Origin of the sequence: Mesorhizobium ciceri biovar biserrulae WSM1271 (genome assembly GCF_000185905.1) — a bacterium.
In the GTDB taxonomy this organism is placed as follows: domain Bacteria; phylum Pseudomonadota; class Alphaproteobacteria; order Rhizobiales; family Rhizobiaceae; genus Mesorhizobium; species Mesorhizobium ciceri.
This window is the reverse complement of the sequence record NC_014923.1, coordinates 2,660,250-2,775,592: the sequence shown is the minus strand read 5'-3', so window position 1 is coordinate 2,775,592 and position 115,343 is coordinate 2,660,250. Positions and strand designations below refer to the sequence as shown.

The following is a 115,343-nucleotide window of genomic DNA, read 5'->3' as shown; positions in this document are numbered from 1 at the left end:
TGGTAGTCGTCGGCGTAGTCGTCCGGCCAGTCGCAGACGAGATAGTAATTGAGCGCCGGCCGGCATTTGGCACAGCCGCAGGAGGTCGTCCATTCCAGTTCCTGCATGACGGCGGGAATGGTCTTCAGGCGCTTGGCGATGATCAGCCGGCGGACCTCGTCATGACCGAGCGTCGTGCAGCCGCACATCGGCTGCACCGCCGCTGGATTGTATTTGTCGCCGATGGTCAGCACCATCAGCTTCTCGACCAGCCCGGTGCAGGAGCCGCAGGAGGCCGAGGCCTTGGTGTGGGCGCGCACGTCGTCGAGCGAGGTCAGGCCCTTGGCCGTGATCGCGCCGGTGATCTTCCCCTTGCAAACGCCGTTGCAGCCGCAGATCTCCGCATCATCCGGCAAGGCTGCAACGGCCGCCATAGGGTCCAGCGGGGCACCCCCCTGGTAGGACTGGCCGAAGATGAGCGTATCGCGCATCTCGGATATGTCGGTCTGCTTTTTCTTGAGATCGTTGAACCAGGCGCCGTCCGCCGTCTCGCCATAGAGCACGGTGCCGATGATGCGGTCGTCCTTCAGCACAAGTCGCTTGTAGACGCCGGCCGCCGCATCGCGCAGCACGATCTCCTGGCGGTCCTCGCCCTCGGCGAAGTCGCCGAGCGAGAACAGGTCGATGCCGGTGACCTTGAGCTTGGTCGGCGTGTCCATATGGACGAAGGCCGCCGCTTCGTTGCCGGCAAGCTGGCTGGCTGTGACGCGCGCCATCTCGTAGAGCGGCGCGACGAGGCCATAGACCTGGCCGTTGACCTCGGCACATTCGCCGAGCGCGTAGATGTCGGGATCGTTGCTGCGCATGCCGGCATCGACGACGATGCCCCTGTTAACGGCGATGCCGGCCTGTTTGGCCAGCGCCGAATTCGGCCTGATGCCGACGGCCATCACCACAAGCGTTGCTGGGATAATGGTGCCGTCAGCAAGTTCCACCTGCCCGACCTTGCCGTTGCCGGTGATCGCCTGGGTGTTGGCCTTGGTGATGACCTTGATGCCGCGCTGCTCCACCGCACGCTGCAAGAGATAGCCGGCGGCCGGATCGAGCTGGCGCTCCATCAAGGTCGGCATGACATGCAGCACGGTGACGTCCATGCCTTGCGCGTTGAGGCCCGCCGCCGCTTCCAGACCCAGCAGGCCGCCGCCGATGACCACCGCCTTCGCCCGCGACTGGGCAGCGAGCATCATCGCCTGCACGTCATCGAGATCGCGATAGGTCAGCACCCCCGGCAGGTCATGGCCCGGCACCGGAATGATGAACGGTACCGAGCCGGTGGCGATGACGAGCTTGTCGTAGGGTTCGGTGACGCCATGATCGGAGGTGACGGTCTTCGCCGTCCGGTCGATGGCAACGATCTTGTGGCCCTTGTAGAGGGTGATGTTGTTGGCGATGTACCAGCCGTCGCCATGGATGATGATCTCCTCATAGGCCTTCTCGCCCGACAGCACCGGCGACAGCATGATGCGGTCGTAATTGACGCGCGGCTCGGCGTTGAAGATAGTGACGGTGTAGCGGCCTGGAGCCTGTTCCAGCAGATGCTCCAGCATGCGCCCGGGGGCCATGCCATTGCCGATGATGACAAGTCTTTCGCTCATGGTGCTACTCCGCGGCTTCGACGAAGCGGTGGCGTTCGTAGAGGAACTTCAGAACCGCCTCGCGGCAGCGCAGGAAGGTCCGGTCGGAAGAGAGTTCGACGCGCCGGCGCGGCCGCGCCAGCGGCACGGCAAGCACTTCGCCGATGGTCGCCGCCGGGCCATTGGTCATCATGACGATGCGGTCGGAGAGCAGCACCGCCTCGTCGACGTCATGGGTGATCATGATCGTCGTTGAGCCGAGCCTGGAATGGATGTCCATCACCGCGTCCTGCAGATGGGCCCGCGTCAGCGCATCGAGCGCGCCGAACGGCTCGTCGAGCAGCAGGATCTTCGGCTCCATCGCCAGCGCCCGGGCGATGCCGACGCGCTGCTTCATGCCCCCGGAGATTTCCGCCGGGCGCTTGTCCTTGGCATGCGCCATCTGCACGAGGTCGAGATTGCGCATGATCCAGTCATGCCGCTCGACTTTGCTCTTCGAACGGCCGAAGACCTTCGACACCGCCAGGTTGATGTTTTCGTAGACGGTCAGCCACGGCAGCAGCGAGTGGTTCTGGAACACCACGGCGCGTTCCGGTCCAGGGCTGTCGACCTCCTTGTCCTCGAGCAGCACGGCGCCGGCCGACACCTTGGTCAGCCCGGCGATCAGATTGAGCAGGGTCGACTTGCCGCAGCCGGAATGGCCGATGATGGAGACGAATTCGCCCTTGTCGATGGTCAGCCTGATGTCCTTCAACACCTCGCTGACCTGGGCACCACGCGTGAAGGATTTGTCGATATGGTCGAGCTTCAGATAGGCCGTCATCGCCCCTCTCCTCACTTTGCCGTTGTGCCGCGGGTGACGAAGGCGCCGACCGCCGCGACCAGCCGGTCGAGGCAGAAGCCGGTGACGCCGATATAGGCGAGCGCGACGATGATGTCGGGCAGCCGCGACGAGTTCCACGCATCCCAGATGAAGAAGCCGATGCCGACGCCGCCAGTCAGCATTTCGGCGGCGACGATGGCGAGCCAGGACAGGCCGATGCCGATCCTCAAGCCGGTGAAGATGTAAGGCGCGGCGGCCGGCACCATGATCTTGACGAAGAATTCGAACTGGTTGAGCCGCAGGATGCGCGAGACGTTGCGGTAGTCCTCGGGAATGTTGCGCACGCCGACCGCGGTGTTGATGATGATTGGCCAGATCGAGGTGATGAAGATGACGAAGATCGCCGACGGGCTGGAATCACGGAACGCCGCCAGCGACAGCGGCAGCCAGGCCAGCGGCGGCACCGTGCGCAGGATCTGGAACACCGGGTCGAGGCCGCGCATCGCCCAGATCGACTGGCCGACCAGCGCACCGAGCGCGACGCCGACGACCGCCGCCAGGCCGAAGCCGACGGCGACGCGCTGCAGCGAGATCAGCACGCGCCAGGCCAGACCTATATCCTGCGGGCCATTGTCGAAGAACGGATGCGCTATCAGGTCGTAAGCCTCGTTCCACACCTGGGTCGGCGGCGGCAGGCTCGATGTCGGCGACGAACAGGCGATCTGCCAGACGACCAGCATCAGCGCGATGACGATGATGGGCGGCACCAGCGCGCTCGCCAGTTTGCCGGCGATGGCGAGCGGCTCGAAGCGGCGCCGTGCCTTGGCAGTGAAGGCGATGACCTCCGCCGGCTTGGCGGGAAAGGCCTTCACCTTGGTGTCCTCGATAGTCTGGATCGACATGTCTGGGGAAAACTCCTTGGGGCAGGTAGTGATCGCAAGCGGCGCATGCACCGCTTGCGATCAGGCTACGCCGATGCCTTGATCTTCAGGCTGTCGAGATAGGCGGACGGGTTGGCCGGATCGAAAATCTTGCCGTCGAAGAAGGTCTCGACGCCGCGCGACGACGACGCCGGAACGTCGGCTGCCGCGACGCCGAGATCCTTGGCCGCCTCGCGCCACAGATCCTCGCGGTTGACCTGGTCGACCAGCGCGTTGATGTCGGTGGTCGGCGCGAACTTGCCCCAGCGGATGTTCTCGGCAAGGAACCACGCATCATGGCTCTTGAACGGATAGGAGACGCCGCCCTTCCAGAACTTCATGGAGAGATCGGTGCCGTTGGCGACGCGGCCATTGCCATAGTTGATGTCGCCCTTGAGGCGGCCGATGATGTCGGCGACGGGCACGTTCATCCATTGCCGCTTGCCGATGATAGCGGCCATCTCGTCCTTGTTCTCGGTGGCCTCGCACCATTGCTGCGCTTCCATGACGGCCATCAGGATCGCCTTGGTGGCGTTCGGATATTTCTCGATGAATTCGGCGCGCAGGCCGAGCGCCTTTTCCGGATGGCCCTTCCACAATTCGCCTGTCGTGGCGGCGGTGAAGCCGACGCCCTGATGGACGAGTTGCTCGTTCCACGGCTCGCCGACGCAGAACACGTCCATATTGCCGACCTTCATGTTGGCCACCATCTGCGGCGGCGGCACGACGATGGTCGAGACGTCCTTGTCGGGATCGATGCCGCCGGCGGCCAGCCAATAGCGCAGCCACAGATCATGCGTACCGCCCGGGAAGGTCATGGCGGCCTTGATTTCCTTGCCGGTCGCCTTCTTGGCAGCGAACGCGTCTTTCAGCTTCGAGGCGTCGAGGCCGACACCGGTGCCGGCATATTCCTGGGCGACCGAAATGCCCTGGCAGTCGTAGTTGAGCCGAGCCACGATCGCCATCGGCATCGGCTGGTTGTTCTGCGTCACCTTGCCGGTGTGCATGAGGTAAGGCAGCGGTGTCAGGATATGAGCGCCGTCGATGCCGTTGGCCGCGCCGCCGAGCATCAGATTGTCGCGTGTCGCACCCCAGGAGGCCTGCTTGAGCACCTCGACATCGGGCATGCCGAACTTGGCGAACAGCCCCTTCTCCTTGGCGATCATCAGCGGGGCCGCATCGGTGAGGGCAATGAAGCCGAGCTTGGCGCCGGTGACCTCCGGAGTGGCGGTCGCGGCATAGGCGCCGGAAGGGAAGAGCTTGCGGGCCGCCACGAACAGGCCGGCCGTCATCGCGCTGCTGACCAGAAAATCGCGGCGCGTCATGTCTTTGAGGGTCGTTCCAGTCCTGATCCGTTTCGTCATCGTCGTCTCCGGTTGGGCGCGGCTTGAGATCCGCGTCGTCGATTGCGTGTTGATCAAAACAAAAAAGCCGCCAGCCAGGTCTTCGCGTCCGGGTGACCGGGAGCGCGCATGAACCTGAGCGGCAGCTTTGCCTGTGGCGCCCGCCATTGGACGCCTGTTCCGTGACCCGCAAAGGGCCTGTCTATTTCAAAGCAGGAACCGTGCCAGTTTTGAGAGAGGTGAAAAAGGCCAATGAAATCAGCAGCCTGCGCTGATCGCCGGCGCACTGAACCCTATGGCCGGAAGGCCAAAGATTGTTCATTAGGGCAATCGCGCGCACAATTTTTGTGCAATGCACAAGGATGGCGCGGAAATGATCAGGCCTAAATCTCGGCAAATTTCTGGCCGGTAATGTACGCATCGATCTCGTCAGGATCGAAGATCTGACCGTCGAAGAAACCGTCCGGACCGAGCACAAGGCCGGCGCCTGTCGCGCCGACCGCGGTGGCAATTTGGAGCGCACCCTCGACTTTCGAATTGGCGCCGGGAAGCGCGACGCCGAGCGGCTTCAGCGCCGAACGGTAGAGGTCGGGACGGTAGCAATCGCGGGCGATGGCGAGATTTTCAGGCGTGTGCGCCACGTGCCCCCAGCGCACCATCTGCGTGTAGAACCACAGCGCATGGCTCTTCCACGGAAAGTTCGCCGCCTTATCGAAGGGGAGGAAGAAGTCGTCGATGGTCCGCTCCGCACCGCCGCCCAGTTGGAGATGGCCGGTCAGGATCGGCATCTGCACGGTCGGCGGCAGGCCGAGGAAGCCGGCCTGCGCCATCACCCCGGCCAGTTCGCCATGGTTGGCCGGATCCTGGCACCAGCGCGCCGAGTGATGCAGCGCGCGCAGCAGCGCCGCCAAGGCCTCGGGGTTTTCGTCTGCCCAAGCCTTGCGCACGCCGATCACCTTCTCCGGGCTGTTGCGCCATATCCGCGCCTTGACGGTGACGATGTGGCCGGTGCCGGCGGCCACCGCAGCGCTGTTCCAGGGTTCGCCGACGCAGTAGCCGTCGATGCGGCCGGCGGCCAGCGCATCGGCCATGAAGGGCGGCGGCACGATGACGATCTCAATCTCTTGGCGCGGATCGATGCCGCAGGCGGCGAGCCAGTAGCGCAATTCGTAATTGTGCCCGGAATGCGGATGCACCACGGCAAAGCGCAGCGGATCGCCACCGGCCGCAGCGCGCTCGCGAATGAGCGCGCCAAGTGCGGCACCGGCGCGCGCCGGGTCTAGGTCGGCCTCGGCGCCGTGTGCCGCCATACCGGCCCAAACGGCATTGGAGATGGTGACGCAATTGCCGCCGAGGCCGAGCGAGAACGGCACGATGGTTTCCGAGGCCAGCGGCGTCAGCCCGAGATTGCAGGCGAGCGGCATCGGTCCCAGCATATGCGCGAGATGGAAGTGGCCGATGGCGATGCGGTCGCGGATGTTGGCCCAGGATGTCTCGCGGTGCAGCTTCAGATCGATGCCTTCTTGCGCGGCGAAGCCAAGTTCGCCCGCCGCGACCAGCACGGCGCTGTCGAAAAGCGGCATGAAGCCGGCGGTGATCTGGTGCTCGGCAGTCATGCTCATTCGTCCTCCGCCGGTCCCAGCAGCCCCGCGGCAGTCACCAAGCTTTGGGCGATGTCGCCGATCTTGCGGTTCTGGTTCATCGCCGTCTTGCGCAGCAGCGTGTAGGCGGCCTCTTCGGAGAGGCCGCGCGATTTCATCAGGATGCCCTTGGCGCGGTCGATCACCTTGCGGCTCTCGAGCTCGCCGCGAACCTCTTCCAGTTCGCGCGCCATGCGCGAAAAAGCGTTGAAGCGGCTGACCGCCATGTCGAGGATCGGCTTGACGCGCTCTTGCCGCAGACCGTCGACGACATAGGCCGAAACGCCGGCATCGACCGCCGCCTCGATCGAGGCCTGGTCGGAGCGGTCGACGAACATGGCGATCGGCCGTTTTACGGCACGCGACAGCTGGAACATGTTTTCCAGCATGTCGCGATTCGGGTTTTCGAGATCGATGACGATGACATCGGGCTCGATCTCGGCGATCCGCCGCGCAATGCCGGTCACATCATGGATGACAGTGACCCGCTCATGGCCGGCCTCGCGCAACCCCGCCTCGATGATCGCGGCGCGGATGCGGTTTTCATCGATCACCAGGACGGCGAGTGCGGTTCGAACCATGCCTGCATTGTGACCAAGCGAAGGAATTGTGCAATGCGGTATGGTTGAACAATCCGATATTCGCTGACCGCGCCGCAGGCGCCCTATTCCGCGGCCAACGCCGTGACCTCGCGGCGGAAGGGCAGTGCGTCGCCGACATCGGCTTCATCCAGCTCGCGCGCGAAGCGGTGGCCGGCATAGGTTGCCCAGGCGATCGGACCCGGCGCCTCGGCGTCGCCGATGATTTTGACCGAGCGGATGCCGCTATCGGCCCATTCGTACCGCCGCGCCTTCAATTCCTGCCAGACACTATCGTCCTGGTGGCGTGACGTGACCAGCACCACGGCGTCCGCGGCGATGTCAAATTGGCTGCCCGTATAGGCGCACGCCGTGATAACACCGCCCGGCACGATGCGCGTCACAGTCCGGTTCAGCACGATCTCGACGCCGAGTTCGGCCAGCCGGCGATGGATGGCGCCCTGCTCCAGCGTGTTGCGGGTCCAGTCGGATACATAGGCCGACGGCGTCACCAGCGTCACCTTCGCGCCCTGGCGCGCCATCAGCTCGGCCAGAACGCCACCCATGTAGTAGTGGTCGTCGTCGAACAGCACGACACTGCCGGTCGGCACAGTGCCGGCCATCAGATCGTCCGGCGTGTAGACCGGCATGGCCGGGTCGATCGGCATCGGCACGACATGCGCGCGCGCCACGCCGTCTCGGCGCCATGTCGAGCCGGTGGCAAGCGCAATGTTCTGAAAGCCGAAGTCCAGTATCTCCTGCGCCGACAATCGGCTTTCGAAATAGACGTCGACATTGGACATCTGGCTGATCTGGTACTGGCGGTAGTCGCGCACGCGTCCCCATGCCGAGAGACCAGGCAAGCGGCACTCGCGCGCCACGCGGCCGCCGAGTTCGGTGCCGGCTTCGGCGATGGCCACCTGATAGCCGCGCAGGCCGAGCGCACGCGCCGCCTCCAGCCCGGCCGGGCCGGCGCCGACGATCAGCACGCTGTCGCTATCACCCTTGGCCTGCATGCGTTCGGGATGCCAGCCCTTGCGCCATTCCTCCATGAAGGTCGGGTTCTGCGTGCAGCGCGAGATCGACATGGTCATGTCGCCGGTGATGCAGATGTTGCAGCCGATGCATTCGCGAATGTCCTCGATGCGCCCCTCCTCCACCTTCTTCGGCAGGAAGGGATCGGCAATCGATGGGCGCGCGCAGCCGATGAAATCCAGCGTGCCGGACTTGATCATCTTCACCATCACATCCGGCGAGGTGAAGCGACCGACGCCTACGACCGGCTTCGAGGTCAGTTTCTTGATGCCGGACACCAGGCTCTCCTGCGCGCCCTCCTCCTTGAACCGCGACGGCCCGGAGCAGTCCTCCCAGGCGCCATGCGCCAGGTCCCAGAGATCGGGCAGATCGGCATGCATCTCGATCATGTCGCGCACTTCGGAATTGGCAAAGCCGAGTTCACCGATCATCTCGTCCAGCGACAGCCGCAGCGTCAGGCCGCACGTGTCGCCGATAGCGTCCCTGCCCTCTTCGATCAGCTCACGCATCAGCCGGGAGCGGTTCTCCAGCGAGCCGCCATATTCGTCGCTGCGCTGGTTGGTGGCCGTGGACAGGAAGTGCTGGATGATGCCGAAGCCATGCGCGCCGTAGAGGCACACCAAATCGAAGCCCGCGAGCCTCGCCCGTTTGAAGGCATTGCGATGCCAGCGGCGCAGGTCGCGAATATCCTGCTTGTCCATGGCGCGCGCCTGCACCGGATCGTTGGTGAAGGTGCGGATCGGCAGGGCCGACGGCCCGCGCGGCACTTCCTTGGTGTAGAGGTTCGGCCCGTTGATGCCTGAGTAGGCCAGCTGGATGCCGGCCAGCGCGCCATGCTGGTGCATTGCCTTGGCCATCTTCGCCAGCGCCGGAATATCGGCATCGTCCCACAGCCTGAGCTCGATGAAGGGCGTGATCTCCGATGTGTGGTGCATCTCGGTTTGCTCGGTGAAGATGACGCCCCAGCCGCCTTCCGACTTGATGCGGCGCATCTCGGCCGCGGCCGAAGGGTCGCGATAGCCGCCGCCATTGCAATGCGGCACCTGATAGAAGCGGTTCTTGGCGGTCACCGGACCGATCTTCACGGGCTCAAACAGAATATCATAGCGCGGATTGCGCATGGAACGTGCCTTCCTGCCAGCGTCGCCCTGCAGCACGCCCGATCATGGTTTCGAGGCGTGACGCAAGCCGGCCAGCCCAGTGGGTTGATGCCGTGAGACCATTCATAAGTTGCGGCAAGCGCCGGAAAACAACAGATTTCTTCTGTGCCGGTTAGGCCGCGCCTAATCGCACACATCCGGATTAGCATCCGCTGAATCCCGACTGAGCCAAATGCGACTTCAAGGCCCCGGCCACGCGATGCTAGAAGTACCGACGGCCAATGAGGCACAAGACGCATGGACAGCACCCAGATCCTTGAAAAGCTGCTCGCATTCCCGACGGTGAGCCGCGACTCGAACCTCGCCCTCGTCAACTACGTGGCGGACCTGCTAGACGCGCACGGCACTGCCAGCCAGATCATCCACAGCGAGGACGGCCACAAGGCCAACCTCTTTGCCACCATCGGACCGACTGATGCTTCCGGCATCATGCTGTCCGGTCACACCGACGTCGTTCCCGTCGACGGCCAGGCCTGGACGCTGCCGCCCTTCGAGATGACGAACCGTGACGGCAAGCTTTACGGACGCGGCGCGGCCGACATGAAGGGTTTTGTGGCCTGCGCGCTCGCCGCGTGCCTCAAGGCCGCGAAAATGACGCTGAAGACGCCTCTGCACCTGGCACTCTCCTACGACGAGGAGATCGGCTGCATCGGTGTGCGCAGCCTGGTCGACATGCTGCAAGCGGCCCCGCATCGGCCGCTGCTATGCATTGTCGGCGAGCCGACCGATATGCAGGTGGCGACGGGGCACAAGGGCAAGCTTGCCGCACGCGCGCTTTGCAAGGGGCGCGAAGGCCATTCGGCGCTGGCCCCGCTGGCGCTCAACGCCATCCATCTCGGCTGCGACTTCGTCGCCGCCTTGCGCCGCGAACAGGACCGGCTGGTGCGCGATGGCGCCCGCGACGGCGACTACGACATATCATACACGACCGTCCATGTCGGCAAGATCAACGCCGGCGTGGCGCTGAACATCGTGCCGAACCTTTGCCAGGTCGACTTCGAGATCCGCAATGTCGCGGCCGACGACCCGCACGAGATTCTCGACCGCCTGCGCAAGGAGGCTGCTCATATTGCTTCCGAAGCCTCGACTATCGCGCCCGAGGCAGCAATCGACATCGACATCACCAACACCTATCCCGGCCTGGACACGCCAGCCAGTTCGCAAGCCGTCGCCTTCGTCAAATCGCTGACCGGCGCCAACAATACCATCAAGATGGCCTTCGGCACGGAAGGCGGCCTGTTCAGCCGCGATCTCGGCACGCCGACGGTCGTGTGCGGACCGGGGTCGATGGCGCAAGGGCACAAGCCGGACGAATTCGTCAGCGTCGAGCAGATGCGCCGCTGCGACGACATGCTGGAAAAATTGCTTAAGCGGCTTGCCGACCAGCAACTGCCGTAACCGGGCGCTACTTCTGCGGAAGCGCTGCCTGGCCGACGGCCCGCTCGGCGCCGAACACACCTTGCTCGACGACAAAATGCCGGCAGTGGTCGATGAACGCCTGGGCGGATTGCGTACGATGTTCGGAATTGGGCAAGGCGACGCCCATGGTCAGCGGCCGGAGGTCACCGTCCAAGGGCACGAAGACCAGCGGCTTGCCGTCCGGCGCCAGCGTGTTGAGCGGCCGCATGTTGGCGATGCCGTAGCCGAAGCCGTTGGCCACCATGGAGCGCATGACCGCAATGTCGCCGGTGCGCTCGGCAATATTGGGCCGGATCCCTCGCTGGTGGAATGCCGACAGGAAATATTCGCGGCTGTACGGCAGGTCGAGCAGCACCATCGGCTCGTCGGCCAGTTCCTCCGTCGTGATCGACGCCTTGGTCGCGAAACGATGGCCCGCCGGCAGCATGACATAGGCCGGCACCAGCATCAGCGGCTCGAAGGTCATATCCTGCGACAGTTCGAGATCGTAGGTCAGGGCAAGGTCGATTTCACCGCGCTGCAGCATCTCAAGCAATTGCCCCTGATTGCGCTCGAACTGGCGCACGCGCACATCGGGATAAGCGCGCTCGAACCGCATGCGCAGCGCCGGCAGCACGATCTGCGCAAAGGTCAGCAGGCATCCCACCGCCAGCGGGCCGCGCACCTTCTCGGCAAAATCGCCGGCGACGTCATGCAAGGCATCGGCATCATTGAGCAGCCGGGCGGCTTCCTTGAGGAAGATGCGGCCACCGGCGGTGAGCGAGAGGCCGTGCGAATGCTTGCGGACAAAAAGCTGGACACCGAACTCGGTTTCCAGCTGCGCGATCGAGGCCGAAATCGATGGCGGCGACACATTGACCTGCTCGGCCGCCTTGGCGATGGAGCCGGCTTCGCCCACGGCAACGAAATATTCCAGCTGTCTGAGCGTGAAGCGTAGCGGCATGGCTGGCTATGTTGCCGGTTTGAGGGCTTCGATCAAGCCTAATGCATGTCGCGCAAAAGTGGCCCCGGTTTTGCGCAAACGACATGCATGGAGCAAAGGCCTAAAGCGCATCACTTGAATCCGTTCGATCGCGATGCGCTTTAGGCGCCCATCAGTATTTGATCCATGTCGTTTTGAGCGCGGTGTACTTGTCGAGCGCATGCAGCGACAGGTCGCGGCCGAAGCCGGATTGCTTGAAACCACCGAACGGCGTCATCGGGCTCAGAGCGTCGACCGTGTTGACGGAAACCGTGCCGGCCTGCAGCCGCCCGGCGATGCGGTGCGCGCGCGACAGGCTGTCGGTCCACAGCGATGCGGCGAGCCCGTAGGGGCTGTCATTAGCGATGCGGATCGCGTCGGCCTCGTCATCGAAGGCAATGACCGAAAGCACCGGCCCGAAGATCTCGTCGCGGGCAATCGGATCGGCAGGCGCGACATCGTCGAAAATGGTGGGCTGGACAAAGCTGCCGCGCCCATTGACCGTGACCATGTCGCCGCCCGCGACCAGGCGCGCGGTCTTTTTACCGGCCTCGACGAAGCGCATGACATTGGCGGCGTGGCGACTATCGACCATCGCGCCCATTTTCGAAATCGGATCGAGCGGATCGCCGGGCTGCGTGGCCGCCGCACGCTGCACCAGTTTCTCCACCAGGGCATCCTTGATGCCGCGCTGGACGAGCAGGCGTGAATTGGCGGAACAGACCTCGCCCTGGTTGAAGAAGATGCCGAAGGCCGCCATATCGGCCACCACATCGAGATCCCCGCAGTCGGCAAAGACGAGGTTGGGGCTCTTGCCGCCGGTCTCCAGCCAGACCTGCTTCATGTTCGACTGCCCGGAATATTGCAGGAACATCTTGCCCACCGCGGTCGAACCGGTGAAGGCGAGGCAATCCACATCCATATGGCGGCCAAGCGCCTGGCCGGCGGTTTCGCCAAGGCCGGGCACGACATTGAGCACGCCGGCAGGCAGGCCCGCCTCCATCGCCAGCTCCGCCAGGAGCAGGGCCGACAGAGGCGACTGCTCGGCGGGTTTCAGCACCACCGAATTGCCCGCCGCCAGCGCCGGTGCGCATTTCCAGGTTGCCATGTCGAGCGGGAAGTTCCACGGCACCACCGCGCCGACCACGCCAAGCGGCTCGCGCCGCACCAGCACCAGATCGCCTTCGCCGGTCGGCGCCACCTCGCCATAGATCTTGTCGATGGCCTCGCCATACCATTGGAAGATCGCCGCCGAACCGGGGACGTCGACCGAGGCCGCATCCCTGACCAGTTTGCCCATGTCCAGCGATTCAAGCAGGGCCAGTTCATGCAGGTTGTCGCGCAGCAGCTGCGCCAGCCGCAGCAACACCTCCTTGCGGTGCGCCGGGCTGGTGCGCGACCAGACGCCGGCGTTGAAGCTGCGCCTAGCGGCGGCAACCGCCAGATCGATGTCTTCCTCGCCGCAGGACGCCACTTCGGCCAGCACCTCGCCGGTTGCCGGATTGACGCTGGCAAAGGTCCGGCCCGAACGCGCAGCGACCGTCTTGCCGTCGATGAACGCCTTGTCACGAAAACGGATCGCGGACGCCTTGCCGATCCAGTCCTTGTGGCTGAGTTCACTCATCGCAGGTGACCCCTGTCTTGACTATTCGTCGCCCGGCACGCCGTAGCTCGGCGCATCGGATGGGTTGATCGCGCGGGTCACATAGGCATCGAGCTGTGGCTTGTAGAGTTGCCACAGCGCCGCCAGTTGCTCGATAGGACAATCGTCGGTCCAGTCGCAGCGCAGGTCGGCGACCGGCCACGCCACCTCACGCACCAGCTTCATGCCGGCGGAATGGACAGGGCCAGCCTCGCCGCCGGCTGTCAGCGCCGCGCGCATAGTCGCGATGAGGCGGTCGCCGAGATGCCCCTCCGACGCCAGGAAGGCCTCGACCATCGCTTGCGGCACGCCATCATGGGCCAGCATGTTGCCGCCGCAGGCGACATTGTCAGCTCGCGCCTCCGCCCAGATGCCAAGAGCTTTGGGACCCGAATGGATCGCGGTCGCTCCAGCGGCGTCGACAGCCAGCACCTGCCGGTATTCGGGATAGGCACCGGTGCGCTTCAATATGGCAATAGCCTCCGCCGCGGACGCGCCGCGCGCCAGCAATTCGAGACCGCGCAGTCCAAGCGTAGGATCGGTGACGTTCTGGCTGGCAATGGCCCCGGCGCCCGCCTGCGCATAGGCGCAGCGCGCCGCAACAGCAGGCGACGAGGAGGACACCGCGACCCCGAACATGCCGGTGCGGCCGCACCGCGCGACAATGGAAAAGGTCATCGCAATCAGTCCGGAATGACGGCGGTGCCGTCGATCTCGACCAGCCAGTCCGGCCGCGCCAGGGCCTGCACGACAAGGCCGGTCGAGACGGGATGCACGCCTCTGATATACTCGCCCATGGTACGGTAGACCGCCTCACGATGGCGCACATCGGTGATGTAGACCACCACCTTGACCAGGTGCTCCATGGTGCCGCCGCACTCCTCGATCAGCTGGCGGATGTTCTGCATGACCTTGTGTGTCTGCTCGACCGGATCATGGCTGTCGATGTTCTTGGCCGTGTCGAGGTCCTGCGGACATTGGCCGCGCAGATAGACGGTCCTGCCGCCCCGCGTAACGACCGCCTGGCACAGATCATTGTCGAGCTTCTGCTCGGGATAAGTGTCCTTGGTGTTGAACTTTCGAATTCTTGTATGCGCCATCTTGGTCTCCGTCGGATCAGGCTCGAGGTCGGGGCATCCCGTTTGAGGTGCCGTGTCTATGCCACCTTGGTCTCGCGCTTCGCGGACGCATGGTAGGCCAGGTATTTGCGGTGCGTGGAAATATGGTCGGCCACATGCTGCGCGTCGTGCCAGACGCCCCAGATGAAGCTCGACCCCCTGCGCGATTGCCAAGGCAGTCCGAGGAAATAGATGCCGGGCTCGGTCGACACACCGCGCTGGTGCTTCGGCTTGCCCCTTTCGTCGAACACATCGACCTTCAGCCAGTTGTAGTCGACGGTGAATCCCGTCGCCCAGATGATCGAACCTATCCCGGCTTCCGACAGGTTCAGCTCGAGAATGGGATCGGTCATGCATTGCGGGTCCGGGCCGATCTTGCGGGCCTCGGGCTCCGGGGGAAGGTCGAGGCCGTTGCGGGCGACATAGGCATCTGCCTCGTCCAGAACCGACATGTAATTCGCATCGCCGCGCGCGATATTCTTGGCCAGATCGGGTGCGAAGGTCATCACACCGTGCCTGTAGGATTCGGTCCGGCCAACCAGCGTCATCCCTTGCGCGGCAAGGCGCCGGAAGTCGATCGTCTGGCCGCCACGCGCGCCGCTGACCGCGATGGTGACATGTTCGGTGCCGGGCGCAGGCGCCTGCGCGTCCCACTTGCCCAAAACCCCCAGCCACCAGCAGAAGTCACGTTCGCGATAGGCCCGCGGCGGCCGATCGTGCGGCCCGACCGAGAGATAAACCCGCCGTCCCGCACGCTGGAGCTCGTCGGCGATCTGCACCCCCGAAGACCCGGAGCCGACCACCAGCACCGCGCCTTTGGGTAGTTGGCCGGGATTGCGATAGGCGCTGGAATGTATCTGCATAGGTCCGGCGTCCCCGGGAATGACGGCCGGGATGACCGGATGCTGGAAAGCGCCGGTGGCGGCAACCACGCTCCTGGCTTCGATCACGCCATCCGAGGTTTCGATCCGGAAGCCGGGACGGCCGACAAGCCTTTCCACTTTCCTGACCTCCACGCCGCAGCGGATGGGGGCAGCGATCATGTCGGCGTAAGCGACAAAATAGTCGGCGACCTTCTCCTTGCCGATAAAGGCATCCGGACCGGCATTGGGAAATTCCATGCCGGGAAAACGGTCATGCCAGGCGGGACCATTGGCAACCAGCGAGTCCCATCTTTCGCTACGCCAGCGTTCGGCGATGCGGTCCCGCTCCAGCACGAGATGGGGCACGCCGCACTTGCTCAGATGCTCGCTCATCGCCAGCCCCGCCTGGCCGCCGCCAACAACAAGCGTGTCTACTGTTTCGACTGGCATTCAGCGGCCCTTTCTGGCTCTCCCCGAGAGTTTCTGCGCATGCGGCGGAGGTCTGATCGTTGGTTTACTGGAGGGACCGGGCAGCGAAAATTACGATTTCATGTGGCAGTGGTTAGCTTGTTCCTAAATGCTGAATTGGCCGCGCGCAGACGGCTACGCCAGTATTGCCATAGCCGCCTTTTCGCCAATCATCATGGATGGCGCATTGGTGTTGCCACCGATCAATGTCGGCATGACGGAGGCATCAGCGACGCGCAGATTGTCGAAACCGCGCACCTTGAGACCGGCGGGATCAACCACCGCCATGGCGTCGTTGCCCATCCTGGCCGTGCCAACCGGATGATAGACTGTGAGAGCCTCGGCACGCAGATAGGCGAGAATCTCGTCATCGGTGTTCACGTCGGGCCCAGGCAGGATTTCCGGTCCGCGGATGCCGCCGAAAACCGGCGAAGCCAGGATCGAACGCGCGACCTTTATGCCCTCGACGAGGGTCAGGGCATCCTGTTCGTCACTGAAGAAGCGATGGTCTATGAGCATATTGCGGCGGGTGCCGTCGCGTTGAAGCGTGATTTCGCCGACGCTCCCGGGTCTCAACACACAGGTGTGCACGGCATAGCCGTGGCCATATTCGACGAGCCGACCGCGATGGCTGCGATAGCCCGGCACGAAGTGGAACTGAATGTCGGGTATGCTCCCGGCATACTTCGTCCTGGCAAAGCCGCCGGCTTCGACATAGTTGGTCGTCAGCATGCCTTTGCGCCGGGCGAAATACTGGAACGGCGCCGCCAGCATCGCCGGAAGATTGGCAAGTGAAAGGCCGAGCGTCTTGCGGCTGTTCGATCGCACCGTGATCATGCCATCGACATGGTCGCGCAAGTTCTTACCGACGCCTGGCAGGTTCGCGACCGGTTCAATCCCCGCTGCTTTCAGCTCCCCGGCCGGGCCGACGCCGGAAGCAAGCAGAATGCGCGGCGATCCGATCGCACCCGCGCTGAGGACGACCTCCGCTCGGCACCCCAACCGTTGGGTTGCGCCTTCCCTGATCACGTTGACGCCGGTGACGCGCTCGCGTTCAATCGCCAGATCAAGAACCTCGACGCCTGACAATATCCGCAGATTCGAGCGGCCGAGAACCGGCCGGACAAAGGCGCTGTAGGCCGAGAAGCGCTCGCCTCTGTTCTGGGTCACGTTGTAGATGCCGAGGCCGAGTTGGCCACCGGCATTGAAGTCGCGGTTCTCGGGCAGGCCTACGCCCCTGCCCGCCTCAACCCACAGGCTGGATACCACGTTGGGATCGCGCGGATTGTCGACCAGCAATTCGCCGTCGAATCCGTGATAGGCGGGGCTCTGCAACAGGCAGTTCCGCTCCAATTTCTTGAAGACCGGCAGGACATCGGCATAGGACCACCCGGCGCAGCCAAGCGCTGCCCATTCATCGTAGTCCTGCGCGGCGCCACGAATATAGACCATCGAGTTGATCGAACTCGACCCGCCAAGAACCTTGCCCCGGTTGACGGGTATGCGGCGGTTGTTGAGCAGCGGCTGCGGCACGCCCTTGTAGCCGTAGTCGAAGTTCGGATTGCCGTAGAGCGAGAGAATGCCGGCCGGCACGCGCACCCTGGTGCGGTCGTCGCTGCCGCCCGCCTCGATCAGGCACACACGAACTGCCGGGTCTGCGCTCAGCCTGTTTGCCAAGACACAGCCGGCCGAGCCCGCGCCAATGACGATATAGTCAAATTCCGCCGCCTCGATGCTCATGCCTTGCCCGTTTCGTGATCCATACCGAGACTGCTGATGTCTGTTTCATGCATGTCGTCCGCCCAAAACCGAGGTCACTTTTGGGCGACATGCATTAGTGCTCGTCGTCTTCGTCGTTCTTCAGGAGCTCGAGGATCTCCCGCTTCATGGCGATGAAGTTCGGCTCCATGACCAGATCCATGCTGCGTGGACGCGGGAGGCCCACGCGGATTTCCTTCTTGATCTGACCGGGCCGGCCGGACATGACGAGCACCCTGTCCGCCAGCAGGATCGCTTCGTCGATGTCATGGGTAACGAACAGGACCGTCTTCTTGGAATGATCCCAGATCCTCAGCAGAAGCTTCTGCATGCTGTGACGGGTTTGGCTGTCGAGCGCTCCAAAAGGCTCATCCATCAGCAGCACGTCCGGATCATTGGCGAGCGCGCGCGCAATCGCAACGCGCTGCTTCATGCCGCCCGACAGCTGAGACGGGTAATGGTTGGCGAACTTTGCCAGACCGACCTCGTGGAGAAAATGCTCGACAATGACCCTGCGCTCGGCCGGCGCAATGCCCTTTCGCTTCGGGCCATATTCGACGTTCTGCGCCACCGTAAGCCAGGGAAACAGCGTATATGCCTGAAACACCATGCCGCGATCCGGGCCCGGCTCGGTAACAGGCTTGCCGCCGACTACGATCATGCCGCCGGTGCGCTCCTCAAGACCGGCGACGAGATAAAGCAGGCTCGACTTGCCGCAGCCGGATGGGCCGACGATCACACAGAATTCGTTGGGCACGACGTGAAAGGAAATGCCATCCAGCGCCAGCACCGCATTGTCACCCTTGCCGTAGCGCAGGACCACATTGTCGATGCCTATGTCGGAACTCTTTGGTTTCGTCGTAAGATTCAGGGCGTCCATGTGTGCGTGTTCCTCAATTGGCCCAGGGAGCGACGAGGCGGCGGATGCCCCGGAACAATTGGTCGGTGCAAAGACCAAGGATGCCGATCATGGCGATGGCCATGAAGATCACGTCGACCTGAAAGCCGCGCATGGCTTTGAGCGAGATGTAGCCAAGTCCGCTGCGGGCGGCGACGAGTTCGGCCACGACGAGATAGGTCCAGGCCCAGCCCATGGTGACGCGCAGCACATCCAGCACGCTCGGAAGCGTGGCCGGAAAGACGATGTGGAAGACCGTGTCGCCTCGTTTCGTGCCGAGCGTATAGGCTGCGTTGACAAGGTCGCGCTGGACGCTGCGAGCGCTGTCGGCGATCATGACGAGCTGCTGGAAGAAGACGCCGAAGACGATGACGGCAACGCGCTGCTCGATGCCGATGCCGATCCACAGGATGAAAAGCGGCACGAAGGACGTCACCGGCAGATAGCGTATGAAATTGACCAACGGTTCGAGAACGGCCTGGACGATGCGATAGGTGCCCATCGTCAATCCAAGCGGCACCGCAACGATGCTCGAAAGGACGAAGCCGATCAACACCACCTGGACGCTGGCGAAAACATGCTCCCACAACGACCCGTCAAGCGCCATGCTGATGGTGGTGGACAACACGGATTCGGGGCGAGGCAGGAACATTTCCTTGACCGCTCCGGAATAGGTCAGCGCGAACCAGCCGCCGATGACGGCGATCCAGACCATGAAGCCGAGCGTAATGGAGAGAGAGCGCGGCACAGCCCGAAACGGTGTGGCGATGACTTTCAGGACGGATCGACCGGCCTGACCTTCTTCAACTCTCGCGGTCACGCCATTGCCGACCAGAGAGCTCGTGTTCGGTGCTAGTGTCACGGGATACCCTTTTGGGCCGCTTGGACCGGAGGCGCGAGGTCCGCCTCCGGTTCAGCCAAATCACTTTGCAACGTCAAATTACTTCGCAGGCCAAGCTACTTTGCAAGGCCAAGCTACTTCCAAGGCCAAGCTACTTTCCAAGGCCAAGCTACTTCCCAAGGAAGGACGTATCGACGAGGTCGTCATACTTGACGTCCATTTTGAGCTTGCCGAAGCCGCCCCAGATATCGCCGCCCAGCTTGATCAGCTTGCCGGCTTCGCCAGTCTCGCCACCGGCGAAGAATTCGGCATTGCGCTGCTTACCGTAGAAGTTCACGCCAGCGGCCGAGGAAGCGAAGTCCTTCGGATCCTTCAGCCAGCCGCCGACGCCTTTGGCCATCACCTCATACGCCTTCTCAGGATTCTCCTTGATGAACTCGTTGGCCTTGTAGAGGCCCTTCACCAGCGCCTCGACATCTCCGGGGTTCTTCGTGATGTAGTCGCAGTTGAGCGCCACCACATCGACGATCAAGCCGGGTGTCTTGGAGGAGTCGATCAGCACCTGTCCCTTGTTTTCCTTCTTGGCCAGCGTCAGATGCGGTTCCCAGGTGACGGCAACGGGAATGCGGTCGGCCATGAAGGCGGCGGCGGCATCGTCTGCCGTCATGTTGGTGATCTTCACATCGGCCTGGGTGAGACCGGCCTGCTTGAGCAGGATATTGAACCAGAACTGCGACACTGAACCCTCGTTCAGCGCTACGTCCATGCCTTTGAGGTCGGCGATGCTCTTGACCCCGCTGGGCGCGAGCACGCCATCGCCGCCATGGCTGTCATCCAGCGCATAGACCGACTTGAAGCAAACATCCTTCGAACGATACTTCATGATCTCGTCGACGGTCGAGGCGCTGCCGTCGAGCTCGCCGGCGGCAACAGCCGCCATATACAGCGATGCTTCCTCGATGATCTCAAGCGAGACATCGAGCCCACCTTCCTTGAAGTAGCCCATGTCACGGGCAAGGAAGAGCGGTCCGTACCCCACCCAGGTCGTCATGCCCAGTTTCAAGCTGCCAGCTTCGGCGTGGAGGCTCACCGATATGGCGCTGAGCGCAATGCCGGCCACCAGCGCGGCCCGGCGAAACTTCGAGATTATTGTCGTCATCACGTTCCCCTGTTTTTCTGAAGTCGGGCGTTATCCCGGCCCGAACGAAACCCGCTCCGGAGGCATCGCCGAAGCCTGTCGCCTGACGTTCTTTTCTTGTTTTCTTTCAGCCGATGGCGGAGCAAAGCACGTTGGGTGCGCTGCACAAACTATGATTTTCAGTAGTTCGGCTTAGGCTGGACCTAACCAGACTGCGTTGCGTCTGCGCCATCGCGATTTCGCCATCAGCAAGCTGCACCATTTCTTCTTTCCTCGGCCGGCCCGGGGCCACACCATTTTACGCGCCATTTATTGGCCGGGGCTGAGAGACGGGGAACTGGAGCCGAGCCATCGCGGGCTGCGGCCTAAAACGAACGGGTTGCAGTTCGGCGATTTCGCCATTCTGGCAGATCCGTCCGGACGGCTGATCCGTCTTTTCGGAATCGAGCCACCTGGCCTGACAAGCGCGCTGGCGCTGTCGGATTGGGTTGTCCAATTTGTCGGAAAGACGAACTTCTTCTTGCTTTAGCCCTTGACCGCCCCAGCGGTCATGGATCCCGATATCTGCCGATACATCACAAGACCCAGCAGTGCCGGCGGCAAGGCGCCCAGCATCATGACGGCGGAAGCGGTTCCCCATTTTACGCCACCGCCGCTCGCGGCGAAGAAGAAGGATGCGCCGACCGTCATCGGCACGGCACGACTGGTTGTCAGCATGAGGCCGAAGAGGAATTCGTTCCAGGCGGTGATGAAGCCGAAGATGAAGGTTGTGACGAGCGCCGGTCGGATGACGGGCCGGACGATCATCATCATCACCTGCAAGGAACTTGCGTCATCGACTTTCGCCGCCTCGTCGAGTTCGACTGGTACATCTGAAATCGCGTTTACCAGGATGACGAGTGCAAGCGGCGCGTTGACGATGGTCAGGATGAGCCCGAGCCCGATCCGCGTATCGAGCAGGCCCAGCCACTGGTACATCATGTAAAGCGGGATCGCGAAGATGATCAGCGGCACGGCGCGAAGATTGATGACGATCGGCAGGACCAAGCGCTTTCCCGCCTCGCTGCGCGCGATCGCATAGGCAGCCGGGAACGCGAGCACGATCGCAAGGCCGGTTCCGATCAGCGCCGCCACGGTGCTGTTCAGCAGATAGGCATAGATGTTGAAGCGGCTGGTCTGCGTCAGGACCTCCAGATAGTTGTCGAGCGTCGGCTGGCTGATCCACAAACCGGGGTTCGTCGAAAGCTCGCGCTGGCTTTTGAGCGATGTGATCAGCGTCACGATAATGGGGAAATTCATCGCCAGCACGGCGATGGCAAAAACGATCCAGCGCAGTGCCCCGGCCATCGTCAACGCTTCCTGCGGCCGGCAAGCCGGTTAAGGCAGTGGAGAACGATGAACGACGCCATGAACAGGACAACCGAGGCGGCGACCGCCTTGCCAATAGCCCCTTCCTTGAAGAAGGCTTGGTAGATGTAGATCGACAAGGACGTCGTTGAACCTCCTGCACCACTGCCGGTCAATGCATAGACATTGTCGAACACCCGGAAACCGTCGATGAAACGGATGAAAAACGCGATGACCAGCGTCGGCTTCATCAATGGCAGGTCGATCCACCGGACGATCTCAAACGGTGATGCGCCATCGAGCGAGGAGGCTTCGCGCACGTCGAGCGGTATGGCCGAATAGGCCATGTAGAAGAGCAGGAAGGCGAAAGGCGTCCATTGCAGCGTCTCCACGACGACAAGGGTGCGGAAGGCATTGTTGATGTCGAGGAAGGCCGGGCTGTCACCGAACCATTCGAAGAGATAGTAGGGGACGGGGCCCGCAAATTCATGCAGCACCAGCCGGTACATGAGACCGACCATGGCCGGCGCGACCATCAGCGGCAGCATCAACGGCGCCATCAGGACTGGTCGCTTGCTCAGAAGCGGCGCCAGGAAGATGGCAAGGAAAAGACCGATCAGACATTCCGCTGATGCGGTAAGAATACCGAAGCGCAGAGAGAACCAGGCCGAGCTCCAGAATTCGCGGTCGTTCAACACCGCGACATAGTTGCTGAAACCGCTCAACACCGGACTGCGCAGCGTCTCGAATGTGACGGCCGAAATGGAATAGATCAGATTGACGATCGCCGGAAAGCCGAGGAACAGCAGCAGGAAGCCGACCAGCGGCGTCAGATACATCCTGCCTTCGGCACGTGTCACAAGGGCCATGTCGATCCGCCAAACGCGCCGGACGCCGAGCTCGACCCGGCGTCCGGCAAATGGTTCATTTCTTGAGAAGGTCCTGCATGCCCGCCTTGGTGTGGGCGAGCGCATCCTCGAGGCTCTGCTGGCCGGACCAGTAGCCGGTAAACTCCTTTGCCTGCAGCTCATAGACCGGGAGCGCACTCGCGGACGTCGCTCCGGTCATGACATAGCCGTACTTGCTGGCGAATTCGCCGAGCTTGACGAGATCGGGACGTTCCTTCGCAACCTTGGCGACGACATCGGGAGACAATGCCGGCGAACCGCCGCTGCGCGCATAGAGCAAGGCCGCATCCTCGGTGGCGAGCCACTTCAGGAACTTGACGGCGCCTTCCTTGTTCTTGGCGTTCTTGTTGAGGCCCAAACCAAGGCCGTGGATATGATCGGCGCGTCCGTCGGGACCTGCCGGCGGCGCGACGATCCCGGTCACCTCGGCGACCGCCGGAGATTTTTCGGTGCTGGTCAGATCCGCCGCCGCGGCATTCCACTGCAGTGCCGTCGCGGCCTGACCGGATGCGAAGGCCGCGTTGGTTTCCGCATATTCGTAGCTCAGCGAATCCTTGGGCGATGACCCGGCATCATAGAGTTTCTTGTAGAGCTCGAGGCCGGTCTTGTAGGCATCCGAATCCACCGTGACATTGCCGTCCTTGTCCATCCAGTCGCCGCCGTAGGAGCGCGGCAGCGACTGGAAGACCATCATGTTGAACAGCAGGTTCTTCATCTGCAGGACCGTGCCGTAGCGCACCGGGCTGTCGGGGTTCACCTGCTTGGTGAAATAGAGGGCGGTGGCCGCCCAGTCGTCCCAGGTCCAGCTGTCCGGGTCCTTCGGCTGCAGCGGCTTGCCGAGATATTTCTGGGCGATTTCACCATAGGTCTTCTTGGCGGCGTCATCCCTGTTCAAGGCGTCGACGAGATCCTTGCGGTAGTACATGAAGTGCAGCGAAAGGTCTGTCGGCACGCCGTATTGCTTGCCGTCGAACTGCATCGTCTTGAGAACGGATTCGCCGAAAACCTTGGCCGCATCCGCGCCAAGATCGACCGGCTCCATATAGGGCGCGTAGCGACCGAGCGAGTAGGTGGCGACGAGGTTCACGTCGAAGGCGTTGGATCCGGCCGCCATGTCGGCCTGCAGCTTGTCGTAAAAGCCTTCGCGGTTGAAGAACAGCAGCTCCACCTTGTCGGCATCGCTTGCCTGCTTGTTGTAGGTTTCCACGGTTGCCCGCAGTGCGGTTTCCTCAGACCCGCCAGGCCAGCCGAGCACGGTCACGGTTGCATTGGCAAAGGTCGGCAAAGCTGTCCCCGCGAGGAGGGTGGCCATAAGCGCAAAAGACGTCCTGCTCAATTTCATGATCGTTCCCTTCTTTTTTGATGCTTTTTGCATGGCATGACCGGCGGCGCCGCTACCTTGCCCATTCGGCAAGATCGGCAACACCGATGACGCCGGCGTGGCCCGCGAGCTTCGCCGCAACGAGATTGGAGGAAAGGCGCGGTGGAACCTCGCCCAGATGCGCGCGCACCCGGTCGAGATAGCCATCGGCAAGACCGATGCTGCCGCCGATGACGATCGATTTCGGATCGAACATCATCTGAATGTCCCGGCACAGCGTCGCGACCCGCGAGGCGCTCCGCGAGACGATGGCGTCGGCCCAGGCCTCGCCCTTCAGCGCAAGCCCGAACACATCGGCGGCATCGGCCTTGAAGCCGGCCTTGAGGGCCTGCGAAGCGATCCAGCGGCCGGAGGTGCTGTCTTCGAGCGGGGCCTGGTCTTCAGACAAACTACGGATCAGACCGAAGTGACCGGCAAGACCGGACAGCAATCGGCCGTTGCAAACGATGCCGCCGCCAATTCCGGTCGAGATGGTCAAAAAGACGATGTCGCGACCTTGCCCGGCGCCGAATTTGTATTCGCCCCAGGCGGCTGCCTGGGCATCGTTGAACGCACAGACAGGCTTGCCGAAAACAGCGGATGCCCTTTCGACCAGCGGGTAGCCGTCGGGAATGCCAAGCGTCGCCGGATTCAACGCCGACCAGCGTCCATCGTGCACCAGCCCCGTCACCGCAATACCGATACGACTGATGCGGCTTGACCAGGCTGACGTGCTTTGCGTAAGGGATGCCAGCCAGGCGTCGGGTCCAGCCTCTCGCGCCGTCGGCACGATCATGTCCTCGATCACCTTGCCGCCGCTGACCAGCGCGGCCATGGTCTTGGTTCCGCCGATGTCGATGCCCAGCACGGTTGGGCCAAGCACGGTTTGCGTGCCTCTTGCCGCATAGGCCTCGGAAATCGCCTGGTGGAACCACGAGGTGACGTGCTCGGTACGGGTGATCGCCGATCCGACAACCACGGCACAGGCGCCGGCGCGCGCGGCGGCGGCCGCCTGCTCCGGCGACCGGATACGCCCTTCGGCGATGACGTAGGGGGTCAGGGTTCGCATTTGAGCGATGAGGGCGATGTCCGGATCCTCCGGCTCCGGCCCGCCGACATAGCCGGAAAGCGTCGTGCCGACAAAATCGACACCCGCGGCAAGGGCCCGGCGCGCATCGTCAAGGCAAGAGCAATCGGCCATGGTCAGCTTGTTCCTGGCCTTGACGGCTTTCACAAGCGCTTCGACAGGAACGGGACGGACACGGTCCGTCGCATCGAAAGCGATGATATCGGCGCCCGCCTCGGCCAGCGCCTCGACATCGGCCAGATAGGGCGTGATGCGCACGGGGCTGTCGGTGAGATCGCGCTTGACGATACCGATGATCGGCACGCGGACTGCCAGGCGGGCGGCCGCGACATAAGGCACGGATTCGATGCGCAGGGCCTTGGCTCCGGCTTCAAGAGCGGCCCTGGCAAAGCCCGTCACGAATTGCGCACTGTCCATCGGGCCGCCGGGAACCGGCTGGCAGGACACGATGAGACAGTTGGCGATGTCTTCCCGCTGCACGTCGGCACTCCCTTGTCGCCATCACGATAAATGGAAAACACCAGATTACAACCAGTTCATGACTGGTATTATCTTTGCAGCTCGAAGACGAAGTCGTAGACGTCTCCCTTGTAGCGTGTCTCGCAGTATTCCACGATCTGTCCGTCGGCGAGAAAGCAGCGGCGCTCGGTCATCAGCAGCGGTGCGCCCATCTCGCAATGAAGGTGTCTTGCATCCTCCAGCGATGCGCCGCGCGAGCGCATGCGCTGGATTGCCCTCTGAGGCAGGAAGCCGCGTGCATCTAGCGCTTCATAGAGGGAGTCCTGAACCATCTCGGGCGAAGGAAGGAAGCGAACCGGCACGGCCGAGACCTCGACGGCGATCGACGCGCCATCGGCCGTCCGCACGCGGCGCATGCGGATTACATTGGTGTTTGCGGCAATACCCAAAGCCATCATTTCGGCTGGCGATGGACGGCTTATCTGTTTGGAAAGCCATAGGCATCCAGGCTTCAGGCCGCGCGCCAGAATGTCCTCCGAAAAGCTCGTCAGCGTCGAAAGCGATTTTTCGACCCGCGACCCGATCTCGGTTTTGGAACCATGCCGGCGATTGAGCTGCCCTTCCTCTTCGAGCAACGCCAGAGCTTTTCTCACAGTGACACGCGAGATCGACAGGGCTTCCGCCAGAACCCGCTCGCCCGGCAGAACCGCGCCGGCCTTCAAAGCGTTGGAACGGATCGCTGCCTCGATCGCCGATTTCAACCGTCGGTAAAGCGGCACATCGGAGGCTGTCGCTTCCATCTCCCGACTGACAAGCCCGATCAGGTTCACGGTTGTCATTGCTCTTCCTCCCGCGCGAGAAGCACCCAGGATCAAAACATTCCTGACTGGACCCATACTGGTATTATCAATCCGGTGCAAACGTCCCGCGGGCGGTGCCTCGTCTGCGCCGTCAGCGCACCACGACCCCTCAGCGAACCCGCGGTGACAGCTTCATGGAGATGCGATCGCAGGCAGCACGCAGGACCTCCAGAGTAAAGGCATGGCGGCTTTCACGCGTATGGCGATTGATATAGGCGACGATAATGGAGGCGACGGCGCTGCCGTCCGGTCCGATGACCGGACAGCAGATATCGGTGATGCCGACGAAATCACGGCTCTCGCGCATCCAGTAACCGTCCGCGCGGATGGTACGAAGCTGCTTTTCCAGCGCCTCTCGATCCAGCGGCGCCGGCGAATGTGCCGCACATTCGTCGATCATCCGCGTCGCGACCTTTGGCGGTTGGAAGGCAAGGATCACATGGCCGGAGGTCGCGTCGGTGGCCAGGCGGCCGTAGCCGAGGCGCAGCGTGAACGCCATGTCCTCGCCGCCGGGAACGGCCGCGGTCACGACGGTCAAGCCATGATTGAAGACGACCAGGTGCGGCGACTGATTTGAGTCCCCGGCAATCCGCGTCAGCTCGGGCATTGCGGCGGACATGAGATCCTGAGCGCTCGGCGTGTGCAGCCCCAGCTTGAAAAGCTTGTCGGTCAACGAATAGGCGTCGGTCTCGGCGTTGCGCTCGATATATTGACGCTCCTGGAGCGCGATCAGCATCCGGAAAATCTCATTCTTCGAACGACCGAGGCCTTCCGCGATCTCCTTCATCGTCAAGGGCGCTCGCGCCTCCGCCAGCAGCTCCAGGACATCCAGACCCTTCGTCAGCGCCGGGGCCGAATAGGTCGGTTTGCCACTCTCTTTTGCGTCATCTGCCATTCGAAGAATCCCCGGTGGTCCACGCACGATAGAGACAAGAAATCGGAATTGCCATTGGTTTTATATCCAAACTTGACACCATATATAAAACTGACATGATGACGGGGACAATGAATTTCGAGGCCGAGCCGATGACCGTCCAGAGACCAGCAAACACTGTCCGCGCGACCATCACGCCCCGAAACAACAGTGTTTACACGTCGGTCGATTTCGATCGCGAGGGCAAGCAGATCGGCTTCTTCCATGTGCCCCAATCGCCGCACGACGATGCCTGGGGCACGGTCCGCGTTCCGCTGGCCGTCATCAAGAACGGAGACGGTCCGACGGTCCTGATCGAGGGTGGCAACCACGGCGACGAATATGAGGGGCCGATCGCGCTCGGCGAGCTTCTGCGCGAGATCGATCCACGGGATATAGCCGGTCGCATCATCGCGATTCCGGCCATCAACATTCGGGCCGTCGAGGCCGGCACCCGCACCTCCCCGGTCGACGGGTTGAATTTCAACCGCAGTTTTCCAGGCGATTTCAACGGCACGCTGACAAGCCAGATAGCGGCCTATGTGCATGACATCCTGTTTCCGAAGGCCGACTATTTCCTGGATCTCCACTCCGGCGGTTCGTCCCTGATGATCCTGCCGAGCGCGATCATCGAGCCCTCCCCGACCGCGCAGGGGCATCGCAAGAACATCAAGGCGACGCTCGCCTTCGGGGCGCCGACCGTTGTCATGGTCGACAATCTCGGCGAAACCCGGACCTCGACCGCGTCCGCCAATCACCAGGGGCTGATCGTCATCGGCAGCGAGATGGCCGGCGGCGGCCTTGTCAGTCCGGATGCGTTGGCCATCTGCCGCAGGGGCATCCGCAATGTGCTGAAACATGCAGGCGTCCTGAAGGGCGCGCCTGACATTGCCCCTGGCGCCAACGCACGCGTGCTCAAGGTGCCCGGAAGCGAAGGCTATCTGCTTTCCGAGGAGGACGGTGTCTTCGAACCCTTGAGCCCCCTCGGCAGTGCCGTCAGCAAAGGCGACCTTGCCGGACGCATTCACTTCCTCCACACGCCGTCGCGCGCGCCCATCGATCTCCTTCACCCCATCGACGGCATCGTTTTCGCCAAGCGTCAACCCGGCCGCGTGCGCCCGGGGAATTGCTGTTTCGTGCTGGCCAACGAATATCCGGAGGCACTGACCGATGAGCCATGAAGACATCATGGCGGCTGCCCGGCGCATTGCCCCCTTCATACGGCGCACCCCGGTCGTCAAGCTCGACCATGCCACGGGCGCGAACCTCCAAAATGATGTCTATTTGAAACTCGAATGCCTCCAGGTGAGCGGCTCCTTCAAGATCCGGGGCGCCACGAACCGGGTGAAAACGCTCGAGCCGGGCCGGATCGAAAACGGACTGGTCGCCGCATCCGGCGGCAATCACGGCCTGGCCACCGCCTATGTGGCTGCCCGGGCCGGCGCTCCCGCCACCATCTACCTGCCGAACAATGCAAGCCCGCTGAAGGCGGAAAAGCTGCGCAAATGGGGCGCTGACGTTCGCTTCGAAGGCAAGGTCTGGGATGAAGCGCATGAGGCTGCATTGGCCGAGGCAAAAGCGCGCGGCGCCTTCTACATGCATCCCTTCGCCGATGCGCAGATCGTGTCCGGCCAGGGAACCGTGGCGCTGGAGATGGTCGACCAGATTCCCGATGCCGACATCTACATCGTCGCGATCGGCGGAGGCGGCCTCATCAGTGGCATGTCCGAAGTCCTGAAGCACGTCAAACCCGACGCCAGGATCGTTGGTGTCGAGCCGACCGGTTCACCGACCCTTCACGCCTCCCTGACTGCCGGCCGTGTCGTTCGCTTGCCCGAGATAACGACGAAGGTTGCGACCATGGCCTGCGGCCGCACGGACGAAAGTATCTACGAGATCGTCGCCAAGCACGTCGACGACATCGTCCTTGTCGAGGATGCGGACATGCAGAAAGCCGCTGAATTGCTCTGGTTCGAATTCGGCATCGCCGCCGACCTCAGCGGCGCGGCATCGCTGGCCGCGTTGATGAGCGGAGCTTTCAAGCCACCGCGCGGCGCCCGCATCGCCGGGCTTGTCTGCGGCGCCGGTGTCGAAGGCCTGAACGGCTGAGGTCGAGAAAGGCCGGTCCACGCAGGACGCGGCCCGACATGGATACGGCACGAGTGCCGCGGAATACCGCCGGAATGCCTGTCGCTGGGACGGTCGTCGTGCGGGACATGAAAAAGAGGCGAAGAATCGTCCTGTCGCAACAAGAGGAGAACTGAAACATGCGCATTTCCCTGAAAGCATCCATTGCTCTGCTTGCACTCGCCATCGCAACGCCCTCGCTTGCCGCGGAAAAGGTTCTTGGACTTGCGGCAATCGACTTGCAGAACTCCTTCTTTGTCCGCATGAAGGAAGCTGGCGACGTGGCTGCCGCCGACTATGGGGTGAAATCCACCTGGCAGAGCGCCGAGGGTAGCCTGGAAAAACAGGTCAGCATCATCGAGAATTTCATCAATCAGGGCGTCAGCGCGATCCTGATCGATCCGATCGACAAGAACGCGGTCATTCCGGTGATCCAGAAAGCCACCGCCGCCGGCATTCCGGTGATCACCATGGGCAACAAGGTCGAGGCAGGCTCGAACTATTCGACGCTCTATCCGGACTACGACAACATGTCGATGGTTGCCCGCGCGCTCGGCAAGTCGCTTGGCGGCAAGGGCGAAGTCGCCCTGCTCGTCGGTTCGCGTGGCAACTTCGTGTCCGACACGCGCGAAAAAGGCTTTGTCGAAACCCTGAAAAAGGAGTTTCCGGACATCAAGGTCGTCGGCATCGAGCCGACCGGCTGGGACGCAGCCAAGGCAACGAATGCCGCCCAGACATGGCTCACCACCTATCCGGACCTGAAGGCCATCGGCTGCATCTCCGACAGCCTTTGCCTGGCAGCCGATTCCGTTGCCAGTTCGATGGGAACCCAGCTGCTCTACGGCGGCTATGACGGCGACGCCGAGATGAAGCCGCTGATCGACGACGGCAAGATGGTGATGGACGTGCTGACCGGCGCCTATCGTGTCGGCTACTGGAACATCGCCGTTGCCGCTCGCCTGGCCAACGGCGAAAAGCTGCCGCAGGATCTCTACATGCCGACCTATTTCGTGACCTCGGATGCGACGGCGGCGAAGCTCAAGGCGGATGGCCTCACCTTCGAATACATCAACACCGACAAGGAGGCGGTGGAAGCCAAGAACTATACCGAGCAACTCGGTCCCAAGGTTCCGGCGACCGCCATGACCCTGGCAAAGTAACAGCCTAAAGCGGCTCAAGCGCCGGATGACGTATCATCCGGCGTCCCCTTTTCCTGACGATCGCCGTCGCCGCTTCCGTGGTGACCGCGCATGATGCTCGATAAGAGGACCGACCCATGTTCCAGTCCTGGACCTCTCCGTTACTACGGCGCAACGAACCGGTTCTCATCGCGGTGCTGCTGGTCGCCATCGCCGTCTTCGGCTGGATCGATCCGCGCTTTCTGTCGACCGGCAACCTTGTCAGCATCGCGCAGCAGAGTGCGGTCATCGCCCTCATCTCCTTTGCCATGACGGCCGTGATCATCGCGCGCGGCATCGATATTTCCGTCGGCAGCAACCTCGCCTGTTCCGGCATCGCCGCGGGTCTTGCCTATACGGCAACCGGCTCGGCGAGCCTGAGCCTTCTCGCCGCGATCGGTGGCGGTGCCGCGATAGGTCTGCTCAATGGAGCGCTGATCGGCTTTGCCGGCATCTCTCCCTTCATCGCAACGCTCGCCACCATGGCGTTCGCGCGCGGCCTGGCGCTCAGTCTCTCCGGCGCATCCAGCATCGCGGTCGCCGATCCGGTCCTGCTTTTCGCCGGACGCGAGACAATCGGCCTGCTGCCGGTCTCCGTCATCATCGCCGCCATCTGCCTGAGCCTCTGGTGGTTCGTGCTCAATCGAACGGTATACGGGCGTTGGATCTATGCGATCGGCGGCAATGCGGGGGCGGCGCGGGCCTCTCTGGTTCCCGTCGACCTCGTGCGCATCTCCGTCTACCTGATTGCCGGTGCGACAGCCGGGCTCGGCGCGATCCTCACCATCGGCCGCCTTGGTTCGGCACAGCCGCTTGCCGGCACCGGCCTTGAATTTACAGCCATCACAGCCGCGATCATCGGCGGCACGAAACTCTCCGGCGGCCAGGGCTCGATCTGGGGAACGGCGATCGGGGCGCTGCTGCTGGGCGTCATCAACACCGGCCTGTCCTTCCTGCAGGTGCCGCAGATCCTGATCTATTTCGTGACCGCGAGCCTCATTCTGGTGGCCGTTCTCACCAGCCAGCCGGAGAGTGTCGCCGCCTTGTTCAAGACCGGTGGCCGCAAGTCCACCCCGTCGCCCCGCAACACCGCCGCAACATCGGTCGGCAAACACAGCATCGCCTTGCGCGGGCTTGGCAAGTCTTTTCCGGGCGTCAAGGCACTCGACGGTGTCAGCTTTGCCGTCTCGGCTGGCGAGGTGGTGGGACTTGCCGGCGAGAACGGGGCCGGGAAATCGACACTGGTGAAGTGCATTTCTGGTCTGCATCGCCCGGACGAGGGTGAGATCGCCATCGACGGCAACGCCGTCCAGTTCCACTCCCCCAGCGATGCCAAGGGCATCAGCGTCATCCATCAGCATTTCAGCCTTTCGCCGGACCTGACGGTGGCGGAGAATCTCTTCATCGGCCGCGAGCCGCACACCCGCCTGGGATTTCTCGACCGGGCCCGGATGCGGCGCGATGCGAAGGCCATCATGGACGAGCTGTCGCTCGATATCGACATTGCCGCGGAGCTGCGAACGCTTTCCGTCGGGCACCGGCAGATGGTGGAAATTGCCCGTGCCGTTCTGTCCGATGCCTGGTTCTTCATCATGGACGAGCCGACCAGCGCGCTCTCCAACCGCGAGCGCGACCAGCTCTACGACCTGATCGACAGGCTGAGAGCTCGCGGCGCCGGCATCCTCTACATCTCGCACAAGATGGAAGAGATCTTCAGCCAGTGCGACCGCGTCGTCGTTCTGCGTGACGGACGCTTCATCGGCGAGCGCCAGACCAGCCAGACCAGCGAGGCCGAGATCGTCGCCATGATGGTCGGGCGCGATGTCGGCGACATCTTCCCCTATCTCGAAGCGCAAGTCGGCGAAACCGCGGTCGAGATCAGCAACATTTCCGATGGCAAGCTCTTGAAGTCGGCCACGCTCAGCGTGTGCAGGGGCGAAATCGTCGCGCTCGCCGGCCTGATGGGCAGCGGCCGCTCCGAAGTGCTCAGGCTGATTGCCGGCCTCGATCCCATGCATGGCGGCACGCTCAGAATTTTCGGCGGGCAGCAGACCGGCGGCGACACCAAGGCCGCCAATCGCGCCGGCATCGTCTACATACCGGAAGATCGGCATCTGGAAGGCTTCGTCGGCACGATGTCGATCAGGGATAACCTGTCCCTCGCCTGGATTCGCGACAACAGTCACTTCGGCCTGCTGAGACCTCGCCACATCCTGGCTCTCGCGCGCGATCTCATCGGCTCACTCGGCGTGCGGCCGGCCCAGCCCGACAAGATGGCCATCGAACTCTCGGGCGGCAATCAGCAGAAGGTCGTCATCGGCAAATGGCTTGCCACCAAGCCGAAGATCATCCTGCTCGACGAGCCGACACGCGGCGTCGACGTCGGCGCAAAGTCCGAACTCCATCACCTGATCGCAAGATTGAAGGCCGAGGGCGCGGCGATCCTCATGGTGTCGAGCGAGTTGCCCGAGGTCCTCGGCGTTGCCGACCGCATCGTCGTCATGCGCGAAGGCCACTCTGTCGGCACGCTGGCGCGTGGGGCGACGGAAGAAGATGTGATGACGCTGGCCTTCGGTGATCGCACGATCACACCACCAGCCTGCGCACCCCGGCCAGCATCCAACCTTGCACCATGCCTGTAAGGAGGACCCTTTGAGCAAATTGAAGATCGCCATCGTCGGTGCCGGCTACATGGGTCTCCTGCATGCGCAGGTGGTTGCCGAGAGCCCTGTCGCGGAACTATCGGCATTCGTTGATCCGAACGCTGCCTCGGGAAGCAAGGCCGCGTCCGATTTCGGCGTACGGCATTTCACCGATGCCGCCGCCGCGCTGACTGCCAATGCCGCCGACGCCTACATAGTGGCGGCACCCGATACGCTGCATGAAGACGTCTGCCGCACTCTGCTCGATGCCGGCAAGCCGGTGCTGCTCGAAAAACCGATGGCTCATGATCTTTCCGCTGCCAAGGCGATTGCGAAAGCGGCGGAGAGAAACGGCGCGCGTCTGTTGGTCGGCCACATCCTGCGGTTCGACCCGCGCTATTGCGAAGCCGCGGCAGCGGTGAAATCCGGGCGGATCGGCGAGCCGATCCACGGCAGCAGCGGCCGTTTCACCAATCGCGAAGTCGGTCTTCGCATGAACGGAAACTCGAGCGTCTGCTTCTACCTCGGCGTGCACGACGTGGATGCGCTGCAATGGATCTCAGGTTCAGACATCATCGCCGTCTACTCCCGATCGGTCGCCAAGCTCATGCCTTCGCTCGGAGTTCGCTCCGAAGACGCGATCTTCTCCACCGTCGAGCTGTCGAACGGAATGAGCGGACAGCTCTACTTCGGCTGGACGCTGCCACCGACCGTTCCGACCGGCATCTGGGCGCGCACCGAAATCATCGGCACTGAAGGCATGATCGACCTCGACGTGCGCGACCACGGTCTACGTATCCTATCGCATGGACAGTGGTCGCAGCCCGACGCCTTGCACTGGCCGACCGTCAATGGCCGCATCACGGGGGATCTCTTCGAGGAGGTCCACCATTTCATTTCCGCGGTTCGCGACGAAACCCCTTTCGTGATGCCGCTCGACGACGCCCTGCGCGCCGTCGCCGTCAATGATGCAATCCTGCGCAGCGTCAAATCAGGCCTGCGCGAACCGGTCGAAGATTGGCACATCCGATGAGAGAACCCTCATGACCCGCCAACAGAACATTTGGTGCAGGCGCTTTCTCGACCTCTCGCCGTTGATCCTGCTGGTCATCCTGCTGGCGATCTTCGCGCTCATCGACGCCCGCATCGTTTCAACCGCCAGCCTCATCAACATCGTCGCCCAGGCGACCCCGATCGCCATACTGGCGCTTGGCGCCCTGATCGTTCTGCTGACGGCAGGCATCGACCTGTCCGCCGGCGTCGGCGTCGCCTTCTGTGCCGTCTTCATCGCCAGCCTGATCGACGGCGGCGCCAGCCTGCCGCTTGCCTTGCTCGTCGGCTTTGCCGTGATGGTGGTGATCGGCCTCGCGAACGGCGCCGTTATCGCACTGTTGAAGATACCGCCCTTCGTGACGACATTGGCCACAATGGTCGCGCTGCAGGGCGCAACGCTTGCCGTTGCCTCCAAAGGCGTCCTGATGCTGAAGGATCCGACGCTTCGCGCGGTCGGCATCGAACGCAGCTTCGGCATTCCCAATGTCATTTTCGCAACGCTGCTGATCGTCGCCGTAGCAGCAATCCTGATGTGGCACAGCCGTTTCGGGCTGCGTACCTATGCGCTCGGATCGGATGCCGGAGCCGCGGAACTTGCCGGCATCCCGGTGACGAAACACACGATCCTCGTCTATTGCGCCTCCAGTATCTTCGTCTTCCTGACAGCCGTGATCATGATCAGCCGGGTGCCGGTCGTGACGCCCAACATCGGCGGGACCTCGCTGCTTCTGGACGCGATCGCCGCGGCCGTACTTGGCGGCACCAGTATTTTCGGCGGCAGGGGAACGGTGTGGGGCGCGGTCGTCGGCGCGCTGATCGTCAGCCTGCTGACGACGGCGCTTCGGGTGTTCGGCACGGACCCGTCCAGCCTCGAACTCTACAAGGGAGCAATCATCATGGTCGCTCTCCTGGCCGATTCCGGCATGACCTACGCCAAGGCCCGGCTTGTCGAGGCAGCACGATGAACGAGCCAGCTCCGGCCTTGCCGATCCCGCCTGGATCCAGCTTTGCGCTGATGACCTCCCCGGATACGGAAAGACACGCGACAGCCGGCGTGCATAAACCCGTCGTCATTCTACCGCTCGGCGCTGTCGAGCAACATGGCCCGCATCTGCCGCTCGGCGTCGATTGCTGGCTTGCGGAAGCGGTTGCGCTCGCCGCGGCGGAAGGACAGGCCTCCATCCGTGTCGCCGAACCTTTCGCCTATGGCTCGTCCGAGCATCATCGCTCCTTCTCCGGCACCATGAGCCTCAGCCCGCAGATCTTCATCGCCGTTCTCGTCGATCTCTGCACCTGCCTTGCCGAAGACGGCTTCCTGCCGGTCATGCTGAACGGCCATGGCGGAAACCGCGCCGCCATCCAGGTGGCGATCACCACCCTTGGCAAGCGTGGCATCGTCACCGCGGGTTTCTCGTATTTCGATCTCATCGCCGACGTGGCGGCGCAGGCCCTGCCCGATGCCGCCACAGGCACCGGTCACGCTTGCGCGCTTGAAACGTCGTTGATGATGCATGTGCTTGGCGACAGCGTTCGCCGCGATCTCATCCCGCCAGGCGGCACTCCGCCATCCTGGCCGGATCCTCACCTTTACGCCGCGCCGGCCGTCACCGTCTGGCGCCGTTTCGAAGCCATCCGCGACAACGGCGTCATCGGCACGCCATCGCAGGCAAGCGCGGAGGCCGGCAGCAGACTTTTCATCGCAGCCGTGGAACGCAGCCGCGCCGCCATTTTGAACATCCAATCCGAATTCGGCCAAAGGAACGCATGATGACAGTCCATTTCAAATCTTCTCTCGAAGGCCCCAACCTGCGTGGCATGGCGATCGTCTCGGAGCCGGAAGCAGCCGCCCGTATCGGCATCAACCGCATCGGCGGCGAGTGGATTGCCGGCAGCTCCGGCAGATTCCTGAAAATCGATAGTCCTTCGACGGGCGAGCATCTCGGCTATCTCTCCCTTTCCACCCGTGCCGATGTCGGTCGCGCGGTGAAAGCCGCCGAAGGCGCACGCGAGACCATGCGCAAGATGGGAACCTTCGCACGCGCTCAATTGTGCATACGCATCGCCGACGCGATCGACAGGCGCGCCGAAGAGCTTGCCCACCTGCTCTGCCTGGAACAGGGTAAGCCCTTCCACAGCGAGGCAAAGGCCGAAGCATCGGCGGCAGCTCTCGGTTTCCGCAATGCGGCAGAGCAGATGAAGTGGCTGGAGACGGCGGCGTTTCCCCTGGCCGATGCCAACAAGCGCGCCTTCAGCTTCCTGCAGCCGAAGGGCATCTTTGCCATCATCACGCCATGGAATTTCCCGCTCGCCCTGCCCTGCCTCTACTATCTCGGACCGGCCGTCGCAACGGGCAACACCGTTGTCTGGGTGCCGGCGCCGACGACATCGCTGATTGCCACGGCACTTGTCGAATGCTTCATCGAGGCGGGCTTGCCGGACGGCGCCATCAATCTCGTTCTGGGAGATGGTGCGGAGGTGGGCGACGAGGCCGTCGTTCATCCGGGCACCCATGCCATCGGCTTCACCGGCAGTTCCGCCACCGGCGCGACGATCGCCCGGCGTGGCGCGGGCAAGCCGCTTCTGCTCGAAATGGGCGGCAACGGTCCGACCATCGTCCTGGCCGATGCCGATATCGACATGGCCGCCGCTCAGGTGGGGGCCGGCTGCTTTGCCAATGCCGGGCAGATCTGCACGGCCACCGAACGTGTGCTGGTGCATAAATCCATCCATGACCGGTTTATCGAAGGTCTGGTGAAAGCGGCCGCGAAGGTGAAAATGGGCGACCCTTTCGATCCCGCGACGACGATGGGGCCGATCAACAATGCGGTCGCCGTCGACAAGGTGCTCAGCCACATTGCGGACGCCCGCGCTCGTGGCGCCGAGATCGTCACCGGCGGCAATGTGGCGTCGGGTTTTGCCACCAATCTCTATTTCGAGCCGTCGATCGTCACAGGACTGACCCGGGAAAGCCTGCTCAACGTCGAGGAATCCTTCGGGCCGGTTGCACCCGTCCTGACCTTCGAGACCGACGAGGAGGCGATGGAACTTGCGGCGTCCAGCCCCTACGGCCTGTCGGCCGCGGTCTTCACCAGCACCATCAAGAACGCCTTTGCCTTTGCCGAAAGCCTGAGGGTCGGCATCGTCAACATCAATGAGATGAGCTGCTATTGGGAGCCGCATATTCCTGCCGGCGGCGCCGCCGGGACGCAGAGCGGCCTCGGCCGCACCGGGGGTCGGCACACGCTGATGGAAATGTGCGACCTGAAGACGATTACCGTGGACGTCACTCGCTGACATTCAAGGCCCGCGCCTTTAGCGCGGGCCTCCCGTGCGACCGTATGCCGTTCGGCAGCAAGCTGTCAGATGGACCGGCGCAGGTTGTCGGCCATTTTCTCGCCAATCATGATCGAGGTCAGGTTGGTGTTTGCCTGGCAATCGAGCGGCATGATCGACGCATCGATAACCCGCAGCCCTTCAAAACCGTAGACCCGGCATTCCGGATCGACCACGGCCTCGCCGGGCCTCCCCATGCAACAGCCGCCGATCCCATGCTGCGCATCGGAAGACTGCGCCAGCAGGAAATTGTCGACCTCCTCGTCGCTTGCCGTTTCGAGCCATGACAAAGGCAGATCGGAATCCCCCAGCAGGACGCGCTCGGCGATCGCCTGGATCGGCGCCTGCCGGGCAATCTCGCCAAGGTGGCGATAGGCGATACGCATGCGCTGAATATCCATTGGATCGTCCAGCATGTTCTCTTCCACGATCGGCTGGTCGAAGGGATTGGCGGAACGCAACTGCACGGTGCCCCGGCTCTTGGCCTCCATCAGGATCAGATTGACCATGGCCTCGCCGAACTGGGCGCTGTCGGACTCCACGCCGATACCGCCATGGTTCATCGCGACGTAGAGAATGTCGTCGCGCTCGGCACCCAGCACGCCGGAACTCATCCGCACACAGCAGTTGGTATGCCGCGCGTCGACATCGGTCGCCTTGAATTCCGGCTTCAGCTTCAGTTCGATGCGGCAATAAGGATGGTCGAAGAAACCTTCGCCGACCGGCAGGTCGGCAAGCACCTCGATGTCCTTTCGATTCAAGAGAGCCGCCGGACCGATGCCCGAGCGCTGCAGGATGACTGGAGAGTGGATGGCGCCGGCCGAGACGATGACCAGCGGCGCCTCGAATTTGCGAACCTGACCGGCCACGATGGCCAAAACGCCGATCGCTTTCTTGCCATCGAAAAGCACCTTGTCCACCGTCGCCTGCCCGATGATGGTGAGGTTCGGCCGGTCGCGGGCAGCTTCCAGATAGCCGTCATTGACCGACACGCGCTTGCCGGCTCGACTGTTGATGGGATAGGTGCAAGCCCCTTCGGCATCCGGAGCATTGAGATCGTCATGCCAGGGATGGCCGAGGGCCATCGCGCTTTGGCGCATGGCCTTGTCGACGCTTCCCCAGCTTTCGACAGGCGCGCGGTAGATCGGAATCGGGCCATCGCTGCCGTGAAAATTAGCCGCGATCGGGTCATCCTCCAGCCGGCAGAAGAAGGGCAGCACGTCGGCTCCCGACCAGCCCTTGCATCCGACTTCCTCCCAGCGGTCGAAGGCATGGAGCACGCCGCGAATGGCAATCTGCCCATTGACGGCCGTCGAACCGCCAAGCCCCTTGCCGCGCCAGTAGACCCGATGCTCCTGCCGCTTAGTGCGGCGAGCCATCAGGTCGGGGTACATATATTGTTGCTGAAAATGATCGGGAAGCAGCAGGTTGAAGGGATTTGGACTCACCATCTCGGCAGGTTGCTCGCCGCTCCGGTAGTCCGGCCCCGCTTCCAGCAAAAGCACGTTCGTGGCCGCATCTTCGGTGAGCCGGGCGGCAAGGACAGCCCCGGCTGCGCCGGCTCCGACAACGATGACATCAAAGGGCATGCCGCACTCCCTACATCCGACCAATGCACGGCTCACTCGACCGCGACATCATCTTTGATTTCATTGTGCACGATCATCTGCTGGCATTCAGGCTCGGCGACGGACGCCGGAACCGACCACCTTAGCCGCCGTTGCACGACAGCAAGATCATCATGATTTGTTTTATATGTAAATATGATTTCGTATATGAACCCATCGGAAGTATCTCTTTTCACCATCTACTCCATACGGCGCGACGAACCCCGGTGCTTTCCGTCCCCCCTGCCGGCGGTTCTCACACCGTCATCGTCCATCGCCTTTTGATGTCGATCGGCCCTCGATAAAAGCGGTGTTCGACGCGCTGCCCTTCCACGTCGCCCCCAGGGAACAACTGCTTCCATGGAAAGTTAGTCCATGGCTACACCGCCGGTGAGCTTTCACGACAATCCAAGGGAGACAAATCATGGCGACTGCAAAAAGAGCGACGACCAAGGGACTGGAGGCTTTGTTCCTCGATGGGCTGAAGGACATCTACTACGCTGAAAAGAAGATACTCAAGGCCTTGCCGAAGATGGCAAAGGGCGCCGAATCCGAGGAGGTGGCTGCGGCCTTCGAGAAACATCGCATGGAAACCGAAGGCCAGGTCGATCGGCTCGAGCAAGTGTTCGAACTTATGGACAAACCGGCGCGCGGCAAGACCTGTCCGGCGATCGACGGCATTCTTGAGGAAGGGTCGGAAATTCTCGACGAATACAAGGGCGACCCAGCCCTGGATGCTGGGCTGGTCGGCGCGGCACAGGCCGTCGAACATTATGAAATCGCGCGCTACGGCACGTTGGTCGCGTGGGCTGAACAGCTTGGCAAGAGCGACGTGGTCAAGCTCCTCAACGAGACATTGAAAGAGGAGGTCGCGACGGACGAAGCGCTTTCCGGGCTGGGCGAAGGCGGTGTCAATGAGCGCGCCCTGGAGCAAGCTGCCTGACTGGGCGTCCTGACTGATGTCGCCCCGGCGAAGTCGCCGGGGCGACTTTCGCGACCCCAACCGCGGCGTCGTCGATAGCACCTCTTTCAGATGCAATCAGACCCACCCCGATACTTCGGGGTGGGTCTGCTGAAATCACCCGCGATCAGCGGTTTTTGTGACTTTGTTCGCCAGCTTTCACGTGCTGTTCGTGGGTTCCACCACGCATGCCGGATCCATCGCCCTGCTGCCGTTGACCACCACCGGCGGCCTGCTGTTGCTGACGGTTTTTATTGTCGGCATTCTTGTGGCTCTGCTGGCCTGCCTTCACATGCTGTTCGTGGCTACCACCTTGATTGGGCATTCTTCTTCTCCTTCACAATGCACGAGGCGACAACCGCCTCGATTGCCTAAGAAGAGTCAGGCGCGAACGTTCCCTTACGTAACATTTTGTGAAGACCCTCAGACAAGCCGGGCGTTCGAAGGAGCTTGAGATGGATGCCGACCCGGCGAGCATTGCGCCAACCTCGGGAGTAAGGTGCGTTGCACTGCCCCGCTGAATTGAAATGGGTGGTCTCGAAAGCTTGCTGGATAGCGAGATGCGCACCTTGCCACCATAATATTTCACCGAACCCCAAACGCCGTTTATGCATTTGCGCGGAACGGTGGTGCTGTTCGCGTAGGCCGCATTGGGAGTCATCAGAGGTGCCATGAGAACGGCGATTGTCGAGATGGCGGTGAATGTTTTCGTCAAGCTGCGTAGCATGATCGAATTCCATCCTTGGATTCAGTTGAGGTTCAGGTTCGACCGCTCAGCCTTTTGCGGATGTCAGTCTGGCGTTGCGGCTGTGATGTTGGGCAACTCAGCGTAATTCAGCGTGAAATAACGATCATCGTTCCCCGGTGTCTTCGCATGATCGTCGAGAGATGATTTCCGGTCTTCGCGGCCCGTGCATCCGGATGGCTGTCAATGGAGGCTCGGCAGGCGATCCGCTTAGACAATGTCGTCGGCCAGGGCTGCAAGGCCCCGCCGACACAGAAGCTCGCCGCGGGATAAGGCTGGCCGAGGCAATTGAGAGAAGTAGATCAACCGTCACCTTGCAGGAACCGCCAATGCGATCTGCCTGTTAGCCTGGACGGACCCATTCCAGCGCAATTCACGTTGAGATCACGCGGAGCACTGCAAAGCATGCGTCATAAGGGAGGAACCCGACATGACGCTCAACATCAATAAGCCGCTGCGTGTAGCCCCAGTCGAAATTTCAGCTCGCGAAACAGCCTCATCCTTCACGGTTCGGTCTCCGCGCCTCCTTGCTTGGCGCAGCGCGTTAACGGCACGGATGTCTGGCCCTGGGGGAGCCTACAATGTCGGCAACCTCATTGGTCTTTGTCAGGGGATTACGGCGCAGATTCTCGTATCCGGCGATCTGAACCAACTCCTCTGGACAGGCGCGCCGGCCGCCATCAGCCATTATTTGACGGGCAATTTCGCTGCGATCGCAATGACCTCGGCGACGGCGATCTTCTTCGCCAGCGGCGAGATCTACCATCGCGCCTGGAACGGACGTCTCAAGCCTAGGGAAAATCTCAACCGCCTGGGTGATTTCCTGTCCGGCGTTGGTGCCGGTTGCCTTGGCCTGGCCCTGTTTGAACTTGGCCATCCGTTGCTGGCGTTGACATCGGGCCTGCTTCATTCCGTTGGAAAATTCGGCAGTGCTTGCCACCGACCCGGTGTCCGGATCCTCAACTTGTCGGAATACGGCCCCGACCCGTTTCGCGTCATGGTCCTTCTCAGCCGGCTGCCGGCCCTCATCGCCGCCGGGACAGAACTCTGTGCATCGCTGTTCAAATTCGAAGTCGAACAGCCACAGCATTGGTCTACGCCCGCCAGCCTTCTCGTTTGTTACCTGCTCTGGTCCTGGGCTGACCTGCTTCTGTTCCGATCGAGCCAACCTCGCGCAGCCCGCGATCATTCCGCCGGCTGATCAAGCTTCGCTATTCCAACCTCATTTGGAGAGACACCATGTTTGGATCATCATCCGACAATTCCGCAGAACAGATCGGCCGCTCCTATCCCTTGCAGCGACGCATCGGCACGATCTGCGTTTTCGGCGGCGCCATGCTTGGCAACGATCCCGACCACGCCCGTTGCGCCACCATCCTTGGCGAGACGATAGCCGCAGCAGGTATTCGCCTGGTCTATGGCGGTGGCTGTGATGGCCTGATGGGCCAGGTGGCTATTGCCGCAGCAGAAGGGGGTGGAACCGTGATCGCGATCACCCCGCAGTTCCTGATCGAGCGGATGAGAATGCTATTATCGGGATGCCAGACGATTTCAGTTCCCGACATGAGTATCCGCAAACAGCTCATGTTTGACTACGCGGATGCATTTGTAGCCTTGCCTGGCGGCATCGGAACCGTTGAGGAACTGACCGAGGTCATGACGCTTCGCAAGCTGGAAAGGCACTGCAAGCCGCTGGTCCTGGCGAATTTCAAAGGCTTCTGGTCACCACTTCTCGGCGTCTTCGAGAGCATGTCCGAGGCTGGCTTCATGAACTCGTCAACTCGATGCACGCAAATGGTTTCGGCAACCCCGGAGGCCATCCTTCCGCTTCTTCAGCGCAGCGTCAGTTTCGAGCAGAACGAACCGCCAACGCCCGTCCTGCTGCCCACCATCCCCGTCTTGCGCAGATCACATATATCGAGTGCTGGCCCCGGATAGATCGCGAACCAAAAGACGCGTTCTTCCGCGCAACACCAGCCACCTCGACGATGACGGGGTCCGTCGGCCCCGATCATCGCTTTCAAACCCGATCACAAACCGTTGGAGCCATTGCCCGCTGTGGTGATGCGATCAATCATGTCCAGATTCAAGGCAAATTCCTTGCTAATGCTTGCTGCGCTCATTTGGGGAGTGGGCAATGTGTCCCACAAGACCATACTGGCCCACCTCGATCCCATGGCGGTTGTTTTCCTGACCAGCGTGATCGCCGGACTGGTGACGTTGCCATTCGCGGTGCGGGAGCGCGACCCCGAAACCAACACCGGCTGGTTTCCAAGTGTGGCGAGAGTGGTTCTGCTTTTTGCCCTCGGCTGTGTGGTCCAGCAATTGTCCTATGTCAGCACGACGGTGACGAACTCGAGCCTCCTTATCAGCGCTTCCACTGTTATCACGCCGATCGCCGCGTGGCTGATCATGAGGGAGCGTCCAAGTGCACTGATCCTATTCGTCGCAATTCTGACGGTCGTGGGATCGGCTCTCCTGGCGGGCGGCTTCAATGGTTCGGCAACCGCCGGCGACGCTTTCGCCGTCCTGACTGCAATCTGTTTTGCAGTATGGACGGTCGAACTCGGGCGGCATGTGCAGGCACATGGCCATCCCTTCGCGACGGCGGCCGCACAGTTCATCGGCACGGCCGTTGCCACGCTACCTTTCGCCCTGCAGGGCACAATGACATTTCAGGCAATTATGGCAGCATGGCCAGAACTCATCATGCTTGGTGTGTTCTCGACCGCTGTCGGCTTTTGCCTGCAGACTTCTGCACAGCGCTACACCACTTCGTCCCATGCGGCGGTGATTTGCAGCGGAGAGGGTGTGTTCGCCGCCATTTCCGCTGCCGCTCTGCTTGGTGAACGGCTTTCGCCCGACGGGCTTCTGGGTGCGGGCGTCATTCTGTCCTGTGTGCTGTTCACCGCCGTCTCGGCGGGCCCGAAGCTCGATCCGTCAGTGTCATGATCGCCTCGGCAATGTCGCTCTGCTCTGGGGCCGCGCCATTCAGACCACCGACGGGCAAGTCTGTTTCTACTCCCGGATTCATGCCAAGCTACTCGCCTGGCCGCATTCATCCTTCTGGAAAACGAGGTCTACTTCGATGCTCCACGGCGAAACGTCCTCCTTCGAAGCCGCCAACATACCGAACCGGTCAAACCAGAATTCAGACGACGGCCTCAACGACAAGCCGATCTTGCGAGGCATCAGGCTCTTCCCGTCCCTGGCGGACGTGCCGATCGCCTTGTTTGACGCAACCGAAGACGAGAGCGCCATCGACCGCACCAAGGCGGGCTTGCTGGACATCACGGCGGAAATGGTCGGCCCGACCGATGGACTTGAAGGCAGCGATCTCAGCCCTACGCCAGCCGGTTTTACCTATTTCGGCCAATTCGTGTTCCATGACATCGTCTTCAGCCAAATATTCGGATTGCCCAAGCCGACAGGCAAAACCCATCATTTGAAGAACGCGTCCTCGCAAGGCCTTGACCTTTCGGGGCTCTATGGGCGGGGGCCAATCGTCGACGCCCATCTCTACGATGTTGCGGATGGGGCGGACCTGTCGGCTTGCCGCTTTCCGATCGGCTTGCCTTGCATGAAAGGCAGTATGCTTCCGGTCGACGGTAAGACCATGCAAGGCCGTGATTTGCCGCGCATCGACTTCTCGGGCAAGTTTATCAGTGTCGAGGGTCGGCGATCGCCTTATCGGCCCTTGGTGGCGGATCCGCGAAACGACGACAATCTTGTCCTGTCGCAACTGCTCTGCACACTCATGGGCATCCACAACAGGATCGTGGATCTGCTGCTTGGCATCGGCACCGACCCAGCAGAAGCTTACAAGCGTGCCAGGATCTATCTGACCTCGGTTTACCGCACTGTGATCATCAACGACTATCTGAGAAAAGTTCTGGCTCCGGAAATATGGGACCATTTTTTCGCCAGTGACGATTTTCTTGGCGCCGGAGTCTCGGCACTTGAGACTTTCAATGCGCTGCCTTTGGAATTCACCTTCGGTGCGTCGCGCTTTGCCCACGCCATGGTCCGGCAGTTCTATGTCGTGAACGACAGGTCGGTCGAAGAACCAGCCAATCTGCGCAAAATGTTGTCCTTTTCCAGCCTGCGCCCGGGTGGGGAGATTCCAATACCCGAGAACTGGATTGTCGACTGGAACCGGTTTGCCTCAGCCGACACCCCGTCGAAAGCTCAAAGTGCCCGGCGCATAGGACCATTCCTGTCGAAAGAACTGACGATTGCCGGCCTGAGTGCGGAATTGAACGGCACAGTCCGGCCGGTTGCCTTCATGGATTGCTGGCGCTGTTACGACCTTGGTTTGCCATCCGGGCAGGACGTGGCCGGTGCGGTGAAGACCGCCCTGGGCGACAACAGTATCGATGTGCCGGTCCTGACGGGCAATGACATGCTTCCCACGGCCGCCTGCGCCAAACGTTACGTCTACAACGCCGGCCGACTTCGGGCCGCTTTGCAACGGTACCCGGAGTTCCTGAGGCAAACACCTCTCTCCTACTATATCATCCAGGAGGCGTCCGTTCTTGGTAATGACGGCAGCCATCTTGGCCCAGTTGGCTCCTATGTGGTGGCCGCCACGATCGCATCCGCACTGTTCAAGGCTGCCGATACGGATATCACCTCTCGCAGGCTCATTCCGGACGTAGAGCCAAAAACGCTGGCAGGACTGCTCGATCTCAATGATACTGCGAAGGTATCGGATGAAGTGCTTGGCGGCCTGCTCGGCAGTCAGGGTTTTCAATAGCGCTGATAACGGCAGCGCTACAGTGCTCAATCTGGTTTAGCGGGGGAAGTGGACATGGTGAAGTTCAAAGATGTGCAGTTCGAGGCGCTTGGCGAATTCATCCGAGACCTGATCAAGGATCCGGCCAAGCAAGCGATCTTCAGAAGTGGAGATCAGGAGGCGATGAAGGACCTGCTGCGTGGGTTCATGACGCCCAGGGACAAAACCTGGGAGGAGATCACCATCCAACCATACTTCGACCAAGACCTGATCGTGAACATCGCCTTTCCCTTCACCGGCGACGTCGAGCAAACGATCGCCACCATTGCGCCGGCGGATGGACCCGGTGAGGACTATACATTTCCCGATCACTACAATCTCGACCCGAACGCCGGCCCGCCCGATCAAATAAAGAAAAACCGTTTGAGCGCATATCATAAGCGCCTCGGCGACTACGTGATGTCACGCTGCAAGTGAAACCCGGCGCAATTGCGAGCAACGGTTCGGCCGTGTCAGCCCGACTGGGCTGCCAATTCGATGCCACGGGCCAGCTTCTCCTGATCGACTGGTAACCGGATCGGAAAAGCGGTCTTGAACCACTCCACGGCGACAGCGCGGTCAAGCCTACCCGGCCCTTGCCACGCCGCCGTTAGGTTGCGTAGAAAACGTCTGAACTCATCCCCGGCCTCGCGGTTGCGTTTCAGCAACGCAAGTGCCGCCGCCGACCAGCCGTGGATGTCGGCGAACAGTTGATCGCTCTTGACCGCAGCGGCCACGCACCCCTCCAGATCATTGGCGAGAAAGGCAATGGTCGCCTGGTAGCCATGATAGTGAGCGTCGGGCATGGGATTGAGGTCGAAACTGCGCTTCGAAAGCTCCGATGCCCGTTGATGATCACCCATGAAGGATCTGGCCAGCGCGTAGGCAATCAACGTCGCGGGGTTCCCGGCATTTTGCTCATGTGCAAGGCTGAAGTGAAAATCGGCCAGCTCCCAGCGTCGCGCCAGAAGGTGGCTCCAGGCCAGATTTACCTGGTTGCGGTGGTCGAATGGGTCGAGCAGGACCGAACGCTTGGCCAGTTCGAATGCGCGCTTTAGATCCTGCTCGATCGACGATGCACCCGGAACGACGATCCAACGCGAGTTGAGCACCGCAGCGAGGCTGGAATAGGCGCAGGACAGATCGGGATCAAGCCGGATGGCTTCCTCGTAGCGGGCGATGGCAGCTTCTTCGGTGTCCTTTCGCCACATGATCGAAAGCCGCTGTCCGTCCAGCCAGCAATCATAGGCCGAGAAATGGTTCGGGGAAGCTTGCGATATGCGATGCAGCCTGGCACTGGACAAGGCAATCTGCAGGCGCGCGGAAAAGCGTGCGCAAACTTCATTGAAGGCCGAGCGCCAGGAAGACGGATCCGACGGAACGGTGAGAACGAAGGCTTCTCCTTCTTGCAGGAAGTCATAGCAGGTAATTTGGAACACTGCTGGTCCATCCGTGTCGATCAGACGGATGAGGACGCCGATATCCACGTGTTCGCCTGCCGCCTGATGCATCTGATCCAGTGAGAATTCACCGGCTTGCAACTCCGTTGACACGGCTGTCCAATGCCTAAATCGGGAAATCGAAGCCAGAAGCTCTGTCGCCAAGGCAAATTGCAGGTGTTCGTTCTCTGCTTCGCGCCTGGCAATGATGATGGCGATTGTCGGCTTCCCTGGGATGCGGCTGTCGTGATCGCTTTGCGCAAGGTCGGGGTCAGCCGCCCGCTTTTCACCGTCGTTGCCCGGCTTGAGCGCCTCTAGAAGGTGGAGGATTTCTGCCGGTGGTCGCAGATCCATGTCCGCTTTGAGTTCGGCCGCGTAGCGGTCGAAGAACGCTAGGGCGCGGGCATAACCGCTTTCCTCACAGACCCTCCGAATGGTCTCCACCACGGCATCGTCGAAAAACGGATCAAGTTGCAGGATGCACGCAGCGATGGATTTGCGCTGTCTCGGGTCTGTCTCGGCCGCCAGCCAGGCTGCGAGCCGTGTCACCAGCCTGTCGGTTATCATCGTCGACTGCATTCTCAGCCAGTTGTCGAAGACAGGATCGCAATCGTCCAACCCGGCGCAAAGTCCATCCCTGGCTTTGGCCAGCAGGAGCAGCGCACCGTCATAATTGCGGTCGTCGAGCGCACGTTCAAGCTCATCGATGTCGGAACGGATTGCAGTCGGATCGATTCCCAGGACGAGCTTGTCGACCGCGAGGTAATTAAGCCTGGTCTCGCTTGCCAGGCGTCGGAGATCCTTTATGCACTGGCGCAGTGATCCGCGCGCATGCTCCTCGTCCTGCTCGCTCCAAAGCAATGCCGCCAGTCGCCCGCGCGTCTCGCGTGACCTGCCGCTCAGTAACAGATAGGCGAGAATCGCGCAGGCCTTCCGCTTGCCCAACGAGAACGTCTCCGAGCCCTTGCGAAGCTCGAAACCGCCGATTAGCCTAATCGCCAGACCGTCTGTGGAAATTGTCAACTCCGCCGGCTATCGTCTCGGTCGCCAACGGGCGCCCACCGCTTACCCTACGTAAACAGCAGAAGCCAAGATATTGAAAGAGCCAACATGCTGTTGCGCGGGTCGCATTGGACAACGCTTGCTCTGCTGATGCATCACGACCGGCCAATGACGGTGAACCAAGACGACCCGACCTGGGACCGCCAGTCGAGTGAAGATGATTTGGATGTTTTGGAGAATCTGGCTGCGACCCTTGTCGCTGCGCCCGAGAATGGGCTGCCTCTTTTGCACTTCGCGACACGCTACGACATTGGCGTTGAAGTGTTCGATGTTCCGGGTGGATTCCTGGCTATGTCCAACATTGCTCCATTCGAAGGGAATGAGAAACGATTCACAGCAAGTGGCAAAGGCTTTGATGCCGCCACGGCCGTGCTGTCTTGCCTCGGAGAGGCCGCGGAGATTTCCAGCTGGGCCTGCAGAGCCGAAGACGTCACGGCGTCAGCACGCATCGGCTCTCCAGGCGATGGAATGAGGATCGATGCGATTCAGGTATTGGGCTTTTCGCTGGAACAGATCCGACATCGCGATCAGCTCAACAGAGTGTGGCGTGGCTGGGACAGTATCCCTTCAACGGATCATCTGAACAATCCCCAGCTATGGGCGTCCGTTCGCAGCTTCCATGACGATAGGGTCGCGCTTTGTCCGGCGTTTCTCTGCTATGGCCGCTTTGGTGACGTCGCATATGGCGATTGCAGCTTGAACGTCGACACCAATGGTTGCGCCGCTGGCACAACGCGGGCCGATGCAAGAACCCGCGCCTTGCTTGAACTCGTCGAACGAGACGCCACAGGGATATGGTGGCACCGAGGCTCCCTGAGAAAGCGGCTGGATATCGCGCGGCTTGATGACCAAGGCTTGGCGTCTCACATCCAGCAGCATCGCCAAGAAACGGGACGCAGGCTCTGGCTTCTCGATATCTCGTCCTTCCGCACGGCCATCGTGACGGCGGCGATCAGCTGCGAAGACAGTGGCGAGCATATGGCGGTGGGTTTCGGGTGCAGCTTCGATATGGTTGCTGCCGCCCGGTCCGCGTTTTTGGAATTGATACAATCCGAAGCTGCAATGCAGGCCCATGCCGAAAGGGCAGAACGGCCCCGTAATAAAACGATGAGCGATGACGATTGTCGGATGACCCGCTGGAAGCGTTTCGCTGACGTGCGCAACTTTCGTTTCGCCATCGGCAAGCCTGCCGACGGCCTGGAAAGCGCTGGCGAAAGCAACGTCACCGACCTGCTGAATGAAATCGGCGAAGTTTGTGGTTCGCAGGTCTGGTTCGCCGATCTTTCGCGATCCGAGATTGGTATCCCCGTTGCAAAGGCGATCTGCGAGGGATTATCCCATTTCAAAGCGCGCTGGGGCTGCCACCGAAACGCCGCACCTTCCATCGCAAGTGATTCGAGCAAAACAGCAGGCCGCCTCTCGCAGGCCAGAAAACTTTTGATCTAATTGTTACAGGCAATGACGACACGGTCACGTTGGAGACCCGCCGCCGGTTACAGAACGCTGATGAGGAAGCCGGCGTTACGATGGTGGGCGGGGCCAGGACTTCGTGTACGTCGGGATTTGCTCAAGCAGGGGCTCCGAGTTCGCCGGGATCTCGTACAGCGGGGAAGTTGAGTGAACCCCTGTTGACTTGAGGGCGCGAACGCCGCTGTTTTGGGTCGCAAAGCCGCCCGACGGCTAGCGGTGCAAGAAGGGCGAAAAAAGCGGACTTTTGTCGAGATATCTAGGGCAAACTGAAGCAATCCGTGGGACCGCACACCGCCGACCAATGTCTGGATCTCTTAAGACGCTGGTGCGCGCGAACTCGGCAGATGCAAACTTGTGTCTCCAGATCGGTGTTCGACTATCCGGCTAAGGTTGCGCCCAGTCGCTTGGAAATCGAAACAATCCAGGCTCGCAGCTCAGGACCAAAAGGCTTCTCAAGAATGGCCCGATCCCAAGCCAAAAAATAAGGTTCCGGCAGCCTGATCCGCTTGTCGAACGGGGCGACGAGCCTGCCCGACGCGATATCGTCGGCAGCCATCGACAGTTGCGCCAGCACAAAGCCCCTTCCGTTGGCCGCCGCATCGATCGCCGCGCTCGACAGGGAAAAGGCCACTTCGCCGGATGTTCTGCGGTGCACCGCGCCGATGCTTGCGGCCCATTCCGCCCATGTCGGCGGCGAGCGGTGATCGCGGGCCCATTCGATGCTGAGAAGCGGCAGATCGAGAATATCGGCGGGCTTGCCGACCGGATGTTTCGCCAGCAGCGTCGGCGAGCAGGCCGGCACCACCCAGTCGGTGAACAGTTCGGTGTAGTGCTCGAAATCACGATATTTCGTGCCGTACGAAATACGGAAGTCAACTTGTTCGGCGCCCAGCCTTGGCTCCGTCTCGGCGCCCACCAGCCGCACGGTCGCGCCGGGGTGGTCGACCTGCCAATCCAGGAGCTGCGGGCCGATCCATTTGCTGGCCAACGACGGCAGGCAGGAGATGGTCAAAGTGTCCGCGGACCGGGCCTGTTCGATGAGATCCTGGGCGTCGCGAATGTGTTCGAAGCCGACGGCAACCGCTGCGTGGTAAACGCGGCCCAGCGCGGTAAGGGCGACACTCCTGCCGCGCCGTTCCAAAAGCCGCGCCTCCAGGGCGTCTTCGGCCTTGCGGATCTGCTGGCTGACCGCGCCGACGGAGACGCCGAGTTCGTTGGCGGCCGCCGTCACACTGCCACGCCTCCCGAAAGCCTCGAAGGCCTGTATCGCACGCAGTGGGGGCGTCTTCTTCACCTGGGCAACGATCCTGGGGGCAGCTTGATTTAGTTTTTCTAAAATAGAACGCAGATGCAAGCCCTATGTCGTCCCAGGCCCGCAAGATATTCGTTTAGGCGTCACAAGCTCGGGAGGACGCCATGTTTCTTCGAAACTGCTGGTACGTTGCCGCATGGGACCATGAGGTCGCCGACAGGCTGGTGCCGACCCGGATACTTGGCGAGGATATTGTCCTCTACCGCCGGACCGATGGCGTGGTGGCGGCGCTCGAGGATGCCTGTCCCCACCGCAAGCTGCCGCTGTCCATGGGCCGCATCAAAGGCGACACTGTCGAATGCGGCTATCACGGGCTGACCTTCGACAGCACCGGAACCTGTACGCGCGTGCCCGGTGCTGAAAAGATACCGCATGTGGCATGCGTTCGTTCCTATCCGATCGCCGAACGTTACGGGCTGCTGTGGATATGGATGGGCGAAGCGGCAAAGGCCGACCCCGCGCTGATTTTCGCGGTCGACCACTGGGGCGATCCGGCATGGGGCGTCAATCGCGGCGAGTCCATGGCGCTCGATTGCAACTACCTCTACATGACCGACAACCTGCTCGACCCCTCGCATGTGTCTTGGGTCCACCAGTCCTCCTTCGGCGGCGTTCAGGCGATGGAGGATGCGCCACTCGAAACCACCGTAGGCGCGGACGGCGTGACCGTGTGGCGCTGGGTGGTCGATGCCGCGCCGGCGCCCTTCTATGCGCCTTTCCTCAAATTCTCAGGCAATTGCGACCGCAAGCAGCACTACGAAGTGCGCTACCCCTCCAACGCCATCATCAAGGCGATCTTCGTGCCGGCCCGCACGGGCGGCGAGGGCAAGCCGCTGCACGAGGACGTGTTCCTCATGGACTCCTACAACTTCATGACGCCGGTCGATGAGAACCAGACGAAATATTACTGGTTCCAGATGCGCAATTTCGCCCCCGACGATTTGGAGGTTTCCCGCCAGTTCGCCACCTCTGTGCGCGGCGCCTTCGACGAGGACCGCACCGTGCTCAATGCCGTGCACAAGGGCATGGCAAACAAGCGCACGCCCAATCTCGATCTGAAGATAGATGTCGGACCGCTGCGCTTTCGCCGGAACCTGGCCAAGCTGATCGCCAGCGAGAGCCAGCAATTGGCAGCTGCCGAATGAATGCATTCACCGCTCGCGACACCATCGCAAGAAGCGGATTTCGCGACCTGAAAGTGGTCGCGAAGGTGCGCGAAAGCGCCCTCATCACTTCATTCCATATCGAGCCGGTCGATCCACAGGACTGGCGCGACTTCCAGCCGGGCCAGTTCCTGGTGTTCCGGATTCCGGTAGCGCGGGAGGCCGCCGGCGAAAGGGGATATGTGCTGCGCAACTACAGTATCTCCTGTTCCCCAGACAGCGCTTCCTATCGGATCAGCGTGAAGCGTGAGGCAGCACCCGGGCCGGGGCTTCCCGATGGGATAAGCTCGTGCTTCCTGCATGACCGTATCGACGTCGGTGATGTGCTTCAGGCGGAAGGGCCGCGCGGCGATTTCGTGCTCTACAAGGCCAGCAACCGTCCAGTCGTGCTGCTCAGCGGCGGCGTCGGGCTGACGCCGATGGTGTCGATGCTGCATGCGTTGGCTTCGTTGCCGGACCGCCGTGCCGTCTTCATTCACGCCTGCGACAACGGCGATGTGCATGCCTTGCGCGATGAAGTGTCCGGCCTGGTCTCGACCCGTCCCGGCCTGACCGCACACTTCTGCTACCGGCACCCGTCCGAGCGCGACAAGGCCGAGCAGCGCTTCCATAGCGAAGGCATGATTTCGCGGGACGTGCTGCAGCGTTTGCTGCCGATCGATGACTATGATTTCTACCTCTGTGGCCCGCCGCCGTTCATGCAGGCGATCTACGTCATGCTGCGCGAGCTTGGCGCGCCAAGGTATCGCATTGCCTACGAATTCTTCGGCCCGGCGACGGTGCTTGAGCCCGATGCAGTGCGAGTTCCCGCGGTTCCAGCGCAGCCGGCAAGGATCGAGCCGGCCGGGGAAGCGACAACCGTGGAATTTCGGAAGTCGGGCCTGACGGCCGTCTGGGATGGCTCGGCCGTATCGTTGCTCGACTTCGCCGAGAACCAAGGTCTGTTGCCGGAATTCAGCTGCCGGGCCGGCATCTGCGGCACATGCAAGTCGCGGCTGATCTCGGGCGACATCGCCTATTTCGAAGAACCGCTGGACGAGCTTGGAAGCGGCGAAGTGCTGTTGTGCTGCTCCAAGCCGCGCGGATCAGTCGTCCTCGATATTTGACAAGATTGCCGCGCGTGGGCGCGGGGAAACGGAAGTCGGGATTTGGAACAGTCGGTCAAACCAGCGTCGAGCCTGCCGCTCAATCCGCATATCGCCGCATTGCCGCCCTACAATGCCGGCATGAACATCTCGATGGCGCGGGCGCTGAGTGGCCGCAACGATGTCGCCCGGCTGGCCAGCAACGAGAACCCGGATGGGTGTTCTCCCGCCGTCATGGCCGCATTGGCCTCCTCATCCTTCGAGCCATGGCGCTATGCCGATCCGGCCTGCACGGCGCTGCGGGCGGCGCTTGGCGAAAAACTGGCGATCGATCCTGGCATGATCGTTGCCGGCAATGGTTCCGAGGAGATGATCGCCGCCATCTCGCGCGCCGTCCTGGTGCCGGGCGCCTCGGTCGTCACCACGGTGCCGAGCTTCGGGCTGCATGAGATAGAGCCGCTGGCTGCCGGTGCCGATGTCGTCAAGATTGCGATGACACCCGAGATGGGGTTCGATCTTGCCGCGCTCGAAGCGGCGATCGCCGTCGGGCCACGGATCGTTTTCATATCCTCGCCGTGGAATCCGGTCGGGCCCGGTCTCGACCACGCTGGCCTGCGACGGCTGATCGGCGCCGTGCGGCCCGGCACGCTTCTTGTCCTGGACGAGGCCTATTTCGAATTCGCCGATCCCGGCGCGCCCGACGGCATCGAGGTCCTGCGCAACAGCAGCATCGACCATGTCGTGCTGCGCACATTTTCGAAGGCTTATGGCCTGGCGGGGCTGCGCGTTGGCTATGCCGTTTGTTCGGGCTTCGAACTGGCAAGAGTGATCGCGGCCGCCAAGACGCCGTTCAACGTCAATGCGGCAGCACAGGTCGCCGCTATTGCGGCACTGGCCGACGAAAGCTGGATGAAGGCGTCGGCGGGCCGCGTCAGAGCCGAGCGCGTGCGCACCGCCGCCGCACTTAAGGGCCTTGGTTTCCGGGTTGCCCAGTCGCAGACAAACTTCCTGTTCTTCGACTGCAAGGGCGACAGCTCCAGCGTTGCCGCCGGTCTCCTGAAGCAGGGGATCATCGTCAAGGCGTGGCGCGAAACCGGCTACGAGCACTATCTGCGCGCCACCATCGGCTTGCCGGCCGACAACGACCGGCTGATCACGGCGCTTCAGGGATTGGCGGGGCGATGAGCGGCCACGCGTCTCCCAGGCAAACGAACTGGATCGAGCAAGCGGTGCCGTTGTCGGTTGTCGACGCGATCCGCCGTGTCGTTGGCGCCTCGAATGTGCGGACCAGTGATGATGCCGGGGCGATCGACTTTGGTTCGAACGGGACGGATTGCGCCGCCGGCATCGTCGTTGCGCCTTCATCGACCGGCGAGGTCGCCGCGGTGGTGCGCATCTGCAGTCAAAATGAGATTCCGATCGTGCCGCAGGGCGGGCGGACCGGCCTGGTCGGCGGAAGTGTCTCGCGGCCGGGCGAGATCGTTCTTTCCCTGGCACGCATGAACCGGATCGAGCGGCTCGATCCCGTCGAGCGCGTGGCGATCGTCGGTGCCGGTGTTACGCTCGAAGCTTTGCAGTCTGCCGCATTTGAGCACCGCCTGGAGCCCGGTATCGATCTTGCCGCGCGCGGTTCGGCGACGATCGGCGGCATGGTGTCCACGAATGCGGGTGGCGTGATGGCCTTTCGCAACGGGGTCATGCGCCACCGCGTCCTTGGCCTGGAGGCCGTGCTGGCCGACGGATCGGTCTATTCCGATCTGACGCGGGTGGTGAAGAATTCCGCCGGCTACGATCTGAAGCATCTCTTCATCGGTGCGGAGGGCACGCTTGGCATCGTGACCCGCGTGGTCGTCAAGCTCGACCCTTCGCCCCGAGCCACCGCCACCGCGCTTTTCGGGCTGCCGTCTGTCGAAGCGGCGCTGCAAGTCATTCGTCTGGCGCTTGAATCGGATGCGGGACATTTGCGCGCGGCGGAGGCGATGTGGACCTCGTATTTCAGCCTGGCCGCAGCCGCGCATGAATGGTCCGAACCGAGCGTGCCGCTCGACCAGACACTGTTCCTGCTGCTGTCGCTTGGCGGCGCGCGCGAAGAGGCGCTGCGCGAAGATTTCGAGCGGATCTATTCGGAAGTGATGGAGCGCTATCCTGAAGCCACCGCCATCATTGCCGGCTCGCGGCGGCAAGAGGAAGACTTGTGGCGGTTGCGCGAGGACACCGGCGTGCTCTATCGCGCCCATCCCCAAGCGCCTTCCTTCGACGTGTCGGTGCCTATGTCGGAAATTCCGGCCTATCTCAACAGAATCCTGCCCCGGCTCGCAGCGATCGAACCGGGTCTGGCGCCCTATGTATTCGGTCACCTGGCCGATGGAAACCTGCATATCATCCTCAACCGTCAGGGTCCGCTGGCGCCTGACGTAGCGGAGGCTGCCGAGAGCGTCCTGTACCAACAACTGCGGGAGATTGGCGGTTCTTTTTCCGCCGAGCACGGTGTTGGGTCCAAGCGCATCCATTCGCTGCTGGCGACGGTTGACCCGACGAAGCTCGCCGCGATGGAGCGGGTGAAACGAGCGCTGGACGATCAGTCGATCATGAACCCCGACAAGGTGCTTCCCTCCGACGCCTGGTTTGTCCGGTCCTCCAGGCCGCTCCTTTCCGGCAATGAGCGCCGATTGCCACCTCAGAACACGAGCGATCACAACGATGAATAGCCCCACGGTGGAACGACAGGGAATGAACGGATTGACCGCAACCGCCAGCGATCCGGTGGGATCGACCATGCGCCATGATGAGCCAGCCCCCGCCTATGCCCGTGATTTCGCCGTCCTTCGCAGGAGATTTCGCGAAGCCGCCGAGCGGGCCGGCGCGGAACTGTCTGAATATGTTCATCCGCTGAACGGCCCCGATGGCGAGACGCTGGCGACGGATGTGGCGCTGCTTGGCCGCCGCGATGCGCGCAAACTGATCGTGCTCATCTCCGGTACGCATGGTGTCGAGGGCCCGTTCGGCTCGACTTGCCAGACCGCCTGGCTCGGCCGGAAGAACCTGCGGCGTCTGCCCGGCGACACAGCCATCCTTGCCATTCACCTCATCAATCCCTGGGGTACGGCTTGGTCGCGGCGCGTCAACGAGGACAATGTCGACCTCAACCGCAACTTCATCGACTGGTCTTCAAGTGCTCCCGTCAACAACGGTTATGCCGGCCTGCACGACGCCATGGCGTATCGCGAGTGGGAGGGACCGGACCGCATAGCGGCCGACGAGAAGCTCGCCGTGGCGCGCAAAAGGCTTGGGCATGCCGGGCTGGCGGCGATCGTCGAAGCCGGCCAGTATGAGTTCGCCGACGGCATGTTCTACGGCGGTGGCGGCCCGGTCTGGTCGAACCGCACCTTGAACGAAATTCTGAAGACCTTTGCCGGCGCGGCGCGCCAGGCCATCGTCTTCGACCTGCATACCGGCGCCGGGCCTTACGGTTATCCGGCTCTGCTTTCTGTGGCGAGTTCCGAGCATGACGGCCTTGCCTGGGGCAAATCCATCTTCGGGCCGGCGCTGGCGACAGTCCTGACAGGCCAGGGCGCCAAGACCGATACCGGCATCACGGCAACGGCGACCGGCTATGTCTCCGATGCCGTCCGCAAGGCGATGCCGAACGCGCGCGTGCTGCCGCTTGTCGTTGAATGCGGCACGTTGGACGGGCCGGCTGTCATGGAAGCGGTCCAGGCCGACAACTGGCTGCATCTGTTCGGCAAGCTCGATTCGCCGTTGGGCAAGCGGATCCGCGACACTCTGCGTTGCGCCTTCATCCCGGATGACCCAGACTGGCAACGCACGTGCCTGTCCAGCAGCCTGCGCTATTTCGATCGTGCGCTGGCGGACCTGCGAACCGTCGAGATAACCCAGGACACCAGCAGCGAACAGACGCCGCCAACCCTTCCTGCCGTCGCGGCCGATCCGGCGCCCGCTGATAAGGCAAAGATCACCACGCCGGCCGTGCAGATCGACGAGCTTCACAAGAGCTTCGGCTCGCTTTTGGTGTTGAAGGGCGTCAATCTCACCGCCCATGCCGGTGAGGTCATTTCCATGATCGGCTCGTCGGGCTCGGGCAAGAGCACGTTCCTGCGTTGCATCAATCTTCTGGAGCAGCCGGATGGCGGCAAGGTCGCCATCGATGGCGAGGTGATCAAGATGAAGCCGCTGTCGAGCGGCCGTCTTGGGCCAGCCGATATGGCGCAGGTCGAACGCATCCGCGCCCGCGTCGGCATGGTGTTCCAGAACTTCAATCTGTGGCCGCACATGACGGTGGCGGAGAACATCATCGAAGCGCCCCGGCACGTCTTGAAGGAGCCCCGCGAGAAGGCCATCGAACATGCGCACGCCTTGTTGAAGAAGGTCGGGCTCGCCGACAAGCACGCTCATTATCCGGGCCAGTTATCAGGCGGCCAGCAGCAACGCGCCGCGATCGCCCGAACGCTCGCGATGCGTCCCAAAGTCATCCTCTTCGACGAACCGACATCGGCGCTCGATCCCGAGTTGGTCGGCGAGGTGCTGCGCGTGATCCGTCAACTGGCGGAGGAAGGCAACACCATGATCCTCGTAACGCACGAGATGCAGTTCGCGCGCGAGGTCTCCCACAAGGTTCTGTTTCTCCACCAGGGAAAGGTGGAGGAAGAGGGTGCGCCCGCGGAGCTGTTCGGCAACCCGCGCTCGGAGCGTCTGCGCCAATTCCTGGCACGGACACTGTGAGGGAAGCATTCTCGAAGCGTCCGGTTCGTACCGGACAACGGCAATGAAGACCAACAACAAGGGGAACTGATATGAAACTGAAAGTCTTGACGCTGCTCGCATGTCTCGCGGGAAGCATGGGAAGCGCATTGGCGGCCGAAGGCGAGTTGTCCATCGGAACGGAAGGCGCCTACCCGCCATGGAGCATGTCCGACGCCAGTGGCAACGTCACCGGTTTCGACGCCGATGTCGGCGCGTTGCTGTGCACCAAACTCGCGGTGACCTGCCATTTTGTCGTGCAGGCGTTCGACGGGTTGATCCCGGCGCTGAAGGCCAAGCGCTTCGACGTCATCATCTCGGGCATGTCGATCACCGCCGATCGCAAGAAGGAGATCAATTTCAGCGTCGGCTATGCCGAACTGGCCAACATGTTCGTAGCGGCCAAGGGTTCTGATCTGGCCGCGATCACCGACGTCGACACGCTGCTGAAGTCGCTCGACGGCAAGAAGGTCGGCGTGCAGGCTGGCACGACCCACGCGCATTTCCTCGAGAAGCGTGCACCGAATGCCGACCTGAAAACCTACGACACGCTTGACCAGATGCAGATCGACCTGGCGAGCGGCCGTATCGACACGGCTTTCGCCGATCAATCCGCCTTGCAGGATTTTCTGGACAAGCCTGACGGCAAGAACTTCCAACTGGTCGGTGTTGAGATCAAGAGCACATACGACCCGACGCTTGGCGAAGGCATCGGCGTCGGTATCGCGCAGGACAACACCGAACTCAAGGCCAAGATCGACAAGGCGCTTTGCGAGCTGATCGCGGACGGCTCGGTCGGCAAGGCAAGCGAGAAATGGTTCAAGACGGACATTTCCCGGGCCTGCAAATAACGCCTTGGAACCCTCGCATGCGCCCGGAGCGCCGGGCGCATGCGCTTCGCTGGCACGACAAGACTAGGGCAACTCAGATGGAATTCGGTCTCTGGCAGGTTTGGGAAGCGGGTTGGGTGACCGCCATCCTGCGTGGCGCGTCGATAACGATCCTGGTGGGTCTCGTCAGCATGGCGGCCGGGCTGGTGATCGGCATTGTCTGCGGCTTGATCAAATGGGCCCGGATATTTCCGCTCTCGCTGCTCGTTGATGCCTATACCTCGCTGGTGCGCGGCGTGCCCGAGCTGCTCATCATCTACCTCCTGTTTTTCAGTTCGGTTGAATTCGTGACCAAGGTCGTGACCGCTTTCGGCTATGCCGGGGTCGCGGAGAGCGGCTATGCGTTCGTCATCGCCGTCATCGCCATCGGCGCGATCTCCGGCGCCTATTCGACCGAGGTCGTGCGCGGGGCCCTGGGCGCGATCCCCAATGGGCATATCGAGGCCGCGCGCGCGCTCGGGCTATCGGGCGGCCGGATCTTTCGCCGCATCATCGCGCCGCAGATGCTGCGCATCGCGGTTCCCGGAATCAACAACGTCTGGCAGACCACGATCAAGGACACGGCCCTGGTCTCGGTGGTCGGCCTTCAGGAGCTGATGCGCATTTCTTTCATTGGCGCCAATTCCACCCGCCACCCGTTCATCTTCTACCTGATCGCGGCTGTGGTTTATCTGGCCATTACGCTCGTCAGCCAGGCCGGGTTCGACGGCATCGAACGCCTGCTCAGGGTGAGGACGAGAAAGTAGTTATGATGGATCTCATCCAGCTAGCGGTTCCCGTCCTGCTCAAGGGCCTGTGGGTCACAGCGGCACTAACGTTCGTCTCGGTGCTGATCGGCTTCAATCTGGGCCTCGGTTTGGCGCTGATGCGACTGTCGTCGAACCGCTTCCTGTCAGGCTTTGCCAAATATTATTCCAATGTCTTTCGCGGGACGCCACTGCTGGTGCAGATTTTCCTGTTCTATTACGGGCTTGGCCAACTTTCCTCGATCAAGGACAACGCAGCTTTGTGGTGGTTGATCAGCGACGGCGCGCGCTGCGCCGTGCTGGCGCTTGCGCTGAACACGGCTGCCTACACGTCGGAGATCCTGCGCGGCGGATTGATGTCGGTTCCGGTTGGCCTCGTCGAAGCGGCGCAGGCATGCGGCATGTCGCGCATGCTGCGGTTCCGGCGCATCGAGTTTCCGCTCGCCATCCGCCAGGCGCTGCCGGCCTATGGCAATGAGCTCATCCTGGTCGTCAAGGGGACCAGCCTTGCCTCGACGATCACGGTGCTCGAGATCACCGGCTACGCCAAGCGGCTGATGAGCCAGACCTTCGCAATCTTCGAGATCTTCGCCATTGCCGGCGTGCTCTACCTTGTGATCAATCTGCTGTTGATCGCCATCATCCGCGCCATAGAGCGTTTCCTCATGCGCCACGAGGCCTCCTCTGGCCGAGATCTGGCAGCGCCGCAACCAAATCGATCGACCGTGGGTTCGTGACGCCCCTGCTAAGATAGAGCGATCCGAAACCAATTGTCACTGACAGTCGAGTGGCTACTCGTCAGTCGTTGGAAACAAGCCCGGCGAGAAGCGAGTAGTTTTCACGACGTCTCTGACTAAGATGCAATTTCATTGGACGCTGAATGCCCGAGATAAAATGGGGGACCGATCGTCTCGCTTTAGATCACTGCTTCCTCGAGAAACGGCTCGTTGCGATCTATGCGCTCGTAACAGAACGGCGAAAGATCGAGCGTCTGGAAAGCCCCGTGAACGATAAGTTCTGAAACGGCCCGGCCCACGGCTGGCGACTGTTGCAGCCCGTGCCCCGAGAAGCCGTTGGCAAACATGAAATTGGTCACCTGCGGGTGGAAGCCGACGATGCCGTTGTGGTCGAGCATGTTGTACTCGTAGTGGCCGGTCCAACTGGTCTGGACCTTGAGTGCGTCGAAAGACGGAATGCGGTGCCAGAGTGCCGGCCAGATGTAGTCGTCGAACTCTTCATGGTGCATTTCAAAGTCGTCGTAGCCGGCCGGTCCGTCGCCTTGCGGCGTGTTGCCGGTGAGAAAAAGCTCGCCTTCGGGACGCACGAATGTTCCGGAAAGGTCGATGACATTGGGCATCCGGCCGGGGATCGGGTTGGCGCTGGCGAAGACGAAGCTGTAGCGCTTGTAGGGCGCGACCGGGATCGACAGGCCGGCCATGGCGGCCACCTGCTGAGCGCGCGGGCCCGCGGCGTTGACCAATGTTCCGCAGGCAACCGTCTGGCCGGTCGCGAGGCGCACCGAGATGACCCGCCCATCGGCGATATCCAGCCCTGTCACGGCATTGTCGATATACTCGACGCCGCTGGCGCGGGCTGCGCGGCGGAAACCGTTCATCAGCCCCACGGAATCGAACCAGCCCTCTTCCCTGGCCCCCCAGGAACCGCCACCGAGATCCTCCACATTGAGCCAGGGGAAGCGATCCTTCAGCGGGCCCGGCTCAAGAAACACCGTGTGGGCCCCAAAACTGCGTTGCAGATCGACGCGCTCGCGGGCCGCTTTGACGCCGTCGGGTGAACAGCAGTAAAGATACCCATGCTCCTTGAAGCCGAGGTCGGGCGCCGGTTCGTCCTTGTAGAAAGGTGCCATACGCTCCTGAAATCCGCGGATGATCTCGATGCCGAACTGGCTGATCTTCACATTGATCGGATTGGAATATTGCTGCCGGATCGCACTGGTGGAGAGCGCCGTCGACGAGAATTCGTAGCTCGAGTCGCGTTCGACGACGAGGATCGAGGCGCCGCTGCCCAGCGCCTGGCTCAGCCAGTAGGCCGTGGACGAACCGATGACGGCGCCGCCGACGATGACGATGTCGTAGGCGGTGCGTGACGGCGCTTTGTACCGGGGGATCGGCATGGCTGTATCTCCGGTCTACTGATTGAACGAAGCGACCAAGGCATCCGAGCCCCGCGCCAGCAGGCCGAGGTCGGAACCAACGGCAACCATGGTGAAGCCGTCGGCGAGGTAGCGGTCGGCATCGGTCTTTGCGGGAGCCAGGATCCCGCTGGCCTTGCCTGCCGCCGTTGCCTCCTTGCGCACCGAGGCGATCGCTTCTTGAACGTGTGCGGCCCCGGGATTACCCATCGCACCCATATTGGTGGAAAGGTCGCCGGGCCCGACGAAGAGAACGTCGACGCCGTCCACTGCCGCAATTTCCGCGGCATTGGCGACGCCCAATTCATCCTCGATCTGTACCGCGAGAAGCTGCTGCTCACGCGCCTTGGCGTGGTAACCGGCGATGCGACCGAAGCCGTTGGCACGGTGACCGACCGAGAAGCCGCGAAATCCACCAGGCGCATATGTCATAGCCGCGACAATGGCGCGGGCCTGATCGGCCGTCCGCACATTGGGGATCATCAGGCTGCGCGCACCGATATCCAGGGCCTGCTTGATCAGATTGGGATCGTCGGAAGGCAGCCTGACGACGGCCTCGCTGTCGAAGCCGCCCATGACCTGCAACTGGGCCATGATGCTGCGCAGATGATTGGGGCTATGCTCGCCATCGATCAGCAGCCAGCCGGCGCCGGAGCCCGCGACAATTTCCGTCGTCAGGGCCGAAGCCAGCGAGCACCAGATGCCGATATGGGCCCGGCCGGCCGACACGGCAGCCTTCAGCGTGTTGAGGCGCTCTTGCATTTTGCGGTCGGTCTCCGATGAGCGAAAGGACGTTGAAATTTGTATGATGTCCTATATCATACGGCAATAATCTGCTGCAAGATGCAATACGCACCAACCTTCGTACAGGGGTTCAAGAATGAAGATCGGGTTCATCGGGCTCGGTGTGATGGGAGCACCGATGGCGCACCATCTCGTCGACGCGGGACATGAGATCTTCACGGTCCTGAACCGCTCCCCTCTGCCGAAGGACCTTAGGGCATCGGTCGTCGCCTCTCCTGGCGATGTGGCGCGGATGTCCGAGATCATCGTGACCATGCTGCCCGACACGCCAGATGTGGAGCGTGTCCTGCTTGGAGGAAACGGCGTCCTGGAGGGGCTGTCGGCCGATAAGCTGGTCATCGACATGAGCTCGATCAGCCCTATCGCCACTGCGGAATTCGCAGCGAAACTGCGGCAAGCGGGAGCCGGCTACCTCGACGCCCCGGTCTCGGGCGGTGAGGTCGGCGCCAAGGCGGCGAGCCTCACCATCATGGTCGGCGGGCCGACCGCAGAGTTCGAGCGCGCGCTGCCGATCTTTCGGACGCTGGGCAAGAACATCACCTTGATCGGCGAGCACAATGGCGCCGGCCAGACCTGCAAGATCGCAAATCAGATCATCGTCGCGCTCAACATAGAGGCCGTGGCGGAAGCGCTCGTCTTTGCCAGCAAGGCCGGTTGCGACCCGGCAAAGGTGCGCGCCGCGCTGATGGGCGGCTTTGCCTCGTCCCGCGTGCTGGAGGTGCATGGCGAGCGCATGATCGCCCGGACCTTCGCCCCGGGCTTTCGCATGCGGCTTCACCAGAAGGATCTCAACCTCGCGCTCGAAAGCGCCCGCGCGCTTGGCGTCTCGCTGCCGAACACCGCGATGGCGCAACAACTGATGAGCGCCTGCTCAGCCCGACCAGGCGGCTCGGAGGCCGACCACTCGTCCCTCGTCGAGGCGCTGGAGATCCTCAGCGGCCACGAACTGTCAAAAGAAAAGGAGTAAAACCGATGCGCGGAACCGGCAAGGCCGAGATCTTCGTGATGCTGGCCCATCCCGTGGCCCATGCCAAGAGCCCCGGCATATTCAACGAGATCTTCGAGCAGAAGGGCCTCGACAGCCTCATGGTGCCCTTGAGCTGCCGCCCGGAGGATTTCGAGGCCTTCTGGGCCGGCATTACGGCAGCCGAGAATATCAGGGGCGTGATCATCTCGGTGCCGTACAAGGTTGCGGTCTATCACAAATGCACCGCCGCTCACGACCGCGCCGCGAGGGTGCAGAGCGCCAATTCCGTGCGCCGGCTGCCCGATGGCAGCTGGTACGCCGACAATTTCGACGGCGTCGGCTTTATCGATGGCCTCAAGGCAGGCGGACATGAGATTGCCGGCCGCCGCATCCTTCAGGTCGGCGCCGGCGGCGCCGGCGCGTCCCTGGCCTATTGTCTCGCCGAAGCCGGTGCCGAGGAAATCCGCTTGGCCGACATCGATACCGGTCGCGCCGAAAAACTGGCGGCGCTGGTCGCGCAGGTCTTCCCGAAATGCCGCATCCAGGTTGGAGAGGCCGAGCCTTCCGGCATGCATATGGCGATCAACGCCACGCCGGTCGGCATGCACGCCGGCGACCCGCTGCCGCTGGATGTGAGCCGGCTGACCCCGGACATGACGGTCGTCGACATCATCATGGAGCCCGCCGAGACCCCCCTGCTAAAGGCGGCGAAAGAGATTGGCTGCCGCATTCAGCCGGGGCGCCCGATGATGGATTTCCAGGTCCGGGCCATGTCCGAATTCTTCGACATCGAAGGCAAGGGTCGCGGCAATGGCTGAGACATTGACGGCCGTCGTCATCGGCGGCACTTCCGGCATCGGACGCGCGATAGCGCTGCGCTTCGCCGAGGACGGCTACCATCTGGTGGTCGCCGGCAGGGATGCGGCACGGGGCGATGAGGCGGTTGGCGCCTGCGCGGCGGTCGGCGCACCGCGCGCGCTGTTTGTCCAGACCGATGTCTCCGAATCCGGCTCGGTGGAAGCGCTGGCGCAGGCCGTCAGCGACGCGTTCGGTGCCCCGCACGTCGTCGTCAATTGCGCCGGCATCCTGCAGAGTGGCAAGCACGTCCTCGACCAGGATCTGGACGAAGACGAGAGGATGTGGCGAGTGAACTATCGCGGCACCTTGCTGGGTTGCCAGGTGTTCGGTCGGCTGATGTCGGCTGCCGGGCGAGGCGCGATCCTGAACGTCGGCTCGCTTGCCTCCTTCGCGCCGCTGTCCCTGCCCGCCTACACGCCCGGAAAGCATGCCGTCCTGGCCTTGACCCAGATCCTGGCCGCCGAGCTCGGTCCGCACGGCGTACGCGTCAATGCGGTGGCACCCGGCTACACGCTTTCGGACGGGCTGAAAGCCAGGATCGCCAAGGGTGAGCGCAACCCCGAAGCCATCCAGGCGACCACCGCGCTGCGCCGCTTCGTCGAGCCGCGCGACGTTGCCGAGGCCGCACTGTTCCTCTGCTCCGACCGGGCCGCATCGATAACCGGCGTCACCCTGCCCGTCGACGCCGGCTGGCTCGTTCAGGCGCCCTACGCACAATATCTGCAGGGAAACCCCATCCGCCAGACGCCGGCAATCTGACCCCATCCGGCGGAGGCCGGAAATCTGACCCATCCGGCGGAGGCCGGAAATCTGACAAGGACAATCCAATGAGTGACATCAAGCGCTTCGACTTCGACACCCGCATCCACCACGGGGTCATCCACAATGGCACCCTCTACCTCACCGGCCAGGTCGCAAAGCCGGGTCAGTCCGCAGCCGACCAGATGCGCGAGGCGCTTGGCAAGGTCGACGTCCTGCTTGCCAAGGCCGGTACGGACAAGACACGCATCCTTCACGTGCAGATGTGGCTGGACGACATCAGGGATTTCGACGAGGTCAACACGGTCTGGGACGGATGGATGCCGAAGGAGCATGCACCCGCGCGCTCTTCCGGCGAAGGACGGATGGCCAAGCCTGGAATGCTGGTCGAGCTGATCGTCACCGCGGCGGTTTGAATGGCCTTGCCGGTTCGGGCATCATCGCGAATCTGGCTAAGGGGAGACTGATGACGAAGCGCAAACCGCTTTCCACTGTCGTGGCGGAGAGTCTGTCCGAAAAGATCCGTTCCGGATCTCTGCTTCCCGGCGCGCAATTGCCGACCGAGGCGGAGCTTTGTGCCGAGTACGACGTCAGCCGGACGGTGGTGCGGGAAGCGGTGGCGCGATTGCGCTCCGAAGGGATGGTGGTGCCGCAGCAGGGCCGCGGCATGTTCGTCAGCGAAACGCCGGCGCCGCGCAATTTCTCGATACCGGACGAGGCGCTGAGGACCTTGCCGGAAACCATTGCCCTGCTCGAACTGAGATTGAGTGTCGAGGTGGAGTCCGCCGGGCTATGCGCGGAACGGCGCACCGATGCGGAGGCGAACGGAATCCGAGCCCTGATGGAACAGGTCGACGCCCAGCAAGCGGATCCCGCTGTCGTCCAGATCCACTACGACTATGATTTCCATCTGGCGATCGCCAAAGCCGCGCGCAACGAATTCATCCATGGCTTCCTGAGCTATCTCAGGCCGATGATCGTTCCGCGCTTTCAACTGGGCTACGTGGTCACGCCGGCGCTCAAGGACAGCTACTACGCACGCATTCACAACGAGCACAAAACCATCGTGGACGCCATCGAAAGGCAGGACGGTCGTGCTGCTCGCCAGGCCATGCGCAAGCATCTGCACAACAGCCTCGGGCGTGTGCGCGCTTTGGCACGGGCTTCGGGCGTCGCGGCGACAGAGGCAGAGCATCAGGCGGCTGCGGCCTCGCTCTTTACCGATATGAAAAGGCCTGCTCCGACCGGCGGATAGGCGGCCCCCGGCTTCGATCACCCAGGCATTCGCACTCACTCAAATTAGCCACGTATTGCGAAAGCCATGTTTTTGCTCCGCCAGCTGACCTGAACCGTTTCCCACAGGCTGAGAACATCGTTTTCCCGTCGTTTCCTTCGGTTTTCAGCCTCGGCGCCGAGGTCACCACCTGTCCAGGTTTCGGGCGGGAGAAGAGAATTCGAAAGTTTATCTTTCCTTTTTGCTGGTTTTCTTGGTTTCGCGGCATCGGCCCAGGCCGCAGACTGAAATCAGGCAATCAGGGAAGCCAACGTGACGACAGCCTTCATCACAGGTGCAACAAGCGGCATAGGGCGGGCCATGGCGATCGCACTGAGCGACGCCGGCTACGATGTCTATGCGGTCGGGCGCAGCCAGGCCGCGCTCAAGGCGTTGCAGGCCGAGCGATCCGGCATCGTGCCCATCGCCGTCGACGTGACCGATCGCGAGGCGCTGGAAGCTGTTCTGGCGGATCTGACCATCGACGTGCTGATCAATAATGCCGGGATCATGCCACCGTTGGGCAATTTCGCCGACATGAAAATCTCCGACATCGACACCACGCTGGAGGTCAACCTCAGCGCGGCAATCCTGCTTACCCGCCTCGTCGTTCCGCAGATGCGCGAGCGGCAGGCTGGCCACATCCTGTTCACCGGCTCCACCGCGGGCCACGCGGCATATTCCAACATTGCCGTCTATTCGGCCACCAAGGCGGCGATATCAGGCTTTGCCGCCGCGTTGCGCGCCGACCTCTCCCCATCAGGCGTCCGTGTCACCGAGATCGTCGCCGGCCGTGTCGAGACGCAGCTCTACCAGGACATCCTCGACGCAAAGGCGCGCGCGGCCATGTACGCCAGCAAAGTGGTGCAGCCGGATGACGTGGCCAGAATGGTGGTCGCGGTACTCGGCCTGCCCGCATGGGCCGACGTTACCCGTTTCGACATCATGCCGACATGGCCAACCTCGCCAAGCGGCACCAAGTAAGGAAAAACTGGAATGAAGGATCTTTCCGTTCTGATCGTAGGCGGCGGCGCTGGCCTCGGCGCGCTTTTGGCCAGGATGGCTGTAGAGACCGGGGCTGCAAAGATCGGTATCATCGACATCAACCAGGACGCCGCCGAAGCCGCTCTCGCCCCGGCAAACGCCAATGGTCTGCCGACCGCGACCGCCCTGTGCGACATCCAGGTCGGCCCTCAGTGCCAAGCCGCCTTCGACGCCATCGTTTCGAAGCTCGGGCGTATCGACACGCTGATCAATTGCGCCGCGATCTACCCTCGCCGCCCGCTCCTCGAGATCAGCGACGCCGATTGGGATGCCTCCAATGGCATCAACATCAAGGGCACTTATCACATGATGGTGGCAGCCGTTCGCCACATGCAATCGCAGGAGCCGAAGAGCCATGTGCGTGGCCGGATCGTCAACCTGACCTCTGTCGATGCCTTCAAGGCGCATCCGCAGAACGCCCACTATGCGGCAACCAAGGCCGCCGTGGTCAGCCTGACGCGCTCCTTTGCCCATGACGTCGCAAAACACGGGATCCTGGTCAATTCGGTGGCCCCCGCAGGGATGGCCACGGAGCGGGCCAAGGCCCTCGGCTTCCTCGAGGAACTGGCCAAGGCGAGCCCGCTGGGTCGTGGCGCCGAGCCTGCGGAGATTGCCGAGTGGGTTCTCATGACCGGCGGCCCCAAGAATACCTACATGACGGGAGAAAATGTAATTGTTTCAGGTGGTTATATATACGCCTGAGCTATTTTCGCGCGCCGGCGGCGCTGAATTGTCCAACAGGAACGCAAGCGAAAGGAGGTGGAATAGACGATGACCGGCAAGCTTCGCCTTCCCTCGCTGAATGCGCTTCGCGTCTTCCACGCCGTCGCGCAGCACAAGAGCTTCCGGCAGGCGGCGGATGAATTGCTGGTCACGCCGCAGGCCGTCGGACAGCAGATCAAGCTACTGGAGGACACGCTTCAGGTGACACTGTTCGAACGCAAGGGGCGGTCGGTCGAATTGACCGAGTCTGCCATCCTTCTCTCGCACTATGTCAAAGCTGGGTTCGACGAGTTTTCCGAAGGTGTTCGCCGCGTCACCAAGTCGAATTACCGGGACCGCATCAACCTGAATGCGAGCCCCTATTTCGCGACCCACTATTTGCTGCCTCGCCTATCTCTGTTCCGGGAGATATTGCCCGGTGCGGATCTGCGCCTGACGACGATGGTCGATCTGCCCGATTTCGGACGCGACGACATCGATATGACCGTCCAGTGGGGCTACGGCAATTGGCCGGACTACGAGACCATACTGCTGGTGCCTGATCCGAAGGTCATCTGCTGCACTCCGGCCATCGGCGAGAGCATCAAATCGGCGCAGGACCTGACGTTGTTCACGTTGCTGGACACCGTCAAGTCGAAGCGCCTTTGGCCAGACATTTTACGCCACCTTGCCATCGAGCAGACGGACGGCAACCGAAGCATCAGCTTCGACGATGCCGCGACCATGCGCCGTGCAACCCTGCAAGGCATCGGCGTCGGTCTCGTCTCCGTCATCGACGCCGAGGAAGATTTGAGGTCGGGCGCGCTGGTCGCGCCGGTCGGGCGCGACGCCCTTGCCGATATGCGGCCGGAAGAAGTCCCTGGATTCTACCTGATCGTCCCGCGCGGGCACCTGCGCGTGAAGGCGGTCGCCGCCCTTCATCGATGGCTCGCCCAGCAGGACTGGGGCAGCGATCTGAAGATTTCCTCCGTGCCGAAACCGACCCCGCTTTCCGACTAGGAGCGGCTTTGAGACCGAGCTCCGAAAGAGAACTTTTGGGCCTCCAACAACAAGAAACCAAACAACCTCAACAGTGGAGACGGAACATGAAGACGATGAAATGGGGGGCCGCAGCCATGGCCCTTGGACTTGTGCATTTTGCAGCGCCGGCAGAAGCCGCCGGCGGCAAGACGCTGGAAGCCGTCAAGGCGCGCGGCGTGCTCAACTGCACCGGCCATGACGGGTCTTACCTCGGCTTCGCCGAAGTTGACGACAAGGGCAACTGGAAGGGCATGGACATCGATCTCTGCCGGGCGGTGGCCACGGCCGTGCTCGGCGACCCGGCAAAACTGAAGGTCGTTCCGATCAGCTGGGCGCAGCGCTGGCCGTCCCTGCAATCGGGCGATGTCGACATCATCATCAAGGCGTCGGGCGGCACGCTCAGCCGCGACACCGAGCTCGGGCTGCAATTTTCCATGTCCTATTACCTCGGAACGACCAAGGTGATGGCGCACAAGGAGCTAAACCTCAAGTCGCTCAAGGATGCGGCCGGCGGCACGATCTGCATTCCCGCCGGCACGTCGCAGGAACAGCAGGTCGCGGCCTATACGGCCAAGCTTGGCATCAAGCTCGAACCCGTGCTCATCGAAAAGACCGAGGAGCTCGAGCAGGCCTATTTCTCCGGACGCTGCGATCTCTATGCGCAGTGGGGCCCGACGCTCGCCATTGCGCGCATCGCCAAGAGCAAGGTCGACGACCATGTCATCCTGCCCGACGTGCTCGCCGTCGAGCCTGAAGTCATGATCATGCGTCAAGGCGACGACAATTGGGTTGACATCGCCAACTGGACGCTGAGCACGCTGATCTTCGCCGAGCAGGAAGGCATCACCTCCAAGAACGTCGACGAGGTCAAGGCCAAGCCGACCTCGCCGCAAGTCGCCAAGTTCCTCGGCGTCACGCCAGGCATGGGCAAGGGTCTCGGTCTCGATGATGACTGGGCCTACAAGGTGATCAAGAACGTCGGCAATTACGGCGAAATCTTCGAGCGCGACCTCGGCAAGGACTCGCCCTACAAGATGGACCGCGAGTTGACCAACCTTTGGAACAATGGCGGTGTCCTGTTCCCGCTGGTGATCGACTGATCCGTCCTTAACTCACCCGCTCCAGGCCCCGCCCGGCACAGCCGGGCGGGGTCGGCGACAATTCGGCAAGGATCTTTGGATGGTCAGCCTGCTGAGAAATCAAAAGGTCCGCAACGCGCTGTTGCAGGTCCTCTATGTCGGCTCGATCGCCGCGATGGTGCTTGCCGGCATCGTGATCGCCCGCCGCAACCTGGCTGATCAGGGGATCACCTCCGGATTCGACTTTCTGTTCAAGTCGACGGGTTGGGATGTGAATTTCTCGCTGCTGCCCGCCACGGCCAATGATCCCTATTGGTGGTACTTCCTCATCGGCATCATCAACACGCTGTTCCTGGGGAGCGTCGGCCTGATACTGGCGACGATCGTGGGAACGATCGTCGGTCTGGCGCGGACGTCTTCGAACGATTTGGCGCGGCTGCTCGGCCGTACCTATGTGGACATCTTCCGCAACATTCCGCTGATCCTCCAGGTTTTCTTCTGGTATGCGATCATCACGCACCTGCCGACGCCGCGCAGCGCGCACGAAGCCTGGGGCTTCCTGCTCACCAGCCGAGGACTCTACATCCCATTCCCGAACGTCGGCAGTGCCGCGTTTGCCGCAGCCACAGTGGCTGTGATCGCGGCCATCGTGCTGCCAGCCTGGCTGGGCAGGACGTCGCTCCTTGCCCAGCCGATCGGCCAGCGGCGCACCATCCAGTTTGCCGCTGCCGCAGCGGCACTGGCCTGCGCGACCATCATTCTGGCTCTCGGACGTCTGCCGGATACGCCGCTGCTGGACTTCCCTGCCCTGCAAGGCCTCAATCTGAGAGGCGGCCTGCGTATCCCTCCGGAGTTCGCCACCCTCGCTATCGCCATCGCCATCTATGGCGGCTCCTACATTGCGGAGATCGTGCGCGGAGGCTTCAAATCTGTCGGCACCGGCCAGGTCGAGGCAGCCCTTTCCTTGGGCCTTAGTCCCTGGCGGGTCTTCACGCTGGTGCGGCTGCCGCTGGCGCTGCGTGCCATGCTGCCGATCCTTGCCAATCAGTATGTCTGGCTGATGAAGGCGACGACGATGGGCATCGCCGTGGGCTTCACCGACTTCTTCATGATTGTGGCGCTGACGATCAACCATTCCGGGCAAACCCTCGAAGCGATCGGCATCCTGATGGCAGGCTTCCTCGCCATCAACCTCAGCCTTGCCGCCGTCTTCAACCGCATCAACAAGGCAATTGCCCTCAAGGGCAATCAACTGAGGGGCTGAGAGATGGAGATGGTCATTGTCGCTCCACCCGCTCCCGGCAGGCTTGAGGATCTGAGGCGACGCTTCTTCGCGACGCCGCTTCAGGCGGTGGTGTCGCTGGCCTGTCTGACGATCATGGTCTTCCTGGTCTGGAAGCTGCTGAATTGGGCGGTTTTCTCGGCTGTCTTCACCACCAGCGGCGGGCCGGAAGCCTGCCAGGCGACAGCGGGAGCCTGCTGGTCGGTCATCGCAGCGAGATGGCGGATCATCTTCTTCGGCCTCTATCCCTACGAGGAACAATGGCGCTCGGCGCTGGCCTGCGTCGCCGTTGTGGTGATGACGGTGCTGAGCTGTATCCCGGCGTTCTGGACGGGCCGCCGGATCGCGCTGGTATGGGGAGCCGGAACAGGCCTTTTCTACGTATTGATGAAAGGCGGCGTGCTTGGCCTTGCCCATGTCGGCGAGGAAGCCTGGGGCGGGCTGGCGCTGACCCTGTTCATCTTCGTGACCACCTGCCTGATCGGTTTCCCCTTGGCGATCTGCCTGGCCTTGCTGCGCCGGTCGGAGCTGCCCTGGATTTCGCGGACCACCGGCCTCATCATCGACGGGGTCCGGTCGCTTCCGCTGATATCGATCCTCTTCACCTTTGCAGTGGTTCTGCCGTTCGCGCTGCCGCAATGGCTCCAGGGCGACAAGCTTTACCGCGTGATCCTCGGCTCCGCTCTGTTCTTCTCCGCCTATCAGGCTGAGATCGTGAGAGGCGGCATGCAGGGCGTTGCGACAGGACAGGAGGAGGCTGCCATGGCACTCGGCATGCGCTACTGGCAACGCATCAGCCGCATCCTCCTGCCTCAGGCCATGCGCAACGCAATGCCGGCCACGATCAACCAGTTCGTCATCTCGTTCAAGGAGACCTCGCTGGTGGTCATCGTCGGTTTCTTCGAGATCCTGGCTTCCGGCAATGCCGCCTATGGCACCGGCGAATGGCGCTTCGCCTATGTCGAAGTCTATGCCTTCATCGCCTTCATCTACTTCATCTTCGTCTTCAGCCTATCCCGCTATGGCGCCTTTCTCGAGCGCCGCATGTCGGTCAGCGAACGGTAAGGAGGCGTGCAGGTGATCTCAACCAATTCGACCGGTGAGCCGGCGCTCCGCATCGAAAACCTCGACAAATACTACGGCACGTTCCAAGCACTGCGCGGGATAAACCTTTCCGTACAACGGGGCGAAAAAATCGTCGTCTGCGGACCCTCCGGCTCCGGCAAATCGACGATGATCCGCTGCATCAACCGCCTCGAACAGCACAATGGCGGCCGCATCGCGGTGCTCGGGACCGAGCTCAACGACGATGTCGGCAATATCGACGAGATCAGGCGTGAAGTCGGCATGGTGTTCCAGCACTTCAACCTGTTCCCGCACATGACGGTGCTGGAGAACTGCATGATCTCCCCGATGATCGTGCGCAAGCAGCCGCGGGCGCAAGCCGAGGCAACCGCCCGCCACTACCTGGAGAAGGTGCGCATTCCCGAGCAGGCCATGAAATATCCCAGCCAATTGTCCGGCGGTCAGCAGCAGCGCGTCGCCATTGCACGCGCTCTTTGCATGCAGCCGCAGATCATGCTGTTCGACGAACCGACCTCGGCGCTCGATCCGGAAATGGTTTCCGAAGTGCTTGACGTCATGGTCACGCTTGCCTCGGAAGGCATGACGATGATCTGCGTGACGCATGAGATGGGCTTTGCGCGTCGCGTGGCGGACCGGGTGCTTTTCATGGACGGCGGCGAGATCCTCGAAGAAGCGCCTCCGGACGAGTTCTTCACCTCTTCCCGCAACGAGCGCACTCGACAATTCGTGTCGCAGGTGCTGGGTCATTGATTGGAAGCAACGATCCGGGACGTGTCGGACGGCACGCCCTCAGCTAACTCGGGTAAATCAATGACCGATCCCGCCACCGCGCTGCACGAGATTCTCGGGCCGAAGGGCTGGCTTTCGGGCCGGGATGCCGAGCCCTACCGGCGCGATTGGCTCAATCGCTACGGCGTCGCACCTCTTGGCGTTGCCAGGCCCGCGAATACGTCGCAGGTTGCCAGTGTCGTCAAACTATGTCGCGAGGCCGGACTGGCAGTCGTGCCGCAAGGCGGAAACACCGGGCTTTGCGGCGCCGCCGTCGCCGAGCAGCCGAATGCGGTGATCGTCTCGCTGTCACGCATGACGGCGATCGGGAAGCCGTATCTGGACAGCGGATCGATCGTCGTCGAGGCGGGTGTCGTGCTGGCCACGCTGCACGAGGCGCTGGAGCCGCATGGGCTGATGTTTCCAATGCATCTGGGCGCCGAAGGCAGCGCCAGGATCGGCGGCCTGATCGGCACCAATGCCGGCGGCAGCCAGGCTTTCCGATACGGCATGATGCAGGATCTCGTCCTGGGTCTCGAAGTCGTGACGCCTGATGGCGGGATTTGGGACGGACTGCGCGCGGTGCAGAAGGACAATGCCGGCTATCAACTGCGCAAGCTGTTCTGTGGCGCTGAGGGCACGCTCGGCATCGTCACGCGCGCGATCCTGCGGCTCTACCCCAAGCCTCGGCAGCAAGCGAGCGCCCTTCTGGTCCTGCCCGACTTTGCCGCCGCCGTTTCGTTCGGCGCCTTCCTGCGCGGCGAGGCCGGGGAATTCCTGACTGGCCTCGAGTTCTTCTCCGATGTGGGCCTGCGATTGGCGCTCAAGCACGTGCCCGACCTTGCCTACCAACTGGAGACACGGGGCGACGTCTATCTGCTGGTCGAACTGGCATCGGGGTCGTCACGCGTTCCCCTGGACGAGATCCTGGCTTCGGCTCTGGAATGGGGCATGGAACAGAGCCTGGTTAGCGACGGCGCGCTGGCGGCGACAGGTGCGCATCGCGCACAATTCTGGCGGCTGCGCGAGGAGCAACCGGAGGGACAAAGGCTGGAAGGCGAGCAACTCAAGCACGACATCTCCGTCCCTCCAGGTGCAATCGCCCGTTTCGTCGAGGCTGGCGCGAAGATCTGCGGCGGCATTCTTCCCGGTGTGCGGATAAACCCGTTCGGGCACCTCGGCGACGGAAACATCCATTACAATTTGTCTCCGCCGGAAGGTCGTGCCGATTTCGACGGCAAGGCCGAGCTGTTCGCAGAGGCGCTGTCATCTCTTGCCACTCAGATGGGCGGCAGCTTTGCCGCCGAGCATGGGCTTGGCCGGGCAAAGGTGGTCATGGCCGACCGCAATCGCGGCCTGGTGGAGCGAGAGCTCATGGCGCGGCTCAAAGGCGCGTTCGATCCGCTGGGCACGATGAACCCGGACGTCCTGGTTCGCGCCTCTCGGGAAAGAAAAACTTTCGAATAGACGGCATTTCTTGGTTTCGTCTCGATGCGCCAGCGTGCACGTATGAATCCGAAAGGCAGGCTCGATCCGCTTGCCGCCTGAATGAAGGAATGTCGCAGCATGATCCGCAATGGCGGTCGCCTTCTTGTCGAATGCCTGATCGCGCTCGGCGCGACCAAGAGTTTCGGTGTGCCGGGCGAAAGCTATCTGGCCGTGCTGGACGCGCTGCACGACACTCGTGGAAAGCTGGACTACGTGCTGTGTCGCAATGAAGGCGGTGCGGCATTCATGGCCTCGGCCTATGGCAAGCTGACGGGTTCGCCGGGCATCTGCTTCGTGACGCGCGGACCGGGTGTCGCCAATGCGTCCATCGGCGTGCACACGGCGATGCAGGACAGTTCGCCGATGATCCTGTTCGTCGGCCAGGTCGGCACCGACATGCGCGGCCGCGAAGCGTTTCAGGAAATCGACTACCGCGCGGTGTTCGGCACGATGGCGAAATGGGCGGTGGAGATCGACGCTGTCGAGCGCCTGCCGGAAATCATTGCCCGGGCCTGGACCACGGCGCTCACCGGGCGGCCAGGCCCGGTGGTGATCGCCCTGCCCGAGAACATGCTGACGACGCCGACCGATGTCGCGGCGCTCAGCGGGCCTGCCAGGGTGTTCGAGGCCGCGGCCGATGCCGATGCGCTGGCCGAGGCCCGGTCCATGCTGGCCGCCTCCAGCAGACCGGTCATCCTGATCGGCGGCGCCAACTGGTCAGCTGACGGGCGTGCCGTGCTCCAGGCTTTCGCCGAAACCTCCGACATTCCGGTGGTCGCGGCGTTCCGCTTCCAGGATCAGTTCGACAATGGCTCACCGGTCTTCGTCGGCGAGGCCGGTGTCGGCATGGTCCCGCATGTCAAGAAGCTGATCCGGGACGCCGATGTGATCCTGGCGATCAATGTGCGCTTCGGCGAGATGACCACGGATGGCTACACGCTGCTGTCCGTGCCCGAGCCGAAGCAGAAGCTGATCCATGTCCATGCTTCGGATCGCGAGATCGGCAAGATCTATGTGCCGGCGCTTGGCATCCATGCCGGGCCGAACGCCTTCGCCAAGGCGCTCTCGCCGGTCAAGGGCGACTGGGCCGCGTGGCGGTCGCAGGCACGCCAAAGCTATGAGGGCACGTTCACCGCGCCTGCCCAGCCGGGCCCGGTCGACATGGTCGAAGTCAGCCGCTGGCTGCGCGAAACGCTGCCCGACGACGTCATCCTCACCAGCGGCGCCGGCAATTTCACCGTGTGGCCAAACAAGTTCTTCAAGTTCGGGCCAAAGGCGCGGCTGCTTGCACCGCAATCCGGCGCCATGGGCTACGGCCTGCCGGCGGCCATCGCGGCCAAAGTGGCCTTTCCCTCACGCACGGTGGTCTGCTTTGCCGGTGACGGCGATTTCCAGATGAACTGCCAGGAGTTGGGGACGGCGATGCAGGCCGGGGCGCAGCCGATCGTCCTCATCCTGAACAACGGCATCTACGGGACCATCCGCGCGCATCAGGAGCGGCACTATCCGGCGCGCGTGTCGGGAACGAACATCGAGAACCCGGATTTTGTCGGCATCGCCCGGGCCTATGGCTTCCACGCCGAGCGGGTCGGCGCGACGGGGGAGTTCGCCGGCGCTTTCGGCAGGGCGCTGGCATCCGCGACCGGCGCGGTCCTGGAGCTGGATATTTCCCCGGAGGCGATCACGCCGCGTCAAACCCTTTCCCAAATGCGCGACGCAGCGCTCGCTTCGCATAAGGCCAACGCATGACCAGTACGGCAAATGACATCCGTCTCGGCGCGGATATCGGCGGCACGTTCACCGATATTGTGGTCGATGTGCGCGGCACGATCTTTTCCACCAAGATCCTGACCAACTATGCCGCCCCCGAACAGGCTATCCTCGACGGGATCGAGATCGTCGTGCGCGACGCCGGCATCACGCTGGCGGACCTCGACATCGTCATTCACGGCACCACGCTGGCGACCAACGCGCTCATCGAACGGCGTGGCGCCAAGACGGCATTGGTCACCACCGAAGGGTTTCGCGATGTCATCGAGATGCGCACGGAAAACCGGTTCGAACAGTATGATCTGAACCTGAAGCTGCCGCCGCCGCTGATCCCGCGCGAGCATCGCTATACGGTCAAGGGGCGCATCGGCGCGGACGGAAAGGAATTGCAGCCGCTGGACGAAGCAGCGCTCGACGAGATCGCCGACGGCATCGCCGCGGGCGGCTTCGGCGCCGTCGCCATCGGCTTCATCCATTCCTACATGAACCCGGGGCATGAGCAGCGGGCACGCGCGATCCTCGCCAGAAAGCTGGACATACCGATTTCCATCAGCGCCGAGGTCTCGCCGCAGATGCGCGAGTTCGAACGCTTCAACACGGTTTGCGCCAATGCCTATGTCCGGCCGCAGATGGCCGACTATCTGGTGCGCCTCCAGGTGCGGCTGAAGGAGATGGGGGCGAACTGTCCGGTGTTCATGATCCACTCGGGCGGCGGACTGATCTCGGTGGAAACCGCGTCCGAATTTCCGGTGCGCCTGGTCGAGTCCGGTCCGGCCGGCGGTGCCATTTTTGCGGCCGACGTGGCGCGGCGCTTCGACCTGGACTCCGTCGTCTCCTACGACATGGGCGGAACGACCGCGAAGATCTGCCTGATCGAGGACTATTCGCCGCGCACGGCGCGGACCTTCGAGGTCGCCCGCACCTATCGCTTCTGCAAAGGCTCCGGCATGCCGATCTCGATCCCGGTCATCGAGATGATCGAGATCGGCGCCGGCGGCGGCTCGATCGCCTGGGTCGACGCCATGGGCCGCATCCAGACCGGCCCGGAAAGTGCCGGGTCCGAACCCGGTCCCGCCTGCTACGGGCGTGGCGGCAGCCGCCCGGCCATCACCGATGCCGACCTGGTGCTGGGCAAGCTCGATCCCGACAATTTCGCCGGCGGCGCCATCAGGCTCGACACGCAGGCTTCCGAGCAGGCGATCACCCGCGATGTCGGCACCCGGCTTTCGCTCAATTCTGTTTCCGCCGCTTTCGGCATCTGCGAGGTCGTCGACGAGAATATGGCCAATGCCGCCCGCGTCCACGCGGTGGAAAACGGCAAGAACATCTCCGACAATGTCATGATCGCCTTTGGCGGTGCAGCGCCCCTGCATGCGGCGCGGCTGTGCGAGAAGCTTGGCGTCGAACAGTGCCTTGTCCCGCAAGGCGCCGGCGTCGGCTCGGCCATCGGCTTCCTCAAGGCGCCGTTCGGCTACGAGGCGCTGGCTTCCAAGCTGATGCGGCTGTCGCGCTTCGATGCATGCGAGGTGAATGCGCTGCTCGACGGGCTGAAGACGACCGCCGAGAGCTTCGTGCGAGCCGGCACGAACAATGCCATCACCCGCGAGATCACCGCCTTCATGCGCTATGCCGGCCAGGGATGGGAAATCCCGGTGCCGCTGCCCGACAGGGCGTTCAAGCCCGGCGACGAGGTGAGCCTCAAGGACGCCTTCCGGGACAATTATGCGCGCTTCTTCGGCCGTGCCATTGATGGCCTCGACGGATTGGAAATCGAGATCGTCACCTGGTCGGTCAAGGCGCAGGACGTGCGGCCGGCGCCCGCAAGGCACGAGATCACCATGGGGACCAGGACCGTCGCCGCTTCGCAAACGCGCGAGGTTTTCGATCCGGCGACCGGAACGGTCCAGGTTTCAGCCATCATCGAACGCGCCGACCTTTCGCCAGGGGATCGCATCAGCGGTCCGGCGGTGATCGTCGAGCGTGAGACGTCGACGGTCGTCACCACTCTCTTCGATGCCGCGCTACAGAGCGACGGTTCGATCCTCCTGATCCGCAAAGGGGTCCAGGCATGAGCGACATCTTGGAAATCCGCATGCAGGTGATGTGGAATCGCCTGATTTCGGTGGTCGAGGAACAAGCGCTGACCCTGTTGCGTACGGCCTTCTCCACGTCGGTGCGTGAATCGGGCGACCTGTCGGCCGGCGTGTTCAATCCGCGCGGCGAGATGCTGGCGCAGGCCGTGACCGGTACGCCCGGGCATGTGAACACCATGGCCGAGGCCGTGCTGCAGTTCATGAACGAGATCCCGCGCGAGGAGATGTACGAGGGCGACACCTATGTCACCAACGATCCCTGGAAAGGCACCGGCCATCTCCATGACATCACCATGGTCTCGCCCTCGTTCCTGAACGGCGAACTGGTGGCATTCTTCGCCTGCACCGCGCACGTGGTCGATGTTGGCGGACGTGGCTTCGGCGCCGACGGCAAGTCAGTCTACGAGGAAGGGATCCAGATCCCGATCATGAAGTTCGCCGAGCGCGGCAAGGTGAACCTCGATCTGGTGAAGATCCTGCGCGCCAATGTGCGCGAGCCGAACCAGGTCGTCGGCGACTTCTATTCGCTGGCCGCCTGCAACGAGGTCGGCCATCGCCGCCTGGTCGACATGATGAAGGAGATCGGCCTGGCATCGCTGGACAGGCTGGGAGAGTTCATCTTCACGCGCACGCATGACGCGACGCTGGAGCGCATCAAGGCGCTGCCGAAAGGCACCTGGTCGAACGAGTTGGTGACCGACGGCTACGATACGCCGGTCAAGCTGGTGGCAGCTGTCTCGATTGAGGACGACCATTTGAATGTCGATTTCTCCGGCACCGATCCGACAAGCCGATGGGGCATCAACGTTCCGATCATCTACAGCAAGGCCTATGCCTGCTACGCCCTGAAATGCGTCGTGGCGCCGGAGATCCCGAACAATGCGGCCTCGCTTGCTCTGTTCACTATATCGTCGCCGACCAACATCCTGAACGCCCCGCGGCCGGCGCCGGTCTCCCTGCGGCACGTCATCGGCCATATGGTGCCCGATCTGGTGCTGGGCGCGCTGGCCAAGGCGCTGCCGGGCCAGATCCTTGCCGAAGGGGCGGCGGCACTGTGGAACATCCACATCTCGGTCAGGCCGGTCGCCGGGAGCGATGGACGCCGCGCCGAGGTGCTGATGTTCAATTCCGGCGGCATGGGGGCCCGCCCGACGTTGGACGGGCTGTCCGCCACCGCCTTTCCGTCCGGTGTCCATACCATGCCGATCGAGGCGACCGAGCACACCGGGCCGATCGTCATCTGGCGCAAGGAACTGCGTCCCGATTCCGGTGGCGACGGGGAATTTCGCGGCGGTCTCGGCCAGATCCTCGAAATCGCAGCCACTGAAGGCCACGAGTTCGATTTTTCCGCCATGTTCGACCGGGTCAGGCATCCAGCCAAGGGGCGCGATGGCGGCAAGGACGGAACCGCCGGCATCGTCAGGCTCGACGATGGCACGCTGATGCGCCCGAAGGGCTGGCAGCACGTTCCGGCAGGGCGTCGTCTGGTGCTGGAACTTCCTGGCGGTGGCGGCTATGGCGATCCCTCCAGGCGCAGTACGGAGGCCCGGGCACAGGACGTGTCCAGGGGCTATATTTCGGAGAAAAGCCGATGAGCTACATTTCCTCGCGCCTGTCCGTGGTCAAGCCGTCGGCTTCGATGGCCGCCTCGCAGGCTGCCAAGGCGCTACGGGCCAAAGGCGTCGACGTCATCGACCTTGGCCTTGGCGAACCTGATTTTCCGACGCCTGCCCACATCATCGAAGCGGCCTATGCAGCCGCCAAAGCGGGCCAGACCCTCTACACCGCGGCAGCCGGCTCGCCGGAAGTGCGCGAGGCCGTGGCCGGGAAGTTCAGGCGCGAGAACGGACTGGACTACACGGCCGACGACATCGTCGTGGCCAACGGCGCCAAGCAGATCATCTTCAACGCGCTGATGGCGACGCTGGAACCCGGCGACGAGGCCATCCTGCCCGCGCCCTATTTCGTCTCCTATCCTGAGATGGTGAAGCTGCTAGGCGGCACGCCCGTCACGGTCGAATGCAGGGAAAGCGGCGGCTTCAGGCTGACGCCCGAACTCTTGGAAAAGGCGATCGGGCCGAGAACCAAGTGGCTGTTCCTGAACATGCCCGGCAATCCATCCGGAGCGGTCTACTCGGCCGACGATCTCAAGGCGCTTGGCGCTGTCCTTGCCAGGCATCCGCAGGTGCTCATCCTGTCGGACGAGATCTATGAGCACATCATCTTCGATAACCGCGAATTCGTATCCTTCGGCAAGGCCTGCCCTGACCTCAAGGACCGAAGCCTCATCGTCAACGGCGTGGCCAAGGCCTATGCGATGACCGGCTGGCGTGTCGGTTATGCAGCCGGCCCGGCACCACTCGTCAAGGCGATGTCGATCATCCAGAGCCAGTCGGTCACTTCGGTCTGCTCGATTGCCCAGGCGGCGACGGTCGCCGCACTGAATGGCCCGCAGGACGAGGTGGCTCGTTTCCGCGATGCATTCGAGGCGCGCAGGAACCTGGTCGTCGATGGCATAAGGCGCATCAACGGCCTGACGCTGCCGCCGCCGGAAGGAGCTTTCTATGCCTATATCGGTTGCGCCAGCCTGATCGGCCGCAGGACCCCAAAAGGCGTCATGCTGGAGGACGATACGGCGGTGGCGACCTATCTTCTGAACGAAGGCCGCGTGGCCTCGGTGCCGGGCACTGCCTACGGACTTTCACCCTATTTTCGTATCTCCACCGCCACCAGCGAGGAGGTGCTTGCCGAGGCGATCGCGCGGATCAACGCCGCCGTCGCGCAAGTGGAGTAGACCATGCCGCATTACGAACGCATCCTGATCACCGGCGCCGCCGGCCGGCTCGGCTCGGAACTGCGAAAGGGGCTGGTGCCGCTGGCAGAAACGATCCGCCTGGCGGGTCGTGAACCGTTCGGCGATCTTGCTTCTCACGAGGAAGAAGCGGTCTTCGATCTCGCCGACATGGAGGCTACACTTGCGGCCACCAAGGACTGCGACGCGATCGTGCATTTCGGCGGTGCGCCGCTTGAATGCGAATGGCAAACGATCCTGGATTCCAGCATTCGCGGATCCTACCACATCTACGAAGGCGCCCGGAAACACGGCGTGAAGCGGGTTATCTATGCTTCCTCGGTGCATGCCATCGGCTATCATGAAGTCGAAGCCCATATCGGCGTCGATGCGCCGGTGCGCCCCGACAGCCTCTACGGCGTGTCGAAGAATTTCGTCGAAAGCCTGAGCCGGCTCTACTGGGACAAGTTCGGCATTGAGACGGCTTGCCTGCGTATCTTCTCGTCCTTTCCCGAACCGGCCGACCGACGCATGCTGTGGTCGTATCTTTCCTTCGCCGACTGCGTTCGTCTGGTCGAAGCAGCACTGACGGCGCCGCGCGTCGGGCACACAATCTCGTTCGGCATATCCGACAACAAGCTGAAAATGGTCGACAACAGCGGCGCCAACCATCTGGGGTTCATCCCGCAAGACAGCGCCGAGCCATTCCGCGCAGCGGTCGAGGCGAAGACGCAGATTCCGGATCCCAAGGCGCCATCGGTGAAGTATCTGGGCGGGTGGTTCTGCGAGCTTGGCCATCCGGACGACAAGCGGGCGTAACTATCAAAAAACCAATCCGTTAGATGGCGAAGACGAAACATCCACCAACACCCCTACGGCTCCCTGCAATTCACGGCGACAGCCGAATAATGATCATGAAGCGCTTCCGGGACGTTCAGGCCAGGGCGACACCGGCGATCGTGCAAGACCGTAGGCTCCGGCGATCACCCCCATGCCTCCGATGTGCTTCTGGGGTTCGGTGACGTCTGCCATGTAGGCTTCCGCGATCACCTGTTCTGATGCAGGATCGTCTCGGCCGCAATGAAGCCCCAGGTTCCTGGCAGGGATTCGCATCTGGAAGAAGAATCCCGAGTCTTTGCGCCATAGATACGTCGCCCGCTCCAGGTGTGCGTTTCTGGATAAAAGGGCGATAATTACACAATATAATAAAAGATAGGCAATGGTGGGCCCGGAGGGCCAACGAAAATCGTTGATTTTGTTGAATTTTTCCTGGGCCAACATCTGAGAGCTTTCCGTATCGTTCCGCATGCTCCCTTGGCAGTGAACTGTGGCTAACTTCGTTTTGCGGACGTTCGGAGACATGCTCCGGAATGACCGCATTTGGGCCGGAGAACGAACCCACTGCGCGGGAGGGGTGCCTGCGGTTGAGGTAGAGATCAAGACCCGGTCGTCGCGCTCGCGTTGAGCCTCGTTCGGCTGGAGCAGAGCATGGCGGGCTTCTTCAACAAGGAGCCTGACCATGCACCATCCAGTTCTCGAAGCTTCGATCAGCCCGCTGCGCCAGCGACTGATCGACGACATGAACATGCGGCGCTTCTCACGCGAGACGCAGCGCAACTATCTCCGCGACATTGGACGCCAGGCCACATTCCTCGGGGGATTCACCAGACACCGCGACCGCCGACGACCTGCGCAGGTTCCAGATCGAGCAGCAGGAGGACGGCGTTCCCGTGCCAACGATGAACAGCATCGTGTCGGCGCTGCGCTTCTTCTTCACCCAAACGCTCGACCGCCCGGACCTGGCGCGCAGGCTTGTCCGGCTGGCGCATCCGCGCAACCTGCCCGTGGTGCTCAGTCGCGACGAGGTCGCCCGGCTGCTCAACGCCACCACCTGCCTCAAGCACCAGGCCGCACTGTCGGTCGCCTATGGCGCGGGCCTGCGCGTCGCCGAGGTGTCGATGCTGAAGGTCACCGACCTCGACAGCGAGCGCATGCTGCTGCGCGTCGAACGCGGCAAAGGCGGGCGCTATCGCAACGCCATGCTCTCGGAGGACCTCCTCAGGCTTCTGCGTGAGTGGTGGAAGGTCGGACGTCAGCAGGGCGTGATGCACCGCGATGGCTGGCTGTTCCCCGGACAGCACGCGATGAAGCCGATCAGCACTCGGCAGCTCTATCGCATAGTCGTCGAGGCGGCGCAGGCCGCCGACATCGCCAAGCGGGTCGGGCCGCACACGCTGCGCCACAGCTTCGCCACCCACTTGCTGGAGGACGGCACCGACATCCGGATCATCCAGGTCCTGCTCGGGCATGCCAAGCTCAACAACACCGCACTCTACGCGAAGGTGGCGACCCGAACGGTGCGCACGGTTACGAGCCCGCTCGACAAGCTTGGCCTATTCAAGCCGGGAGAGATCTCGCCCGACAGTTCCTTGCTGCCGGCCCCGCTTACCGGGCTGCCCATGCAGGTCACCTGAGCCTCGCCCAGCTCAAGGTCATGTCGGCGATCGAGTATTGCCGAACCGCAGCCCTTGGCGGTCACGTGGAGGCTTGCGAGGACTGCGGCCAATGGCGGATCGCCTACAACTCCTGCCGCAACCGGCACTGCCCGAAGTGCCAGGGCGCGGCCGCACGGACGTGGTTGGCCGAGCGAGAGGCCGACCTGCTGCCGGTCGGCTACTTCCATGTCGTGTTCACGCTGCCCGCCGAGGTCGCCGACATCGCGTTCCAGAACAAGGCGCTCGTCTACGACCTGCTGTTCAAGGCGGCAGCGGAGACGATGCTGACGATCGCTACGGATCCGAAGCATCTCGGCGCGCGCATCGGCATCACCGCCGTCTTACACACATGGGGATCGGCGATGACGCACCATCCGCATGTCCACATGATCGTGCCGGGCGGCGGCATCGCGCCGGACGGAAGCCGGTGGGTCTCGTCGCGCCCGGCCTTCCTGCTCCCGGTGAGGGTTCTCGGCAAGCTGTTCCGTCGCCTGTTTCTCACCCGGCTGGTCGCGCTGCACGAGGCGGGCCGGCTCAGCTTCTTCGGATCGATCGCGCACCTGATCGAGCGGCGGGCATTCCTCCGCCGCCTTACTGCCGTGCGGAAGAAGCGCTGGGTGGTCTACGCCAAGGCCCCGTTCGCGGGGCCGGAGGCGGTGCTCGCCTACCTGTCGCGCTACACGCACCGGATCGCGATTTCGAATAGCCGGCTGATCGCCTTCGACAAGAGCGGCGTCACGTTCCGCTACAAGGATTACCGCCGTGACGGCCCCGATCGGCAGCAGGTCATGACACTCGCTACCGACGAGTTCATCCGCCGATTCCTGCTCCACATCCTGCCACGCGGCTTCCATCGCATCCGGCACTACGGCCTGTTCGCCGGTTCCGCGCGCAAGGCCAGCCTCGCGCTGGCGCGCGAACTGCTGAACGTTGCTCCACCGTCGGAGGAAGACAACTCGGTAGAACCGACTGACTTCCGTCCGCCATGCCGATGCTGCGGCGGACGCATGATCATCATCGAGACGTTCGAACGGTGGCGACAGCCGCGTGGACCGCCGGACTCCACGGCGACGAACCGGGAGAACTCTCCATGACCCGGCATGGCATGCTCCAGCGTTCAGCCGCAGGCGCCCAGCGTCTGGCAACGGACCCACGCGTGTCCGTGGTGATCATCGACGCCGAACGGGTCGCGTCCGGCCGCGCGACGAGCCGACAATACCACGTGGCTGAAAGGCGAAACCGTCCGTCCGCATCAAACCCGCTTGCCGGCGGCGGTCGCGCCATCGCCGACACCAGCCGCAAATCGAAATCCACATAGCCATCGACTGTGGCCCACGGGTTCCTTCCTCGGGGACTTTCGTACGCCTGCCGGCGCCCGAAACTCTGAGCGGACCGTCTAGTTTCGGGCGGGACAGCGCCAAAGCTGCCTTTGGCTCCTGACCTCAGCTTGCACCTTGCCACCTTTCAAGATCAATTTGGCGTGCACTCCCCTAGAACTCTCGGTATTGTGACAGCGTAAATGAGCTTAGCTTATATGGGAGGCGTCGATGCACGTCTTGAGGCTTGCGATCGTACTGACTTCGACCTTCATCTCTCTTGGCGCTTCAGCGCAAGTCAACACGACGGGAGCGTCTTCAGGAGCCCTAGCAAATTTCAACGGGCAGCCAACTGCACTTCCGCCGTCCGTCCTTGAGCAGCTTTCGACGGTCGATACAGCCGACACCACCGCTAATAAAAATCTCTACCCGCTGCCCGACGCCAACGACCGAAGCCCGCAAAGCATCGACGGTTTAATATTTGGAAACACGCCTTCAGATGTAAAGCAAAACGGTTTCACGATACTCAGGGCGGAGGCTGCGGGAGGAGATCCCGATGCCAAGCTGCGCCTAGGCGCGGCATTGGAATTCGGCCTCGGAACAGACAAAGATCCGTCTGCTGCGTTCATCAACTACCTTGAGGCAGCCAACAAAAACAATGCCGCATCACAATACGCCGTCGGGAGAGCCTATCTCTCAGGCGTTGGAACTGATCCGAACTTCGACCAGTCATTCAAGTGGCTCAACTCCGCATACAAAAATGGGCAGACTGGGGCGGCCTTTGACTTGGCAAAAGCATACCAGTTCGGCCTTGGAACCCCAGAGAATGTTGGCCAAAGCGAAGTATTCTGGGACCAAGCTATTAAGCTCGGCACGGCCGAATCCTACCTTGGATATGCAGATTTTCTGATCGACAAAAAAGCCAAGCCGCCTACGGATAGCACCGTTAAGGACCTCATTTGGAAGGCCGCTGACTTAGGCAACCCGCAGGCGCTATCCGCAGCATTTGGAATTGCGGTGAATGCCGGCGATGCCGAGCAGCAAGACAAATGGATTGGTCTATTGAAGCAGCAAGCCGGCGTTGGCAATCAAGTCGCGTCTCTCAGGCTGGCGGACGCCTATTTGACCCCGCAGAGTGCGAATTTCAGTCCATCTGCGGCTTTCGACCTCTATAAGGCTGCCGCAGCAAACGGGAATGCCTATGCGCAAGCCAAGTATGGCACCTTGCTGCTGCATCAGCCCGCGTTGGATAGTTCGGTTTCACGCAAAGATGCCATTGCTATTTTGAATGAGGCAGCAGCACGAGGCCAGCCGGACGCGCTGCTTGCGCTTGCCGACGTCGCGAAAGAAGCGCGTGACCTGAAATCCGCCTATGCATACGCGACAGCAGCCTCGGAACTGGGTGGGGAAAAATATGCGGAAAAGGCAAATAAATTACAATTGAGTGTATGCGCTGAAATGGTCGACGAAGTATGCCAGCCGGTTCCCGTGTTCTACATTACTAATCGGGCCATACGTACACCGATGCCATTAACCTTCGACAATCGGTTGGCACCAGAGCAATCCATTACCATGGGCCATTCGCTTGTTTCTATCCCGACACAGCGCTCCGTCGACACGGAGCAGCGCCCGATTTGGAAGGTCGTTGCCAGCTATCTTGGCTTTGGTTCTGGAGTAATCGGCAACGCGCAATCGGCGTCTCCAAGCGAGGTCTCCAACTTTCTTTTCGATGGATCGTTGGATAGCTTTCTCGATGCGGTTCAGCAGGCTGGCGTCGACAACGGTCGCAAGAAAGTGATTGTTTTCGTTCATGGCTTTGCGAACACATTTGATGATGCCACCCGAAGGATGGCAATCTTATCCGAGAACGAAAAATACCCTGGAATTCCGATCGTTCTGGATTGGGCGTCAGCGGGCGACGCTACTGTAAGGCTTTCAAGTGCGGACGGCTACAGCGGGTCGGGATATCTCAATGATCTCCAGACGGTTGGATCGAGTTGTCCAGATTTTAAAAGCGTGCTCGAGAAATTGATCGGGAGATTTGGATCCGAAAACGTAACTGTCTTTGCGCACAGCATGGGTGCACAGATGGTCGACTATATATTGGCGGGCTGCCCGAGCTCTTCCGGACGCTGGCCGATGAGCGCAAAGATAGGAAACTTGGTGTTCGCGGCACCCGATGTTGACCTGAACAATTTCGCCAGGCATGTCGATTCATTGCGGTCGGTTGCGGATAGCTTCACGATCTACGTGTCTGCGAACGACATGGCCTTGCGCGCTTCACAGGAGGCCGTCGGTGGAAGGCAGCGCTTGGGCCAAGGTGGTTCCGACCGCTTTGTCGCCGAGAAGATCAACACTATAGATGCCACGAGTGTTGAGACCCCGGGCGCTCAAAATCACTCCTTCGTTTTTGACGTGGCCCAAGTAAAACGAGATCTCTCGGATCTATTCCGAGGGGACACTGATCCAAACAGCCGTGTCTGTCCGAAAGAGATCACCGACGAGCGGCTTCCTTCGCTAAAATACTGGATCATTCAACCGAATTGCACACAGTAGAAGATGAGGCGGGAATTCATTCACACTGTCAGATAGCCTGATCACCCTGTGATGTTGGCTGCAAACGGCGGACGAACTCATCAATCGCGAGCACCATGACCTGCTGGCGGTTGGCGCCGTCACGGCGGTAATCCTTGTAGCGGAAGGTGACGCTGTTCTTGTCGAAGGCGATCAGGCGGCTGTTCGAGATGGCGACCCGGTGCGTGTAGCGCGACAGGTAGGCGAGCACGGCTTCTGGCTCGGCGAAGGGCGCCTTGGCATAGACCACCCAGCGCTTCTTCCGGACCGGCGATAGGTGCCGCAGGAATGCCCGGCGGTCGCCCAGGTGCGCCATCGAACCGAAGAAGCTGAGCCGTCCGGCGTCGTGCAGCGCGTCCAGCCGGGTCAGGAACAGGCGGCGGAACAGCTTGCCCAATACTCTGACGGGGAGAAGGAAGGCCGGCCGCGACGATATCCAGCGTGACCCGTCGGGCGCGATGCCGCCGCCCGGCACGATCATGTGGACATGGGGATGGTGGGTCATTGCCGAGCCCCATGTGTGGAGCACGGCGGTGATGCCGATGCGCGCGCCGAGGTGCTTGGGATCCGCCGCGATCGTCAGCATCGTCTCCGATGCCGCCTTGAACAGCAGTTCATAGACCAGCGTCTTGTTGTGGAACGCGATGACGGCGACCTCGGCGGGCAGCGTGAACACGACGTGGAAGTAGCCGACTGGCAGCAGGTCGGCTTCGCGCTCGGCGAGCCATGTACGCGCGGCCGCGCCCTGGCACTTCGGACAGTGCCGGTTGCGGCAGCTGTTATAGGCGATCCGCCGTTGGCCGCAGTCCGCACAGGCTTCGACATGACCACCCAATGCAGCGGTGCGGCAGTGTTCGATCGCTGACATGACCTTGAGCTGCTGCAGGCTCAGAAGCACGGAAGATATGGGCGACCTCCAGGTCCGCGCGCACCGGTTCAGCCGGGAGGCGTCTTGCCTTCCATCAGCGCCATCAGCCGGTCGAGCGGCCCTGCGACCGCGTGGATCGTCCGGGTCGAGACCTTGGTGTAAAGCGCGGTCGTATCGAGCTTGCTGTGGCCTAGCAGCACTTGGATGACGCGGATGTCGACATCCTGCTCGAGCAGATGGGTGGCAAAGCTGTGCCGCAGCGTATGCGGGCTGACGCGCTTGCGGATGCCTGCGACTTCAGCAGCCTCCTGGACGGCGCGGTGCAGTTGCCGCGACGAGATCGGATCGGTGCAACTGCGCCCCGGGAACAGCCAGCCATGCGGAAGCATCACCCCGCGCCGCTTGCCTTCGCGCCACCACAGCCGCAGCAGTTCCAGAAGTTGCGGCGAGAGCATGGCGTTGCGGTCCCTGCGTCCCTGCCCTGTTCGACGCGGATCAGCATGCGTGTGGCGTCGATATCATCGACCTTCAGGTGCGCGACCTCGGAGACCCGCAGGCCCGCACCATAGGCGACGCCGAGCGCAGCCTTGTACTTGATGCCTGGTGCTGCCTCGAGCAGCCGCGCCGCTTCCTCCACGCTCAGCACATTGGGCAGCTTGCGCGGATAGCGCATGACCACCAGCGCACGCGCCAGTTCCCGCCCCATCAGTGTCACCATGAACAGGAAGCGCAACGCCGAGACCGCACCGTTGATCGTCGCGGGGCCGACACCGTTCTCATGCTGGTGCAACTGGAAGCGCCGGATATCCTGGGGCGTCGCAGTGTCGGGAGCGCGCCCAAGGAATGCAGTAAAGCGCCGGACGTGACGCACGTAATCCTGCTGTGTATGCGGTCCCAGACTCGCATCAGCATGTCTTGCTGCTGTGCAACCCGAGCCGCAGCCGTGCAGTCTTTCCCACTTGGGGGTTACCGCAGCATGGCTTGATCGAGAAAGGGCAGTAGGTCAACCGGCTTGGATGTCTGGCCGGCGGTATAGCGTCCGGGCACGTAACGGACCGACAACCTGTCAAGAACCAAGCCGGGTGTCTGCAGATACGGCGCCAGTTGAACAGCTGGCCGCCGATCAGGTTCAACGTCTAGGGCATGGCGTGTTATCACTGATCTTCCGCCACATGTGGGATTTGCGGTCATAGTAGCAGTCTGTTTCGGGACCGGTATCGCCGCTTGGTATTGCGTCTAGCGCCCGCGTTGAAAAGGCGGCTGTCTGAGCCTGCGCTCGGGCGTAGACCTTGGCCTCTGGATTATTCGGGTGCACAAGATGCAAGCTTACGATTGGGTGACGGTGGTCGCCACAGGTCGCCAGCCCATGGTTCTCAAAGCGGGAAATCAGTTTCTCATCGATTTCGGTCCAGTGTTGGCAGTCACCGACCTCTGAGAACAGCAAGCGAGTACTGTCGGTTGCGTGAAGTTTGACCATACCGGTCAAGACATATTGTGGGCCTTTATCAAGCTCTTCAAACATCGACTTGGCGGAAAACTTCGCCTGCGCAACCATAGACACCATCCCCGATGTTGCCGAAAAGTGATCAATCGCCAGATTCGGTTGCCTGACCCAAAATAAACATAGGTTATGCATCTGCAGTCAGCTTGAACCCCGACCGACTTCACTTGATACTCGCGGCAGTCAAGTGTCAACTAGGGAGGGGACGATGACCAAGGGTATTCCGGATTCCAACTTCTCGTTTTCTGCAGTAGCGCCAACTGTGGCACTATTCGGTCTATTATTGGCCTCTGGATGTGCGGTGGTCGACACGGTCAGCTCGCGGGCGAACACTTTCAACCAGCAGGCCTCTGAGGCCAAGAGCAACAGCATACTGACCAATGTTGTGCGGGCTGCTTACGCTGAACCCTTGCAGTTTACTGAGCTGCAGTCGACGCAGGGTACCGCCCAGGTAAATGGTTCAATCACGACCGGTGTGCCGTTTCCGTTTCGGGGCGGGACAGGCACTCTTCCACTTCAAACCATCACGGGCTCATTCCTGGCTGGAACATCCGCGGCGAACACGTTTGCTGTCGCAAATCTGAGCAGCCAGGAATTCTATCAAGGCATTCAAAAACCAATTCCGCAGCAACTCATACTGGCATATCTCAGCGAGGGCTACGATGCGCGGATATTGCTCAACATCTTCACCTCGGGCATCGAAATCACGCAGAACGGTAAGACGACTTTGGTTGCTAATGACCCCAACTCCAGCGACGATTGGCAGGAGTACTATTCCGTCATCAACATTCTGGCGAAATACAAGCTGGAGGGCGAGAAAGTCAGCGACACGACGCCCGTCGGCATCGACACCTCCCGATCGGTCGCGGGCAGCGCCCAAGTGCAAGCTGCACAGATTGCGCAGCCGGGAGGCGCACCTGGATACGAGGCAGACGGAAGCCGTGTTCGGCTGGTCAAACATGACGCCGGCTATCGGTTCTGCTTCCGCAAACATGCACCCGAAATTCCGTTGCGAGGCCTTGGAATAACGGTCAAGCTGAGCCCGGGTGACTATTGCGGAGCTTCCTCGAAGGAAATAGCCATGAAAAAATCAGGAGACAAGGTTCGGCTACGAACCAGATCGCTGGAGGGAGCCATTCTGTATCTGGGCGCCCTCGTCAGGAATGAGTGGGGGATCGGGAACGCATATGACATCCCCCATACCAGCGGACCTTCGTACACGGTCTTCAAGCTGGGAAAAGGTTATAGCGTCGCCAATCTGGTCAACGTTTGGTACAAAGGGCAGGGCTATGGCATTGCCCGCGACCCCGCAGGCAACATAGACGGTTCAAGTCGGGTGCTCCAACTGCTGACAGATATCCAAAATTTGCAGAGTTCGTCGAAAGACCTTCCGACCCAGAATGTTTACACCTTGCTTGGAGGGTAGAGCTGGTCGACGGGTCACGGAAAGCCAAGGGGCCTAACTGGCTTCGCTGTCAGCCAGGGAGCGAACGTGGTCTGCGCTTGGCGCACACAGGGAGGCGATGATCACTCAGTCGCGTTTGATAGAGTCGCCTCCCCAACTACCGGCATCGCTTCGAAATCGCACCTGTGTGTATTGCGGGCGCCCACTCTCTCCCGACAACAGAACGCGCATCGCGGCTGATTTTTGGAGACACGAACCTGTGCGCTGCAGCGGTTTGGATAATGCAATCTCGACGGCCGTCTTGGCCGGCGCAGGCAGAGCCGCGGAAGAGAAGTCGGGGGATCGACCATCAGCAAAACCCAGACCGCTCGGCGCGATCAGCTCGAAACAGGCTGGTCAGTCCATCGCCAAGGCATCGGCGCTCGGGTACGCCCCCCCGCGGCACGATCGTTTGTGCGGCTGCGGCTCAGAGCCCTGCGCCTTCATTTGACTATTATCGTCCCCTTCATCGTCGGATGAAAATCACAGTGGTAGTGAATAGGGTCGGCTGACGCCTTAATGGTCGTCGAATACTTTTGTTTTGGTTTTAGAGAGTCTGTCCCCTCGAACTTTCCGGTAGAATCCGCGTCCGGCGTCACCGTGTGCTCAAAGGTCGTTTCGTTTGACCACTCCACGGTGTCTCCTGCGGTGATTGTCACCTCTTTGGGGTCAAAACCCATTGAGCCGTCGGCACTCTTTCCGACTTTGATTTGAGTAACTTTTCCGTCGGCAAAAGCTCGTTTTTCGCCAAATGCAGCGGCACTCAATGCCAAAGCACCAATTTGCAAAGCCAAGCGGCGATCGATTTTAGCTGACATGGTAGCGCTTCCTTCCTGGATGTTGATCGTTAGGGGACCACCTCGAATGGCGCCATGAGGCCCGCGTCCTCATGTTTAAGGATGTGGCAGTGATAAACGAATTTACCGATTTGTTCCTGGGCGTCGAAATTCATGACGACAAATACACTTCCGTTTGCAGGAATAGGCAGGGTATCATGCCAAGTAATTGCGCCCTGTCTGTCTTCGTTGCGAATGGAAGCCAATTGTGCGTTGACCGGGGCAACATAGGTCTCGGCGTCAATCCCGTTGGCAGTCAAATCGGCGTTGTTTGCCAGCCGGAACTTCATCTGATGAATATGGAAGTTGTGCAGTTCGGTTGTTGGATTCTTGAGTTCCCAAAGTTGTCCGTGACCGTTGGACAGCTGCACACAGGCATGTTTGGGTCGCCCGTCCGCGCCGCTCCAGTCAACCTCTCCGGCAGAATCTAAATAGGCGTCGAAGCCAACCGGACCAATTCGCGCCGTCTTGTCTGCTGCGAACTGCTGAAGCGGGTAGGTTCCCGCCGGCTGGGGCGGATGCATAAGGTCAGTCTGCACGCGCCAGGTGCCCGGGGTTAGACCTCCCGCAAACATCACACGCCGGTGCTCACGCATGCTCCGGTCGATATCGCGGACGCATCCTGTTGGAAATGCCGGAGCCGGCGCGGTCTCTAAAGCCACAAATAGGTGACGATTGTCCGGGTCGGCGTAAGGCAAGTTCCGGTCGACCGCAACGCGTTCTCCGACGATCTTCGGAGAGGCTTCCAGGATCACTTTGGCCAGCTGGATCTCGGGCCAATTGTCACCGTCACTCTGTGGATCTGATCCGGTGCTGACTGGACCCGTCCTCAGGAAATAGGTTCGTGAGCCGGCCGATTGGCCATCGTTGCGAACGTAAATCTCTGCGCGAGCGGCCGGCATAAGGGTGAGGGTCGACAACTGGACCGCTTTGTTTTCCGAAACCGGTGCGTTTCGCAACAAAGGTTTCCCCGGAACCACGCCGTCCACGCTCAGCAAATCAAACGGCAATAGACTTCCATCTACCGCTGAGACGATCCGAAGGTCGTAGGTTACGTCGGCGCTCAGATTCGCGATGCGCCATAGGCCATTATGGCCAGCACCAATATCAATTGTTGGATACCGCTGTCCGTTTACAGTGAACAGCCAAATATCGTTTGCATCCTTCGGGCTCCGACAAAAACCTTTGCGATCAGTTGTCGCAGGAAGGGGTTGATCGCTCCGCGATGGAGCGCAGTGATTATGGTCTTCGGTGCGAACCCATTGTGCCGGGGCGTCGTCTGAGGCATCGCTTGGATCCACCGAAGTGTTCAGCCGGATGTCCCGGAGCATCAGGTACGAAGTATCCGTCACCGCTCGAAGGTCACTGGTTAGTTTTCCCTCCCTTATCGGGTCTGCGTCACGCACCACCACGTTGGCGTCGCTTGGGCCAATCGACATGACGCCCGACATTCCCCCCGCGACCTGCATCGCCGAGAGGCCATGGATATGAGAATGGTACCAATAAAGTCCGCCGGGGTGCGGTATGGTTCCGGCAGTGCCGTCAAGAATACTCGCGGGCAGAGCAGTTGGTATCTTAATACTGTAGTCGAGCCACTCGCCTCGTCTCAATGAGACGAACACGTTGTCGCCATTCCCATGCGTGGGGTCGGCGGCATTGTTGGGGGACACTATCAGCCCGTGCGTGTGAAGATTGGTAGCTTGCTCCATCTGCATGTCATGCATCATCCCGCCAGCCTGGGATGCCGCTTCAAGAGCGTCCAGGAGGCGAACTCTTAAAGTATCGCCGGCATTGAGCTCCAGGATCGGCGGGAGATAGGTCCCGTTGTAGTTCTCGGTTTCCACTCTATACCCGCCGACCTGAACCGGCGATGTCGTCGCCGTTAAGGCCACAGTCAAGTCGGAATGAACGCTGCCCGGTTCCGAGGGTGCTATCCGGCAGAATGGCAAATTGAGTTGGGATCCGCGGGTGGTGATCGCCGAGCAAATTTGCGGCTGCATCAGCGGACCGGCTTCCGCCCCATCAGCTGTCTTCGCGGCGGTGATAAGGCCGGCCGTCCCGACGAAAGCGGTAAATGCGTAGGCCGTCAAAAAACGGATACCAACCGGGCGCGCCATCTTACCTCACGAACAAGGACATTGGGCCGCAACTGGACAAATGTTTCGGTAAGCCCCGGCGTCCTAGCGGCGCACACTTTTGGGCGCCCACCAAGGGAATGGCCAAGGAAGGGGCATACCTTCGCCAGCGATTGCCTCTTTACTCGGCGCCGCGGCACCGCCGATTTTATCCTCAACCGAGTTTGTGGAGCTGTGAACGCGAACGCCAACCACCCAAGCCGGAACAGGAAACGCCTTCGTGACACCAATCCGCGTGAATACTTGGAGGGCGAGCCCGGTCGGCGGACTGGCAACAAAGTCGAGATCGAGAATACCGTCTGTCGGGGGGACGATGTACATCCAAGGGGCAAGGTCAGGATGCGACCATCCACTTGTCGGCACCCACCCCCTGGCAGATACGGAGATGGCCGGTGGGTTGTCGGGGATTATCATGAGGCCTTCAACGTGCACCTCATCGACAGAATAGACACGCGACATAGCTTCTTCTCCATCTGCTCGTGGTCATTCGCACATTTGCCGATGCTTGGGCTTCGAGAATGCCGTATCGCTTATGAAGGGCATCTGGATCCCTCGTCGAACGATCAGCGAGTGGTCACAACCCAGGATTTTGCGGACACTCGCCAGCGCAGCTTCGTTCACGTCGATATACGCGACGATGTACCACTCACCGTTCTCCTCCTTTGCCATGCCCATGGGGTCTGCCCGCCATTTGAGGGCCCCGTGATGAGGCATGAAGTATGTTTCCTGGACACCGCCGACGGCACTCAAACCCTCGTCAAGTGCGTATTCCATCACCGCGCAGCACAGCTGCGTTAGCGTGCCGCGCAGCCCTGTAGAGCGTTTGTCGGGGACAACGAAAGTCCGAGTCCATTCGGCCCAGTCCGGTCGCCGGGGGACGCCGAACTTCTCGCACATATGAGGAAAAACCTCCGAGACCATGTGCGGCTCGCTCGTTGGGATCAATCGAGCCGATGTCACCACGCGACCGTCTTCGAGACCAAGCAGATAGGTCGCTGCGTCGGTATCAAATTGGTCTCGTTCACGTCCGTCAGGGCTGGGAGGGCGCCAGCACTTCTGATGCACGAAAAAATCGTGCCGCCGGCGTAAAAACTCGTCGAACTCGTGCTCGTAGAGATGCTTGTTTTGGGCGTTTACGACATGAGCCGCTATCATGGCGCCCTCCCTTGGTCGATCTTGCGGAGATAGTTGCAGTCCCTCTAAGATACGTCACCTGTCCGATCGGACAGTTGACGGCGCGCCGGTGACCTCACCGACCTCCTCAAAACTCCCCTTCCAGGGCGACCAACACGTCAATTATAGCCTTAGCGCCGGCGCCCGCACCGACGCCCTCGGACAATCGAAAGCGATAAGGTTTTGCCTGCTCAGATGGCGAATTCCAACTCGGGCGTGCCCTGGCAGATCCTAAAAAGCGTGTGGACATCTACGCTATTGCGTATTCCCACCTTGCTCGCGTCGGGCTTCCACTGCGCCGCCGTGAGCAGGGTTCCCTGTTGACACAAATCGATACCGTCACTGGCAGTGCCCGTTACCGTGCCGTATGTGTTGGCCGTTGGTTTTGGTGTTGCACGTGTGATGTTGTAGAGTTTGTCGCCGTCCTTCATCACAATGCATCCGTTTTCAACGCCCGCTTCCGCGCATCCTGTGACGGTCACTTGCTGCGCTGCGGCCGCGAATGCGATACCCATTGACACTGCGGTACAAGAAGTGAAGAGGCCCCGTTTCATCTCGCCCTCCTGATACGATTGTCATTTATTCTAGCAGCGCTTGCCGCGGGCGGGCAATTCGGCCCATCGCCCGTTAGATACTTGCAGCCCAGCTAATATGAGTCACCTGCCCGATCGGACAGTTGACTCAACCTGCGCCCTTGGCCCTTGGGCCCTTGGTGGCCAAGCGCCCTGACAACTGCGAGGACAAAATTGGGACCTCAGCCAGCATCCTAGCCGGCGTGCCGATGCCATCGTCGTGGCACCAGAAGCTCAGCTTAGAATGTCGACGGCAAGAATCTCGATTGCCGAATTGATTGGGGCGGATTTATCAGTCGACAAAACAATTCCAACAATGGCAGCTTTCGGCGGATTCGGAGATTCCCAAGCTGGCAATGAGAGAAACACCTCTTTTTTTTCGCCCACGCTCAGGGGTTTGAAGAATGCCGACCCAGCTGCGTCCGGCAAAACCGCATCCGTTGCAATAGGAGCATTGTCAAGCGTCTTGTCGGTCAGTTGCACCTGGAGCAGCAATTGCTCTTCTGGATCGACCCTAAGTGGCCGCAGGCTCACCTTTATCGTGATTACTCCCGACGTCAGGACTTTTGCCCCGACCTCTCTTAGCGGAACTACAACGGCGTGGCGGGCGCTTGCGATGTTCGGTCCCAAAAGATCAACGCCATCCACAGTAGTCTCAGAAACCACCTGACCCTTAAGCGGGCAAGCCAGGTCTGAACGAACGCCCGCGACCAAGGCTGCAGATGATATCAGCACCATCATTCCCAAGGCGCGACAACTAACCCAAGGATGCAAGACATCTGGGCATTTCGACCGCAGTAGCATGACCTTCATACGCGCCACGATTCGGGCTGAAATCAGGCCGACAGGATCGTAACGCCCTTAAAGGGGATACGAGTGTCCGCGGGAACGCCCTCGGCGACAGGAACAGCCATTAACTGGACTTTGAACCCGTTCCCCGCCAGACGACCTTGCGACGCGACACTCCGCAAGGCGTCAGTCAAGTCGATGTAGACATTCCTTGGGCCGCCGTGATGCCCATGCGGTCCCCCGGGCCCAAAGAAGCTAAACACTCCCGCACAGAGTTTGTCGTCGGAAGGCGTCTCGGGCGTGAGATAAGGGCAATTCACGAATACGCCAACTGCAATATCGGTGTTTTGAGGAGTCTCAACGCCCTCTAAACGCGCAACGATGCGGCTCGGCTCGATTGCCTTTAAAGATGTTTCCGGCGCATGAAACACGCGTACTTCTGAAAGGGCCTGCACCAAATCGGTCACCTTCACATCGACTGCCCTTTCGATGTTTGGTAGCGCAGGACCTGGCGAGGCACCTGATCCTATGGAGGCAGGGGTGGTCAAATTTAGCTTCGCCATCATCGAGTTGCCGCCAGCGTCGAATTTTTGCAGATCGAGCTTCTCGGAAATTTGTCCGATGACCGTCGGCTCGATTGTATCGTAGATGTAGTCGAACGATCCTAGCGATAGCGCGCCTGTCGATGTTTTACTGCCGACAGGCTTGCCATCCGCGTCATAGAAGCTGTCAGGATATGTGTTCTTAGGATCGTCAGATGTGTTTCCGGTAACCTGCCACTCGGCCCAAATGCGATCGATATTGCAATGGTGGAGCCAAAATATGGGGTCAAGCGAAGACATCCCGCTGCCCATATGGCCCCTCGCCCCGTGCAGAGATCCCACGGCGACATGGGCGTTGCCGTGCGGTTGCCCCTCGAGCAGGCCTGTGAATATTTCGAAATCGGATTGGCCGCGAATACTGTCCAGAGTCGTTTTCAGAAACGAGTTGGCGAATTGCGGGATCGACGTCATGGTTTGAGCTCGGGCGATTCCCCGCGCACCGATAGTCGTAACCCTACCCGGCCCCCAATTGTCAGACTGCTCGTTCGATTGGTCGTTCCATTGGACCACATTGAGTTTCGGAAGGTCGAAGAAGGGATCTGGAACTTTGCTCTTGCTCTCCTCCCAGTCCCAGTAGGCCAAGGCAAAATCAGGCTTGCCGATCAGCTTTGAACAAATCTGCTCAAAGTACGAAACATACCATCGATGCCAGTGCGTGAAGTCGGAAACGCCATGCGTGCAGTGGCGTATGTGGATCAGCGCCTGATTTCGCCAGTTGCGTTGGTCGCTCACCGGCAGCTGATGCATAGCCTCGACAGCTTGCGCATAATCGGAAAAAAATGGGTCGGTCGGGGCCATGGTGGATGCATTTCGGCGGACGCGCGCCGCCGCTGACCAAGCTGGTCGATAACGGAGAATTGCCGGCGCCGCCAAACCAACTGTCGTGACCGCTAGAAAACTGCGACGAGTGAGCATCGTGTGACCCCCTATGATTTGATTGCAATGGATCTCATGAATTCGTACCGATCAGCCTTCACTGTTGGACCGCTATGAACGATGCTACATAACCGGCAGGTGCTCCGTTGTGCGGCTTGGCCCTTATGACGCTCCCGACCAATGCAGGCACCTGTCCGACGCCTTGCGGCCACGAGTGCGCCAAATATCCGAAGTAGTCGTACTCCCAGTCCTGAGTGCCGGTACCAGGCCGCCCTATTCCTACGATTTGAACCGTCAAGGGAGCGCCGGATGCAGCTGGTTGGACGCTTCCATGGAGATCCAAGCCACCGCCATTCCAGTCGATCGTTCCGTTGAGTGTGTTGTCGGCAGAAACATCAAACGTAAAAATAGCTTCCGCAAAGAACAGACCGAGAGCGGTCTGGTCGTTGTCGGTTACGAGATTCTTGTTGTTATGGAAGCTTCGGTACGTCCACTTGCCCGTGATTTCCTGAGGCGTATTCGGCGCTGCAGCTAGCGTGCCAATTCCAATACCCACGCTCATGCAAATCGCCAACATCAAGCGCCAAAATGCAATGCGCGGTGAACTGCCGCGCCAGGCACTAGGGTCGACAAGGTAAGCGGCGATCATTGCGTGTCCCTCATTGCGTGTCCCCCGGCTGGTCTCACGATTATTTGCAGCTGACCGGGACTGCGTCACCTGTCCGATGGGACAGTTGACGCAAATTAGGGATGGATCATGCGCCTGCGCACTGCCTCAACGATAGCTTGGGTGGTCGTTGCGACGCCGAAAGCTTCGCGTGCACGTGTCGCGTGCCACTTAACGGTGCGCTCCGCCAGACCCAGAATTTGCGATGTTTCGGATGATGTCTTACCAGCAGCGGCCCACAAGAGCACTTCCTTCTCGCGCTCGGTGAGCAGCCCTTCCTCGACCTCATCGCCGTGCGACAATGCCTGGATCGCCATACCCGCGTAGACCGCCATTGTGACCAGTTGCACCTCCTCGCGCGGAGAGAGAGCGCAGACCTTTGCTGAGGACGCAAACGACAGGACTGATTGCCAGTGGTGCACGCTTAGCATGGGCACCGCAAAACCACTCGATATGCCAAACTCAGTGGCCTCACCTGCAACACGTCGTGAGCCTTTCGTGTCGGACCACTTTGCCGGCACGTCGGCCCACAGAAATGGCTTCAGTGTCTTTGCCGAATAGATGCAAACTCCATCAACTGCCGCGTGTTCAGCTTCTACGTAGCGTTTGAACCAGCCTTCGGGCCACCCATTGAGTTCGACCATCGGCGCGAGCTTCTGTCCGCCAAGCGGAACACCACTGAGAATGAGGTGCTCGAATCCGAGATTTCGCACTGTTAGGAGCACGTCATCCAGGAGGGGGCCAGGTGCCGTGTGCGCTCTGCAACGCTCGACGAATTCGAATACATCCGAATCGATCATCGCTCCCACCCCGCGTTATCCACGCATCCAACTAATTTAGTTGACGCGAAGATACTATCATTCACGCGCGTTTTCCTCGCAACACTTAAATCGTTTAATAGTAGCGCGTTGATCGTTTCTCCTAATCAAGTGCTCGGCGATCTGGTCGTTCGGCGGCACTCTTGGCCGAGTCTTCCGCCAACTTCGGACCTTCGGAAGGCGTTGGGTCATTTTGGACTTCCGAGCAGATGCTTGTTATGCGCGACTTGAACGATAGCGCATCTACGTCGGCGTAAGCGGAATAACTGCTTCGCGCCACATGTCAGTGTTGTCTCGCACGTCGCAGGCCAACAAAAGCATTCGTCAATCAATCCGCTTGCCCGTCCCCGGCCAGGGATCAGCTGGAAGATGTTGACGGATCGTGTCCCAGGGAGTGGTGTAGCTGACGGCTTGGTCGCCGCGCTCTCCGGCATGGGGCCGGGCTGATCAGCGTGCCACGGCTGGCAAGCTGATGAGGGGATCATCGCTCATTTGGCTGATGGTTTCCAGCGTCATGTATCTGGCCCGCTGCACGGCCCATTCATCGTTCTGTTCGAGCAGGATTGCGCCGACGAAACGGACGATGGCGTCGTCGTTTGTGAAGATGCCAACGACCTCCGTCCTGCGCTTGATCTCGCCGTTGAGGTGCTCGATGGAATTTGTAACCGGTAGGATCATGACGGTGCCATCCGATCCCCGCTGGAGATGATCGATTTTCGGCGTATGGTGCGACCATCCGGGACAGGGGCACCGGGAGCGCGCCAAGTGCGGGCAGGCCGGTGTATTCGATGAGCGAGCTTGCGTTAGAAGCTGGCCGCCCATGCGACCTGCCCGGTTGCGCCGAGAGCGCGGATCCGTAAGGTGTCGCGTCGCCCGTCGGCTCCCGACTGTTTGAGGAGGAGTCGATGAGGCGCGTGATTGGAATGGACATCCACCGCACCTTTTGCGGAGGTGGTGGTTTGGGAAGATGGCCAACTGCGCCATCACGGACGGGTCGACATGGCCCGGTCGGGACTGGAAGGGTTCGGCCGCAGTTTGCGAAGGACGGATGAGATTGTCGTCGAGGCTACGGGCAACGCCATGGCGGTGGTGCGGGTTCTGTCGCCCTATGTCGGGCGGGTGATTGTCGCCAACCCGATGCAGGTGAAGGCGATCGCCCATGCCAGGATCAAGACCGACAAGATCGATGCCGGGGTTCTGGCGCAGCTCCATGCCAGCGGCTTTCTGCCGGAGGTCTGGGTTCCCGATGAGCGCACTGAGCGGCTTCGCCGCCTCGTCGCGCGGCGCAACCAGGTCGTGCGGCATCGCACGCGCGTGAAGAACGAGGTGCATGGCATCCTGCAGGCGCACCTCGTGCCGAAGTGCCCGCATGCCGATCTGTTCAACCGTCGGGGTCGCGCCTGGCTCGAGCGGCAGGTGCTTCCCGACGACGAGCGGGCCGCTATCGCTCGCCACATCCGCGAGATCGACCGCCTGGCCGAGGATCTGGCTGACCTTGATCGGGAGATCGCCCAGGAAGCGGTTGATGATGTGCAAGTCCGGCGGCTTCAGACGATCACCGGCGTGAACGCCATCGTCGCGAGTGGTATCATCGCCGCCGTCGGCGACATCTGGCGGTTCCGCGAACCGCAGAAGCTTGTGAGCTATTTCGCCATCAATCCTTGTGTGCGTCAATCCGGTCTTGGCTTGGCGCAATATGGCCGGATCAGCAAACATGGGCGTTCCCATGCCCGCGCCATGCTGGTCGAGGCCGCCTGGGCGGCGGCGAAGGCGCCCGGACCGCTCAGAGCTTTCTTCCTGCGCATACGCAACAAGCGCGGCCATCAGGTCACAGCCGTGGCGCTCGCCCGCAAGCTCGCCGTGTTGATCTGGCATCTGCTGACAAAGGAGCAGGACTACTTCTGGGCTCATCCGGCGCTGGTGGCGGCAAAGCAGAGGCAGCTCGCTCTCAAGGCTGCGCGCCAGGCGAGCGCGGTGTCGGTCGCCGCGTTTCGGCTTACGCCTACAACGTGAAGGAGTTGCGAAACAGCGAGAAAGCCTCGGCCGAGAACGCCGAACGTGCCTACGAGCTGATGGTTCGGCATTGGCGGTCACGAGGGCCGAAGCGGCGCACGGACGCCACAAACGAGGAACGACTATAACGGCTGCGTGGCGGCACTCTCATCCTCTCGCACCACTCTTTGCCACGTGGTCGTCCGTGCCGGACAAATATAGCACAAGGAAATGTGGCGGCACGACCGACGCCTCGGTCCGCTCCAGAATGGCGCCCTGCTCGACGCCGTCAAGGCGTGGCCTGGAAACCTCGCAGCCGGCCGTGGCGCCAATCGCACCGGCCAGCCTTGACTGCGTCTCGACACGCTCGCACGGGAAATCCTGTAGGCGGGGGCGAAAAAACAGCTCACCTGAAGCCGAACAAAGAAACGCACAGGAGAGCCGAAATCACGCTTGTCGATGTCATCCGTCGAGTGCAGCTTGGCGCGATGTTCCTTCGGGAAGGTCATGTAGGCCAGCACGTCGGGCTCGGCGTCGTCCATGATTGTCGCCAGCTTCGGCACCTTCGGCCATCGCCTGGCCGGCGGCGGTGCGGCCACCGATGGAGCCAGCGCCGTCGATCACCTTGACCTCCCAACCGATCGCCTTTGCCGCTTCCTCCACGCCGGTGGTGACACCCAGAATGCCTCCGTTCTTGAGATCGCCGGCGAGCACGACGATCGTCTTGCCCGGCTGGGCCTTCGGACCGCTGGTCGGGTCTGGCGAGGACAGCAAGTTCGGCCTGCATCCGAACGCACTGCTGCCCTTCGTGGAGACTCTCGATCAGCTTCCACGTCTCCGGCCATGCGGGTTGATGACACTTGCGCTGTTTTCCTCCGACACGGCCAAGGTGCGGCCTTGCTTCATTCTGCTGCGCCGGCTGCGGGACAAGCCGTGAAGTACAACGCCGCGCTGACCGGGCTCTCCATGGGCATGACCGGAGACTTCGACCATCGAGGAAGGCGCCACTGTCGTGCGCGTCGGTCAGGCTATCTTCGGCAAGCGGCCGACGCCTGACGGCCTCTACTGGCCCAGTTTCGCCCCCACGGATCGAGGAATTGAACCATGATTTTTCGCAAACCGCCTGTCTGCTTTTCCGATCACCCCCGCCGATCGTTCCGGCCGGGTCGAGATTTACGCGGCAGGGAAACTGGTCAGCCGCCTGGTCGCGGCTGAGGTCGCCTCGTCGGGCCTGCCAGCCCACGCAATCACGCGACGCAAGCGGCCTTTCTGATCGTACTGCGTAAGCTTATGGCCAGTTGGGCGGATTTCGACATCGCCGCCGCGCATTACTCCTATGGCTACAACCTGCTTTGCATTGCGCATCAGGGCAAGCTGGTCTCAAATTCGATCTTCGGGGCATAGCACTCCGCCGATGTCCAGGGTGTGTTCGCCGTCCGCTCAATCGCGTGATGGATGTCGCCGCACTCGGTGTGCTCGTGAGCAAGACCTAGGCTTGCCGACCATCGCAAAGCTCGCCGGTTGGTAAAGGAGACGATATGATCGTAGTTTAGAGCTATGCTCAGATTGGAGCAGATGCGCGATCATTGGCCCGAAGGAGCCCTTCGGTAGGCAAATGGTCAAACGCCAGAAGCAACCTCAACGCGAAAGTTGCCAGGGCATAGAGGCCGCGCCAGCGGACCGCCCCCTTCCGGTTCTATCGCACATTGAGGCGCGACGGATTGTGCGAACTGTTCGCCGCTCGCAATTGCGAGAGATCGTTCCATTGTCGGACACGACCATTTATGAAATGGAACAACGAGGCGAGTTCCCCCGACGGTTCAATCTTACCCCCCGCTGCGTCGTTTGGGACCTGGGAGAAGTCGAAGCGTGGATTCAGGAACGGCGGAACGCGTCCTCTGCTGGTTCGCTCGAACTGGCCCCGGGACCAGACGTGCGGTCGCGGAAGACGAGACCCGTCAAATGGGATCGAGGATGACGGCCGCCCCGGAAATCGGCTGCAGTGTGGGTGCGTGTTTATTGCCAGCCGCCCACGCTTCAATCATGTCGGCCCATTCCTGCAGCATGTGGCGCCGCTGCGGTTCGTATTCCGCCTTGTTATAGACGCCGCGGGAGGAGCGACTGTCTTCGTGGGCAAGGCATTTTTCGATCCAGTCGCGATTGAATCCGATCTCGTTTAGGAGCGTGGAGCCGGTCCGACGTAAATCGTGCACCGTAAAGGGAGCAAGCGGCAGGTCTTGTTTTTTTGCGCAGTCCACAATCGCCATGGTAATCCGATTGAAAGTCGCGCGCGACATAGGCTCATCGGCGTCATAGCGAGATGGAAGCACGTATCGAGAGTTCGCAGCGCAAGTCTTGAGCGCAATCATAATGTCGAGGGACTGGCGGGACAGGTAGACGTTGTGGGGCTTCTTCCGCTTCATTCGCTCTTTGGGAATGCTCCATACCGCGTTCTCGAAGTCTACCTCATCCCACGTCGCGCCCAGAAGCTCACTTTTCCGAACCATCGTGAGCAGGATCAGCTTTAGGCCCAGCCGAATGGTTGGCAAAGTCGGCACACTTTCCAACTCCTTCAGCATGATTCGAATTTCTGCGGGTGACAACGCCCGGTCTTTCGCCTCGAACGTGGCTATCGACGCCGGTCCTACCTCGTCCGCCGGATTGGCGATCCTCTCGCCGTGCAGAATGGCATAACCATAGACCTGTTTAACAATATCCCGGACATGAATGGCCGTTGCTGGTGCGCCACGGTCCCTGACTTTTGCGCAGAGCGCCCGCAAGTCGTCCGACGTGATTTCTGTCAGGAGTCTTTTATCCCAAATCGGCAAGATGTCTCGATCGAAGACGGCTTTGCGCATCGAGCGCGTGCTGTCCGCCATCTTCGCCTCTTTAAACCATACTCTGCCGGCATCGCCGAACGTAGCCGTCGCAGACAGGCGCCGCTTGTCACGCTGCTTTTCCTGGGCAGGCGATTTTCCGGTTGCCACCATTTTTCGTGCGGCAAGACAGCGGTCACGCGCCTCTGCTAGCGAAATGCCTCCCTCACCATAGCGGCCCAGCGTCACCGTCTCTCGCCGACCATTCACTCGGTAGTCGTATCGGAACGATATTCGCCCTGTGGGAGCCACGGTCGCGTACATACCGTCACGATCAGCAACCTTGTATATTTTATCTTTTGATTTCAGCTTCTTAAGTGCGATGTCTGTGAGCATAGGAGGAGACGAACTGGCGTAACTAGGATTGTGAAATGCCTAACTTTACCGTCACTGGTTTTACCGTCAAGGCTATGTGAGAGCCCATTGGATTCAATGCCTTGCCTCGAGAGATGCCAACAGGCTTGAGTCCGGCCGCAGTGACGGTATCAGTCTGCAGCAACGATGACGCGAAAAGGAATGCCGTCAGATCTACCGCCAAATAATTCCGCTTAGGGGCGATAGTCAGCGATAGACATAGAGACGAAAGCAGATCAAACTCATAGGCTTAATGAAGCTTCCTCGATAGTCGCCGAATGCTGGCGAACGACCGAGCTTTATTCCCACTCGATTGTTCCAGGCGGCTTCGACGTCACGTCGTAGACGACGCGGTTGATGCCGCGGACTTCGTTGATGATGCGGGTGGCAGCAGCCCCCAGGAAGGCCATGTCGTAGTGGTAGAAATCCGCCGTCATGCCGTCGACCGAGGTGACGGCGCGCAGCGCGCAGACGAACTCGTAGGTGCGGCCGTCGCCCATCACGCCGACCGTCTGCACCGGCAGCAGCACGGCGAATGCCTGCCAGATGGCATCGTAGAGGCCGGCCTTGCGGATCTCGTCGAGATAGATGGCGTCGGCTTCGCGCAGGATCTCCAGCTTTTCGCGGGTGATGCCGCCGGGGCAGCGGATGGCAAGACCCGGGCCGGGGAATGGATGGCGGCCGATGAAACTCTCGGGCAGGCCAAGCTCCTTGCCCAGCGCCCTGACCTCGTCCTTGAACAGCTCGCGCAGCGGCTCGACCAGCTGCATGTTCATGCGCGCCGGCAGGCCGCCGACATTGTGGTGCGACTTGATCGTCACCGACGGGCCGCCGGTGAAGGAGACACTTTCGATCACGTCGGGGTAGAGCGTGCCTTGCGCCAGGAATTCGGCGCCGCCGAGTTTCTTGGCCTCTTCCTCGAACACCTCGATGAACAGCCGGCCTATGGTCTTGCGTTTTTTCTCCGGATCCGACTCGCCCTCGAGGGCGTCGATGAAACGGTCCGACGCGTTGACCAGAATGAGCGGCAAATTGTAGTGCTCACGGAACATCGCCACCACGCCCGCGGCCTCGTCCTTGCGCATCAGGCCGTGGTCGACAAGGATGCAGGTCAGTTGGTCGCCGACCGCTTCGTGGATCAACAGCGCGGCAACGGAGGAATCGACGCCGCCCGACAGCGCGCAGATGACCTTGCCCTTGCCGACCTGCTTGCGGATCGCCTCGACCGCGTGCTCGCGGTAGGCGCGCATGGTCCAGTCGCCCTCGATGCCGGCGATGTTGTGGACGAAGTTCCTGAGCAGCCGGGCACCGTCGGGCGTATGCACCACCTCGGGGTGGAACATGATGCCGTACATCTTGCGCTCGATGTTGCCGAAGATGGCGAAGGGCGAGCCCTCCGATTTGCCGAACACCTCGAAGCCGTCGGGCAAGGAGATGACGCGGTCGCCATGGCTCATCCACACCTGGTGGCGCTGGCCGGGCGCCCACAGGCCCTCGAACAGCGGGCTGTCCTTCTGGATCTCGACGAAGGCGCGGCCGAATTCGCGATGGTCGGAGCTTTCGGCGACGCCGCCCATCTGCACGCACATGGCCATCTGGCCGTAACAGATGCCGAGCACCGGCACGCCGGCGTCGAAGACGATCTGCGGCGCGCGCGGACTGCCTATATCGCCGGTCGAAGCCGGGCCGCCGGACAGGATCACGGCTTTCGGATTGATGCGCTTGAATGCCGCTTCGGCCGACTGGAACGGCACGATCTCGGAAAACACGCCGGCCTCGCGGATGCGGCGGGCGATGAGCTGGGTGAACTGGCTGCCGAAATCGACAATCAGGACGGTGTCGGGATGATTGGCTGTTTTCATGGCGAGCGTTTAGAGAAAGAAACGAGTCGACGCAATGGGTTGCGAGTTTCAGAGCGGTCTGGCGTCTTCATGCGGCGAATCTTTCAGAAGCGTGCCCGAACCGATGGCCTGTTCGAGCCGCATGACGGCCTCCGCCAGCTTCTCATCGATGACTTCAAGATATTCGGTCCAGTCGCCGACATGCCTGAGATCCGCCGCCCCGTCGGAAATGCCGCGCAGCCCGATCAGCGGAATGTCGAACAACTGGCAGGCGCGCAGGCAGGCGAAGGTCTCCATGTCGACCATGTCGGCGTTGACAGCATCATAGGCCGCACCGGTGATGATCGCGCCGCCGGTCGATAGCGTCGCCTGCTTGATATCAGGTATCTTGAAGGGCAATGGCACGGTCACCGGCAGGTCGAGGAAGGGTGTGGCACCCTTCTCGAAGCCGAGCGGCGAAGCGTCGATGTCACGGTAGCTGACCGAAACCGCCTGGTAGATTCCCGTCTGCTCCAGCGTCCGGCTGCCGGCTGAGCCGAGCGACACGACGAGGTCGGGCAGGGTTTTTTGCGACTTCAGCCAGGAGAGTTCAGCGCCTAGCCTGACGCCGGCCTCGACCGGACCGACACCTGTCATCAATGGCGTGAACAGCTGCTTGAGATGCGGACCGTATTCGGCCTGCGCCGCCATGACGAAGAGGACGTCCTTGCCCGACAGGCGGCGAATTTTATCGGTCATGATGATTTGCTCCTCTCCGCCCGATCACCTGCTTATCTGCGCCGCCGCTCGCCGGGACCCGCTGCCTCCGGCAGCTCCCGGCGTCCGTGGCCTTTCATCGTGCCACCGGCACGATGAATTCGCCTGCGGCGAACCGGCCACTCACCCTTCTATGCCATCACGCCCGACCACCGTCATCATCGTTCCGGTCATGGTGGCGATCAGCTTGGCCTCGCCGTCGGCGGCAAAGGCGTAGGCCTGGCCGTCGGCAACGATGATGGTGCGGCCTGGCTTGGTCACCGAGCCGCGGAACAGGAAGCGCTCGCCCCTGCCCGGCGCCAGCAGGTTGACCTTGAACTCGATGGTCAGCACGCCGGAATTTTCCGGCATCAGCGAAAAGGCGGCATAGCCGCAGGCCGAGTCCAGCGCCGTCGAAATGACGCCGGCATGGAGGAAGCCGTGCTGTTGGGTGAGTGCCGCCGAATAGGGCATCTCGATCTCGATGATGCCGGGCGTCACCAGCGTCAGTTCGGCGCCGATCGTGGCCATCGCCTTCTGGCGCGCGAAGGAGGTCCTGACGCGATCCTCATAGTCCGGGGCGGGTACGATCTTTGCTGCCATGGCCGCTGCCTTCCTTTATGCGGATAAGCTTATTGCAGAGGCATGGACGGCAGGCAAATGCTTTTGCTGCACTGCACAATCGGCCTGGCCTGCCGGCTGGCGCCACGCATCCGTCAGGAATTGGCGACATTCGATCGGATTCAGGCCGACCTGCGCAATGCACAGAAGTAAAACCCGTCGGTGCCGCTCAGCGCCGGCGACAGCGAGATGTCGCCTTTGGCGCCGATGCGCGCGGCTGCCGGATGGCCGGGAAAACGGCTGTCCCAGAGCTGGCGGTGGTCGACGGGAACAAAGCCGCTGTTACGGTCCCGAAAGGCCGCGATCTGCTCGCCATTCTCCTCATCAAACACCGAGCAGGTGATGTAGACCAGCAGGCCGCCCGGTTTGACATAGGCTTTGGCCGCATCGAGGATCGCCGACTGTTCGCCCTTGCGGGTATCGAGCTGCCTCTGCGTCAGCCGCCATTTGGCGTCGGGGCGGCGCCGCCACGTGCCGCTGCCGGTGCAGGGCGCGTCGACCAGCACGATGTCCATGTGGTTGCCGAGCGGCGCGAGTTCCGTGGGCTTGGTGACCACCTGCACATTGCGGTTTTCCGAACGACGGATGCGGTCGAAGATCGGCGCCAGCCGTGCTTTCTCCGCATCGTGGGCAAAGATCTGGCCACGATTTTCCATCGAAGCCGACAGTGCCAGCGTCTTGCCGCCGGCGCCGGCGCAGAAATCCAGCACCTGCATGCCGGCTTCGGCCCCGGCAAGGGCGGCCGCGATCTGCGAGCCTTCGTCCTGGACCTCGAACCAGCCCTTCTGGAAGGCCGGTTCGGCCTGCACATTCGGGTGCCGGCCATCGCCGTCGATCGGCGGAATGCGGATGCCGTGCGGGGCGATTGCCGCGGGTTTCGCGCCGGTTCCCGTCAGTTCGGCCAGCACCTTGTCGCGGTTGGCCTGCAAGGTGTTGACCCTGAGGTCGAGCGGCGGGCGCGTTGCCAGCGCGGCGCCCTCGTCGGCCCAGCTCGAGCCGAAGGCTCGCTCGAAAAGCGGCGCGCACCAGTCGGGAACATCCGCCCGCACCGCGTCCGGCGCATCGGCGAGCCGACCGTCGGCGATGGCCTGAAGCTCGGCGGCGGTCAGCAGCGGCGGTGCGAACTTGTCACCATCCAGCGCCTCGTTGAGCGACTGGGCCGTCTGCCCCCATTCGAGCAGCAGGGCGCCGAAGCCAATGGCGCGCGGCGTGTCCTGCCCCAGCAGCCAGCCCGCGGAACGCTTGTGGCGCAAGGCGTCATAGACGATGTTGCCGATGGCCGCACGGTCGCCGCCGCCGGCGAAGCGATGCGACAGGCCCCAATCCTTCAGCGCGTCGGCCACCGGCCGGTGGCGCCGGCCGATGTCTTCCAGCACTTCGATGGCCGCAGCCAGCCTTCCGCCCAGTCGCATTGTCTTGTTCCGTCACGCAGAAAATTATTCCGGCCCTGCTCTAGAGCGCGCAACCGGCGCGCACAAGCAGGTCGGCCGGCACAACCGCTCTGCTTTCCAACTTTTCTGGTTGCGAATACTCTTCCGATTGTGATTCGCGGCGCGAAAAGGTGAACCGGCGGATCGACACGAGGAGAGGGCAATGAAGACTTATCTGGCGGAAGTTCTAGGCACATTTCTATTGGTGTTCATCGGTACGGCTTCTGTGGTGACGGGCGGCTTCGGCGGCGCGCTGCCGCTTGGCCAGGAAGGCATCGGTCTGGCGTTCGGCATCGGCCTCATCGCCGCGGCCTATGCGATCGGCCCCATTTCGGGCGCGCATCTCAACCCCGCGGTGACGCTCGGCGTCTTCCTTGCCGGCCGGCTGCCGGCCAAGGACGTCATCCCCTACTGGATCGCGCAGGTCATCGGCGGCGTCCTTGCTTCACTGGCGTTGTGGATCATCGTCTCCGGCCAGGTTGGCGGACACACCACCGGTTTCGGCGCCAATGGCTGGGATGTGACGAAATGGGGTGTCAGTTCGGCCTTCCTGTGGGAAGTGATCGGCACCTTCACCTTCGTCACCGTGATCCTTGGCGTCACGGCCGAAAAGCACTCGACGGCGTTCGCCGGACTGGTCATCGGCCTGACGCTGGCAGGGCTGCACTTCGCCATCATCCCGGTGACCGGCACGTCGCTCAACCCGGCCCGCTCGATCGGTCCGGCGCTGTTTTCGGGAACTGCGGCGATCGGCCAGCTCTGGCTGTTCATCGTGGCACCGTTGATCGGCGGCGCCATTGCCGGCGTCGTCGCCAAGGCGCGCATCTTCGAGAAGGACTGAGCTCTTTGGAAGGCTGAATATGCGAAGGCGCGGGCCATGGCCCGCGCTTTTTTTGTGATCTTCTCTTGGGTGGATTCTCTTTGCCGTCAAAGCACCCGCGACAGGAACTCGCGGGTTCGGGGCGATACCGGATTGGCAATCATCTCGCGCGGAGCGCCGCGTTCGATGATCACACCGCCATCCATGAAAACCAGCTGATCGCCGATCTCGCGGGCGAAGCCTACCTCGTGGGTGACCACGACCATCGTCATGCCGCTTTCGGCCAGATCGCGCATGACCTGCAGCACCTCGCCAACGAGTTCGGGGTCGAGCGCCGATGTCGGCTCATCGAAGAGCAGGACTTTCGGCTTCATCGCCATCGCGCGCGCGATGGCGACACGCTGCTGCTGGCCGCCGGACAGTTCCCTCGGATACCGGTCGACCTTGTCCAGGAGACCGACGCGCCGAAGCAGAATCTCCGCTTCGGCCTTTGCCTCGTCCGGGGGGATGCGCCGAACCTGCGTCGGCGCCTCAATCAAATTCTCCATCACGGTCATGTGGGAGAACAGGTTGAACGACTGAAACAGCATGCCGGTCTCGGCGCGCCGCCGGCAAAGCAGGTCGTCCTTGACCTCGTAGAGCTTGTCGTCCCTAAGGTCGTAGCCGACGAACTGACTGTCGACGAGCAGGATGCCGGCGCTGAGCTTCTCGAGATGGTTGATGCAGCGCAGGAATGTGCTCTTGCCGGAACCCGAAGGGCCGATGATGCAGGCGACCGATCCGACGGGTACGTCGAGATCGACACCCTTGAGAACCTCGAGCGGACCATAGGATTTGCGCACGCCGCGCGCGAAAACCATGGAGTCGGCTGGGACGCCGAAGCGGGCGCGATTTTCGTCCTTCACGTCGCTCATCGGGAAATGCCACGCAGGCTGATGATGTTGCGCAGGAAGCGCATCGTCACGGCATCGCGGCGCGTATCGCTGCGACCGAAATGTCGCTCGAGGAAATGCTGTCCCACCGACATGATGCTGACTACCGCGAGATACCAGAAGGCGACCACGATCAGAAGCGGGATCGTCTCGAAGGTGCGCGCATAGATGCTCTGCGCCGAATAGAACAGGTCGTCGACGGCGATGAATGTCACCAGCGACGTCATCTTCAGGAGGTTAATGGCCTCATTGCCGGTTGGCGGCAGTACGAAGCGCATCGCCTGCGGCAGCGTGATGCGCTTCAGGATCATGCGGTACGGCATGCCAAGCGCGCTCGCCGCCTCAGCCTGGCCCGACGGCACCGACTTGATGCCGGCCCGGATGATCTCGGCCATGTAGCCCGCCTCGCACAGGGAAAGGGCGACGACGGCAGAGAAGAACGGAGTCATGAAATCATTGGTGCGCACGGAAAACAGCGTGCCGACAAAGGGGATGGTCAACGAGACTTCGCGCACCAGCAGCGACAGGTTGAACCAGAAGATCAGCTGTATCAGGGCCGGTACGCCACGGAAAAACCAGACGTACAGACCCGCGAAGGCACGCAGCACCGGGCTTGGCGACACGCGCATGATGGCGATGACCGTGCCGACAACGATCGCCAATATCATGATCACCGCGGTGAGCATCAAGGTGTTGCCAAGGCCGCGCATGACAGAGGGATGCAGGAGGTAACTCACCACCGTAGGCCAGGCAAAGGCAGGGTTGCTGGCGAAGGCCCGGATGATCAGGAATGCCACCAGCAGGGCCAGCGCCGTGCCGACCCAGATGCCGTAGCGGCGCTGCGGCATGACGGTCAGGCGCGAAACCGCCTCGGCGACGCCCGGCTCGATGCGTATCTCGTTTGGGTGGGCCGCGCCCATCGCTGCTTCTCCTGGTCTTGATCCGGAAGCGGCGCCCGGCACGAGACCGGACGCCGACAACCGCTATCGCATCAGCCCCAAATGATTTCGGAAAGCATGATCAAAGTTTTAGAACAAAGTGCGTCCGACTGGACAAAACTTTGTCAGTCGGCGCGCAACGCCTCCATGCTGCCGACGAAATAGGGCTCCTTGATCGCGTAGGCGCCCATGCCGTATTTGTCGAGAATAGCCTTGTAGGTGCCGTTCTTGAACAGCTCGGAGAGTGCGCCCACCATCATATCGGCGGTCTCCTTGTCGTCCTTGGCGATCGCCATGCCGAGCGGCGCGACTTCATAGAGGGTCGGCAGCACCACGAGCTGGCCCTTGCTGGTGACCTCGAAATAGCTCGAGGCGGTCGCATCGTCCATGCGGGCGTCGACGCGGTCGGACAGCACCGCCTGGACGATATCCGTCGACGAGTTGAAGACCGATTTTTCGATGGCTGCCTGGCCCTTGCCGGTGCAATCCGTGCTCAGCTTGTCGACCAGGAAATCCGATGCGCTGCCTGCCGAAACGCCGATCCGCTTGCCGCAGAGCGGGGTGTCGCCGCTGAAACTCGCCTTCTTGTCCGGCGACGTCGAAACAGCCAGGCCGGCCTTCAGGAACATGACGAAATCGACCTGCTTGAGCCGCTCCGGCGTGGCGGAGAAAGTCTCCCAAGCGACCTTGAAACGGCCGGCCGCCAGGCCCGGTATCATCGAGGGGAAAGGTGTGCGCGCCACGTCCAGCTTGGCGCCGACCAGCTTGGCCACCTCACCGGCCAGTTCTATGATAATCCCGGTCTGTTTGCCGTCGGCGTCGAGATACTCGAAAGGCGCATAGTCCAGCGTGTTGGCGACGGTCAGCATGCCGGTCTGCTGAACCTCGGCCGATTTCGTCACCTTGGCGGCGCCTGAAGGTCCGCTCCAGGCTATGGCAAGTGCGGCCAGCGCCAAACCTGCCATCTGTAAATGTGCTCTCATTTTCGTTCCCCTTTTTTGATTACAACGGTTCCTGCAGTCTGCTCTCCAATCAGGGCCTCGCGTCCTCATCGCCGCAGCCAAGCATTGATCCGTCTATGTACCGGCTGCTTCCGCAGCCTTTTTCTTGCGGTAATGGTAGTTCTTGTCGATGCGCTCCATCAGATAGTCGCCGTAGAGCACCGGCTCATATTTCGGCTGGCTACCGGCCGGCACGCAGACCGGCAGCGCCTCGATCGTTTCATCCATGGACGGGTCGAAGAAGAAGGGCTGGGAATAGCGCTCGCGCCCCGACCGGTTGATGACGCGATGCGGCGTCGAGACGAACTGGTCGTTCGACCAGCGCGCCAGGATGTCGCCGACATTCATCACGAAGGAGTCCGGGACCGGAGGCGCGGGAACCCATTCGCCCGCCTTGTTCTTGACTTCCAGGCCGCCGACATTGTCCTGCGCCAGCAGTGTAATGAAGCCGTAATCGGTGTGAGGGGCCGAACCGAATAGCCCCTCCTCATGCGGCTGCGTCGGGTAGTGCAGCAACCGCAGGAAGGTTGTCGGCTGATCGAAATAACGGTCGAGACTGTCGGTCGGAAGTCCAAGCGAAAGAGCGATGGCGCCGACCATTTTGCGGGCCAGTGTGCTCATCTCATCGACATAGCGTTCAATCGTTGGCCTGAAGCCAGCAAGCGTTGCCTCGTCCGGCCACTGGTTGGGACCCTGCAGCGGCTTGTCGGCCAATGTCCTGGGGTCGTCGGCCTCGACCTCGTGCATGAAGAAGATCGATTCGCTCTGGTTCGGCTTGCTTACTGTCGCCACCGACGACGTCACGATCGTCGAGCCGGCAAAGGGCAGGTAGCCGCGGAAATTCCTGTCGATCTTCAGCGCCAGTTTCTGCTCCTCGGGCAGAGCGAAGAAGCGCTTGCTGGCTTCGCGAACCGCTTCGACGTCGGCACGCGGGATCGGATGCCCGACGACATAGAGGAAGCCGATCGTCTCGAGATGGCGGCGCAGTGTCGCCGCCGTCGCGGCGATCGCTTCCTGGTCATCGCCATAGAGCGCCGACACATCGATGATCGGAATTTCGGAAAAGTCGCCGCGTGCGTCCATTCGAACACCTTCTCTTGAACATAAGATACAGTACTGTATTTCTACACATCCAAATCGCCTCAGCAATAGGCTTTCGAGCGCAACGGGAAAAACGCGGCACAATGGCACCACGCAAGATAATCATCGACACCGACCCAGGTCAGGATGACGCGTTCGCGATCCTTTTCGCGCTAGGCTCGCCAGCCGAACTCGAGGTAGTCGGCATCACGACAGTCGGCGGCAACGTGCCGCTTGCCCTAACGTCGAAGAATGCGCTCAAGGTCGTGGAACTTGCCGGACGACCCGATGTGCCGGTCTATGCCGGCTGCCCGGCGCCGATGGTGCGCAAGCTGATCACGGCCGAGTATGTTCACGGCGAAACGGGCCTCGACGGCGCCGATCTGCCCGAACCCGTCACACCGCTGCAGAGCGAGCACGCAGTCAATTACCTGGTGCGCACGATCATGGATGCGCCGGAAGGCGCGTTGACCGTCTGCACGCTCGGGCCGATGACCAACCTGGCCATGGCCATGACCATGGAACCGAAAATCGTCCCTCGGCTGCGCGAAGTCGTGCTGATGGGCGGGGGCTTTTTTCAAGGCGGCAATGCCACGCCTGCCG

97 protein-coding genes and 8 pseudogenes (2 of these 105 cut by a window edge) are annotated in these 115,343 nt (G+C 61.8%); 53 read left to right on the top strand and 52 right to left on the bottom strand.

Going from position 1 to position 115,343, the window contains the following annotated elements; all coding sequences use genetic code 11:
• From nirB to MESCI_RS13270, 7 genes are all read right to left on the bottom strand, one after another.
• On the bottom strand, positions 1-1,634 hold the 5' portion of the coding sequence (nirB, locus tag MESCI_RS13300; RefSeq protein WP_013530460.1) for a nitrite reductase large subunit NirB. 817 nt of this gene lie to the left of the window's left edge; only the first 1,634 of its 2,451 coding nucleotides appear in the window; the start codon lies at positions 1,632-1,634; the stop codon falls past the left edge of the window.
• 4 nt (positions 1,635-1,638) lie between these two features.
• Complete coding sequence (locus tag MESCI_RS13295; RefSeq protein ID WP_013530459.1) at positions 1,639-2,436, bottom strand: ABC transporter ATP-binding protein; 798 nt, start codon at positions 2,434-2,436, stop codon at positions 1,639-1,641.
• An 11-nt stretch (positions 2,437-2,447) separates the two neighbouring features.
• Positions 2,448-3,338: a nitrate ABC transporter permease gene (gene ntrB / locus MESCI_RS13290; RefSeq protein ID WP_013530458.1), complete on the bottom strand. Its 891-nt coding sequence runs from the start codon at positions 3,336-3,338 to the stop codon at positions 2,448-2,450.
• A 65-nt stretch (positions 3,339-3,403) separates the two neighbouring features.
• On the bottom strand, positions 3,404-4,720 hold the full coding sequence (locus MESCI_RS13285; RefSeq protein WP_013530457.1) for a CmpA/NrtA family ABC transporter substrate-binding protein: 1,317 nt from the start codon (positions 4,718-4,720) through the stop codon (positions 3,404-3,406).
• A 362-nt stretch (positions 4,721-5,082) separates the two neighbouring features.
• Entirely contained in the window at positions 5,083-6,315 is a 1,233-nt protein-coding gene (locus MESCI_RS13280) for a CmpA/NrtA family ABC transporter substrate-binding protein (RefSeq protein WP_164753461.1), read from the bottom strand.
• A gap of 2 nt (positions 6,316-6,317) precedes the next feature.
• Positions 6,318-6,920 (bottom strand): ANTAR domain-containing response regulator, encoded by a 603-nt coding sequence (locus MESCI_RS13275; protein ID WP_013530455.1) that lies wholly within the window; start codon positions 6,918-6,920, stop codon positions 6,318-6,320.
• 83 nt (positions 6,921-7,003) lie between these two features.
• Positions 7,004-9,073, bottom strand: coding sequence for an oxidoreductase (locus MESCI_RS13270; protein ID WP_013530454.1), 2,070 nt, complete (start codon positions 9,071-9,073; stop codon positions 7,004-7,006).
• Positions 9,074-9,349: 276 nt separating this feature from the next.
• On the opposite strand from MESCI_RS13270, the gene argE reads away from it, so the two are divergent.
• The gene (gene argE, locus MESCI_RS13265) at positions 9,350-10,510 is read left to right on the top strand and encodes an acetylornithine deacetylase (RefSeq protein ID WP_013530453.1); all 1,161 of its coding nucleotides are present in this window, start codon (positions 9,350-9,352) and stop codon (positions 10,508-10,510) included.
• A gap of 7 nt (positions 10,511-10,517) precedes the next feature.
• On the opposite strand, the gene MESCI_RS13260 is transcribed toward argE, so the two are convergent.
• The 9 genes from MESCI_RS13260 to MESCI_RS13220 all read right to left on the bottom strand — a co-directional run bounded on the left by MESCI_RS13260 (position 10,518) and on the right by MESCI_RS13220 (position 20,239).
• The gene (locus MESCI_RS13260) at positions 10,518-11,474 is read right to left on the bottom strand and encodes a LysR family transcriptional regulator (RefSeq protein ID WP_013530452.1); all 957 of its coding nucleotides are present in this window, start codon (positions 11,472-11,474) and stop codon (positions 10,518-10,520) included.
• A 151-nt stretch (positions 11,475-11,625) separates the two neighbouring features.
• Entirely contained in the window at positions 11,626-13,116 is a 1,491-nt protein-coding gene (locus tag MESCI_RS13255; protein WP_013530451.1) for an aldehyde dehydrogenase, read from the bottom strand.
• A gap of 21 nt (positions 13,117-13,137) precedes the next feature.
• Positions 13,138-13,812, bottom strand: coding sequence for a DUF1028 domain-containing protein (locus MESCI_RS13250; protein WP_013530450.1), 675 nt, complete (start codon positions 13,810-13,812; stop codon positions 13,138-13,140).
• Positions 13,813-13,817: 5 nt separating this feature from the next.
• A complete protein-coding gene (locus MESCI_RS13245; RefSeq protein WP_013530449.1) occupies positions 13,818-14,234 on the bottom strand; it encodes a RidA family protein in 417 nt (138 codons plus the stop codon).
• Positions 14,235-14,290: 56 nt separating this feature from the next.
• Positions 14,291-15,565: a flavin-containing monooxygenase gene (locus tag MESCI_RS13240; RefSeq protein ID WP_013530448.1), complete on the bottom strand. Its 1,275-nt coding sequence runs from the start codon at positions 15,563-15,565 to the stop codon at positions 14,291-14,293.
• 153 nt (positions 15,566-15,718) lie between these two features.
• A complete protein-coding gene (locus MESCI_RS13235; RefSeq protein WP_013530447.1) occupies positions 15,719-17,323 on the bottom strand; it encodes a GMC family oxidoreductase in 1,605 nt (534 codons plus the stop codon).
• Positions 17,324-17,417: 94 nt separating this feature from the next.
• Complete coding sequence (locus tag MESCI_RS13230; RefSeq protein WP_013530446.1) at positions 17,418-18,221, bottom strand: ABC transporter ATP-binding protein; 804 nt, start codon at positions 18,219-18,221, stop codon at positions 17,418-17,420.
• Between the two features lie 13 nt (positions 18,222-18,234).
• On the bottom strand, positions 18,235-19,101 hold the full coding sequence (locus MESCI_RS13225; RefSeq protein ID WP_013530445.1) for an ABC transporter permease: 867 nt from the start codon (positions 19,099-19,101) through the stop codon (positions 18,235-18,237).
• A 148-nt stretch (positions 19,102-19,249) separates the two neighbouring features.
• Positions 19,250-20,239, bottom strand: a complete 990-nt coding sequence (locus MESCI_RS13220; protein WP_013530444.1) for an ABC transporter substrate-binding protein — start codon at positions 20,237-20,239, stop codon at positions 19,250-19,252.
• 196 nt (positions 20,240-20,435) lie between these two features.
• Here MESCI_RS13220 and MESCI_RS13215 point away from each other — a divergent pair, with 196 nt between their 5' ends.
• Positions 20,436-20,747: a hypothetical protein gene (locus MESCI_RS13215; RefSeq protein WP_164919894.1), complete on the top strand. Its 312-nt coding sequence runs from the start codon at positions 20,436-20,438 to the stop codon at positions 20,745-20,747.
• Here the strand turns inward: MESCI_RS13215 and MESCI_RS13210 are convergent.
• The 6 genes from MESCI_RS13210 to MESCI_RS13185 form a co-directional block, all read right to left on the bottom strand.
• A complete protein-coding gene (locus MESCI_RS13210) occupies positions 20,744-21,565 on the bottom strand; it encodes a carbohydrate ABC transporter permease (protein WP_013530443.1) in 822 nt (273 codons plus the stop codon). The genes MESCI_RS13215 and MESCI_RS13210 overlap by 4 nt on opposite strands.
• Before the next feature lie 2 nt (positions 21,566-21,567).
• Positions 21,568-22,434, bottom strand: coding sequence for a carbohydrate ABC transporter permease (locus MESCI_RS13205; protein ID WP_013530442.1), 867 nt, complete (start codon positions 22,432-22,434; stop codon positions 21,568-21,570).
• 55 nt (positions 22,435-22,489) lie between these two features.
• Complete coding sequence (locus tag MESCI_RS13200) at positions 22,490-23,815, bottom strand: ABC transporter substrate-binding protein (RefSeq protein ID WP_013530441.1); 1,326 nt, start codon at positions 23,813-23,815, stop codon at positions 22,490-22,492.
• A gap of 52 nt (positions 23,816-23,867) precedes the next feature.
• Positions 23,868-25,400 (bottom strand): putative N-acetylmannosamine-6-phosphate 2-epimerase, encoded by a 1,533-nt coding sequence (locus MESCI_RS13195; RefSeq protein ID WP_013530440.1) that lies wholly within the window; start codon positions 25,398-25,400, stop codon positions 23,868-23,870.
• 68 nt (positions 25,401-25,468) lie between these two features.
• Entirely contained in the window at positions 25,469-26,218 is a 750-nt protein-coding gene (locus tag MESCI_RS13190; RefSeq protein WP_013530439.1) for a GntR family transcriptional regulator, read from the bottom strand.
• A 130-nt stretch (positions 26,219-26,348) separates the two neighbouring features.
• Positions 26,349-27,134, bottom strand: a complete 786-nt coding sequence (locus MESCI_RS13185) for an IclR family transcriptional regulator (protein ID WP_013530438.1) — start codon at positions 27,132-27,134, stop codon at positions 26,349-26,351.
• Positions 27,135-27,229: 95 nt separating this feature from the next.
• Between MESCI_RS13185 and MESCI_RS13180 the strand changes: the two genes are divergently transcribed.
• The 8 genes from MESCI_RS13180 to MESCI_RS13145 all read left to right on the top strand — a co-directional run bounded on the left by MESCI_RS13180 (position 27,230) and on the right by MESCI_RS13145 (position 37,446).
• On the top strand, positions 27,230-28,333 hold the full coding sequence (locus tag MESCI_RS13180) for a succinylglutamate desuccinylase/aspartoacylase family protein (protein WP_224620669.1): 1,104 nt from the start codon (positions 27,230-27,232) through the stop codon (positions 28,331-28,333).
• Complete coding sequence (locus MESCI_RS13175; protein WP_013530436.1) at positions 28,323-29,261, top strand: threonine ammonia-lyase; 939 nt, start codon at positions 28,323-28,325, stop codon at positions 29,259-29,261. Before MESCI_RS13180 ends, MESCI_RS13175 begins: the two co-directional genes overlap by 11 nt.
• Before the next feature lie 158 nt (positions 29,262-29,419).
• Positions 29,420-30,439: a sugar ABC transporter substrate-binding protein gene (locus tag MESCI_RS13170; RefSeq protein WP_013530435.1), complete on the top strand. Its 1,020-nt coding sequence runs from the start codon at positions 29,420-29,422 to the stop codon at positions 30,437-30,439.
• Between the two features lie 116 nt (positions 30,440-30,555).
• Positions 30,556-33,099 (top strand): ATP-binding cassette domain-containing protein, encoded by a 2,544-nt coding sequence (locus MESCI_RS13165; protein ID WP_013530434.1) that lies wholly within the window; start codon positions 30,556-30,558, stop codon positions 33,097-33,099.
• Positions 33,100-33,109: 10 nt separating this feature from the next.
• Positions 33,110-34,132, top strand: coding sequence for a Gfo/Idh/MocA family protein (locus MESCI_RS13160; RefSeq protein WP_013530433.1), 1,023 nt, complete (start codon positions 33,110-33,112; stop codon positions 34,130-34,132).
• A 10-nt stretch (positions 34,133-34,142) separates the two neighbouring features.
• A complete protein-coding gene (locus MESCI_RS13155; protein ID WP_013530432.1) occupies positions 34,143-35,117 on the top strand; it encodes an ABC transporter permease in 975 nt (324 codons plus the stop codon).
• Positions 35,114-35,920 (top strand): creatininase family protein, encoded by an 807-nt coding sequence (locus tag MESCI_RS13150; RefSeq protein WP_013530431.1) that lies wholly within the window; start codon positions 35,114-35,116, stop codon positions 35,918-35,920. Before MESCI_RS13155 ends, MESCI_RS13150 begins: the two co-directional genes overlap by 4 nt.
• A complete protein-coding gene (locus MESCI_RS13145) occupies positions 35,917-37,446 on the top strand; it encodes an aldehyde dehydrogenase family protein (protein ID WP_245268613.1) in 1,530 nt (509 codons plus the stop codon). Before MESCI_RS13150 ends, MESCI_RS13145 begins: the two co-directional genes overlap by 4 nt.
• A 65-nt stretch (positions 37,447-37,511) precedes the next feature.
• Here MESCI_RS13145 and MESCI_RS13140 read toward each other — a convergent pair whose 3' ends face one another.
• The gene (locus MESCI_RS13140) at positions 37,512-39,110 is read right to left on the bottom strand and encodes a GMC family oxidoreductase (RefSeq protein ID WP_245268612.1); all 1,599 of its coding nucleotides are present in this window, start codon (positions 39,108-39,110) and stop codon (positions 37,512-37,514) included.
• A 406-nt stretch (positions 39,111-39,516) separates the two neighbouring features.
• Between MESCI_RS13140 and MESCI_RS13135 the strand changes: the two genes are divergently transcribed.
• Complete coding sequence (locus MESCI_RS13135) at positions 39,517-40,035, top strand: YciE/YciF ferroxidase family protein (RefSeq protein ID WP_013530428.1); 519 nt, start codon at positions 39,517-39,519, stop codon at positions 40,033-40,035.
• A gap of 145 nt (positions 40,036-40,180) precedes the next feature.
• Here MESCI_RS13135 and MESCI_RS13130 read toward each other — a convergent pair whose 3' ends face one another.
• Positions 40,181-40,378, bottom strand: a complete 198-nt coding sequence (locus MESCI_RS13130) for a hypothetical protein (RefSeq protein ID WP_013530427.1) — start codon at positions 40,376-40,378, stop codon at positions 40,181-40,183.
• Between the two features lie 850 nt (positions 40,379-41,228).
• Between MESCI_RS13130 and MESCI_RS13125 the strand changes: the two genes are divergently transcribed.
• The 5 genes from MESCI_RS13125 (at position 41,229) to MESCI_RS13105 (ending at position 46,010) form a co-directional block, all read left to right on the top strand.
• Positions 41,229-41,999 carry a hypothetical protein gene (locus MESCI_RS13125; protein WP_013530426.1) on the top strand — a complete coding sequence of 257 codons (771 nt, stop codon included), beginning with the start codon at positions 41,229-41,231 and terminating at the stop codon, positions 41,997-41,999.
• Between the two features lie 38 nt (positions 42,000-42,037).
• On the top strand, positions 42,038-42,736 hold the full coding sequence (locus MESCI_RS13120) for an LOG family protein (protein WP_013530425.1): 699 nt from the start codon (positions 42,038-42,040) through the stop codon (positions 42,734-42,736).
• A gap of 138 nt (positions 42,737-42,874) precedes the next feature.
• A complete protein-coding gene (locus MESCI_RS13115) occupies positions 42,875-43,750 on the top strand; it encodes a DMT family transporter (protein WP_164755109.1) in 876 nt (291 codons plus the stop codon).
• Between the two features lie 136 nt (positions 43,751-43,886).
• A complete protein-coding gene (locus MESCI_RS13110; RefSeq protein ID WP_013530423.1) occupies positions 43,887-45,554 on the top strand; it encodes a peroxidase family protein in 1,668 nt (555 codons plus the stop codon).
• A gap of 54 nt (positions 45,555-45,608) precedes the next feature.
• On the top strand, positions 45,609-46,010 hold the full coding sequence (locus MESCI_RS13105; protein ID WP_013530422.1) for a hypothetical protein: 402 nt from the start codon (positions 45,609-45,611) through the stop codon (positions 46,008-46,010).
• A 35-nt stretch (positions 46,011-46,045) separates the two neighbouring features.
• On the opposite strand, the gene MESCI_RS13100 is transcribed toward MESCI_RS13105, so the two are convergent.
• Positions 46,046-47,956, bottom strand: coding sequence for an AfsR/SARP family transcriptional regulator (locus MESCI_RS13100; RefSeq protein ID WP_013530421.1), 1,911 nt, complete (start codon positions 47,954-47,956; stop codon positions 46,046-46,048).
• Positions 47,957-48,121: 165 nt separating this feature from the next.
• Here MESCI_RS13100 and MESCI_RS13095 point away from each other — a divergent pair, with 165 nt between their 5' ends.
• Positions 48,122-49,519, top strand: a complete 1,398-nt coding sequence (locus MESCI_RS13095; RefSeq protein ID WP_013530420.1) for a YcaO-like family protein — start codon at positions 48,122-48,124, stop codon at positions 49,517-49,519.
• Positions 49,520-49,919: 400 nt separating this feature from the next.
• Here the strand turns inward: MESCI_RS13095 and MESCI_RS13090 are convergent, their stop codons facing one another.
• The gene (locus MESCI_RS13090; protein WP_013530419.1) at positions 49,920-50,837 is read right to left on the bottom strand and encodes a LysR substrate-binding domain-containing protein; all 918 of its coding nucleotides are present in this window, start codon (positions 50,835-50,837) and stop codon (positions 49,920-49,922) included.
• A gap of 122 nt (positions 50,838-50,959) precedes the next feature.
• On the opposite strand from MESCI_RS13090, the gene MESCI_RS13085 reads away from it, so the two are divergent.
• The 8 genes from MESCI_RS13085 to MESCI_RS13050 all read left to right on the top strand — a co-directional run bounded on the left by MESCI_RS13085 (position 50,960) and on the right by MESCI_RS13050 (position 60,234).
• A complete protein-coding gene (locus MESCI_RS13085) occupies positions 50,960-52,000 on the top strand; it encodes an aromatic ring-hydroxylating dioxygenase subunit alpha (RefSeq protein ID WP_013530418.1) in 1,041 nt (346 codons plus the stop codon).
• Positions 51,997-53,124, top strand: coding sequence for a 2Fe-2S iron-sulfur cluster-binding protein (locus tag MESCI_RS13080; protein WP_013530417.1), 1,128 nt, complete (start codon positions 51,997-51,999; stop codon positions 53,122-53,124). The genes MESCI_RS13085 and MESCI_RS13080 overlap by 4 nt, the downstream gene beginning before the upstream one ends.
• A gap of 42 nt (positions 53,125-53,166) precedes the next feature.
• On the top strand, positions 53,167-54,288 hold the full coding sequence (locus MESCI_RS13075; protein ID WP_013530416.1) for an aminotransferase class I/II-fold pyridoxal phosphate-dependent enzyme: 1,122 nt from the start codon (positions 53,167-53,169) through the stop codon (positions 54,286-54,288).
• Positions 54,285-55,811, top strand: coding sequence for an FAD-binding oxidoreductase (locus tag MESCI_RS13070; RefSeq protein WP_013530415.1), 1,527 nt, complete (start codon positions 54,285-54,287; stop codon positions 55,809-55,811). The genes MESCI_RS13075 and MESCI_RS13070 overlap by 4 nt, the downstream gene beginning before the upstream one ends.
• Before the next feature lie 67 nt (positions 55,812-55,878).
• Positions 55,879-57,843, top strand: a complete 1,965-nt coding sequence (locus MESCI_RS33060; RefSeq protein WP_164920028.1) for a DUF2817 domain-containing protein — start codon at positions 55,879-55,881, stop codon at positions 57,841-57,843.
• Between the two features lie 71 nt (positions 57,844-57,914).
• Positions 57,915-58,712 carry a transporter substrate-binding domain-containing protein gene (locus MESCI_RS13060; protein WP_013530413.1) on the top strand — a complete coding sequence of 266 codons (798 nt, stop codon included), beginning with the start codon at positions 57,915-57,917 and terminating at the stop codon, positions 58,710-58,712.
• A 77-nt stretch (positions 58,713-58,789) separates the two neighbouring features.
• A complete protein-coding gene (locus tag MESCI_RS13055; RefSeq protein WP_063168719.1) occupies positions 58,790-59,497 on the top strand; it encodes an ABC transporter permease in 708 nt (235 codons plus the stop codon).
• Positions 59,498-59,502: 5 nt separating this feature from the next.
• On the top strand, positions 59,503-60,234 hold the full coding sequence (locus tag MESCI_RS13050; protein ID WP_063170307.1) for an ABC transporter permease: 732 nt from the start codon (positions 59,503-59,505) through the stop codon (positions 60,232-60,234).
• A 179-nt stretch (positions 60,235-60,413) separates the two neighbouring features.
• On the opposite strand, the gene MESCI_RS13045 is transcribed toward MESCI_RS13050, so the two are convergent.
• Both MESCI_RS13045 and MESCI_RS13040 read right to left on the bottom strand, forming a co-directional pair.
• Complete coding sequence (locus tag MESCI_RS13045; RefSeq protein WP_013530410.1) at positions 60,414-61,631, bottom strand: NAD(P)/FAD-dependent oxidoreductase; 1,218 nt, start codon at positions 61,629-61,631, stop codon at positions 60,414-60,416.
• Between the two features lie 15 nt (positions 61,632-61,646).
• Entirely contained in the window at positions 61,647-62,411 is a 765-nt protein-coding gene (locus MESCI_RS13040; protein WP_013530409.1) for an HpcH/HpaI aldolase family protein, read from the bottom strand.
• A gap of 118 nt (positions 62,412-62,529) precedes the next feature.
• Here MESCI_RS13040 and MESCI_RS13035 point away from each other — a divergent pair, with 118 nt between their 5' ends.
• The 18 genes from MESCI_RS13035 to MESCI_RS12950 all read left to right on the top strand — a co-directional run bounded on the left by MESCI_RS13035 (position 62,530) and on the right by MESCI_RS12950 (position 82,273).
• Positions 62,530-63,420 (top strand): 2-hydroxy-3-oxopropionate reductase, encoded by an 891-nt coding sequence (locus MESCI_RS13035; RefSeq protein WP_013530408.1) that lies wholly within the window; start codon positions 62,530-62,532, stop codon positions 63,418-63,420.
• Between the two features lie 5 nt (positions 63,421-63,425).
• Positions 63,426-64,238 carry a shikimate dehydrogenase family protein gene (locus tag MESCI_RS13030; protein ID WP_013530407.1) on the top strand — a complete coding sequence of 271 codons (813 nt, stop codon included), beginning with the start codon at positions 63,426-63,428 and terminating at the stop codon, positions 64,236-64,238.
• On the top strand, positions 64,231-65,037 hold the full coding sequence (locus tag MESCI_RS13025; RefSeq protein ID WP_013530406.1) for an SDR family NAD(P)-dependent oxidoreductase: 807 nt from the start codon (positions 64,231-64,233) through the stop codon (positions 65,035-65,037). The genes MESCI_RS13030 and MESCI_RS13025 overlap by 8 nt, the downstream gene beginning before the upstream one ends.
• Before the next feature lie 68 nt (positions 65,038-65,105).
• The gene (locus tag MESCI_RS13020; protein ID WP_013530405.1) at positions 65,106-65,453 is read left to right on the top strand and encodes a RidA family protein; all 348 of its coding nucleotides are present in this window, start codon (positions 65,106-65,108) and stop codon (positions 65,451-65,453) included.
• A gap of 50 nt (positions 65,454-65,503) precedes the next feature.
• Positions 65,504-66,292 carry a FadR/GntR family transcriptional regulator gene (locus tag MESCI_RS13015; protein WP_164919893.1) on the top strand — a complete coding sequence of 263 codons (789 nt, stop codon included), beginning with the start codon at positions 65,504-65,506 and terminating at the stop codon, positions 66,290-66,292.
• A gap of 291 nt (positions 66,293-66,583) precedes the next feature.
• Positions 66,584-67,294: an SDR family oxidoreductase gene (locus MESCI_RS13010; protein WP_013530403.1), complete on the top strand. Its 711-nt coding sequence runs from the start codon at positions 66,584-66,586 to the stop codon at positions 67,292-67,294.
• Positions 67,295-67,306: 12 nt separating this feature from the next.
• Positions 67,307-68,056 carry an SDR family NAD(P)-dependent oxidoreductase gene (locus tag MESCI_RS13005; RefSeq protein ID WP_013530402.1) on the top strand — a complete coding sequence of 250 codons (750 nt, stop codon included), beginning with the start codon at positions 67,307-67,309 and terminating at the stop codon, positions 68,054-68,056.
• Between the two features lie 69 nt (positions 68,057-68,125).
• Positions 68,126-69,076: a LysR substrate-binding domain-containing protein gene (locus MESCI_RS13000; RefSeq protein WP_013530401.1), complete on the top strand. Its 951-nt coding sequence runs from the start codon at positions 68,126-68,128 to the stop codon at positions 69,074-69,076.
• Between the two features lie 86 nt (positions 69,077-69,162).
• Complete coding sequence (locus MESCI_RS12995; RefSeq protein WP_013530400.1) at positions 69,163-70,197, top strand: amino acid ABC transporter substrate-binding protein; 1,035 nt, start codon at positions 69,163-69,165, stop codon at positions 70,195-70,197.
• Positions 70,198-70,276: 79 nt separating this feature from the next.
• Positions 70,277-71,440, top strand: a complete 1,164-nt coding sequence (locus MESCI_RS12990) for an ABC transporter permease subunit (RefSeq protein WP_013530399.1) — start codon at positions 70,277-70,279, stop codon at positions 71,438-71,440.
• Between the two features lie 3 nt (positions 71,441-71,443).
• Positions 71,444-72,523 (top strand): amino acid ABC transporter permease, encoded by a 1,080-nt coding sequence (locus MESCI_RS12985; RefSeq protein ID WP_013530398.1) that lies wholly within the window; start codon positions 71,444-71,446, stop codon positions 72,521-72,523.
• 12 nt (positions 72,524-72,535) lie between these two features.
• On the top strand, positions 72,536-73,294 hold the full coding sequence (locus MESCI_RS12980; RefSeq protein ID WP_013530397.1) for an amino acid ABC transporter ATP-binding protein: 759 nt from the start codon (positions 72,536-72,538) through the stop codon (positions 73,292-73,294).
• A 60-nt stretch (positions 73,295-73,354) separates the two neighbouring features.
• Complete coding sequence (locus tag MESCI_RS12975) at positions 73,355-74,779, top strand: FAD-binding oxidoreductase (RefSeq protein ID WP_013530396.1); 1,425 nt, start codon at positions 73,355-73,357, stop codon at positions 74,777-74,779.
• Between the two features lie 99 nt (positions 74,780-74,878).
• Entirely contained in the window at positions 74,879-76,549 is a 1,671-nt protein-coding gene (locus tag MESCI_RS12970) for a thiamine pyrophosphate-dependent enzyme (protein ID WP_013530395.1), read from the top strand.
• On the top strand, positions 76,546-78,642 hold the full coding sequence (locus tag MESCI_RS12965) for a hydantoinase/oxoprolinase family protein (RefSeq protein ID WP_013530394.1): 2,097 nt from the start codon (positions 76,546-76,548) through the stop codon (positions 78,640-78,642). The genes MESCI_RS12970 and MESCI_RS12965 overlap by 4 nt, the downstream gene beginning before the upstream one ends.
• Entirely contained in the window at positions 78,639-80,258 is a 1,620-nt protein-coding gene (locus MESCI_RS12960; protein WP_013530393.1) for a hydantoinase B/oxoprolinase family protein, read from the top strand. Before MESCI_RS12965 ends, MESCI_RS12960 begins: the two co-directional genes overlap by 4 nt.
• Positions 80,255-81,457, top strand: a complete 1,203-nt coding sequence (locus MESCI_RS12955; RefSeq protein ID WP_013530392.1) for a pyridoxal phosphate-dependent aminotransferase — start codon at positions 80,255-80,257, stop codon at positions 81,455-81,457. The genes MESCI_RS12960 and MESCI_RS12955 overlap by 4 nt, the downstream gene beginning before the upstream one ends.
• A gap of 3 nt (positions 81,458-81,460) precedes the next feature.
• Positions 81,461-82,273 (top strand): NAD-dependent epimerase/dehydratase family protein, encoded by an 813-nt coding sequence (locus MESCI_RS12950; protein WP_013530391.1) that lies wholly within the window; start codon positions 81,461-81,463, stop codon positions 82,271-82,273.
• 93 nt (positions 82,274-82,366) lie between these two features.
• Here the strand turns inward: MESCI_RS12950 and MESCI_RS12945 are convergent, their stop codons facing one another.
• Positions 82,367-82,735, bottom strand: coding sequence for a hypothetical protein (locus MESCI_RS12945; RefSeq protein ID WP_164919892.1), 369 nt, complete (start codon positions 82,733-82,735; stop codon positions 82,367-82,369).
• A 238-nt stretch (positions 82,736-82,973) separates the two neighbouring features.
• Between MESCI_RS12945 and MESCI_RS12940 the strand changes: the two are divergent.
• From MESCI_RS12940 to MESCI_RS12925, 4 genes and pseudogenes are all read left to right on the top strand, one after another.
• A pseudogene (locus tag MESCI_RS12940) lies at positions 82,974-83,928 on the top strand (tyrosine-type recombinase/integrase).
• Positions 83,850-85,043 (top strand): IS91 family transposase, encoded by a 1,194-nt coding sequence (locus tag MESCI_RS12935; RefSeq protein ID WP_013893907.1) that lies wholly within the window; start codon positions 83,850-83,852, stop codon positions 85,041-85,043. The pseudogene MESCI_RS12940 and the gene MESCI_RS12935 overlap by 79 nt, the downstream one beginning before the upstream one ends.
• A complete protein-coding gene (locus MESCI_RS12930) occupies positions 85,040-85,267 on the top strand; it encodes a hypothetical protein (RefSeq protein WP_013530388.1) in 228 nt (75 codons plus the stop codon). The genes MESCI_RS12935 and MESCI_RS12930 overlap by 4 nt, the downstream gene beginning before the upstream one ends.
• A 229-nt stretch (positions 85,268-85,496) precedes the next feature.
• Positions 85,497-87,821 (top strand): alpha/beta hydrolase, encoded by a 2,325-nt coding sequence (locus MESCI_RS12925; protein WP_013530387.1) that lies wholly within the window; start codon positions 85,497-85,499, stop codon positions 87,819-87,821.
• Between the two features lie 64 nt (positions 87,822-87,885).
• On the opposite strand, the pseudogene MESCI_RS12920 reads toward MESCI_RS12925, so the two are convergent.
• The 3 genes and pseudogenes from MESCI_RS12920 to MESCI_RS12910 form a co-directional block, all read right to left on the bottom strand.
• A pseudogene (locus tag MESCI_RS12920) lies at positions 87,886-88,771 on the bottom strand (IS91 family transposase); the annotation flags it as partial.
• A 4-nt stretch (positions 88,772-88,775) separates the two neighbouring features.
• Positions 88,776-89,578, bottom strand: a pseudogene (locus MESCI_RS12915) (tyrosine-type recombinase/integrase).
• A 258-nt stretch (positions 89,579-89,836) separates the two neighbouring features.
• Positions 89,837-90,262 (bottom strand): hypothetical protein, encoded by a 426-nt coding sequence (locus MESCI_RS12910; RefSeq protein WP_013530386.1) that lies wholly within the window; start codon positions 90,260-90,262, stop codon positions 89,837-89,839.
• Positions 90,263-90,416: 154 nt separating this feature from the next.
• On the opposite strand from MESCI_RS12910, the gene MESCI_RS12905 reads away from it, so the two are divergent.
• Complete coding sequence (locus tag MESCI_RS12905; protein WP_013530385.1) at positions 90,417-91,634, top strand: hypothetical protein; 1,218 nt, start codon at positions 90,417-90,419, stop codon at positions 91,632-91,634.
• A 461-nt stretch (positions 91,635-92,095) separates the two neighbouring features.
• Here MESCI_RS12905 and MESCI_RS12900 read toward each other — a convergent pair whose 3' ends face one another.
• The 9 genes and pseudogenes from MESCI_RS12900 to MESCI_RS12855 form a co-directional block, all read right to left on the bottom strand.
• Complete coding sequence (locus MESCI_RS12900; protein WP_013530384.1) at positions 92,096-92,470, bottom strand: cupredoxin domain-containing protein; 375 nt, start codon at positions 92,468-92,470, stop codon at positions 92,096-92,098.
• A 29-nt stretch (positions 92,471-92,499) separates the two neighbouring features.
• Entirely contained in the window at positions 92,500-94,605 is a 2,106-nt protein-coding gene (locus MESCI_RS12895; RefSeq protein WP_013530383.1) for a multicopper oxidase family protein, read from the bottom strand.
• A 501-nt stretch (positions 94,606-95,106) separates the two neighbouring features.
• Entirely contained in the window at positions 95,107-95,778 is a 672-nt protein-coding gene (locus MESCI_RS12885) for an acyl-homoserine-lactone synthase (RefSeq protein ID WP_013530381.1), read from the bottom strand.
• Positions 95,779-95,987: 209 nt separating this feature from the next.
• Positions 95,988-96,350, bottom strand: a complete 363-nt coding sequence (locus MESCI_RS12880) for a hypothetical protein (RefSeq protein WP_013530380.1) — start codon at positions 96,348-96,350, stop codon at positions 95,988-95,990.
• 252 nt (positions 96,351-96,602) lie between these two features.
• The gene (locus MESCI_RS12875; RefSeq protein ID WP_245262964.1) at positions 96,603-97,109 is read right to left on the bottom strand and encodes a hypothetical protein; all 507 of its coding nucleotides are present in this window, start codon (positions 97,107-97,109) and stop codon (positions 96,603-96,605) included.
• A gap of 95 nt (positions 97,110-97,204) precedes the next feature.
• Positions 97,205-98,557: a tyrosinase family protein gene (locus tag MESCI_RS12870; RefSeq protein WP_245262963.1), complete on the bottom strand. Its 1,353-nt coding sequence runs from the start codon at positions 98,555-98,557 to the stop codon at positions 97,205-97,207.
• Between the two features lie 175 nt (positions 98,558-98,732).
• Positions 98,733-99,284, bottom strand: a complete 552-nt coding sequence (locus MESCI_RS12865) for a hypothetical protein (RefSeq protein ID WP_013530377.1) — start codon at positions 99,282-99,284, stop codon at positions 98,733-98,735.
• Between the two features lie 95 nt (positions 99,285-99,379).
• The gene (locus MESCI_RS12860) at positions 99,380-100,102 is read right to left on the bottom strand and encodes a helix-turn-helix transcriptional regulator (RefSeq protein ID WP_013530376.1); all 723 of its coding nucleotides are present in this window, start codon (positions 100,100-100,102) and stop codon (positions 99,380-99,382) included.
• 465 nt (positions 100,103-100,567) lie between these two features.
• Positions 100,568-100,783: pseudogene (locus tag MESCI_RS12855) on the bottom strand (transposase); the annotation flags it as partial.
• Between the two features lie 242 nt (positions 100,784-101,025).
• Between MESCI_RS12855 and MESCI_RS12850 the strand changes: the two are divergent.
• Positions 101,026-102,261 (top strand): annotated as a pseudogene (locus MESCI_RS12850) (IS110 family RNA-guided transposase).
• Between the two features lie 303 nt (positions 102,262-102,564).
• On the opposite strand, the pseudogene MESCI_RS32425 reads toward MESCI_RS12850, so the two are convergent.
• Positions 102,565-102,678, bottom strand: a pseudogene (locus tag MESCI_RS32425) (transposase); the annotation flags it as partial.
• A gap of 1 nt (position 102,679) precedes the next feature.
• Positions 102,680-102,886, bottom strand: a pseudogene (locus MESCI_RS12845) (substrate-binding domain-containing protein); the annotation flags it as partial.
• Between MESCI_RS12845 and MESCI_RS33260 the strand changes: the two are divergent.
• Together MESCI_RS33260 and MESCI_RS12835 are read left to right on the top strand one after the other, a co-directional pair.
• Positions 102,870-103,220 (top strand): annotated as a pseudogene (locus MESCI_RS33260) (alanine racemase); the annotation flags it as partial. The pseudogenes MESCI_RS12845 and MESCI_RS33260 overlap by 17 nt on opposite strands.
• A gap of 507 nt (positions 103,221-103,727) precedes the next feature.
• Positions 103,728-104,090: a helix-turn-helix transcriptional regulator gene (locus tag MESCI_RS12835; RefSeq protein WP_263496090.1), complete on the top strand. Its 363-nt coding sequence runs from the start codon at positions 103,728-103,730 to the stop codon at positions 104,088-104,090.
• On the opposite strand, the gene MESCI_RS12830 is transcribed toward MESCI_RS12835, so the two are convergent.
• The 5 genes from MESCI_RS12830 to MESCI_RS12810 all read right to left on the bottom strand — a co-directional run bounded on the left by MESCI_RS12830 (position 104,071) and on the right by MESCI_RS12810 (position 109,951).
• Positions 104,071-105,324 (bottom strand): tyrosine-type recombinase/integrase, encoded by a 1,254-nt coding sequence (locus tag MESCI_RS12830; RefSeq protein ID WP_013530374.1) that lies wholly within the window; start codon positions 105,322-105,324, stop codon positions 104,071-104,073. The two genes, MESCI_RS12835 and MESCI_RS12830, sit on opposite strands and share 20 nt — an antisense overlap.
• A 317-nt stretch (positions 105,325-105,641) precedes the next feature.
• Positions 105,642-107,204, bottom strand: coding sequence for a glutamine-hydrolyzing GMP synthase (guaA, locus tag MESCI_RS12825; RefSeq protein WP_013530373.1), 1,563 nt, complete (start codon positions 107,202-107,204; stop codon positions 105,642-105,644).
• A 48-nt stretch (positions 107,205-107,252) separates the two neighbouring features.
• Positions 107,253-107,921 (bottom strand): 5'-methylthioadenosine/S-adenosylhomocysteine nucleosidase, encoded by a 669-nt coding sequence (locus MESCI_RS12820; RefSeq protein WP_013530372.1) that lies wholly within the window; start codon positions 107,919-107,921, stop codon positions 107,253-107,255.
• Between the two features lie 141 nt (positions 107,922-108,062).
• Positions 108,063-108,521 (bottom strand): PaaI family thioesterase, encoded by a 459-nt coding sequence (locus MESCI_RS12815; protein WP_013530371.1) that lies wholly within the window; start codon positions 108,519-108,521, stop codon positions 108,063-108,065.
• A 140-nt stretch (positions 108,522-108,661) separates the two neighbouring features.
• Entirely contained in the window at positions 108,662-109,951 is a 1,290-nt protein-coding gene (locus MESCI_RS12810) for an RsmB/NOP family class I SAM-dependent RNA methyltransferase (RefSeq protein WP_013530369.1), read from the bottom strand.
• Positions 109,952-110,132: 181 nt separating this feature from the next.
• Here MESCI_RS12810 and MESCI_RS12805 point away from each other — a divergent pair, with 181 nt between their 5' ends.
• A complete protein-coding gene (locus MESCI_RS12805) occupies positions 110,133-110,810 on the top strand; it encodes an MIP family channel protein (RefSeq protein WP_013530368.1) in 678 nt (225 codons plus the stop codon).
• Positions 110,811-110,896: 86 nt separating this feature from the next.
• Here MESCI_RS12805 and MESCI_RS12800 read toward each other — a convergent pair whose 3' ends face one another.
• The 4 genes from MESCI_RS12800 to MESCI_RS12785 form a co-directional block, all read right to left on the bottom strand.
• Positions 110,897-111,649 carry an amino acid ABC transporter ATP-binding protein gene (locus tag MESCI_RS12800; protein ID WP_164745975.1) on the bottom strand — a complete coding sequence of 251 codons (753 nt, stop codon included), beginning with the start codon at positions 111,647-111,649 and terminating at the stop codon, positions 110,897-110,899.
• 50 nt (positions 111,650-111,699) lie between these two features.
• A complete protein-coding gene (locus MESCI_RS12795; RefSeq protein ID WP_013530366.1) occupies positions 111,700-112,641 on the bottom strand; it encodes an amino acid ABC transporter permease in 942 nt (313 codons plus the stop codon).
• Between the two features lie 143 nt (positions 112,642-112,784).
• The gene (locus tag MESCI_RS12790; RefSeq protein WP_013530365.1) at positions 112,785-113,642 is read right to left on the bottom strand and encodes an ABC transporter substrate-binding protein; all 858 of its coding nucleotides are present in this window, start codon (positions 113,640-113,642) and stop codon (positions 112,785-112,787) included.
• A gap of 93 nt (positions 113,643-113,735) precedes the next feature.
• A complete protein-coding gene (locus MESCI_RS12785) occupies positions 113,736-114,743 on the bottom strand; it encodes an isopenicillin N synthase family dioxygenase (protein ID WP_013530364.1) in 1,008 nt (335 codons plus the stop codon).
• A gap of 101 nt (positions 114,744-114,844) precedes the next feature.
• Here MESCI_RS12785 and MESCI_RS12780 point away from each other — a divergent pair, with 101 nt between their 5' ends.
• On the top strand, positions 114,845-115,343 hold the 5' portion of the coding sequence (locus MESCI_RS12780; RefSeq protein WP_013530363.1) for a nucleoside hydrolase. Its footprint extends 446 nt past the window's final position; the window shows 499 of its 945 coding nt (coding positions 1-499); it begins with the start codon at positions 114,845-114,847; the stop codon falls past the right edge of the window.

Excerpts from the sequence above, each read along its gene's own strand:
- MESCI_RS13205 (WP_013530442.1), bottom strand. The coding sequence starts at position 22,434 with ATGGCCCTTGTGACACGTGCCGAAGGCAGGATGTATCTGACGCCGCTG.
- MESCI_RS13185 (WP_013530438.1), bottom strand. The coding sequence starts at position 27,134 with ATGGCAGATGACGCAAAAGAGAGTGGCAAACCGACCTATTCGGCCCCG.
- MESCI_RS12860 (WP_013530376.1), bottom strand. The coding sequence starts at position 100,102 with ATGATCGATTCGGATGTATTCGAATTCGTCGAGCGTTGCAGAGCGCAC.
- MESCI_RS13040 (WP_013530409.1), bottom strand. The coding sequence starts at position 62,411 with ATGCAAGAGCGCCTCAACACGCTGAAGGCTGCCGTGTCGGCCGGCCGG.
- MESCI_RS13030 (WP_013530407.1), top strand. The coding sequence starts at position 63,426 with ATGCGCGGAACCGGCAAGGCCGAGATCTTCGTGATGCTGGCCCATCCC.
- MESCI_RS12950 (WP_013530391.1), top strand. The coding sequence starts at position 81,461 with ATGCCGCATTACGAACGCATCCTGATCACCGGCGCCGCCGGCCGGCTC.
- MESCI_RS12820 (WP_013530372.1), bottom strand. The coding sequence starts at position 107,921 with ATGACCGATAAAATTCGCCGCCTGTCGGGCAAGGACGTCCTCTTCGTC.
- MESCI_RS13055 (WP_063168719.1), top strand. The coding sequence starts at position 58,790 with ATGGAATTCGGTCTCTGGCAGGTTTGGGAAGCGGGTTGGGTGACCGCC.
- MESCI_RS13015 (WP_164919893.1), top strand. The coding sequence starts at position 65,504 with ATGACGAAGCGCAAACCGCTTTCCACTGTCGTGGCGGAGAGTCTGTCC.
- MESCI_RS13110 (WP_013530423.1), top strand. The coding sequence starts at position 43,887 with ATGCTCCACGGCGAAACGTCCTCCTTCGAAGCCGCCAACATACCGAAC.
- MESCI_RS13235 (WP_013530447.1), bottom strand. The coding sequence starts at position 17,323 with ATGAGCATCGAGGCGGCGGAATTTGACTATATCGTCATTGGCGCGGGC.
- MESCI_RS13260 (WP_013530452.1), bottom strand. The coding sequence starts at position 11,474 with ATGCCGCTACGCTTCACGCTCAGACAGCTGGAATATTTCGTTGCCGTG.
- MESCI_RS12795 (WP_013530366.1), bottom strand. The coding sequence starts at position 112,641 with ATGGGCGCGGCCCACCCAAACGAGATACGCATCGAGCCGGGCGTCGCC.
- MESCI_RS13045 (WP_013530410.1), bottom strand. The coding sequence starts at position 61,631 with ATGCCGATCCCCCGGTACAAAGCGCCGTCACGCACCGCCTACGACATC.
- MESCI_RS12985 (WP_013530398.1), top strand. The coding sequence starts at position 71,444 with ATGGAGATGGTCATTGTCGCTCCACCCGCTCCCGGCAGGCTTGAGGAT.
- MESCI_RS12830 (WP_013530374.1), bottom strand. The coding sequence starts at position 105,324 with ATGCTCACAGACATCGCACTTAAGAAGCTGAAATCAAAAGATAAAATA.
- MESCI_RS12970 (WP_013530395.1), top strand. The coding sequence starts at position 74,879 with ATGATCCGCAATGGCGGTCGCCTTCTTGTCGAATGCCTGATCGCGCTC.
- MESCI_RS13020 (WP_013530405.1), top strand. The coding sequence starts at position 65,106 with ATGAGTGACATCAAGCGCTTCGACTTCGACACCCGCATCCACCACGGG.
- MESCI_RS13130 (WP_013530427.1), bottom strand. The coding sequence starts at position 40,378 with ATGCCCAATCAAGGTGGTAGCCACGAACAGCATGTGAAGGCAGGCCAG.
- MESCI_RS13115 (WP_164755109.1), top strand. The coding sequence starts at position 42,875 with ATGTCCAGATTCAAGGCAAATTCCTTGCTAATGCTTGCTGCGCTCATT.
- MESCI_RS13025 (WP_013530406.1), top strand. The coding sequence starts at position 64,231 with ATGGCTGAGACATTGACGGCCGTCGTCATCGGCGGCACTTCCGGCATC.
- MESCI_RS13250 (WP_013530450.1), bottom strand. The coding sequence starts at position 13,812 with ATGACCTTTTCCATTGTCGCGCGGTGCGGCCGCACCGGCATGTTCGGG.
- MESCI_RS13270 (WP_013530454.1), bottom strand. The coding sequence starts at position 9,073 with ATGCGCAATCCGCGCTATGATATTCTGTTTGAGCCCGTGAAGATCGGT.
- MESCI_RS13240 (WP_013530448.1), bottom strand. The coding sequence starts at position 15,565 with ATGCCAGTCGAAACAGTAGACACGCTTGTTGTTGGCGGCGGCCAGGCG.
- MESCI_RS12815 (WP_013530371.1), bottom strand. The coding sequence starts at position 108,521 with ATGGCAGCAAAGATCGTACCCGCCCCGGACTATGAGGATCGCGTCAGG.
- MESCI_RS13050 (WP_063170307.1), top strand. The coding sequence starts at position 59,503 with ATGGATCTCATCCAGCTAGCGGTTCCCGTCCTGCTCAAGGGCCTGTGG.
- MESCI_RS12900 (WP_013530384.1), bottom strand. The coding sequence starts at position 92,470 with ATGTCAGCTAAAATCGATCGCCGCTTGGCTTTGCAAATTGGTGCTTTG.
- MESCI_RS12925 (WP_013530387.1), top strand. The coding sequence starts at position 85,497 with ATGCACGTCTTGAGGCTTGCGATCGTACTGACTTCGACCTTCATCTCT.
- MESCI_RS12800 (WP_164745975.1), bottom strand. The coding sequence starts at position 111,649 with ATGGTTTTCGCGCGCGGCGTGCGCAAATCCTATGGTCCGCTCGAGGTT.
- MESCI_RS13280 (WP_164753461.1), bottom strand. The coding sequence starts at position 6,315 with ATGACTGCCGAGCACCAGATCACCGCCGGCTTCATGCCGCTTTTCGAC.
- MESCI_RS13180 (WP_224620669.1), top strand. The coding sequence starts at position 27,230 with ATGATGACGGGGACAATGAATTTCGAGGCCGAGCCGATGACCGTCCAG.
- MESCI_RS12790 (WP_013530365.1), bottom strand. The coding sequence starts at position 113,642 with ATGAGAGCACATTTACAGATGGCAGGTTTGGCGCTGGCCGCACTTGCC.
- MESCI_RS13155 (WP_013530432.1), top strand. The coding sequence starts at position 34,143 with ATGACCCGCCAACAGAACATTTGGTGCAGGCGCTTTCTCGACCTCTCG.
- MESCI_RS13175 (WP_013530436.1), top strand. The coding sequence starts at position 28,323 with ATGAGCCATGAAGACATCATGGCGGCTGCCCGGCGCATTGCCCCCTTC.
- MESCI_RS12930 (WP_013530388.1), top strand. The coding sequence starts at position 85,040 with ATGACCCGGCATGGCATGCTCCAGCGTTCAGCCGCAGGCGCCCAGCGT.
- ntrB (WP_013530458.1), bottom strand. The coding sequence starts at position 3,338 with ATGTCGATCCAGACTATCGAGGACACCAAGGTGAAGGCCTTTCCCGCC.
- MESCI_RS12865 (WP_013530377.1), bottom strand. The coding sequence starts at position 99,284 with ATGATCGCCGCTTACCTTGTCGACCCTAGTGCCTGGCGCGGCAGTTCA.
- MESCI_RS13295 (WP_013530459.1), bottom strand. The coding sequence starts at position 2,436 with ATGACGGCCTATCTGAAGCTCGACCATATCGACAAATCCTTCACGCGT.
- MESCI_RS13125 (WP_013530426.1), top strand. The coding sequence starts at position 41,229 with ATGACGCTCAACATCAATAAGCCGCTGCGTGTAGCCCCAGTCGAAATT.
- MESCI_RS12965 (WP_013530394.1), top strand. The coding sequence starts at position 76,546 with ATGACCAGTACGGCAAATGACATCCGTCTCGGCGCGGATATCGGCGGC.
- MESCI_RS13060 (WP_013530413.1), top strand. The coding sequence starts at position 57,915 with ATGAAACTGAAAGTCTTGACGCTGCTCGCATGTCTCGCGGGAAGCATG.
- MESCI_RS13245 (WP_013530449.1), bottom strand. The coding sequence starts at position 14,234 with ATGGCGCATACAAGAATTCGAAAGTTCAACACCAAGGACACTTATCCC.
- MESCI_RS12975 (WP_013530396.1), top strand. The coding sequence starts at position 73,355 with ATGACCGATCCCGCCACCGCGCTGCACGAGATTCTCGGGCCGAAGGGC.
- MESCI_RS12895 (WP_013530383.1), bottom strand. The coding sequence starts at position 94,605 with ATGGCGCGCCCGGTTGGTATCCGTTTTTTGACGGCCTACGCATTTACC.
- MESCI_RS12995 (WP_013530400.1), top strand. The coding sequence starts at position 69,163 with ATGAAGACGATGAAATGGGGGGCCGCAGCCATGGCCCTTGGACTTGTG.
- MESCI_RS13135 (WP_013530428.1), top strand. The coding sequence starts at position 39,517 with ATGGCGACTGCAAAAAGAGCGACGACCAAGGGACTGGAGGCTTTGTTC.
- MESCI_RS12990 (WP_013530399.1), top strand. The coding sequence starts at position 70,277 with ATGGTCAGCCTGCTGAGAAATCAAAAGGTCCGCAACGCGCTGTTGCAG.
- MESCI_RS12785 (WP_013530364.1), bottom strand. The coding sequence starts at position 114,743 with ATGGACGCACGCGGCGACTTTTCCGAAATTCCGATCATCGATGTGTCG.
- MESCI_RS13210 (WP_013530443.1), bottom strand. The coding sequence starts at position 21,565 with ATGGCCGGGGCACTGCGCTGGATCGTTTTTGCCATCGCCGTGCTGGCG.
- MESCI_RS12955 (WP_013530392.1), top strand. The coding sequence starts at position 80,255 with ATGAGCTACATTTCCTCGCGCCTGTCCGTGGTCAAGCCGTCGGCTTCG.
- MESCI_RS12805 (WP_013530368.1), top strand. The coding sequence starts at position 110,133 with ATGAAGACTTATCTGGCGGAAGTTCTAGGCACATTTCTATTGGTGTTC.
- MESCI_RS13170 (WP_013530435.1), top strand. The coding sequence starts at position 29,420 with ATGCGCATTTCCCTGAAAGCATCCATTGCTCTGCTTGCACTCGCCATC.
- MESCI_RS13095 (WP_013530420.1), top strand. The coding sequence starts at position 48,122 with ATGCTGTTGCGCGGGTCGCATTGGACAACGCTTGCTCTGCTGATGCAT.
- MESCI_RS13220 (WP_013530444.1), bottom strand. The coding sequence starts at position 20,239 with ATGACGACAATAATCTCGAAGTTTCGCCGGGCCGCGCTGGTGGCCGGC.
- MESCI_RS13035 (WP_013530408.1), top strand. The coding sequence starts at position 62,530 with ATGAAGATCGGGTTCATCGGGCTCGGTGTGATGGGAGCACCGATGGCG.
- MESCI_RS33060 (WP_164920028.1), top strand. The coding sequence starts at position 55,879 with ATGCGCCATGATGAGCCAGCCCCCGCCTATGCCCGTGATTTCGCCGTC.
- MESCI_RS13070 (WP_013530415.1), top strand. The coding sequence starts at position 54,285 with ATGAGCGGCCACGCGTCTCCCAGGCAAACGAACTGGATCGAGCAAGCG.
- MESCI_RS12910 (WP_013530386.1), bottom strand. The coding sequence starts at position 90,262 with ATGGTTGCGCAGGCGAAGTTTTCCGCCAAGTCGATGTTTGAAGAGCTT.
- MESCI_RS13120 (WP_013530425.1), top strand. The coding sequence starts at position 42,038 with ATGTTTGGATCATCATCCGACAATTCCGCAGAACAGATCGGCCGCTCC.
- MESCI_RS13080 (WP_013530417.1), top strand. The coding sequence starts at position 51,997 with ATGAATGCATTCACCGCTCGCGACACCATCGCAAGAAGCGGATTTCGC.
- MESCI_RS13285 (WP_013530457.1), bottom strand. The coding sequence starts at position 4,720 with ATGACGAAACGGATCAGGACTGGAACGACCCTCAAAGACATGACGCGC.
- MESCI_RS12810 (WP_013530369.1), bottom strand. The coding sequence starts at position 109,951 with ATGCGACTGGGCGGAAGGCTGGCTGCGGCCATCGAAGTGCTGGAAGAC.
- MESCI_RS13145 (WP_245268613.1), top strand. The coding sequence starts at position 35,917 with ATGATGACAGTCCATTTCAAATCTTCTCTCGAAGGCCCCAACCTGCGT.
- MESCI_RS13190 (WP_013530439.1), bottom strand. The coding sequence starts at position 26,218 with ATGACAACCGTGAACCTGATCGGGCTTGTCAGTCGGGAGATGGAAGCG.
- MESCI_RS12880 (WP_013530380.1), bottom strand. The coding sequence starts at position 96,350 with ATGAAACGGGGCCTCTTCACTTCTTGTACCGCAGTGTCAATGGGTATC.
- MESCI_RS12870 (WP_245262963.1), bottom strand. The coding sequence starts at position 98,557 with ATGGCCCCGACCGACCCATTTTTTTCCGATTATGCGCAAGCTGTCGAG.
- MESCI_RS12885 (WP_013530381.1), bottom strand. The coding sequence starts at position 95,778 with ATGATAGCGGCTCATGTCGTAAACGCCCAAAACAAGCATCTCTACGAG.
- argE (WP_013530453.1), top strand. The coding sequence starts at position 9,350 with ATGGACAGCACCCAGATCCTTGAAAAGCTGCTCGCATTCCCGACGGTG.
- MESCI_RS13000 (WP_013530401.1), top strand. The coding sequence starts at position 68,126 with ATGACCGGCAAGCTTCGCCTTCCCTCGCTGAATGCGCTTCGCGTCTTC.
- MESCI_RS13005 (WP_013530402.1), top strand. The coding sequence starts at position 67,307 with ATGAAGGATCTTTCCGTTCTGATCGTAGGCGGCGGCGCTGGCCTCGGC.
- MESCI_RS12835 (WP_263496090.1), top strand. The coding sequence starts at position 103,728 with ATGGTCAAACGCCAGAAGCAACCTCAACGCGAAAGTTGCCAGGGCATA.
- guaA (WP_013530373.1), bottom strand. The coding sequence starts at position 107,204 with ATGAAAACAGCCAATCATCCCGACACCGTCCTGATTGTCGATTTCGGC.
- MESCI_RS12960 (WP_013530393.1), top strand. The coding sequence starts at position 78,639 with ATGAGCGACATCTTGGAAATCCGCATGCAGGTGATGTGGAATCGCCTG.
- MESCI_RS13200 (WP_013530441.1), bottom strand. The coding sequence starts at position 23,815 with ATGAAATTGAGCAGGACGTCTTTTGCGCTTATGGCCACCCTCCTCGCG.
- MESCI_RS13255 (WP_013530451.1), bottom strand. The coding sequence starts at position 13,116 with ATGAGTGAACTCAGCCACAAGGACTGGATCGGCAAGGCGTCCGCGATC.
- MESCI_RS13275 (WP_013530455.1), bottom strand. The coding sequence starts at position 6,920 with ATGGTTCGAACCGCACTCGCCGTCCTGGTGATCGATGAAAACCGCATC.
- MESCI_RS13150 (WP_013530431.1), top strand. The coding sequence starts at position 35,114 with ATGAACGAGCCAGCTCCGGCCTTGCCGATCCCGCCTGGATCCAGCTTT.
- MESCI_RS12945 (WP_164919892.1), bottom strand. The coding sequence starts at position 82,735 with ATGTTGGCCCAGGAAAAATTCAACAAAATCAACGATTTTCGTTGGCCC.
- MESCI_RS13105 (WP_013530422.1), top strand. The coding sequence starts at position 45,609 with ATGGTGAAGTTCAAAGATGTGCAGTTCGAGGCGCTTGGCGAATTCATC.
- MESCI_RS13085 (WP_013530418.1), top strand. The coding sequence starts at position 50,960 with ATGTTTCTTCGAAACTGCTGGTACGTTGCCGCATGGGACCATGAGGTC.
- MESCI_RS13165 (WP_013530434.1), top strand. The coding sequence starts at position 30,556 with ATGTTCCAGTCCTGGACCTCTCCGTTACTACGGCGCAACGAACCGGTT.
- MESCI_RS12905 (WP_013530385.1), top strand. The coding sequence starts at position 90,417 with ATGACCAAGGGTATTCCGGATTCCAACTTCTCGTTTTCTGCAGTAGCG.
- MESCI_RS12875 (WP_245262964.1), bottom strand. The coding sequence starts at position 97,109 with ATGATGGTGCTGATATCATCTGCAGCCTTGGTCGCGGGCGTTCGTTCA.
- MESCI_RS13230 (WP_013530446.1), bottom strand. The coding sequence starts at position 18,221 with ATGGACGCCCTGAATCTTACGACGAAACCAAAGAGTTCCGACATAGGC.